The following is a 111,531-nucleotide window of genomic DNA, read 5'->3' on the forward strand; positions in this document are numbered from 1 at the left end:
GCACCAACCGTGGCCTGGACGCCGCTCGGCGAGAACGCGATCCTCGTCCGCAGCATCTGCGACGCCATTCCGGCCAAGGTGCCGGTCGCGGTCGACGGCAATCCGCGCAACCGCGCGCAGACCATGGTGCTGAGCTGGCGCCGGCCCGGCGCCGAACCTTCGGCGGCCACCGGTTTCCTGTGTCTCGCGCCGGCGCCCAGCGTCGACGGCAGCGGCACCGGCGCGCTGCTGATCGGCAGGCCCGGTCGGCCGCTGCGCCTGATCTTGGCGCCGAAGCCGCAGCCCCTGCAGGCTTTCCTCTCCGAACTCGCGGATGATGCCGGGCAGGCTTTCCCGAGCGTGGTCGACGGATTGCTCGAAGTGCTGCTGACCGGCGCGCCCAATCCGCGGCGCCTCAGGGCCGTGGCGATGCTGCTGCAGACGGTCGCGCGGCCGGGCGGCTTCGTCGAGGTGATGGGCAGGCTCGACGATATCGCGGGGGCGGAACGCAGCATCTTCCTGCAGGGCTGGACCTCTCATTTCGCCGCCGGGCGGGTGAAGCTGCTGATCTCGCATGGTGGCCTGTCGCCGGCCCATCTCGAAACCGGGACTTTCGAGCGCGACGATCTCGGCGAGGGCGCGCGCGGCTTCTTCGGCCTGCTGGAGGATTGTCACGTCCAGCATCCCGGCGAGATCGAACGACTCTATTTCCGCGGCAATGATGGCTGGCGCGCGCTCGAGGTCTATGAGCGCTACGTCCTGCTCGAGCCGATCACCGTGCCCGGCCATCTGCGCGACGGCCTGCAGCGCGGCACCGCGCCCCAGGCGACAGCCGACAAGCTCAAGCGCGCCTCGCAGCGCTTCGACGGGCGCGACACGGTCTGCCTGCTGGAGGAGCCGGTGCGAGCCGGCATCGACTCGGTGACCGTGGTCGAGGGCACCGGCGTGCTCATCATCGGCTGGCTGTTCGATCCCGAGCGCCGGGTCGGTGGCGTCACGCTGCGCAGCGGCAGTCAGTCCTGCGCCGTCGATCGCCTGTGGACGCGGGTGCAGCGCGCCGACGTGACGGCAGCCTTCATGGAAGACCCGCGCTTCGGCCCGGCGCTGGCATCCCGGCGCAACAATCACGGCTTCATCGTCTTTGCGCCAAAACTCCTGCCGGAGGCCGGCCAGCCGTTGCATCTCGCCTTCGAGGTGCAGGGAACCGGTCCTGCCTTCCTGCCGCTCGAACCCAATCGCGCCCCGGCGCGGCGGGCGCTCGAGCGCGTACTCGGCCTGCTCGATGCCCGTTCCTCGACGGCCAATGCCGTGGTCGAACGGCAGATCGCGCCGGCGCTGCAGGCGGCCGAGATCGCGCCGCCGCGCGCTGCTGAGACGCTCGATGTCGGTGCTTTCGACCCGGAAGCTGCGCTTGGCCTCGTCATCGGGCTCGATCACCGCCATCGCGAATTGTCGGCGCTGTTCGCCTTGCTCGCGATGGACCCGGAAGCGCGGCCCTTGCCGATCGTGCTCGCGGCACCCTCGGAGAGCTTCGACCGCGTCGGCGCGGAAGCGCGCCGGCTCGCGCGCTTCTATGGATTGTCGGTGCGGCTCGTTGCGGTCGAGGGCGTCGAGGATGCCTGCGATGCGCTGGAGGCTGGCGTTCGCGCCTGCCGCTTCAACACTGTCGCTCTGTTGTCCGGTGCCGCCCAGATCCGCATGCCCGGCTGGCTCGGCCGGCTGGAGCGGGCCTACCGTGCGCGCGGCGGCCAATGCGTGGCGAGCCCGACGCTGCTCTTCGAGGACGATTCGATCCGCTGGGCCGGCGCCTGGCTGGAAGGCGAGGGCGCGAGCCGGCGCATCGCCAACCGTTTCGTCGGCTATCCGCTGGAGGCCGTCGGCAATCTCGGCCCGATGGAGGTCGCGGCCGGCGCCAGCGAATGCTGCGTCCTGTCGCGCGCCGCCTTCATCGAGGTCGGCGGCTTCGCGCGCAACTATTTCACCACGGCGGAGAAGGGGCTCGATCTCTGCCTCAAGCTCCGGATGGCGGGCTCGCCCTCGCTCTGGGTGCCCGATGTCGAGGTCTACGCGGTCGATGACGGCGAGACCGCCGCGCCGCATGCGGGTGTGCTCGCGCAGCTTGCCGACCGCACCAGCTTCGACCGGCGCTGGGCGCTCGCCATCTCCAACATGAAAGGCTGAGGATGCGGGTTCTCGTGATATCGCACGGCCATCCTTCGATGTCCCTGGGTGGCGCAGAGGTCGCCTCCTACAACCTGCACAAGGGGTTGCAGACCGGCGAAGGCGTCGATTCCCATTTCCTCGCCCGCGTCGGCGCGCCGACGCCGCGCCATGCCGGCACGGCGCTGATGAGCCTGCGCCAACGCGGCGGCGAATTGCTCTACTACGCCGAGGATTACGACCACTTCCTGATCTCGAACCGGGCAACCGAAGAGATCGAGCGCGATTTCGTCCGCGTGCTGAACGACCTGAAGCCGGATGTGGTGCATTTCCACCATTTCATCGGGCTCGGCCTCGAATGCCTGTTCGCGGTGCGCGATGCGCTGCCGGACGCGCTGATCGTGGTGACCTTCCACGAATATCTCTCGATCTGCCACCACCATGGCCAGATGGTGAAGACCGGGGCCTTCAAGCTCTGCTACCAGGCGTCGCCGACCGACTGCAACGCCTGCTTCCCCGACATCTCGCCGGCGCGATTCCTGGCGCGCGAGACCTTCATCAAGGGCATGCTGGGGCTCGCCGACCATTTCGTCTCGCCGAGCCGCTTCCTCGTCGACCGCTATGTCGACTGGGGCCTCGCCGAGGATCGTTTCTCGGTGATCGAGAACGGCATCGACGTCGCCGGCGCCGCGCCACCCCGGCCACTCCCGGAGGGCAAGGGGCGGCGTTCGCGCTTCGCCTATTTCGGCCAGCTCACGCCCTACAAGGGCGCCGACGTGCTGATCGATGCGGTGACGCGCATTCCCGAGGACGTCTGGGGCGAGGATTCGATCCTGCTGGTCTATGGCGGCAACCTGGAACGGCAGCCGCAGGCCTATCAGGACAAGTTCGCCAAGCTCGTCGAGGCGGCCGGACGGCGGGTGCGCTTCTGCGGCGCCTTCCAGAACCGCGAAATGCCGAACCTGATGCGTTCGGTCGACTGGATGGTGATGCCCTCGGTCTGGTGGGAGAACTCGCCGATCGTGATCCAGGAGGCGTTCTTCCACGGCCGCCCCATCCTGGCGAGCAATCTCGGCGGCATGGCCGAGAAGATCACCGACGAGGTCGACGGCCTGCATTTCCGGCCGGGCAGCCCGGAAGACCTCGTCGACTGCATGACGCGCGCGCTGACCGAGCCCGGCCTCTGGGACCGACTGCGCGGCGGCATCAAGCAGCCGATGAGCCATGTCGAATGCGCCGGGACGCATCTCGATCTCTACCGCCGCCTGCTGGCGGAACGCAGCAAGCCTGCGCCCGTGCGGCAGGACCCTGCCGCGATGATCGCCTGAAACCATAACGAAAGAACAGGGGAGACCCGACCATGGCCCGCATCCTCGTCATCAGCCCCTCCGGGGAGGTCTATGACCACGACAATGTCCGCTGGTATCGCCATGCCGATCTGCAGAGCCATATCGAGCACTATCACAATATCGGCGACGCCTTCGTCTTCGATTCCTCGCTGAAGCTGCTCAATTTCGAGAAGCTCGACGAATTGCCGATCGACCGCGTCGATCCCGCGATGATCGACCGGCTCAATGCCGAATACGATTACGTCTTCCTGCGCGGCTCCAACTATGTCCATGCGCAGATGAACTGGGCGCAGGCGCCCGAGGTGCTGCGCCGGCTGAAGATCCCGGTGATCGCCTTCGGCATCGGCGCGCAGGCGCCGGTCAGCGGCAAGCTGCAACTGAGCGAGGACACCAAAACGGTGCTCAAGCTCATTTCGGATTCGACGGCCTCGCTCGGCGTGCGCGGCACCTATTCGGCGGAGGTGCTGAACGATCTCGGCATCAAGAATGTCCGCATCATCGGCTGCCCGACGGCGTTCCGGAACAACGACCCCAACCTCGCCATTCGGCTGCCGCCGCTGGAGCAGGTCAAGACCGCCGGCGTGACGCTCAGGCGCGAGGTCTCCAAGACCTATGCGCAGGACATCAAGCGCTACCTCACCTTCCACCGCTCGCTGGTGAAGGCGATGGCGGATCGTTTCGAGGTCACGCTGATGTCGCAGGGCGAGGTCGAGGAGAAGAAGCTCGCGCTCGGCACCATCGACCAGCAGGCGCAGGCGATGACGGCACTGCGCGCCAATGAATGGGCCAATAGCTGGTATCTCGACGAGCAGGTCGAGCGTCTCTACCAGACCCGGATGTTCTATTCCGACGTGGTCGCGGAATACGAGCGATTGGTGCGTGGGCTCGACCTCGTGCTCGGCTACCGTCTGCACGGCAACCTGATGGCGCTCGCGAACGGCACGCCCTCGATCTACTTCACCTATGACAGCCGCACTGTCGAGTTCGCGGACACCTTCAAGATCCCGAGCATCGACGTCTTCGCCGGCCAGGATTTCAGGTTGGAGGAACACTGGGATCAGGCGCGCTTCGATCGCTTCAACGCCGCCTATGGGCAGGTCTACCGCGCGATGAGCGCATTCCTCAGCGAGAACAAGGTCGATCACAAGATGGTCAAGCCGGCTGCGGCTGCCCAACAGGTGCCCGCGCCGGAAAGGAAGGTGGCATGAGGGGCGCTCGCGCCCTGCAGGCGGCGCTGTCTGCCGTATGCCTGCTGCTGGCGCTGCCCGCGGTCGCGCAGAGCTATCGGCTCGAACTCGCGCCCGGCGCGCAGGAGGAGACGGTGGTCTCCTGGGCGCGCGAGCGCTGCGAGGAATGGGACCTGCCGGACGCGCCGCTGCGCGCTTTCCGCGACGACAAGGGCGAGGTCGTCGCCTTTGCCAGCCATTACCGCAGTCGCCCGCTGATCGGCCGAGACCTCACGTCGCTCCGCAAGAGCTGCGCGGTCTCCTTCCAGGCGAAGAACAGCGCTGATCCGAGCCAGTTCAGCGACAAGAGCTGGATTGCCGCGACCTGGACTGATGACGGCCGCCATGTCCAGGCGCTGATCCATGCCGAATACCACGCCGACAAGCATCCCGGCGCCTGTCGCTTCAAGGAGGCGATGAGCTGCTGGTACAATGTCGTCACCGCCGCCCGGTCCGATGATGGCGGGCGCAGCTTCAGGACCGACGAACCGCGCCCATTGGTGGCGGCACCGCCCTACAAGCAGGATGTCGGCCAGGGCCGGCATCGCGGCTTCTTCAACCCGTCGAACATCGTCCAGCAGGACGGCGCCTGGTATTCGCTGATCGCGACGACCGGCGGAGAGGGCCAGAAGAACGGCGTCTGCCTGTTCCGCTCGACGGACCTCAAGGATCCGGCGACCTGGCGCGCCTTCGACGGGCAGGATTTCACGATTCCGGCGGTCGATCCCTATCGCGACGATCTCAGCCAGGCGCGGCCGTGCCAGCCGCTGAAGCACCTGCCGACCACGGTCGGCTCGGTCACCCGGCACGAGGCGAGCGGGCAATGGCTCGCGATCTTCCATCTCGGCCCCGATCCCCGTCAGGGCATCGTCGGCGGGCGCGTCGCCTATAGCTGGTCGAAGGACCTCGTGACCTGGTCGCCGCTGCAGACGCTGGTCACGCACCCGACCATGTGGAGCAAGGATTGCAGCGACCGTGAGCGCTATGGCTACGGGGCCATCGCCGATCCGGCCTCACCCTCGCGCAACTTCGAGACCACGGGCGATCAGCCCTATCTGTTCATGACCAGGATGCATGTCGCCGGCTGCAAGCTCGGCCCCGACCGCGATCTGGTCCGCCTGAAACTTCGCTTCGTCAAGGAGGGCTCATGAACGCGCCCGCGCACCCTGTTCCGGCCAGCCAGGCCGTGCTGCCCATGAAAATCCTGCGCGCGACCACGCAGGAGGTCGTGGTCCTCGTGGCGCGCGAGCCCGGCGGAGCCTGGGCGCCGCTGCGCCTGCTGCTCGATGGGCAGGAATACGCCACGATCCATCCGGGCGCGCTCGTCACCGGCGATGCGACGGTGGCGGAGATCGCCATTCCGCTGCCGGCCCTGCCTGAGACACGGCTGCGCTCCATCGCGGTCGCGGATGCCCGCACCGGCGCGTTGGCGCCCGGCTCGGAACTGCGCCCGGTGTCGAAGACCAAGGCCCTGCGGGCGCTGGTGATCTATCCAGCGGGCGAGGTCTACGACCATGACAAGGTGCGCTGGTATCGCGCGCCGATGGAGAAGCTGCTCAGCGACTATTTCAACATCGGCGACATGATCGTCTACGATTCCACGCTGAAGCTCCTCGATTACGCGCATCTGGAGCCGATGAAGATCATGTCGCCCACGGATGCCGACATCGCGCGCTATGCCAGCGAGTTCGATTTCGTCTTCGTGCGCGGCTCGAACTTCATCCATGAGAGCATGGAGTGGTTCCGCGCCGTCGAGGTGCTGGAGAAGGTCAAGCTGCCGGTCTATGCCATCGGCGTCGGCGCGCAGGCGAGCCAGAACCGCAAGATCGAACTGCCCGAGGCTTCGAAGCGCTTCTGGTCGATCGTGGCCGAGCGCTCGGCGGCGATCGGCGTGCGCGGTGCCTTCAGTGCCGAGACGCTCCGACAGAACGGCATCCGCAATGTCGAGGTGGTCGGCTGTCCCTCGATCTTCCGCACCCGCAACCGCGACCTCAAGATCCGCATCCCAGACCAGCGCGATATCCGCAAGGTCGCGTTCAGCCTGCGCCGCGAGGCCGACAAGAGCTATACCGCCGATCCGGAAGCCTATCTGCGCAACCAGAAGGCGGCCCTGCTCAAGGTCGACAGCCAGAGCGAGATGGTGATGTCCTCGCATGGTGAGCAGGAGGAGAAGGCGTTCTTCCTGCGCGATCCGGTTGCGAAGGATAAAGCGGTCGCCGAGTTCACCCGGACCGGCTGGTGGAGCGGATCGGACGACGCCGCGATGCGCCGGATCTACGAGAAGCAATTGTTCTCGTTCTTCGATGTCGAGCATTACGACGCCTTTGCCCGCTCGCAGGATCTTGCGGTCGGCTATCGCGTCCATGGCGTGCTGCCGGCCGTCGCGCATGGCGTGCCCGGCGTGCTCGTCGCCTATGACACGCGCAGCCAGGAGCTGGCCGAGACGCTGAAGATCCCGGTCGTGCCCGAGGCGGCCTTGGCCGAGGGCGGCTGGCGCGCGGTCTATCAGGAGGCGGCTCTGAACGGCCTCGCGAAGAGCTATGCCGGCTCCTACGACCGGATGCGCGGCTTCCTCGACCGGAACGGCATTCCCCACCGGATGTGAAGGCTGCTCCGGGGGCATGAACGGCTTCGCCAAGCCTGGCGGGGCGCGAAGGCCTTCCGGCTATCGGCTTCCACGAACCAGGAGACGATCATGAAGATCGAATATGATGCAGGCACGGCCCTTTCGATCATGCGCGGCAACCCGGTGCGCGGCTGGACCTCCGGCAAGCCCGAGAAGATGGCCAGGGAGCGCCTGACGACCGGCGACTATCTCGCCGTGGCGCACAAGCCGAAATTCAGGATCGACCCGTCCTGGCCGATCTTCACCATGGGCTCCTGCTTTGCGCGCGAGGTCGAGAACATCCTGATGCTGCGCGGCCTGCCGCTGCTGCTCGCAGGCCATGGCGTGCCGGCCGAGCATTTCGAGAGCTGGAGCGAGGAAACCGGCCGCGGCGGCGGGGCCGATCGCGGCCAGCTCAGCCGCGGAGCGCTCAACAAGTATTCGGTGCGCTCGATGACCCATGAGCTGAAGCGTGTGCTGCTCGGCGAGAGCTATCCCGACGAGGGGCTGATCGAGCTCGCGCCCGGGCAATGGTTCGATCCGCAGGCCAGCGGATTGCGATTGCTGGATCGCGAGAGCGCCTTCGCCAATCGCAGGCGCCTGACCGAGGCGACCGCGCAGATCAAGCAGGCGCGCATCTGCTTCTTCACGCTCGGCCTGACCGAGACCTGGCAGGACGCCGAGACCGGCATCGCCATGAACGCCCATCCCGGCCCGACCTGGCTGCAGCGGATGCCGGAGCGCTTCCGCTTCGTCGATTACGGCTACGACGCGACGCTCGCCGACATGGAGGAGATCATCGGGCTGATCCGCGAGCATTGCCATCCGGAGATGCGCTTCGTCGTCACGGTGTCGCCGGTGCCGTTCGGCGCGACCTTCAAGGACGCCGATGTCATCGTCGCCAATAGCGCCTCGAAATCGCTGCTGCGGGCGGTGGCGGAGGAATTGTTCCGGCGCCACGACTTCGTCGACTACTTCCCGAGCTACGAGATCGTTTTGAACTCGCCGCGCGCGCTCGCCTTCCAGGACGATCAGCTCCACATTGCCCGCGACATGGTCGCGCATGTGATGTCGACCTTCCAGAGCGCCTATCTGGCGCCTGCGGAGCAGCCCCAGGCCGCCTGACGGCTCGATGCTGTTGCGTGCTTGTTTCTGAACAGCGGGGGGCGTCATCCGTATGGACGACGCCCCCCGCGCGGTATGGGAGGACAGGACATCATGAGGATCGTCGCCGCATCGGCCCTGTGCTTCCTGCTCTGGCAACCCGTTCAGGCTGAAACCCTGTTCGTCGCTTGCGATAACGGCCTGCGCTGCTTCCGGGCGCCATGCCCGGCCCGCGACGTCCTGCTCCTGCCCTCCAACCGGCGCCTGTCGCGCACGGACGCGTCGCTGACGCAATTGACGGAAGCCGAGCGCAAGCGCGTGGCGGAGGTCAGCGGCACCTATTACGGCACGATCGTCTTTGCCGGCGAGATCGATGAGGGCCGGAAGCCACCGGTCGTCGCCACGCGCATCGTCAGGGAGGCGACGAAGGCCGAAGCCGCGCTCTGCCGGAAGCGGCTCTGAAGCGCGTGCGGGCGAGGCCTCTTCGTCGAGGCGGAGAATGCCTTAGCCGTAGCGCCCTTCCAGCCGCCGGTCGATCCAAAGGGCCGCCAGCGTGCAGAGCGCGCCGGAGAGCAGGTAGAGGCCGACCCAGGCGAGACCGAAGCTGCTCGACAGCGTCAGCGCGACCAGCGGGGCGAAGCCGGCGCCGATCAGCCAGGCGAAGTCGGAGGTCAGGGCCGCGCCGGTGTAGCGGTATTGCGCCTTGAAGCTGGACGCGACCGCGCCGGCCGTCTGGCCATAGGCGAGGCCGAGCAGGCCGAAGCCGATGATCACGTAGATCGTCTGGCCGGCAAGGCTGTCGCCGAAGAGCAGCGGAGCGACGATGCTCGACAGGCTGAACAGCGCGATCATCCCGCCCGAGAGCAGCAGCGTGTTGCGGCGCCCGATCTGGTCGGCGATCAGGCCGGAGGTGACGATCGCGCCTGCGCCGACCACGCCGCCGGCGGCCTGCACCAGCAGGAACTCGGAAACCGAGCGGTCGGTGAAGAGATTGATCCAACTCACCGGGAAGATCGTGACGAGGTGGAAGAGCGCGAAGCTCGCCAGCGGCACGAAGGCGCCGAGGATGAGGGTGCGGCCGTGGACGCGGATGAGCTCGAATACCGGGACCGGCATCAGCTCGCGGGTTTCCATCAGCTGGGCGAATTCCTGGGTCGCGACCATGCGCAGCCGGGCGAAGAGCGCGACGACGTTGATCGTCAGCGCGACGAAGAAGGGATAGCGCCAGCCCCAGCCGAGGAAATCCTGCTTCGAGAGCGCACCCTCGAAATAGGCGAAGAGCCCGGCCGCGAGGATGAAGCCGAAGGGCGCTCCGAGCTGCGGCAGCATCGCATACCAGCCGCGGCGGTTGGGCGGGGCATTGAGCGCAAGCAGGGAGGACAGCCCGTCCCAGGCGCCGCCGAGCGCGATGCCCTGCAGCAGTCGGAAGCCGGCGAGGATGACGATCGACCAGATGCCGAGCGTCGCATAGCCCGGCAGGAAGGCGACGCCCGCCGTCGAGCCGCCGAGCAGGAAGAGGGCGGCGGTAAGCTTGGTCGCGCGGCCGTAACGGCGGTCGATGGCGAAGAACAGCACCGAGCCGATCGGGCGGGTGACGAAAGCCAGCGCGAAGATGCCGAAGGAATAGATCGTCCCTGTCAGGCGGTCGGCGAAGGGGAAGACCAGCTCGGGGAAAACCAGCACGCAGCCGAGGCCGAAGACGAAGAAATCGAAATATTCCGAGGTCCGGCCGATGATGACGCCGAGCGCGATATCGGCCGGCGACACGTGGTCGCGGCCATGCTCGTCCGCCGGATGCCTCGTTGAATGGTTCGCCGCGTCAGCGCTCATGACCGCGAATTCCTCGTTGGGAGGCGAGCCGGCCGAACCGGACTTGCCCGCACCTCGTACAAATGGATACGGTGGATAGAAGCCACCCGTCAAACCATCGCAATGAGACAGATTGTCTTATGTGCGGTGCGAAAGAATGGGAATAGAGAACGGCAGTCCCGGATGAGGGAGGTCTCGAGTCTCTTGCGGATCTTTCGTTTTTTAGCGGTCCTGCCGCTCTTCGCGCTGCTCGGCGGCTGCCAGATGGTGCTGCTCGGCCCGTCCGGCGATGTTGCGTTGCAGCAACGCAACCTGCTGCTCGCCTCGACCGGGCTGATGCTGCTGATCATCGTGCCGGTGATGGCGCTGACGATCTTCTTCGCCTGGCGCTACCGCGCCTCGGCCAAGGCCAGTTACGATCCGGATTGGAACCATTCTCTGCCGCTGGAGGTGGTGATCTGGTCGGTGCCGCTGCTGATCATCATCGTCATCGGCGCCATGACCTGGATGGGCACGCATCTGCTCGACCCCTACCGCCCGCTCGACCGCATCAGCGCCGGCAAGCCGGCAGTCGAGGCGAAGGCCGGCGGAAACGGGGCCCGCAAGGAGCCGCTCGTCATCGAGGTCGTCGCGCTCGACTGGAAATGGCTGTTCCTCTACCCGGCGCAAGGTATCGCCTCGCTCAACGAGGTCGTGGCGCCGGTCGACCAGCCGATCGAGTTCCGCATCACCTCGTCCTCGGTGATGAACTCGCTCTTCATTCCCGCGCTGGCCGGCCAGATCTACGCGATGCCGGGCATGCAGACGAAGCTCAACGCCGTGATCAACCATGCCGGCGAGTTCGAAGGCTTCTCGGCCAATTACAGCGGCGCCGGCTTCTCCGACATGCGCTTCCGCTTCCGCGGCGTCGACGACAAGGGTTTCGGCGACTGGGTGCAGGGCGCGATCCGCACCGGCAGCCCGCTGGGGCGCGAGGACTATCTCGTGCTGGAAAAGCCGAGCGAGCGCGAGGCGGTTCGCTATTTCCGAGACATTCCGTCCGACCTGTTCAGCGCCATCCTCAACATGTGCGTCGATCGGGCCAAGATGTGCACGCGCGACATGATGGCGCTGGACGCCAGGGGCGGTGGCGGCAAGGAAGGCATCCATATCGTCGCGCAGCTCGAATACGACAAGAGCGTGCGCCGGGGCGGGCAGCCGATGCCGCCGCGACCCTTCGTGACGGCGATCTGCACGCCGACCGATGTCTACGGCACCGCGGGCGTCACCGCGCGCGTCGCCAACTGAGGCTGGGAACGATGACCTCCTATCCCGACTGGTGGAAGCTGATCTTCGGGCGCTTCACCCTTGAGGCGATCCCCTATCACGAGCCGATCCTGATCGGGACTTTCGCTGCGGTGGCGCTCGGCGGTCTCGCGCTCGTCGCGCTGGTCACTCGGCTCAAGCTCTGGGGCTATCTCTGGCACGAGTGGTTCACCAGCGTGGACCACAAGAAGATCGGGATCATGTACATGATCCTCGGCGTCATCATGCTGCTGCGCGGCTTCGCCGATGCGCTGATGATGCGCGGCCAGCAGGCGATCGCCTTCGGCGCCAACGAGGGCTATCTGCCGCCGCATCACTACGACCAGATCTTCACGGCGCATGGCGTGATCATGATCTTCTTCGTGGCGATGCCCTTCGTCACCGGCCTGATGAACTATGTCGTGCCGCTGCAGATCGGCGCGCGCGACGTCGCCTTCCCCTTCCTCAACAATTTCTCGTTCTGGATGACGGTGAGCGGCGCCGTGCTGGTGATGATGTCGCTGTTCATCGGCGAATTCGCCAAGGTCGGCTGGCTCGCCTATCCGCCGCTTTCGGGGGCCGCCTACTCGCCCGGGGTGGGCATGGACTACTACCTATGGGCCCTGCAGATCGCGGGCGTCGGCACGACATTGTCCGGCGTCAACCTGATCGCGACCATCGTGAAGATGCGGGCGCCCGGCATGGAGATGATGCGGATGCCGGTCTTCACCTGGACCGCGCTCTGCACCAACGTCCTGATCGTCGCGACCTTCCCGATCCTGGCGGCGACACTCGCGCTGCTGACGCTCGACCGCTATGTCGGCACCAATTTCTTCACGAACGATCTCGGCGGCAACCCGATGATGTACGTGAACCTGATCTGGATCTGGGGCCATCCGGAGGTCTACATCCTGATCCTGCCGATCTTCGGGGTGTATTCCGAGGTGGCCTCGACCTTCTGCGGCAAGCGCCTCTTCGGCTATGCCTCGATGGTCTATGCCACGGTGGTCATCACCATCCTGTCCTATCTCGTCTGGCTGCACCATTTCTTCACGATGGGCTCGGGCGCCAGCGTGAACTCGTTCTTCGGCATCACGACGATGATCATCTCGATCCCGACGGGCGCGAAGATCTTCAACTGGCTGTTCACGATGTATCGCGGCCGCATCCGCTTCGAGCTGCCGATGATGTGGCTTCTCGCCTTCATGCTGACCTTCGTCATCGGCGGCATGACCGGCGTGATGCTGGCGGTGCCGCCGGCTGATTTCGTGCTGCATAACAGCCTGTTCCTGATCGCCCATTTCCACAACGTCATCATCGGCGGCGTGGTCTTCGGCGTCTTCGCCGGCATCGCCTACTGGTTCCCCAAGGCCTTCGGCTTCAAGCTCGACCGGTTCTGGGGCCTGCTCTCGTTCTGGTTCTGGGTGATCGGCTTCTACGTCGCCTTCATGCCGCTCTATGTGCTCGGCCTGATGGGTGTGACGCGGCGGCTCAGCCGCTTCGAGGACCCGTCGCTGCAGATCTGGTTCGTCGTCGCGGCTATGGGCGCGGTGCTGATCGCGCTCGGCATCCTCTGCTTCATCATCCAGATCGCCGTCAGCATCATGCGCCGTGAGCAACTGCGCGACGTGACCGGCGATCCGTGGGACGGGCGCACGCTGGAATGGTCGACCTCCTCGCCGCCGCCGGCCTACAATTTCGCGTTCACGCCGATTGTGCATGATCTCGATGCCTGGGCCGATATGAAGAAGCGCGGCTATAGCCGTCCGCTCGGCGGCTTCAAGCCGATCCACATGCCACGGAACACCGGCGCCGGCGTGATCATCGCCGGGCTTGCGACAATCTGCGGCTTCGCGCTGATCTGGTACATCTGGTGGCTGGCGGCGCTGACCTTTATCGGCGTGGTCGCGACCGCGATCATCCATAGCTTCAACTACGACCGCGACTTCCACATCCCCGCCGACGATGTCGTGCGGGAAGAGGACGCGCGAAGCCGACAGCTCGGACGGGCCTGAGGGGCGATGATGGCCAAGGCGAAAGCACAGGCTCAAGCCGCGAGCGTGCCGGCATTCTACGTCACCGGGGACGATCACGCCCATTCCGGCGGCTCGACCATGCTCGGCTTCTGGCTCTATCTGATGAGCGACTGCCTGATCTTCGCAGTCCTCTTTGCGACCTATGGCGTGCTGGGCCGGAACTACGCGGCCGGGCCGTCCGGCGCCGACCTGTTCGACCTCAGGCTGGTGGCGGTCAACACCGCCATGCTGCTGTTCTCATCGATCACCTATGGCTTCGCCATGCTGGCGATGGACAAGGGCAAGCAGGCGCTGATGCAGCGCTGGCTCGTCGTCACCGGGCTGTTCGGCCTCGCCTTCCTGGCGATCGAGCTCTACGAGTTCGCGCATCTCATCCGCGAGGGCGCGACGCCGATGCGCAGCGCCTTCCTGTCCTCCTTCTTCACGCTGGTGGGCACGCACGGCCTGCACGTCACCTTCGGCCTGATCTGGTTGACGGTGCTGATGGTGCAGGTCTCGAAGCGCGGGCTGATCGAGGCGAACCGCCGGCGCCTGCTGTGCCTCTCGATGTTCTGGCACTTCCTCGACGTCATCTGGATCGGCGTCTTCACCTTCGTCTACCTGATGGGCGTGCTGAAATGAGCGGTTCCCAAAGCCACGTCGAACCGCATGATGCCCACGGTGCCGATCACGCACCGCATGGCAGCTTGCGCGGCTATGTCACCGGCTTCCTGCTCTCGGTCGTCCTGACCGCGATCCCGTTCTGGCTCGTCATGAACGACGTACTCGGCAACGCGACGCTGACGGCGATCGTGATCATGGCTTTCGCAGCCGCGCAGATCGTCGTCCACATGGTCTATTTCCTGCACATGAACGGCCGCTCGGAGGGAGGCTGGAACATGATGGGGCTGATCTTCACCCTCGTCATCGTGGCGATTGTGCTCGCCGGCTCGCTCTGGGTGATGTTCCACCTCAACAGCAACATGATGCCGGACATGCACAGAATGTAAGGCAGGGCCGATGTCGGTGGATGCGGGCGGGCACACGCGCGGTGGGTTTGCTCGATTCGCCTTTGCCGTGGCGCTTTGTCTGTTCACGCTCATCTTCGCAGGGCTCGGCATCTGGCAGGTCGAGCGCCGAAGCTGGAAGCTCGACCTGATCGCCCGCGTCGAGGCGCGGATTCATGCTGCCCCGGTCGCAGCGCCGGGGCCGGCGGCGTGGAGCGAGATCGATGCGGCCTCCGACGAGTATCGTCGCGTCGTCCTGCAGGGCCGCTATCTCGATGCGTCGGAGACGCTGACCATGGCCGTGACCGAGCGCGGGCCGGGTTTCTGGGTCATGGCGCCGTTCCGCAGCGATACCGGCTTCACCGTGCTGATCAATCGCGGCTTCGTGCCGGAGGATCGGCGCGGGGTGGATGAGCGCCGTGCGGCCGGAACGGGGGACACGCGGATCGTCGGGTTGCTGCGCCTGAACGAGCCTGGCGGTGGATTCCTGCGCAACAACGATCCCGCTGCGGGGCGCTGGTATTCGCGCGACGTTGCCGCGATCGCTGCTGCACGAGGCCTGGGTGCGGTTGCGCCCTATTTCGTCGATGCCGATGCGGCCACTGAACCCGGCCCGTTGCCGCAGGGCGGCATGACCCAGGTCAGCTTCCGCAACACGCATCTGGTCTATGCGTTGACCTGGTTCTGCCTTGCACTGATGAGCGCCGGGGCCGTGGTCTTCCTGATCCGCCGGGGATCGGACGAGCCGTCCGCAAGCTGAAGCGGCCTCAGGTGACGACGAAGCCGTGGGCGAAGGGGTCGCGGTCGTCGATGAAGATGGTGTTGTAGCCGGTCATCCGGGCCCAGCCGGCGATGGAAGGGATGATCGCCGGGCGGTTGGCCACGGTCGTCGCCGCCTCGACGCGGCCCTTGAACAGCGAGCCGATGATCGATTCATGGATGAACTCGTCGCCGACCGCGAGCTTGCCCTTGGCGGCGAGCTGCGCCATTCGGGCCGAGGTGCCGGTGCCGCAGGGCGAGCGGTCGATCGCCTTGTCGCCGTAGAACACGGCGTTGCGGGCATGGGCCTCCGGCTTCGTCGCCTTGCCGGTCCACTGGATATGGCTGAGCCCCTGGATCTCGGGATGCTCGGGATGGACGAATTCGTATTTCTTGTTCAGCGCGGCGCGCAGCTTGGGCGACCAGCCGACCAGTTCGCCGGCGGTATGGTCGGCCATGTCCCGGAAGTTCTTCTGGGGCTCGACGATCGCGTAGAAATTACCGCCATAGGCGACGTCGACGACGATCTCGCCGAGGCCCTCGACTTCCGCGGTCAGGCCTTCGGCATAAAGGAAGCCCGGCACATTGGTCAGGCGGACTTCCTCGACGAAGCGGCCCTCCTGGCGGTAGCTGATATCGACCTTGCCGGCGGGCGCCTCGATCGAGAGCTTGCCCGGCTCGCGCGGGGTGATCAGCCCGTTCTCGATGCCCATGGTGATGGTGCCGATGGTGCCGTGGCCGCACATCGGCAGGCAGCCCGAGGTCTCGATGAAGAGCACGGCGACGTCGCAATCGGGGCGGGTCGGCGGATAGAGGATCGAGCCCGACATCATGTCATGGCCGCGCGGCTCGAACATCAGGCCGGTGCGGATCCAGTCGAACTCGCGCAGGAAATGCGCGCGCTTCTCCAGCATGTTGGCGCCTTCGAGGCGCGGGCCGCCGCCGGAGACGAGGCGCACGGGATTGCCGCAGGTGTGGCCGTCGATGCAGGAGAAGGTGTGGCTGGCCATGGTCCGACTCTCAGAAGCGCTGCGGTGAGAAGGGAGCGATGTCGATGGCGGGCGGCCGAGCCGTCAAGAGGTCGGCGACCAGCCGGGCGGTGCCGGCCGATTGCGTTAGGCCGAGATGGCCATGGCCGAAAGCGTAGACCACGTGAGGCGTGACGCGGGCCCGGCCGATCGCCGGCAGGCTGTCCGGCAGGGAGGGGCGGAAGCCCATCCATTGCACGCCGTCATCGGGCTTGAGGCCGGGCAGGAAGGCGCGGGCCTTGGCCAGCATCGCCTCCGAGCGGCGGAAATTCGGGGCTAAGTCGAGCCCGCCGAGCTCGACGGCGCCACCGACGCGGATGCCGATCGACAACCGGCTGACGACGAAGCCATGGCCGCCGAAGGTGACCTGTGTCCGCAGGTCGAAGGCATCGGGCGGCAGCGTGGTGTTGTAGCCGCGCTCGGTTTCAAGCGGGATGCGCTCGCCCAGGCTCTTGGCGATGCGGTGGGAGAAGGCGCCGGCCGCGAGCACGACCTGCTTCGCCTGCCGCGTCTGGCCGCCGCGGGCCACGATCGTGACGCCGCCGTCGGAAGGCGCGAGGCTCTCGACCTCCAGCCGCGCGATCATGCCGCCGCGGGCGCGGAAGTGGTCGGCGAGCGCGACCGTATAGCCCTGCGGATCGGCGATCGAATACCAGCCGGGGGTGAACGTGCCGTGGGTGAAGCGCGGGGCGAGGCCAGGCTGGATCTCGGCCATGCCAGCGGTATCAAGATGGCGGAATTCGATGCCGTGCTCCTCGCGGGCCTGCCAGCCCGGCAGGGAGGCCTCAAGCTCGGCCTTGCTTTCATAGACCTGGAGATTGCCGTCCTTGCGCAGCATGGCGAAAGTGCCGGTCTCCTGCAGGAAAGGCTCCAGCTCCGCCTTGGACAGGTCCATCAGGGCGGTTTGCGCCGTGGTGGAATGGGCGACGCGGGCGGGCGAGCAGGCCCGCCAGAAGCGGAACATCCAGGGCGCGATCTTGAGCGCATAAGCTGGCGGTACCGAGAGAGGTCCGAGCGGATCCAGGAGCCATTTCGGCGCCTTGCGTAGGATGCCCGGCGAGGCCAGCGGCAGGATGTCGGTGAAGGCGAAGGCGCCGGCATTGCCGGCGGAGGCGCCCGCCGCTGGCCCGGTCTTGTCCAGCACTGTGACCGTGAGGCCGCGCCCCTGCCCCGCGATCGCAGCGGAGAGGCCGACCACGCCGGCGCCTATGACGATGACATCGGGATTGGCCATCAGCGGGTGCGTTTCGCGAATGCGGGTTCGGTTCTCGGCCCGGACGCGGCAGGCGATCCGGGAGGCCCAGCATGGATTGTGGCGATGCGCGGCGGAAGGGATTCCGCCGCGCGGGGGCGTTGATCAGGCCGCCTGCTTGCGGGCGACGTTCGCCTTAGACCAGTCGGCATACCAGGCGTCGAAGAGCTTGAGCTGGGCCTCGGCATAGCCGCGTTGGCTGTCGCTCAGCGTATCGGTCTCGTTGAAGTGCAGGGCGTATTCCTTATCGCCCTTCAGAACCATCATGTGCTTGAAGAACAGGACGAGGTCCGGGCCCGCATCGAACGAGGAGAGCACGGCCAGCGCCTGCTCCAGCTCCTGGGCCTGGCGGCGCGCCGTGGCATCGCCTGCGGCCGCGGCGACCGAGAGCTGGCAGAGATGCAGCACTTCCTGCGGCAGGACGTTGCCGATGCCGGTGATCGCGCCGGTCGCGCCGCAATTGACGTAGCCATGGACGACGGTGGTGTCGATGCCGATCATCAGCGAGACGCCGTCATCGCGGCTGGTGATGTTCTCGGCCGCATAGCGCATGTCGTCGGCGCCGCCGAATTCCTTGAAGCCGACGAGGTTCGGATGCTCGGCGCGCAGCGCAAAGAACAGGTCGGCGCGGGTGGCGAAGCCGTAATAGGGGCTGTTGTAGATCACCGCCGGCAGATCAGGTGCTGCGGTCAGGATCGCCTTGAAATGCGCCTTCTGGGCGGCGATGACTGAGCCGCGCGAGAGGACACGCGGGATCACCATCAGGCCCTTGGCGCCGACCTTCTGGGCATGGGCGGCATGGGCGACGGCCGAGGCAGTGTTGACCGCGCCGGTGCCGACGATGACCGGGATGCCGGCCTTCACCAGACGCTCGACGCCTTCCATGCGCTGGGCGTCGGTCAGCAGGGGCCAGTCGCCCATCGAGCCGCAATAGACCACGGCGGACATGCCACCGGCGACCAGCTCCTTGGCCTTGCGCACCAGCCCGTCGAAATCGGGCGTGCGGTCCGCCTTGCAGGGGGTCATCAGCGCGGGGATCACGCCGGAGAAAATCTGGGCCTTCATCTCGCTCTCCTTCTGGCTGCCGTTCTTGCGGAGACCCCGCCACCCCGGCGGCGCGCTCCTCCCAAGGCTTTTATAGTATTTTGCATATTCTTTGTCGACAATGATTACGCAAGAAACTCAAAGCGCGATGTCGAGCCTGTCTTCGCCGATCATGAGCTTCTGAATCTGCCTGACGATCTGTTCCGCATGAGCCTTCCCCAGGCGCTCCGCCAGAGCCGTGTCGCGGGCCACGATCGCGGCGACGATGGTCTCGTGCTCGTCGACGAATTGCTGCGGCAGCCGGTCGTCATAGGACTGGTAGTAGAGCCGCAGGAAGCGCCGACCCTCGTCGAGGAGGCGGCTGAACAGGCTGTTGAAATAGGGGTTGCGCCCGGCTTCCGCGATCGCGGCATGGAAGGCGGCGTTGGTCGCGATCATCGCCAGCGCATCCTGCGCCTTCACTGCGGCGGCGAATTCCGCCTGCCGCGCGCGGATTGCTTCCAGATCCTCCGGCCGGCGGTTCTGGGCGGCGAGTTGGGTCGTCACCCGGTACATCAGAGTCAGCGCGTCGAAGAAGGGCGACATGTTCAAGAAGTCGAGATTGGCCACCATGGTCGAGCGGTTCGGCAGCGTGTCGATCAGCCCTTCGCCGGCCAGCCGCACCAGCGCCTCGCGGATCGGCGTGCGCGACATCTGGAAGCGCTCGGCGAGCTGGACCTCGTCGATCGGACTGCCGGGCGGCAGGACGAGATCGAGGATTTCATCGCGCAGCAGATCGTAGACGAATTTCACGCCGGAGCCGCGTTTGCGCTCCGGGGCGGGGATTGCCTTGGTCTTGGTGGCGGTCATGGAAAACCCTCTTGTCGACAAGAGGGATACGGATTGTACGGCGATCGATCAATCGGAGCCCGGCACTTTCCCGGGGCTGCCCTCCTCTCAATTCCGGCTGAACGGGGTGGCGTCGCGAACCTCCGTCACCTCGACAAGGCCGGTGAGCTGCCGGTCTAGCTGCCGGGAGGCGGCTCCGCGACAGAGAGGCCGGTGACGCCATGCTTCGCGATCAGCCGCCCGACGACCCCGCTCTCGATGGCGGCGATGATGAAGCTCCTGAGATAGTCGAGGGCGATGCCGGAGGCCTTGGGGGTGCCCAGCGCCTGCTGGACCGCCATGAAGCGGCCGGGGAGCATGCGCGAGCCCGGCAGCGTCTTCTCGTCCTCGATCAGCTTCGGCCTCAAGCCTGCGAGGGCATCGAGCTTCCGGTCGACGAAATGCTGGTATGCGCCGTCGAAACCTTCTCCGGTGACGAGCTCGGCCTCGCGGATGTTCCGTTCGAGCCAGAGGCCATAGGCCGTGCGCGCGGCGACCGCGATGCGCCGGCCCGGACGATCGACCTCCGCCACCGATTGCAGGTCCGAGCCCGCCGGCACCAGATAGGTCGCCTCGATCTCGGTATAGGCCGGGGTGAAGTCGATCACTGCGGCGCGCTGCGGCTCGGCCCCGACCAGCGCGACATCCCATTCGTCGCGCTCGGCCGCATCCGCGAGCGGGCCCGGCGATGGATAGGTGACGTATTGGAGTGGCAGGCCGAGGCATTCGGCGAGGATCGCCGCCATGTCCGGCGAGACGCCGGCCGGGCCGCCATCGGCCGTGCGGCTGGAAACCAGCAGGAAGTTCGACAGGTTGATGCCCGCCCGCAGCACGCCATGGCGCGAGAGCGCCTGGCGAACAGCTTCGGGTGGCGCCCCGATGATCGCGCCGATCCGCTTGGCTTCCTCGGTCATCGTCAGGCCGTCCGCAGAGTTTGCGCGCTGAAGCGCGTCGTGCCGGTCTTGTGGCCGAAATCGGAGGGGCGCGATGTAGGGCGGGTCAGCACGGTGTCGATAGCCTTGTCGATCGCAGGAAAGCTTGCGTGAGGGCGTACAGCTTCCGCTTTTCCGCGCGCCACCGCAACAGCGGCCCGCCGAATCGAAAGGGGCGAGAGGGCAGTGCCGTCGCGCTCCGCGTCAGCAGCCGATCACCTTGAACTCGACGCGACGGTCGAGCGCGTCGCTGGCGTCGTCCTTGCCGGTCCCGACGAGGTTTTCCTTGAAGCCGCGGCCGGTCGCGATCATGCGGCCGCGATTGTCGGGTGCGCCGGTCAGCAGCAGATCCATGACGAACTGCGCTCTCAGCGCCGAGAGCCGGTCGTTCACCTGTGGCAGGCCGGTGTGCGAGGTATGGCCGACGATCTCCAGGCAGGCGCCTTTCTGGCGCGAGCGCGTCGCGATCTGGCTCAGCCACATCGGATAGGGCTCGGTGATCTGGCGATCGTCGATGAACTGCGTCGTGCCGGGCTTGAACAGCAGCTTCACCATCAATCGGTCCGTGCCGAGGCCATAATCGATCAGGTCGCCGAAGGCATCGACCATGTCCTCGCGCCGGGCGAGCTTGCTGGCGGCGAGATAGGTCCCGATCCTGACGCGGTGCTGCTCGCCGCCCGGCAGCCTGCGCGCCGTCCGATAGAAGGCGAGCGCCTCGCGGAAATGCTGGGTCTCATAGGCGAGGATGCCGTCATTGATCAGCGCATTGGCGGTGAGCTTCTCGACATAGCCGGGATCGATCGGGTCCCCGAGCTTCGTGCCCTGGCAGGTCTTGATATAGGCGTCCGTCGCCTGATCCTTCGCCCAGAGCGGCGAGTCCCGGTAATAGGGCGTCGGCGTCGTATCGACGCCTTCGGTGCGGGCGCGCGTGACGCCCTTGGAGACGATGCTGTTGGATTTGAGATCGGCCAGCGTCAGGCAGATCCGGTAGGCGTCGCGCGGGCCGTCCGCCACGCCCTGGTTGTTCACGGCGGTGAAGGTCCCGACCAGCACCACCGGCTTGCTCGCCAGGGCTTCGCTGTCGAAGGGCAGGACGGTGAAACGCGGGTAGTTCGTCCGCACGAGCTCCATCAGGGTCGCCTGCATCGAGCGCGTCGCGGTCGATTGCGCGCCCGAGGCCGCGTCGATCAGCGGGTCGATCACCAGTTCGATCCTGTCGCCGGAGACGGCCGCCTTGGTGAAGAGGTCGTCGGCCGCCTTGCGCAGCGCCTCGGCGAAGGGCGTGGGGGTTGGCGGTGGCGGCGCGGTCTGGGCGCCGGCCGATATGGTGCCCCCCAGTAAAGCCAGGGCGATCATGACGGTCTTGAAGCGGACAAAGCCTGCCATGCCTCACCTCTCCGGCTTCGGCCGGGCTTCCCGCCGCGGCCACCCTGCATCAGCGGCATTGCCGCAATTGTTCGCGCCCCGCCGGCGTGAGATCGCCGAGCTGCGCGCGCATCAAAAGTTCGGCGCATTCGCCGGAGGCTCGCCCGCGCGGTGCGGCGTCCGGCGGGCGCAGTGCGGCACCCGGCAGGGCGACGGGCTGCGTCGATCGGTTCGGCGACAGCGAGCCGGATACACCGAGCCGGGCCGCCATGGCCTGCTCGACATTCCTGCGTTCCTCGGCGAGGCGCTGCTTTTCCGTCTCGATCGCAGCGAGCTCCGATTCCCGGCGGGCGAGTTCGTCGGCGAGGCGCGCGCGTTCCGCCTTGTCCTGCGTGCGCGACGCGGGTAGGGCAGGGGCGATGGCGACAGGCGCTGAGCCCTGAGCCGGCACGGGCGGCGGGACGCCGACCGCGTCGCCGATATCCTTGCGGGCGAGATCGTCGGCGGCCTGCCGCCGCCCCTGTTCCGCCCGTTCGAGGCGCTGGAGCAGCGCACGTTCGCGCTCGGCGAATTCGCGTATGAGTTTCTCACGATCGCTCGAGACCAAGGAGCGGCGTTCGAGCAGATCGAGCCGCGTACGCGCGTCGATGACGAAGAAACTCTGCGGATAGCGCTGGATGAAGGCCTGCAAGGCGGTGGTGTCGTCGCTGGCGCGGATGCGGCGCCAGACATCGGCATCGGTCTCCTCGCGGTTGAGGTAGAAATCGCCGAGCAGGGAGAGCGAGAGTTCCGGCGTCTGCTTGCCGGCGGTCGTGTCGTAGACGCTCTTCTGGACGCGGCGGAACAGCGCGGCGACTTCCAGTCCGGGCTGGTCGATCTCACGCACCAAAGCGGCGGTGAAGGGGCTGTTGCGGCCGGCACCGTCGGCGGCGACGTCGTTGGCCTGCGTGGCATAGGCGATGACCATGCCCTGTGCGCGCTGGACCGGGGCGAGACCCGACGCAACCGAGAAACCGCGCGTCGCCTGCCGCTTGGCGAGCAAGCCGACGAACGGATTGTTGCGGCAGGCGTCGAGCACCATGATCTTGACGCCCTTTGCGTAATTCAGCGCAGTGACGACATCGTTGAGCCGGGTCGTCTCGTACTGGACGCCGACCTCGTCCTCGATCTTGGCCTCTACGGGCACGAGATAGTTCTCGCCGTTGAACTGGAAGCCGTGCCCGGCGAAATAGAACATCGCGGCGTCGGCATCCTGCGCCAGCCGGGCGAAGCGCGTCAGCGCCGCATCCATGCCGCGCTTGTCGAGATCGATGCCGTCGACCACCTCGAAGCCGACCTTGCGCAGGGCGGTGACCATGTCGCGTGCGTCGTTCACGGTGTTCGGCAGCGCCGGCGCATTGCGATAGCTGGAATTGCCGATGACGAGCGCCACGCGGCGATCGGGCGGCGTCTCGGCCAGGGCAAGGCCGGACCAGAGCATGAGGAGCAGGCCGCAGAGTCTGGCGACGAGGGTCATGGGTGCATCCTGGAGGCTGCTCGCAGCCTCTACGTCATGCTAATGCATGATCCCGGCCATCTCCAGAACAAAGCATAGTCCTCATCGAAAAGGGACGGCGTTTTGCTTGAAGGCTGCAATCGTCGCTGATAGCCTTCGGCCTATCTTCTCGCGAAAGGAAGACGCTGATGCTTCGCATTGCGCCGGCGCTTCTCCTGTTGGGTCTTGCCCTGGCGATGCCGTTCGCGGGCGCATCGGCGCAGGATCGCGCCCGGCAGCGCAGCCCGGCCCCCGCGACGGCGCGTCTTTCCTTCGTCGGCCTCGCCGACAAGGCACAGGTTCCCGCCAAGCTTACGGTGCGGTTCGCGATCTCAGGCATGGAGGTCGTGCCGGCCGGGCAGGCGATGCGCAATGCCGGGCATCACCACCTGCTGATCGATACCGAATTGCCGCCGCTCGACCAGCCGATCCCCAGCGACTTCAATCATATCCATTTCGGTGGCGGCCAGACCGAGGCCGAGATTGCACTCACGCCTGGCAAGCACACGCTGCAACTGCTCTTCGCCGACCACAATCATGTGCCGCATGATCCGCCGGTGGTGTCGGAGCGCATCACGGTCGAGGTCTCGGCGGCGCCTGAGAAACCACGCTCAGTCGCCGCGCCCGGCGCCCGTGTCTTCTTCATCGATCTGCAGGACGGCGCGACGATCCCGAGCCGCGCCAAGATCCGCTTCGGTGCGGAGGGCATATCGGTGACGCCGGCCGGAACCACCAGCGCGAACGGCGGCCACCATCATCTCCTCGTCGATACCGAGCTGCCGGCGCTGGACCGCGAGATTCCCAGCGACTTCAACCATCTGCATTTCGGGCGCGGGCAAACCGAGGTCGAACTCTCGTTGCCGCCCGGCGAGCATACGCTGCAACTGCTGATGGGCGATCACGAGCATGTGCCGCATGATCCGCCGGTCGTGTCCCAGCGCATCCGGGTCCGCGTTGTCGCCGACGGGCAGCCGGCTGTCGCAGCTCCGGCGCCACAGCATGTCCATGGCGCCGGCCAAGCCCGCACGGCGTCGCCCAACGATGCCGCGGTCTATTTCGTCTATCCCAGGGATGGCGACCGGATCTATCCGACCTCGACGATCCGCTTCGGCCTGCGCAACATGGGCGTGGCGCCGGCCGGCGTCGCCAAGCCGAATACCGGCCATCACCACCTGCTGGTCGATGCCGGGCCGCCCTCGTTCGACGAGCCGATCCCGGCCGATCTGAACCATATCCATCTCGGCGGCGGCCAGACCGAATACAAGCTGACGCTGCCGAACGGGCGGCACACGCTGCAGCTCCTGCTCGCGGACGAGAACCATCTGCCCCACGATCCGCCGGTGATCTCGGAGCGCATCACGGTGATCGTGGCGCCGGGTGGTCCGCATGCGAGGAGGCGCCGGTGATGTCGCAAGCTCGCATCGCAGCAGCCGGCCTTGTCGCGCTGATGGCCTGGCAGGGGCTCGTTTCAGAAGTCGCGGCGCAGACCGCCACGCGCCAGCCGGCTCCGCCGGGCGCGCAAGTCTATTTCCACTATCCGATCGATGGCTTGAGCGTTCCCGAGCGCTTCACCGTGCGGATCGGCCTGCGCGGCATGGGCGTCGCGCCGGCAGGCGTCAATCACGCCCGAACCGGGCATCATCATCTGCTGATCGATACCGATCCCGGCCCGCCGGACCAGCCGATCCCGTCCGACTACAACAACATCCATCTCGGCAACGGGCAGACGGAAGTGGTGGTGACGCTGCCCAAGGGCCGGCACACGCTGCAATTGCTGCTCGGTGACCACAATCATACGCCGCATAATCCGCCCGTGATGTCGCCGAAGATCACGGTCAATGTCCGCTAGCTGAAGGATATCGTCTGCCGATGGCTTGGTTGCGCGTTCTGGCCACTGCGATCGTGCTGCAGGGATTGTCGGGTCTGCCCGGCTTTGCCCAGCAGCCGGGCGAGCCTGCGCGTGTCGCCCTCGTCATTGCCAACGAAGCCTATCCGGAGGCGCCGATCGCCGGCACCGCCCAGCAAGGCCGCGCCGTCGCCGAGACCTTGAGCGCCGGCGGCTTCGATGTCGTCGCCGTCGAGAATGCCGACCGCAATGCCTTGCGGCAGGCGATCGCCGGCTTTGCCAGCAAGCTCCGGCGCGGCGCGCAGGTCGTCGTCTTCTACAGCGGCCACGCGATCCAGCAGCGGAACCGCAATTTCCTGGTCTCGACGCAGAACGGCGCTGAGGGGGTGGTCGATCTCGACGAGATCATCGATCCGCTGATCGTTGCCCGGCCGGCGAGCGCCCTGGTGTTTCTGAATGCCGGCCGCGACAATCCCTGGCAGGGCAAGGCGAAGGGGCTCCTGCCGTTGGAGCCGATGGAAGGGATCGCCGTGCTGTTCCCGACGGCGCCGGGCAAGACGCTGCCGGGTGGCCCCGACCGCGCGGTCGCCGCCTGGCTGAAGGCGATCCGGACGCCGGGGCTGGACATGACGCAGGCGCTGAAGCAGGTGCGGGACACGGTTTCGCGCGAAACCCGGCGAAGCCAGCAGGTCTGGCTCTCGGCGGAGCCATCCAAAGGGCTCGTGGTCACGCCGATCACTCGGCCGGTCGCCGTCGCGCAGGGCAGCCGCGCCGTCATTCCGCCGCCCCAGACACCGGGCGCGACCCAGGACTCGGCCTATGATCTCGCTTTCTGGGAATCGATCCGCAACAGCCGCAGCGCCGCGGAGTACCGTGCCTATCTCGATGCCTATCCGAACGGGCGGTTCGCCTCGCTCGCCCGCACGCGCGAGCAGGAATATCGGGCCGGCCCGACTGCGCCTGCTGCCCCTGCCGCCGTTGCTGCAGTGGCGGCGCCGCCAGCCGCTTCCCAGCCGGTCGCCGGCGCACCGCAGCGCGATTGCGCGGGCTGTCCCGAACTGGTCGCGATCCCCGCAGGCAGCTTCCAGATGGGCTCGAACGATCTCTACGAATTCGAGAAGCCGGTGCATCCGGTGACTATCCGCGGCTTCCTGCTCGGGGTGCGGGAGGTGACGTTCGAGGAATGGGATCTCTGCATCGACCAGGGCGGCTGCAACTACCGGCCTGACGATCGCGGGCTCGGCCGCGGCAAGCGGCCGGTCACCGATATCCACTGGAACGATGCCAATGCCTATCTCGCCTGGCTCTCGGCCCGGAGCGGAAAACCCTATCGCCTGCCGACCGAGAGCGAATGGGAATACGCCGCGCGCGCCGGTACCACGACGACCTATCCCTGGGGCCAGGCCCTGGTGAAGGACCGCGCGAACTGCCTCGGCTGCAACGACCAGAAGCGCGGCAGCGCCGTTGCGGCCGGCCAGTTCCCCGCCAATGCCTTCGGTCTCTACGACATGGCCGGCAATGCCGCCGAATGGGTCGCCGATTGCTGGAGCGAGAATTATCGCAGCGCGCCCCGCGACGGCAGCGCCTTTACGGTCGGGGGTTGCCGCGAGCGGGTGTTGCGCGGCGGCTCGTTCAACAACGATCCGCGCTATCTGCGTTCCGCCGCGCGCTTCAAATACGAAGCCGACGTGCGCTTCTACACTAATGGTTTTCGTGTCGCGCGGGACCGATAGACCAATCATTCCTCCCTGAATTGCAGGGGCGGCATGCGTGCCGCCTGCCTTGAAGCGCGTGCCTTTCCGCCGGCAATACAGACCGGGAATCAATCAGGAAGGGGAGGCCCGCATGGCCAAGGAATTCACCGGCAAGCGCGTGATCGTGATGGGCGGCAGCCGCGGCATCGGCCGCTCGATCGCGCTCGGCTTCGCCGCGGGCGGGGCGGCCGTCTCGATCTGCGCACGCAGCGCCGGGCCGCTTGAAGCGACGCGCCAGGAGATCGCGGCGCTGGGCGTCGCCGCCCATGCGGCGACCGTCGATCTCGCCGATGCCGGCCAGATCGAGGCCTATGTGCCTGAGGCCGTGAAGGCGCTCGGCGGGCTCGATATTCTCGTCAACAACGCGTCGGGCTTCGGCCAGAGCGATGACGAGGACGGCTGGGCGGCCTCGCTCAGCGTCGATATGATGGCCGTGGTGCGCGGCAGCCATGCGGCCATCCCGCATCTCCAGCCGGGTTCGTCGATCGTGAACATCTCGTCGATCTCGGCCCTACGGGCCTCGGCGCGCTCGGCGCCCTATGGCGCGATCAAGGCTGCGGTGATGCATTACACCGGCAGCCAGGCCAAGATGCTGGCGCGCAAGGGCATCCGGGTGAACTGCGTCGCGCCGGGCTCGATCGAGTTTCCCGGCGGCTCATGGGAAAACCGCAAGACCTCCAATCCCGAGCTCTACAATGCGACGCTGGCGAACATTCCCTTCGGGCGGATGGGCAGGCCTGAGGAGATCGCCGAGGTCGTGCTGTTCCTCGCCTCGGCCAAGGCGAGCTGGGTCACCGGCCAGAGCATCGTCGTCGATGGCGGGCAGCTCGTCGGGCCCTAAGTCCGGTCAGAGCCGCAAGCCGCCATCCACGGCGATCTCGGCGCCGTTGATATAGCTGCCCTCGGGCGAGCAGAGCAGCAGCGCGATGCCCTCGCAATCCTCAGGCCTGCCGATCCGGCCCAAGGGGATGCGGGCGAGGACCTGCTGCTCCCGTCCGGGCTGGGCCAGCACGGCGCGGTTGCGGTCCGTCAGGATGGCGCCGGGCTTGACGATGTTGAAGGTGATGTCCGGCGCCTGCGTGGTGCGGGCGAGGTTCAGGATCATATTGGTCTGCGCGGCCTTGGTGGCGGCGTAGTAGAGATGCGTCGGATTGGGGCGCGCTTCTTGCACGCTGCCGATCGCGATCACCCGGCCGAAGCCGCGCGACAGCATCCCCGGCAGGAAAGCCTGCAACAGCCTGACGGTGGCGTGGAGATTGATCTGCGTCTGGGCGGCCATCGCTGCTTCCGAGACCGCGTCCCAGGTCTCCAGCATCTCGACCGAAGCGCAGAGCACGAGGATATCGGGTTCGGTGCCCTTTGCCATGAGCTGCGCGGCCATCGCAGCGGGGGCGGCCGGCTCGGCGAGGTCGGCGATCAGGGCCGTGGCCGCGTGGTTTTGCGCCCGCAGGTCGGCGACCGCCGCGTCGGCGGCGGCGGCGTCCCGGTCATGGATGATGGCATGCGCGCCGGCATCCGCGAGGCGTGTCGCGATCGCCAGCCCAATGCCGCGCGCCGCGCCGGTGACCAGCGCGATGCGGCCTGAAAGCGGACCCGTCATCAGCCGAGCAGCGGTTTCACGCGCGCCGTCGCATCGTCCATCGCCTGCTGCGCCGGCTTGCGGCCGAGCACGGCGGCCTGCGTTTCCTCGATGAAGATGTCGTGGGCGCGGGCCTGCTCGTCGAAGGCTGGCAGGTGGATGCGCGAAGCCTTGAGCGCGGCGGCCTCGTCGGCGGCATAGGGCATCGCGGCTTTCAGCTTCTCGTCGGCATAGGTCGAGATGCGCACCGGACCGTTGCCGTTCAGCGCCATGGCGGTCGTGCCGGCCTTCGAGGACAGCGCGCGGATGAACTCCCAGCTCAGCGGCTTCTGCCTGGCGTTCTTCGGGATCATCAGCGCCCAGAACTCGGTCGTCGGGGCGAAGGCGACCTTGCCGACGAGATCGGCCGCCATCGGTGGCAGCAGCGACTTGAAGCGCCCGCCATACTTGCCCTTTGAGGGGTCGTTATAGGTCACCAGTCGGGCGAAGGGGTTGATCGTCATGGCAGCCCGGCCCTGCTGCATCCAGGTGGTGATCTCCTCGTTGTTCACCGTCGCGAAATTCCGCGGCAGCACGCCGGCCTTGTAGAAATCGGCGAGCAGGGTGAGCGTCTTCACCATCGGCGGCTCGGCCGCGACGATCTTGCCGTCGGTCGTCATGTAGTCGCCGCCGAGGCAGCGGGCGAGCGTCAGGAAGTTCGAGGCGAAGACGGCGGTGAAGGCGAGGCCGTAGACTTGCGTGCCATCCTCGCGCTTGAAGGTGAGCTTGCGGGCCAGCTCCGCCAGCTCCTCGAATGTCGTCGGCAGCTTGGTGACGCCGCGCTCTTCCAGCAGGGCCTCGTTGTAGATCAGCGCGTTGGTCGCGTGGCGCACCGGGATGCCGTGCAGGGCATCGCCGACCTTGAGCGGGGCGAGCAGGCCCGGCGCGAAATCGTCAAAGGCCTCGATCGGCGCCTGCTTCATCAGCGCGTCGAGCGGCTCGAAGAGCTGGAGATTGCGCGGCACCGCGCGGCCATTGACGAGATAGGCGACGTCGATCGAGGTCTCCGACAGCGAAGCCTCGCGCAGCAGCCGCTCATGAACCGCGTTGACATCGCCGAACGTGACCCAGTTCACATTGGCGTCGTTCGCCTTTCGGAAGGCTTCGGTGGCGTCGCCGCCGGGACCGGTCGTCGCGGCATTCTGGTGGACGCGGTGACCGAGCGCGGTCAGCGTCTTCTCCTGGGCGAAGGCGGCGCGCGGGAGAAGCGCCGCGGCGGCTGCGGCGCCGGTGAGCGCACCGAACCGGCGGCGCGAGATGCGGGATGTCATCGATTGTCCTCCGGTGTTCGTTTTCGGGCGTGATGCGCCGCTTCCTCGATCGTCAGGCCGGCAGCAGCGGCTGTACGCGCTTGACCAGCGAGGCCATCGCCTCTTCCGGCGTCTTCATGCCGAGCACGGCGGCTTCGGCTTCTTCCTTGAACAGATCGCCGGCGCGGGCGGCCTCGTCGAAGGCCGGCATCGGGACGCGCGCGACCTTGAGCACCTTCAATTCCTCGGCGGCGTAAGGCACGGACCCGGCGAAGCCCTGATCGGCATAGGTCGAGGCGCGGACCGGGCCGTTGCCGTTGAGGGCGGCCTTCAGCGTCGCCTCCTTGGAGGTCATCGCCTTGATAAAGCTCCAGGCGAGGTCCTTGCGCTTGGCGTTCTTCGGGATGACCATGCCCCAGAACTCGACCTTGGCCGGGGCTGCAGCGTATTTGCCGGCGAGCGCCTTTGAGGCGGGCACCGCGATCGTCTTGATCTTGCCGGGGAATTTCGACTTCTGCGGGTCGTTGTAGATGCGGTTGCGGCCCATGCTCTGCAGGCTCATCGCGGCGCGGCCCTGCTGCATCCAGACATTGACGTCTTCGGGCGAGAGCGTCGCGAAATTGCGCGGGAAGGCATTGGCCTGGAAAAGCTCGCGCAAGGTGCGGATCGCGTTCAGCATCGGCGGCTGGTCGGCGACGCATTTGAAGTCCGGCGTAATGAAATCGCCGTCCCAGGCGCGGGCGAGATCGATCACGTTGGGATAGGTCGCGCCCGGCGTGCACAACCCGACGACCTGTGTGCCATCGGCGCGGCGATAGCTGCAGGCCTTGGCGATCTCGATCATCTCCTCGATCGTCCCGGGCGGCTTGGAGAAGCCCTTCTCGGCCAGAATCTCCTCGTTGTAGTGCAGGCCGGAGGAGGCGTGGCGGAACGGGATCGCGAGCTGCTTGCCACCGACCTTCATGCCCTCGATCAGGCCGGGGAAGATATCGGCGATGTCTTCGACCGGGTCCTTCTTCAGATAGTCGTCGAGCGGCTCGAACAGGGTCGCGGCGCGCGGCACGACCTGCGTGTTGACGACGAAACCGACATCGACGGAGGTCTCGCCGAGGCTCGCCTCGCGGAACAGGCGCTCCTGCAGCGGCCCGGTGTCGAACGTCGTCCACTGGACGGTGACGCCGTTCTTCTGCGCCCAGTCCTTGGTGATGTCTCCGCCCTGCGCGCCGGTCGCGACCGTCTGCATGACGCGATGGGTGAAGACGTTGAAAGGCCCGCTCTGCGCCTGCGCCGTGTGGCCCAGCCCGGCGAAGCTCAGTCCGAGGATACCGGCGCCGAACTGCCTACGGTCGAGTGTCGCCCCTTGACTCATGATGATCCTCCCTATGGCTCGCGAGTTCCGCGATGGCGGCTTCTGCCGCTTCGAAATGCTTGTTCATGGCGGCGGAAGCCGCGGCGGCATCGCCCGCGCGGATGGCGTCCACGACAAGGACATGGCGCTTGAACGTGCGCTGCCAGTCCTCGGGACCGCGCGCCTCGCGCGAGTTGAAAATCTCCATCACCTCGCGGATGACGGGGCGCAGGCCGCGGAGCTGGAAATCGAGCAGGCGGTTGCCAGAGGAGGCTGCGACCGCTTCGTGGAAATCGAGATCGGCCTCGATCCAGAGCGGCACGTGGCCCAGCGCATCCTCCATCCGGGCGAGGATGAGATCGAGCTTCTCGATATCCTCGTCCGTACGCCGTTCGGCGCTATGCGCCGCGATCGGCGGCTCCAGGATGCGGCGCAGTTCGACGGCTTCGGTCAGGCCGTTGGGACGGCCGCGCACGGCGAAACGATAGAACCGGTCGAGCGGCGCGGCATCGAGCGCCTGCACCCGCGTCGGCTTGCCCTGCTGGATATGGACGACGCCCATGGCCGCGAGCTGGCGGATGGCCTCGCGCGCGATCGGCTTGCTGACGCCGAAGGAGGCGGCGATGCGCGCTTCCGACGGCAGGAAATCGCCCGGCTTCAAACGGCCCTCATGGATCGCCTGCGTGATGCGCTGGATCACGGCATCGCCGAGGCGCATCGGCACGACATCGCCGCCCGCGAACGGGTCGTCGGCATCCAGCACGGAACGGGCGATATCGCTCATCAATTTCCTCCGGCGGGGATCATTGACAGATGCCGCGTTCCTTGGCAACTGTTCAACCTATCAGATAAGCAAGTGTCGTTCAGCCACGCGCCTCGGGAGGGCCATGCCGCATGTCGGCCAGCCGCATCGCCAAAATAGATGTTCATCCGCTGCGGGCGACGCTGCCCAAGGTTCAGCGGACCTCGCAGGGCGACTACCCGGCGATCGAGATCGTCGTCGTCGAGGTCGAGACCGAGGACGGCGCGATCGGTTTCGGCGAGGGATTGTGCCGGCGCGGCGCGGCCGGCTATGCGCGCTTCATCGAGGAGGCGCTGGTGCCCCGGCTGATCGGGCGCGATGCCGCCGACCGGCGCGCGCTGTGGAAGGCTATGCGGGCGGCGCTTTCGGGGCGGCCCGGCGGGCAGGTCGTCGAGGCGATTGCGGCCGTCGACATCGCGCTCTGGGATATCGCCGGCAAGCAGGCGGGGCAGCCGGTCCACAAGCTGCTCGGCGGCATGGGGCGCACGGAGGTCGCGGCCTATGCCTCCTCGATCAACTGGCTCGACGACGCCACGGTCGAGGCCGAGGTGGCGGCGGCGCTGAAGGCCGGCTTCCGCGAAATCAAGGTCAAGCTCGGCCATCCCCTGCGTGATGCCATCGCCCGCGCGAAGCTGATCCGCCGGCTCGCCGGCGACGAGATCGCGCTCTATGTCGATGCGAACTGGGCCTATGACGTCGACGACGCGATGATCGTCGGCCGCGCGCTCGCCGATCTCGGCTACGGCTTCTTCGAGGAGCCGATCGCGCCGCATGACCGTGAAGGCTATCGCCGTCTTGCGCAGCATCTGCCGATACGGCTTGCGGCCGGCGAGAGCGATTTCGTCGCGGGCGAGGCGCTGACCATGCTGCAGGACCGCTCGCTCGGGCTGATCCAGCCGGACGTGACACGCTCCGGCGGCATCACCGAGACCTGGCGCATCGCCGAGCTCGCTGCGACCTTTAACACGGCCTATGCGCCGCATGTCGGCTGGTCGGGCGCGATCTGCGTTGCCGCGAGCCTGCAGCTCGCCGCAGCGGCGGAGAGCTTCCGTACCTTCGAATGCATGGTCTACGAGAACCCGCTGCGCGACGCTTTCACGCAGCCGCTCGTCGGCGAGGGCTCGCAGCTCGTCGACGGCAAGCTCGCGATTCCGCAGGGGCCGGGCCTTGGCATCGAGATCGACCGCGAGGCGCTGAAGCGCTTCAGGATCGCCTGATGAGCGCCCGTACGCCTTTCTCGGCGATCGCGCTCGTCACCCCGGTTCAGCTCATGATCGGCGGCATCATCTTCGTGCCGGCGCTCTATGTCTTCTGGCTGAGCCTCAACCAGTCCTCCTTCGGACAGGCGGCGACGTTCGTCGGCCTCGCCAATTACGCGAAGGTGCTGAGCGATCCGTATTTCTGGAAGGCGCTGCTCAACACCGTCATCGTCGTCGCCGTCGTGGTGCATGTCGAACTGCTGATCGGGCTCGGCATGGCCCTGTTCTTCGCCTCCGGCGTGCCGTTGCGCGCGCTGCTGCTCGCGATCGTGCTCGCGCCCTATGCCGTCAGCGAAGTCTCGGCGGTGGTGATGTGGCGCTACCTGTTCGAGCCCGATGTCGGGATGATGAGCCGGCTGCTGATGACGCTGGGCCTGCCGCCGATCGAATGGGCGGTGAACCCCAGCCACGGCCTCGCCATGGTCAGCCTGCTCTCGATCTGGCTGCATCTGCCGTTCTCGTTCATCATCCTCTACGCGGCGCGGCTTTCGATCCCCAGCGATCTCTATGAGGCCGCCTCGATCGACGGTGCCTCGGCCTGGACTTCGTTCCGCCGGATCACGCTGCCGCTGCTGATGCCGGCGCTGCTGATCGCCGCCCTGTTCCGCTATATCTTCGCCTTCCGCCTGTTCTCGGAGGTCTGGCTGATGACCGGCGGCGGGCCGGCGCGCTCGACCGAGGTGATGGCGGTCTATCTCTATCTCGAGGCCTTCCGCTACAACGCCTTCGGCTCCGCTGCCGCTACCGGCTGGCTGCTGGTGCTCGCCTCGCTCCTGCTCGCGCTGTTCTACCTGCGCCGGCTCTACAAGGAGATGTTCGCGCGTGCCTAAGCTGCTCCGCCATCTTCTGAAGCTCGTCGGCGTTCTCGCGGTCGTCGCCTGGTCGCTGGTGCCGATCGGGCTGATCGCGATGTCCTCCTTCAAGGCCGACCGCGACATCTTCTCGACCACCGGTACCTTCTCCTTCGCGCCGACGCTGGCGAACTACCAGGCGCTGTGGAGCCGCTGGGGCGATTTCTTCTTCGGCCTGTGGAACAGCTTCCTTGTCACGGTCGGTGCGACGGTGCTGGCCGTCGGTGTCTCGCTGCTCGCCGGCTTCGCCTATTCGCGCTTCGCCTCGAAGGGCCTGCAGGCCTCGGCGTTCTTCCTGATCTTCATCCGCCTGATCCCGCCGATCGTGATCACGTTGCCGCTCTTCCCGGTGGTGAACTGGCTGGGCTTGAACGACACGCATTTCGTGCTGATCGTGCTCTACGCCACCTTCTTCGTCTCGCTGGGCACGGTGGTGATGCGAACCTTTATCGACCAGATCCCGCGCGAGCTCGACGAGGCCGCGATGATGGACGGTGCCTCGCAGTTCCAGATCATCATGCGCGTGATCCTGCCGATGGCGGCACAAGGGATGCTCGCGGTCTCGGTCTTCGTCATCGTCTATGCCTGGAACGAGTTCCTCTTCGCCTTCATCTTCACGACGACCAAGGCCAAGACAGCGCCGCTGGTGATCTCCGAGATGATCGGCGCCGTCGAGGGCGTCGAATGGGGCGTGCTTTTCGCAGCCTCCACCGTGCAGCTCGTGCCGGTGCTCGCCTTCGTCATCCTCATGCAGAAGCATCTCGTGGCGGGGCTCACCGCCGGCGCGGTGAAGGGATAAGCCATGACCCAGCTCGACGACCTCAGACGCGCGATCCGCGAGAGCGATCCGCAACTCAGCCGCTTCGACCCGCTGCCGCGCATCATCTGCCTCGACGATTTCGACCGCGGCATGTGCGGCTGGACCCAGCTCGTCGGCAATTACGAGGACACGCTGGACGCGATGCTGCCGGGCTATGCCCAGCACAGCCACGCCATGCTCTCGACCCTGCCGAACTGGGATTTCGGCTCGCATGGCGGCGTCGACGGCTCCTACGCGCTGAAGATCGCGACCCGGCCGAAGAAAGGCGCGCAGAACGTCGCGATCAAGCGTCTGACCTTCCGCAAGGCCGGGCCGATCCGGCTGGAGGCCTATTTCACCTTCAAGCCGGAGGCGACGGAACTCGCGCTCTCGGAGACCGATATCCGCTCCTTCGGCTTCCTCTACGATCTCCAGATCGGCGATACCTCGGGGCCGGGCGACCGGGTGATGCCGCATTTGCGCTTCCTCAATGCGCAGGACGGCCAGCACATCCAGAAATGGCAGTTCAAGCGCAAGACGACGCCGATCAAGCCGATCGGCACCGCCGGCAAGACGATCACGCATTACCACCTCGCGCCCGATGACTGGGAGGATCTGCCGGGCGGCGAGCAAAGGCTCTGCTACAACGAGATCCCGACCAAGGTGAACTGGCATTATCTGCGCTTCGATTTCGACCTCGCCGCGATGCAGGCGACACGGTTTCAGGTCAATGACCGGGTCTTCGCCATGGATGGCTACGACTGCATCCGCATCCCCGCGATGAAGAACCTGTGGTGCATGCTGAACCTCGCCTTCTTCGCGGAGACGGATACCGACAAGCGCGCCTTCGCCTATCTCGACTCCGTCTGCCTGTCGGGGGATTTCTGATGCTGCCCGAGAACCTCACCGCCGTCGTTGCCCGCAATGAAAGCTGGACGGCTGAAAGCGCGACCGAGCCCTACGAGGCCGGCTGGGCGAAGGAGGCGATCGTCTTCGTGCGTGCGCTGAAGCCACCGACAGGCCCGTTGCCGAAAGCGCGGATCGAGATCTCGGCCGATGGCCTGCACTGGTGCGCCGAGGGCTCGGAATTCGACCTGCCGGCCGCGAGGGACGCCGTCACCTTCCAGCGGGTGAGCCATTTCGGCAATTTTCTGCGCGTCGCCGCGTCGCTGCCCGATGGCGCCGAGATCACGGTGCTGGTGACGCTTCACCTGAAGGTGTGATCCGCCGATAGGGCCATGGCCGGACGAGGCCGTGGCCAATGCGCCGGATGCGCGAGAGCGCATGCCCGTTCCGCCGATCCGGCTCTTGCCGTTTCCGGGAAAGCAGCCTCCCTTGCGGGTGGGAGGACTGGACGATGGACACGGACCGTTTGGCCGCGCAGCTGATCGACGAGCATGACCGCAACGAAAAATTCCGGCCCTTCGCAGCGGCGAACGGCATCGCCTCGCTCGACGATTCCTATGCCGTGCAGGAGCGCTATGTCTCGCTGCTGAAGCCGCGCTGCGGCGCTGCCGTCGGCTACAAGATCGGCCTGACCTCGCAGCGCATGCAGGCGATGTGCGGCATCGGCCACCCGATCGCCGGCGTCGTGCTGGCCGACCGGCTGCACCATTCCGGCGCACGCCTCGCCATCGCCGATTACGGCCGCATGGGTCTCGAATTCGAGATCGCGGTGCGCATGGCCAGCGACCTCCCCGCCGGCGGCCCGGCCTGGACGCCGGAGAATATCGCGGCCCATGTCGCCGGTGTCTGCGCCGCGATCGAGATCGTCGATGACCGCGCCGCCGATTATGCCGAGCTCGACGTGCTCTCACTGGTCGCCGACAATTCCTGGAATGGCGGCGTGATCCTGTCGAGATTCTGCAGCGACTGGCCGGCGCTGGACGCCGTCTCGGGCACGATCAGCCATAATGGCACGGAGATCGACCGCGGCTATGGCCGCGACGCCCTTGGCCATCCCTTCGCGCCGCTCGCCTGGCTCGCCAATGCGCTGGCGGCAAAGGGACAGAGCCTGAAATCCGGCGAGATCGTGATGACCGGCAGCCTCGTCACCACCCGCTTCCCCACCGAAAGCGAAACCTATCGCTTCGAGCTCGAAGGCATCGGCGCCGTCGAACTCAACGTCACCGCTTGAGATGCCGGAAAGTACGGTCATGACGTCTCGCCTCGCTGCCCGGATGAGCCGGGTCAAACCATCGGCCATCCGCGAGCTCCTGTGGCTCGGTGCCGATCCCAATGTGATCTCCTTCGGCGGCGGCTATCCCGACGCCTCGCTGTTCCCGATCGCGGGGCTCGACGAGGTCTTCCGCAAGACGCTGGCCGAGAACGGACAGGAGGCGCTGCAATACACCGTCTCGAACGGCAGCCCGCTGCTGCGCCGCCAGATCGCCGAGCGCATGACGCGCGACGACGTGCCCTGCACGATCGACGAGGTGCTGATCCTCCAGGGCGGCCAGCAGGGACTCGACCTCGTCGCCAAGATGTTGGTCGACAAGGACGACGTCATCGTCGTCGAGGACCCGACCTTCCTCGGCGCGCTGATCGCCTTCAACCCTTGCGAGCCGCGCTATGTCACCGTCGGCATGGACGAGGACGGCATGGATGTCGAGGCGCTCGACGCGGCGCTGAAGGCCAATCCGGGCGCGAAGTTCATCTATACCGTCCCGGATTTCCACAATCCGACCGGTGTCACCATGAGCCTGGCACGGCGCAAGCGGCTGGTCGAGATCGCCAATGCCCATGACATCATCATTCTCGAGGATTCGCCCTATCGCGAGATCCGCTTCGAGGGCGAGCGCATCCCGCCGATCAAGAGCTTCGACACCGAGGGCCGGGTGATCTATCTCGGCAGCTTCTCGAAGATCCTGGCGCCTGGCCTCCGGCTCGGCTGGGCCGTGGCCTCGAGCGAGCTGATCGAGCAGCTCGGCCTGCTCAAGCTCGCCGCCGATACGCAGACGAGCACACTCAACATGGCGGTCGCCTCGCGCTTCCTGGCGGATTACGACATCGACGCGCATATCGCGACGATCCGCAGCGCCTATCGCCGCAAGAAGAACCTGATGCTGGACACGATCCGGCAGAACTTCCCGCAGGAGATCGCCTGCACGGATGCGAGCGGCGGGCTCTTCACCTGGCTGACCTTCCCGGAAGGCTTCGACGCCGCCGCCTTCATGCTCGACCACGCGCTACCGGAAGCCCGCGTCGCCTATGTGCCCGGCGCGACCTTCTTCGCGCTCGACCAGCGGCCGAACCATGCCCGGATGAGCTATTCGACGCAGACGGATGAGCGGCTCGTCGCCGGCATCACGGCGCTCGGCAACGTCCTGAAAAGCCACATGGGGTCGCGGATTCGCGGCTGACACAAAACCCGCCGATCGACAACGTGCGCCGTGCCGCGACAGATGAGGACTGCACCATGCCCGTGACCATCCATCCCGTTCCGAAAAACGACCTGACACAGGCCGAGATCGAGCGCTGGCGGGCGATCCCCGTCGCGGTCGCTGTCGATCTCGGTCGCAATCTCAACCAGATCGACCCGGCCATCCGTCCCCTGATGCCGCCCGGTCAGCAGCCGCGCCTGTTCGGGCGCGCGGTGACCGCGTTCTGCGAGGCGCCGGATTTCGGCTCGGTCGTGCGCGCGATGGACGTCATCGGCCCCGGCGACGTCCTCGTCATCGCGGCGGCAGGGCATGCGGAGAGCGCGATGATCGGGGAGATCCTGGGCGGGCATATCCGCCGCAAGGGCGCCGTGGGCATCGTCTGCGACGGGGCGATCCGCGATGTCGGAATGCTCGCGAGCTGGACGGATTTCTCGGTCTTCGCGCGCTCGGTGACGCCACGCGGACCGTCCTCGGCCCAGCGCGGCGAGATCAACCGGCCGGTGACGATCGGCGGCGCGATCGTCTCGCCCGGCGATCTCCTGATCGGCGACGATGACGGGCTGGTCGCGCTGACGCCAGCAACGATCCGCGCCCGCATCGCCGATGCCGAAGCCCGGCTGGTGCTGGAGGCGAAATGGGACGCGGCCCTGACGGCCGGGGAGACGGCGGAGGCCGTCTTCGGGCTGAAAGCGCCGTAGGGCCGGACCGTCCGACAGGACGCGCAATGACCCAGCGCATGCTTGATTTTCACGGAAGCGGGTCGTCATCCCGGACAAGCAAGCCCGGGATGACGGCGTGGTTTCGTATAAAATCAGCAGCCTCTAGGCGACGGCCGCGACCGCTGTTTCGTTGGCCTTGTCCTGCCCTTCGAAGCTCGCCATCGCCGCGGCGACGCCGCCGCTGCGATGCGGTACGCCGGCCGCCGACAGGCCGAGCTCGACGCCCGACAGCGCGCCGAGCAGGCTGAGTTCGTTGCACTCGCCGAGATGGCCGATGCGGAAGACCTTGCCGGCGACCTTGCCGAGGCCGGAGCCGAGCGAGATGTTGTATTTCTCCAGCGCGATCTTGCGGAAGCGGTCGGCGTCATGGCTCGGCGGCATCAGCACGGCGGTGAGGACCGGCGAGTACTCGTCCGGATTCTGGCAGAGCACTTCGAGCCCCCACGCCTTGACGGCGGCGCGGCAGGCCGCGGCGAGGCGCTGGTGGCGGGCGAAGACGTTGTCGAGCCCTTCCTCCTGCAGCATCGCGAGCGCTTCCTTCAGGCCGTAGAGCAGGTTCGTCGCGGGCGTGTAGGGGAAGAATCCGCTGGCGTTGATCTTCACCATCTCCTGCCAGTCCCAGTAGGAACGCGGCAGCTTGTTGGTCTTCGACGCCGCGAGAGCCTTTTCGGAGATCGCGTTAAAGCTCAGCCCGGGCGGCAGCATCAGGCCCTTCTGCGAGCCGGAGACGGTGACGTCGACCTTCCATTCGTCGTGGCGGTAGTCGACCGAGGCAAGCGACGAGATCGTATCGACCATGAACAGGGCGGGGTGGCCGGCGGCGTCGATGGCCTTGCGGATCTCGGCGACACGACTGGTCGCGCCGGTCGAGGTCTCGTTATGGACGACCATCACCGCCTTGATCGCGTGGGCCTTGTCCTCGGCGAGCCTGGCCTCGATCGCGGCCGGATCGGCGCCGTGGCGCCAGTCGCCCGGGATGAACTCGACGTTGATGCCGAAGCGCGTGGCGATCTGCTTCCAGAGCGTCGCGAAATGCCCGGTCTCGGCCATCAGCACGGTATCGCCGGGGGAGAGGGTGTTGGTGATCGCCGCCTCCCAGGCACCTGTGCCGGAGGAGGGGTAGATCACGACCGGCTGGCTGGTCTTGAAGACGGCCTTGGAGCCTTCGAGGACCTCCTTGCCGAGCGCGCCGAACTCGGCGCTGCGATGGTCGATGATCGGCATCGCGATCGCACGCAGGATGCGGTCAGGGATCGGGCTCGGGCCGGGAATATGTAGGAAATGACGACCCTGCATGACGTTGTTATCCTCCCTTCGGCGCGCGGTGCGCCGTCACCTCACGTCATTTTGCATTCATTCTTTGGAAGATCAAGCTTGTCATGTAATTCATATGGGCAGATAGCAGGGCTCGACAGCGGGTCTGCGTCAGCTTAGCTGGAGATCATGAGCGAGACATCCATGAATGCAGATGAGGGCCGGAGTCGGGAGGCGGTGGAGGCTGCCAGGTCGTCGGGGACCCTTCATGGCGAGTTGCTGGCGGCGCTGCGCGATTTCATCGTCGAGGGGCATCTGGAGGATGGTGTGCGTATCCCCGAGCGCGCGCTGTGCGAGCGCTTCAGCATCTCGCGGACGCCATTGCGCGAGGCGCTGAAGGTTCTCGCGGCGGAGGGCTTGATCGAGCTTCTTCCCAACCGCGGCGCGCGCGTGCGCGAATTGAGCGCCGCCGATCTGCGCGAGCTTTTCGATGTCATGGGCGGGCTGGAATCGCTGGCCGGGCGCCTGGCCTGCGAGCGCATAACCGACGCTGAAATCGCCGAGATCGAGCGGGTTCACCATGAAATGTACCATTTCTACCTGCGTCGGGACGTGCACGGCTATTTCCGCTGCAACCAGGCCATCCACCAGATGATCGTGGCGGCCGCGGGCAACACGCTGCTGGCGTCGACCTATGCCGGCTTGGCCGGCCGCATCCGGCGCGTCCGCTATGCCGCCAACCTGGCGAAGGACCGCGACAGGCTGAGCGAGGCGATGCGCGAGCATGAGGCGATCCTGGATGCGCTGCGCCGGCGCGCGGGCAGCGAGTTGAGTGACATCCTGTTCCTGCATCTCAGGAACAAGCTGAAGGCGGCCCAGCCGGCGGCCTGAGCGCGCAGGCGGCCTCGGAATTGATAATGCCTGCGATCGCGAGGCTGAGGACGGGCAAGGAATGTTTCGTTCTCAATTCGACGGGTTTCATCTTTTAGATTGAATGCAAAATTTTTTGGTCTAGGGTCGCTCCCATGGCGCCGTCAGAGCGCGATGAAGGGAGAGAAAGACCATGAAGCAGCATTGGCTTGCCGCTACCCTGTCGCTCGGCGCCATCGCGCCCGCCTCCGCCTGGGAGCCGACGAAACCGGTCGAGATCGTCGTGCCGTTCTCGGCAGGCGGCGCCTCCGACCAGATGGCGCGGACGATCCAGGGCATCATCCAGAAGCATCAGCTCACCAAGCAGCCGATCATCGTCGTCAACAAGCCGGCCGCCGGCGGCGCCGAAGGCATGCTCGACATCCAGAAGTCGGCCGGCGACCCGCACAAGCTGATCACCACTTCGAGCGGCATCTTCATGACGCCGATGGCGACCAAGCTGGCGCTGAACTGGACCGACTACACTCCGGTCGCGATGCTGGCGCAGGATTCCTTCCTGCTCTGGGTCAATGCCAAATCGCCCTACAAGAACGCCGGCGACCTGATGGCGGCTGCCAAAGCGGCGAGCCCACCGATGAAGATCGGCGGTACCTCCTCCAAGCGGGAGGACAACCTTCTCGTCTTCGCCATGGAGAAGCAGGGCGGCACCAAGTTCGCCTATATCCCCTACACCTCCGGCGGCCAGGCCTCGACGCAGTTGTCGGGCGGGCATGTCGAAGCCACCACCAATAATCCGGCCGAGGACCTCGCCAACTGGCGCGGCGGCGCCACCCGCCCGCTCTGCGTCTTCGCCGAGCAGAAGATGGTATATAGCGAGAAGGTCGCGGACGGGCAGTCCTGGGCCGACATCCCGACCTGCGCCTCGCAGGGGCTGAATGTCAGCTACCAGATGCTGCGCGGCATGTTCATGCCCGGCAAGGTCACGAAGGAACAGCAGGCCTTCTATGTCGACATGTTCAAGAAGGTCTCCGAGACGCCGGAATGGAAAGAGTACCTCGCCCGCAACGCGCTGGCGGCGGATTACCGCGATGGCGATGCCTTCGTCTCCTTCCTGAAGGCGGATGAGGCGAAGCACGAGAAGCTGATGACCGAAGCCGGCTTCATGGCGAAGTGAACGGGTGACCGTTGCCGGGGTGCCTCGTCATCCCGGGCGAGCAAAGGGAAGACCCGGGATCCATTCCGGAACGCTTCAGGAATGGATCCCGGATCGGCGCCGCAAGAGCCTGTCCTTGGGCCGACCGAAGGTCGGACCCGAGGGCGGCTTGTCCGGGATGACGCGCGAGGAACGGTGAATGACGCAACCAGTTGAAGCTGAAGCCCAGGAACCCGGCATCTCGCGCCGGCCGGTCGAAATCGCCACGGCGCTGCTGCTGATCGGCCTCGCCGGCATCGTGCTCTACGACTCGCATGGCCGTGGCGCCGGCTGGGATGGCGGCCCGCAGAACGGCTTCTTCCCGGCCCGCGTCGGCTGGATCTTCCTCGCCGCCTCGCTCTTCATCCTCTGGCAGTCCTTCCGCCGGCCGGATGCGGTCTTCGTCACCTATGGGCAGCTGCGCCAGGTCGTCAGGGTGCTGGGACCGCTCGTCCTGTTCGTGGCGCTGATCCAGCCGCTTGGAATCTATGTCGCCTCGGCTGTCTTCATCGTCACCTTCATGGCGGTGGTCGGGACGTCGCGCTGGTGGTCGATCGGGCTGACGGCGCTGCTCGTACCGATCGCCTGCTTCTGGATCTTCGAACTGCAGTTCCGCGTGCCCCTACCAAAGGGCCCGCTGGAAGCCATGCTCGGCTATTGAAGGGTCACCGATGGACGATCTCTCCTCGCTCATCGCCGGCTTCCAGGTCGCGCTCTCCTGGCACAATATCGGTTTCATGGCGGTCGGCGTCATCCTCGGCATCATCGTCGGGGTGCTGCCTGGCCTCGGTGGACCGAACGGCGTGGCGATCCTCTTGCCGCTGACCTTCGGCATGGACCCGACCTCGGCGATCATCCTCTTGTCGTCGATCTACTGGGGCGCTCTGTTCGGTGGGGCGATCACCTCGATCCTGTTCAACATCCCGGGCGAGGCCTGGTCGGTCGCGACCACCTTCGACGGCTACCCGATGGCGGTGCAGGGCAAGGCTGCGGAAGCGCTGACGGCAGCCTTCACCGCCTCGTTCATCGGGGCGCTTTCCGGCGTGGTGCTGATCACCTTCGTCGCGCCGCTGGTCGCCCAGTTCGCGCTCAGATTCGGCCCGGCCGAGTTCTTCGCTGTCTTCCTTCTGACCTTCTGCTCGTTCATCGGCATGGGCCGGGAGAACCGCGCCAAGATCATCGCCTCGCTCTGCATCGGCTTCCTGCTGGCGGCGGTCGGCCTCGATTCGATCTCGGGCGACCTGCGCATGACCTTCGGCTCGACCGAGCTGATGCGTGGCTTCGACTTCCTGATCGTCGTGATCGGCCTGTTCGGCGTCAGCGAGATCCTGCTGACGGTCGAGGACGGGCTGGTGTTCAAGGGCAAGCAGGCCAAGATCGACCTGATGGTGGTGCTGCGGACCTGGGCCGGCCTGCCACGCTATTGGGCGACGCTGCTGCGCTCCGCGGTCGTCGGCATGTGGATGGGCGTGACGCCGGGCGGCGCCATCGCCGCCTCCTTCATGGGCTATGGCCTGGCCAAGCGCTTCTCGAAGCGCGGCAAGAATTTCGGCAAGGGCGAGATCGAGGGCGTGCTGGCCCCCGAGACCGCCGCGCATGCCGCCGGTACCAGCGCGCTGCTGCCGATGCTGGCGCTCGGCATTCCCGGCTCGGCGACGGCTGCCGTCCTGCTCGGGGGCCTGCTGGTCTGGGGGCTGCAGCCCGGGCCGATGCTGTTCGTCGAGCAGAAGGAGTTCGTCTGGGGCCTGATCGCCTCGATGTATCTCGGCAATATCGCCGGACTCGTCATCGTGCTCGCCACGGTGCCGCTCTTCGCCGCGATCATGCGGATTCCGTTCTCCTTCGTCGCGCCGGTGATCCTGATCGTCTGTGCGATCGGCGCCTACACGATCTCGAACTCGATCTTCGACATCTGGCTGATGCTGATCTTCGGCATCGTCGGCTATCTCTTCAAGAAGCTCGACTATCCGCTCGCCCCGATGATCCTGGCACTGGTGCTGGGTGATCGCGCCGAGGACGCCTTCCGTCAGGCGCTGCTCGGCTCGGGTGGCTCGCTCGGCATCTTCTGGGCGAACGGGCTGGTCACGACGCTCGTCATCCTCGCCTTGCTGCTGCTCTGCTGGGGGCCGGCCAGCGATGCCATCGCCGCGCTGCGCGGCCGCGGCCGAACCGATCCCGAGACCGCCGAGGCCACACGATGACGCAGGCCGCGCTGCCGCGCCCGCATAGCCGCAATCTCGGCTTCGAACGCAAACTGTCGCAGGCGCTGGAAGGGGAGGTCCGCTTCGACGCCTTCACCCGTGGGCGCTACGCCACCGATGCCTCGATCTACCAGATCGTGCCGCAGGGCGTGGCCTTTCCGAAGAGCGAGGCCGATATCGCGGCGGCGCTGACGATCGCGGCCGAGCACGGCGTGCCGGTGATCGCGCGCGGCGGCGGCACCTCGCAAAACGGCCAGCCGATCGGCGATGCGCTGATCCTCGACATGAGCCGGCAGTTCAACGCGATCCGCGACTATGATCCGCAGCAGCGCACGATCTCGGTCGCGCCCGGCCTCGTGCTAGAGGCGCTGAATACGCGGCTGCGCAAGGACGGTCTGTTCTTCCCGGTCGAGCCCTCGACGGCGAGCCGCTGCACGATCGGCGGCATGGCCGGCAACAACTCGTCGGGCGCGCGCTCGCTGCGCTACGGCAAGATGGTCGACAACGTGATCGCGCTCAAGGCGATGTTCCATGACGGCGAGCCCTTCGCGCTCGGCGAGGGCGCTGTGCGCGACAATGCCTCGCCGCGGGCCCGCGACCTGATGACGGGGATGCTGGCGCTGGCCGGACGGCATCGCGAGGCGATCGAGGCGATTTTCCCGAAGGTGCAGCGCCGTGTCGGCGGCTATAATCTCGACGAATTGATCGTGCCGCGGCCGAACCTGTCGCATCTGCTCGTGGGCTCGGAAGGCACGCTCGCGATCACCACGGAAGCGACGCTCAAACTCTCGCCGCTGCCGCAGCATCGCGTCATGGGCGTCTGCCATTTCCCGAATTTCCGCGCGGCGATGGAGACGACGCAACATATCGTCGCGCTCGGTCCGGTCGCGGTCGAGCTCGTCGACAACAATGTGCTGGTGCTCGGCGCCGACATCCCGCTCTTCGTGCGCACGCTTGCCGACATCACCAGGGGCCGGCCGAACTGCCTGCTGCTGGTCGAGTTCGCCGGCGACGATCTCGCCGATCTCAAGCGGGACCTGAAGTGGCTCGACCAGTGCATGGCCGATTTCGGCTTCCCCGATGCGGTGGTGGAGGTGGTCGAGCCTGCCCGGCAGAAGCCGGTCTGGGACGTGCGCGAGGCCTGCCTCAACATCATGATGTCGATGAAGGGCGACGGGAAACCGGTCTCCTTCATCGAGGATTGCGCGGTGCCCCTCGAGCATCTCGCCGATTATACCGATGCGGTGACGGCCCTGTTCGAGAAGCACGGCACGCGCGGCACTTGGTATGCGCATGCCTCGGTCGGCTGCTTGCATGTGCGCCCGATCCTGAACATGAAGACGGAAACGGGCGTGAAGGCGATGCGCGGCATCGCCGAGGAGGCCTGCGAGCTCGTCCGCCGCTTCAAGGGCTCGTTCTCCGGCGAGCATGGCGATGGCATCTCGCGCTCGGATTTCGTCGAGCCGATGTTCGGCGGGCCGCTGACCCGCGCCTTCGAGGCGGTGAAGGACGGGTTCGATCCCGACAACAAGCTGAACCCCGGCAAGATCGTCCGCCCCTACCATATGGACGACCGCGACCTGATGCGCTTCGCGCCGGGCTATGCCACGCCGGTTTCCGCACAAACGGCGCTCGACTGGTCCGACTGGGGTGGGCTCGGCGGCGCGGTCGAGATGTGCAACAATAATGGCACCTGCCGGAAGATGACTGGTGGCACGATGTGCCCGTCCTGGCGCGCGACGCAGGACGAGCAGCATGTCACCCGCGGCCGGGCCAACACGCTCCGGCTCGCGATTTCCGGCCAGCTCGGCCCCGATGCCTTCACCTCGCCGGAGATGAAGGAGACGCTCGATCTCTGCGTCTCCTGCAAGGGCTGCAAGCGTGATTGCCCGACCGGTGTGGACATGGCCCGGATGAAGGTCGAGTTCCTGCATCACTACCACGCGAAGCACGGCCTGCCGCTGAAGGAGCGCCTGATCGCCTTCCTGCCGCGCTATGCGCCTGTCGCTGCCGCGCTCGCGCCCTTGATGAACCTGCGTGATCGCATCCCGCTCCTGGCGAAGCTGAGCGAACGCTGGCTCGGCTTCTCGGCGCGGCGCTCGCTCCCGGTCTGGCGCAAGCCCTGGCGCGAGGCGGCTGCCGCATCGGATGCCTCGGCGGTCAAAGGCGATGGCCGCGACATCGTGCTCTTCGGCGACACCTTCAACCGCTATTTCGAGCGCGAGAACCTGGAGGCGGCCGAGCGCGTGCTCAAGGTCGGCGGCTATCGGCTGCATCGCGTCGAAGCCGCCGGCGGAGGCCGGCCGCTTTGCTGCGGGCGCACCTTCCTGTCGGCCGGGCTGGTCGAGGAGGCACGGGCCGAGGCGCGCCGGACGCTCGATGCGCTTGCACCCTTCGTGGCGAAGGGCGCGCGCATTGTCGGCCTCGAACCCTCCTGCCTGATGAGCTTCCGCGACGAATTCGCGGCGCTGCTGCCCAAGGCCGAGGTCGAGCCCCTGGCGAAGGCCGCCCTGTTGATCGAGGAATTGCTGGCGGCCGACATGGCGGCGGGCAGGACGAAGCTCCCGCTCAGCGATCAGGGCGGGCGCGTCGCGCATCTGCACGGGCACTGCCACCAGAAGGCCTTCGACGCGATGGGAGCGGTCGAGAAGACCTTGCGGGCGGTGCCGGGGCTCGATGTGCGACCGATCGAATCGAGCTGCTGCGGCATGTCCGGCGCCTTCGGCTATGGTGCGGCGACGATCGATGTCTCGCTGGCGATGGGCGAGCTTTCGCTCTTGCCGGCTGTGCGCAAGGCCAGCGCTGACGATCTCGTGGTCGCCGACGGCACGAGCTGTCGCCACCAGATCCATGACGGCGCGCAGCGCGAGGCCGTGCATGTCGTGCGGGTGCTGGCCTCGGCGCTTCAGTCGTAGAGCAGGATGTGGCCCGCCGATCAGCCTGAGCCGGCGGGCATCGCTCGTGCTGAGCTGCTTCAGGCGGCGTTCTGTTTGTGCCAGTCTTCGAGATAGGCCAGCACGGTCTTGAGATCGGAGATATCGACATAGCGGCGGCCGAGATCGCGGAGATTGTCGCGATGGGGCTGTTCCTCGATATCGCCGACGCAATCCTCGGGGACGATGGTCCGGTAGCGATAGCTGAAGCTGTCGATCGAGGTGGCGCGGATGCAGCCCGAGGTGTTGCAGCCGGTGACGATCACCGTATCGACGCGCTCCTTGTTGAAGTAGTCGCTGACGCCGGTGTTGAAGAAGATCGAGGGTGCCTTCTTGCAGACCGTGAGATCGTAGGCGGGATCGTGGATGCGGGGGTCGAAGGCGGCGCTCGGATGGTCGTGCCGGAAGGTCTCGCGCACGGCGGTGATCTTCCAGTAGGGCATCTCGCGCTCGTTCATATAGGCCGTGTTGCAGTTCGCGACCGGCACGTTGTAGCGGCGCGCCACCTCCAGCAGCCTGGCCGTGTTCTCCACGGCGCGCATGACGAGCGGGGCGCCGCCGAGCGGATATTGGGCGTCGGTGAAGCCTGTCTGGAAATCGACGACAACGATGCCCGGCTTCTTGCCGAAGCCGACCGGAATCTCGCCGTAGCTCCGGTTCTGATAGTCGTCACTCGTCATGGCTTCTTCCCTCCCTGCGCGCATTCGTGTCGCGATCCGGCACGGTATTCTCTTGAAAAAATCAGGCAAGATTGTTTTTTTACGGTGTCGACGCGCCCGCCGGGCGAGGCAGCACAGAGGGGAGCGGACAGGTGGGCGCAGAGATGAAGCAGGCTTCGCGTTCCGAGCGCCAGCAGCAGGCGCGCAGCGTCGCGACTTATGAGCGACTGATCGGGGCGACGCTCGATGTGATCCACGATGTCGGCTACCACGCGGCGACGACGCAGGAGATCGCCGAGCGGGCGCAAGTGTCCCGTGGGGCGCTGCTCTACCATTTCCCGGCGCGGGCCGACATCATCCTGGCGGCGATGGAGCGACTGCTCGACGACGGCACCGCGGAGATCCGCGCCGTCGCCCGGCGTGTCCAGAACGGCGAATTGTCGCTCGAAGGTTTCGTCGGCTTTCTCTGGGAGCTGTTTTCCGGCCGCTTCTTCTATCTCTCGCTGGAGATGATCACCGAGGCGCGCAACGATGCCGATCTGCGCGAGCGGATGACCCCCGTCGTCAAGCGCTTCCACGAGGCGCTCGATTCGACCTGGGTGGAGTTCTGCAATCCGGAGAAGCGCACGGCCCGGGAGGCGCGCATCATCCTCAACCTGACGGTCTGCCTGGTGCGCGGCATGGGCGTGCAGACCGTGCTGCGCCAGGACCCTGGCTATTTCGCCGATATGATCGAGGCCTGGAAAGCGCTGCTGCCGCAGATCGTCGACGGCGGAGCGGGGGATGCGATGTTCGGCGGCCCGGCGTTTCGGAGACGCTGAAATCGGCCTGCGCGGCGAACGGAAGCGCGGGCTTAGGACATCTCCGCCAGCAGCCCGTGCCCGCCGGAAGAGCGCAGGAAATGCAGCAGGTCCGACAGCCCCTCGCCCAGCAGGGTCACATGCGAGCGCATCATCTGCGCAGCCTGGACGCCGTCGCCCCGCAGGATCGCATCCATCACGCGCTCATGCTCGGGGATCGAGGAATACATCCGTCCAGGCTGATAGGTGATGGTGCGGCGATAGGGTGAGATCTTCAGCGTCAATCGCCGCAATTCGTCCTGCAGGATGCGGTTATGGCTGGCGGCGGCAATCAGCTCGTGGAAAACGAGATTGGCTGCATAGAAGGCCTCCGCATCCTCGGCCGCCGCGGCTTCGGCACAGGAGCGGTGCGCCGCCTGGAGAAGCGCTCGCTGCTCCGGCTGGATGCGGCGGGCGGCCTGGGAAGAGGCGAAGGCCTCCAGCTCGGCGACGACCCCGAACGCGTCCAGGAGGTCGGCGAGCGACATCTGCGCGACCTGCAGCCCCTGACGGCCGCGCGATACCACGAGACCGCTGGCGGCGAGGCGCTGCAACGCCTCGCGCACGGGCGTGCGCGACATGCCGAACTGCTCGGCGAGCTGGCGCTCGTCCAGTTTGTCGCCCGGCTTCCGGATGCCCTTGAGGATTTCCTCCTCGAGGCGGTTGACCACTCCGGCCGACAGCGATTCAGGCTCTTCTGGCGTCATCGATCCGTTCATTCGCGCCATCAGGTCAGCGCCTCACCGGCTGTCTGCCGAATAAAATCTGTTCGCGACCATCTCCGCGAGCGCCACAAGCCCATAGAGGAGCAGGCCGCAGATGCAAAGCACCACGATGGCCGCCATCGACACCTCGGTATCGGCGCGGGCCGTCGCGAAGATGATGAGATAGCCGAGGCCGGCCTGTGCCGTGATGAACTCGCCGATGATCACGCCGATGATCGCCAGCGTGATCGCGATCTTCATGCCGCTGAAGATATGCGGCAGCGCGGTCGGAAAGCGCACGCTGGTGAAGATCTGCCATTCCGTGGCCGTCAGCGAGCGGCACAGCCGCAGGATGCCGCGGTCGACGCTCAGGAAGCCGGCGGTGGTCGCGATGACCATCGGGAAGAAGGCGATGAATATCGAGAACGCGATGCGCGATTGCGAGCCGACTCCGAGCCAGATGATGAAGAGCGGGGCAAGCGCGATCTTCGGGATGAGCTGGAAGAAGATCAGGTTGGGGTAAAGCGCCTCGCGTGCCATGTCCGAATAGGTGATGAGGACGGCGATCGCGACGCCGAGCAGGACCGCAAGCAGAAAGCCGACAGCGGATTCCAAAGTGGTCGGCACCGCATGCATCAGCAGGATGTCGTAGCGGTCGACGATATAGCGCGCGATCGAGATCGGCGAGGGCAGGATGACCGAGGGGACCTGGAAGATCGTGACGTAGAGCTGCCAGGCCGCCAGCACCAAAAAGGCCAGGCCGAGCGGCAGGACGATGCTGCTCAGGCCGGCGGAACCCCGGAAGCGGCCGGTATCGGACGCCGGAAGGACGGCGCCGGTCTCGGTGCCGATGGTGAGCTTTGCCATGCTGGACCTCACTCGATGACGCTGACGGCGGCCGGGCTCGAAGCGGGCCTGGGCGCATCCTGCTCATGCCCATCCTGCCCATGCCCATGCGCGGCTTCGATGGTCAGGCGCAGCTCCCGGCAGACCTGGGCGAATTCCTGCGTTTCCTCGATCTCGAAGCGGCGCGGCCGGGGGAACGGCATCTTCTTGTCCAGGATGATCGTCGAGGGCCGCCCGCCCATCACCACCACCCGATCGGACAGGAAGGCGGCTTCGCGGATCGAATGCGTCACGAAGATCACGGTCTTGCGGTAGGTCTCGAGGATCTCCGAGAGAGCGACATTCATCTGGTCGCGGGTGATCGCGTCGAGCGCGCTGAATGGCTCGTCCATCAGCAGGATTTCCGGATCGTGGATCAGCGCCCGGCAGATCGCGACGCGCTGGCGCATGCCGCCCGAGAGCTCGCCCGGCTTCTTGTGCTCGAAGCCGGCGAGGCCGACCATCTTGAGCAGGCCATGGGCCCTGTCGCGATAGGTCTCCATCGGCAGTTTCAGGATGCGGATCGGGAAGAGCACGTTCTCGAGCGTGCTCTTCCACGGCAGCAGCGTCGCATCCTGGAAGATGATGCCGATGTCGCGGCGTGGCGATGCGACAGGCTCGCCCGCCAACGTGATCGCGCCCGATGTCGGCCGTTCCAGCCCGGCGATCATCATCAGCAGCGTCGACTTTCCGCAGCCCGACGGGCCGAGCAGCGACACGAATTCGCCCCTGGCGACGTCGAGCGACGCGGAGGCGACCGCATGGATCGGCGACTGCCGCGTGAAATAGGTCTTCTGGACATCCGTGGCCGAGACGAGAGGTGCCTCGGCCGCGGGACGCTCCACCTTGGGTGCCAAACTCAGCATCAGGTTGTCGCCTCGTGCGATGGGCCGGTCAGGAGCCGACATATTTGCGGAACGGCGCGGCGCTCTTTTCGGCTGCGGCGAGCTCTTCCGGCGTCAGCTTGAGCTTGCCGATGAAGTCATTGGTGAACAGCGTGCCGACATCCGGCTTCACCGCTCCCTCGCCGGCTGCATATTTCATCACGAGATCGGCCATCATGGCGACCTTGGCCGGATCGGCCCAGCCAAAGCCGTTCTGCTTCACCTCAGGCACGAGATTGGTGAGGTTCGTCAGCCCGAGCCCGATCCGGGCGTATTCCTTGCCGGTCGAGGAAATGGCGACCTCGCTATTGGCCTTCAGGAAGATGTCCACGGACTCGTCGAAATTCGTCATCGTGAACTTGATCGCGTCCATGGTCCCCTGGACGAAAGCCTCGCACAGCGCCTTGTCCTGTTTTAGTCGGGCCGGCTGGGTCGTCAGGGACTGGCCGTAGAACTCGATGCCGGCCGCGGAGAATAGCATGAACCGGACATCGGTGCCGAGCGGCGCCAGGGACGGTACCGTGCTGGTGGCGAAGGCCGAGACCGCATCGACCTGTTTCTCGACCAGCGTGCGCTCGCGCACCTTGCCGTCGATCTGCAGGATCTGGAGCTTCGAGAGGTCGAGGCCCACCTTCTCGGCATAGAGCGGCAGGAACGGATACTCGCCGGAGGTCACGCTGGCGCCGAGCTTCTTGCCTTCGAGGTCCTTGGGGCCCTTGATCGGCGAACCCGACAGGACGCCGATGCCCATCAGTGCATCATAGTTGATCTGGCCGATACAGGTGATCGGCAGCTTCTTCGCCGCCTGCACGATCACCGTCGGGGTGGCCGCCATGCCGAAATCGAAGGTGCCGGCGCTGACCGCTTGCGCCGCCGCTCCCGAACCTGAACCGCGCGCCACCGAGACGTCGAGCCCATGGCGCTTCCAGAAACCCTTGTCGCGCGCGACATAGGCGAAAAGGTTCGGTCCTTCGGGAATCCAGGAGGTCGTGAACGAGACCTTCTTCAGCCCCTGCGCGAGCGCGGGCATGGCGATGGCACTCGTCATGGCCGCCGCTGCAGCGGCGCCGAAGCCCTTGAGAGCAGTGCGACGTGAAACACGCATCCGATATCTCCCCTTTTATTGTCGCCGGCCTGCCTGTGGCGACGCTGACACCAGCATCACCGTGATCTCCGCCGTGCGCAAGTGTCATTATGCACAAAATCAATTCCTGCATAATTTTTTACCGGCAAGCTGCGTTTTTAGGTTGTTCGGTATGCGGTTTATGTGCAAACACTCCCTAAGAAGGAGCTTTAGGCCTCTTTCATTATACCAAAATGGCGATACGCCGCGGAGATGTCATGAAAACCTTCGAGGTTCGCAATGCCCATTTCGACCGGCTGGTGAACACGGCCGGCCTGCGCTGGATGGGGCAGAACACCAATCACGCGACGCCGCATTCCGCCGTGCTGGCGGCGATGGAGAAATGCATCCGCGACGAGGAGTTCCACATCTACGCGCCGCCGGCAGGGCTCGAGGAGCTGCGCCACGGCATCGTCGCCGATCTCGGCCTCGAGGGTCAGGCGGCGCTGGTTTCCGACGGGGCGGTCGCCTCGCTCTACCATGTCTGCCACAGCCTGCTCGGGCCGGGCGACGAGTTCATCACCACCGATCCAACCTGGAACTGGCCGATGGCCTTCGCGCGCGCCGTCGGCGCGAAAGTCACGCAAATTCCGATCTATGGCGAGGAATACGGCTATCGCCTTGCGCCGGAGCGGCTGAAAGCGGCGATCACGCCGAAGACAAAGGTCATCTACATCGTCGATCCGAACAATCCGCTGGGCTCGGCCTGCACGGCGGCCGAGATCGACGGCATCGTGGCAGCCGCGCGCGAGGTCGGTGCCTACCTGATCCACGACTGCACCTATCGCCATTTCGCGCATGAGCACACGCTGGCGGCGACGCGCTATCCCGAGCGGACGCTGACCATCTACAGCTTCTCGAAATGGCTGGGCCTGGCCGGCATGCGCGTCGGCGCGGTCGTCGCCCATCCCGACATCATCGAGAAGCTCTCGGCAGCGCCGCCGAACAATCTCGGCTCGAACATCCTGTCCCAGCGTGCGGCGCTCGCCGGCCTCGGCATCAAGGCCGAGTGGTTTCCCGGCGTCCTGTCGCAGCAGCGCGCCAACCAGAAACTGATCAAGGACGCTGCCGACAGGATTCCAGGCCTGTCCCTGCCGGTTTTCCCGTCGAACGGCAATTTCGTGGTGCTCGAATGCGAGCGTGCCGGGGTGAAGCCGGAGGCGCTCGTCGCAGCCTTTCAGAAGCACGACATCATGATCCGCCAGGGCGCCTATCACACGCCCAATTTCGGCGACCGGTTCGTCAAGATCAGCACCACGGTCCCGACCGCCTGGGTCGAGGAGTTCGTCGAGCTGCTGCCGACCATGGTCGAGCAGGTTCGTGGCCAAAACGAAGACGTCAAACTGTTCTGAGCCGGTCTGCCGCACCGCAGCGCTCATCAAAGGGAGAAAGCGACAATGGATCTTAAGCTGAAGGGCAAGACGGTCCTGATCACCGGTGCGTCCCAGGGCATCGGCGAGGGGCTGGCGCGCTCATTCGCCGAGGAGGGCTGCAATCTTCATGTCGTGGCGCGCTCCGGCGACAGGCTCGAGGCGCTCAAGCGCGAGCTGGAGGCCGGCCATGGCGTGACGGTGACGGCGCATGCGGTCGACCTGACGATTGCGGGCGCGGTGGAACGCCTCGTCGCGGCCGTCGGCGATATCGATATTCTCGTCAACAATGCCGGCGTCATCCCCAGCGGTACATTGTGGGACGTCGACGAGGCGAAATGGCGTGCCGGCTGGGAGCTCAAGGTTTTCGGCTATATCAACCTCACGCGTGCGCTCTATCCGCTGATGAAGGCGCGCGGCGGCGGCGTCATCATCAACAATATCGGCAATGGCGGCGAGGTTTTCGACCCCGCCTATGTCGCGGGCACGACCGGCAATGCCAGCCTCATGGCCTTCACCCGCGCCATCGGCGGCCACTCGCTCGACGACAATATCCGGGTGGTGGGCGTCAACCCGGGGCCGGTCGATACGGACCGCATCTACAACATGCTGAAGAAGCGCGCGGCCGACTGGCTCGGCGATGCCGGCCGCTACGAGGAGTTGCAGCAGCGCTATCCGCTGAAGCGCCCGGCCCATATCCACGAGGTCACCGACCTGATCGTGTTCCTCGCCTCCTACCGGTCCGGCTACACGTCCGGCGCGATCTTCACCGTCGATGGCGGCATCGCCTCGCGCCGTTCCGTGATCTGAGGGGAGCCGCGACATGGCTTTTGCCACGGCCAGCGACGGCGTGAAGCTGTTCTACGAGGAGGCCGGCACCGGCACGCCGATCATCTTCGTGCACGAGTTCGGCGGCAGCCACTGGAGCTGGGAGCCGCAACTCAATTTCTTCGCACGCCGGCACCGCTGCATCACCTTCGCGGCGCGCGGCTACCGGCCCTCCGACGTGCCGGAGAGCGCGGAAAGCTATTCCCAGGCGCGCGCGGCCGACGACATCGTCGACGTGCTGAGCGCGGCCGGCATCGAGAAGGCCCATGTCGTCGGGCTCTCGATGGGCGGCTTTGCGGCACTGCATGCGGGGCTGCGCCATCCCGGCCGCGTGCTGTCTATCGTTGCGGCCGGCGCCGGCTACGGCGCCGAGAAGGCCCATGAGGACTATTTCAAGGGCATTTCCGAGCAGGTGGCCCGGAATTTTCAGGAGCGCGGCGCCAGGGACTTCGCGCCGACCTATGCCGAGGGCGCCTCGCGCGTGCAGTTCCAGGACAAGGACCCGCGCGGCTGGGCGCTGTTTGCGGAGCGGCTCGGCCAGCACGATTCGCTTGGCGCGGCGAACACCATGCGCGGCGTGCAGATGCGCCGGCCCTCGCTCTATGATCTCGAGGCCGGGTTCCGCGCCATGCAGGCGCCCCTGCTGGTCATGACCGGCGACGAGGATGATCATTGCATCGAGCCGGGGCTCTATCTGAAGCGGGTGGTGCCGCGCTGCGGCCTCGCCGTCTTCCCGAAATCCGGCCATACGCTGAACCTCGAAGAGCCCGAGCTCTTCAACCGCCTGCTCGCCGAGTTCATCGCACAGGTCGAGGCCGGGCGCTGGGGCGAGCGCGACCCCCGCGCCAACCCGGCGCAGATCATGCGGGTCGATTGAGCATGGCGGCCCCGCAGCGCCTCTCCGATTTCGTCGATGGCGAGCGTCTCTGGGGCCGCCACATGGCGCTGGCCGCGTTCGGCGCCCGCGCCGATGGCGGCGTCGATCGCCCGACCCTGTCGCCGCACGAGGCGCAGGCCCGCGCGCAGGTGATCGCCTGGGGCCGTGCTATCGGTCTGGAGCCCTTCACTGACAAGGCGGCGAACCTGTTCCTGCGCCTTGAGGGGCGCGATCCTTCGCTCGCGCCGGTCGTGGCGGGATCGCATATCGACTCGCAGCCGACCGGTGGCAAATTCGATGGCGTGTTCGGTGTGCTCGCGGCCCTGGAAACCGCGACGGCCATCGTGGCGCGCGGCGAGCGGCCGCTTCGCCCATTCGAAATCGTGGCCTGGACCAACGAGGAAGGCTCGCGTTTCGCGCCGGGCATGACGGGCTCCGACCTCTTCACCGGAACCAAGGCTCTCGAGGCCGTGCTGCCCATCCGCGACGCGGACGGCATCAGCATCGGCGAAGCGGTGGCATCGATCCTGGCGGCCGACGACAAGGTGCCGCTGCGGGCGTTCGGCCTGCCGATCGCCGCCTATGTCGAGCCCCATATCGAGCAGGCCTCCGTGCTCGAAGCGGCGGGCATCCCGATCGGCGTCGTGACAGGGATTCAGGGGACGCGGCGTTATCGGATCCGCGTGATGGGCGAGGCCGCCCATGCCGGCACCGCCTTGCGCAAGGATCGGCGCGATGCGCTGATGGCGGCTGTCCGCATGATCCGCGCCATCGACGAAGCCGCGATGGAGCCAGCCGATACGCTGCTGACGGTCGGCATGTTGCAGGTGACGCCGAACGCCCCGTCCGTCGTGCCGGCGGAGGTCTTCTTCTCCATCGATCTCCGGCACCCGGACAATGCCGTGGTCGACCGGGTCGATGCCGCGATCCGCCGCATTGCCGAGGAGATGAAGGGGAATTGCAGCGTCGAGCTGAAGCAGATCCAGCATTCGCCCTCGTTGAACTTCGCGCCCGCGATTCGCAGCGCCATCGCCGAAGCGGCTGCGGCGCGCGGCATTCCCACGATGGATGTCTATTCGGCAGCCGGCCATGACGCGCGCCAACTGCACTATGTCTGCCCCGCCGGGATGATCTTCGTGCCATGCCGGGGCGGGGTGTCCCACAACCCCGACGAATGGGCTGAACCGGAGCACCTGACCGCGGGCGCGCAGGTCCTTGCAGACGTCGTCTGGCACCTCGCCAATTCAGCCTGATCAGCGCCGCACGCTCCAGATCTCGCCGGCCTGTGCGACACGCCCCTCCGCATGCAGTTTCTCAAGATGGGCGATCACATTGCGTTCAGCCGCCCGCCGAAGCCAGGGATCGGTCTTGGAGTAGAGCCGATCCATCAGGTCCCAGGCGTTGGATGGCCCGGAGCGCAACGCTTCGAAAATGGCCTCCTCCCGCTCGACCCGCCGATTGAGCAGGTCTGCGACATAGGGTGCGGGATTGGGTAGCGGAGGGCCGTGGCCCGGCAGGTAAAGACTGTCGTTGCGTGACAGCATCAGGCGAAGGCTCGCGCAGTAAGCGGCCATGTTGCCATCGGGCGGGGAGACGATGCTGCTCGACCACGACATCACGTGATCGGCGCTGAAGACGACCCCGTCCCGGGCTGCGAAGCAGAGATGGTCGCTGGCGTGCCCCGGCGTGTGGATCGCGAGCATGCCGGCCACCATGTCGCGGTCGTGGACGAGGACATCCGGCTCGAAGGATGGATCGGCCACCCGATGAAAGGCGAAGGTCGGCGCTCCCGTCCTGGCCTTGAGGGAAGAGGTGGCGCCCAGATGATCCGAATGGGTGTGGCTGAGCAGGATGGCGCAGACCTTGCCCCCCGTTGCCGCAATGATGTCGTCGAGGTGGCCGGCATCCTCCGGGCCAGGATCGAGCACGATGAACCCTTGATCCGACTCGATGAGGTACGTGTTCGTGCCGTGATAGGTCATCAGGCTCTGATTATTCGCGACGATGCGCGTGACGCCTGGCAGAACGGGCAGGGCGACGCCCCGCTGAGGCTCAGGTTCCTCGAGAAAAGCCAATCTTCAGTCCCTCCGGGTCATGTTCAGGGCTCCAGCCCGACGCAACGCGCGGGACGGTCTTGTCGATCACGCTGATGAAGTCGGGCCGACAGATCGGTCAAGAGCCGCTGTCAGCATGCTGCCGGAGCGAATGCCCGGATATCGCGAGGACCGGGTCCTGCCTATCCATGGGCCTGGAAGCCCTGCTCGCGGATGAGCGCGAACTCCGAGCCCGCGAACAGCTCCAGTTGGGCTTCCATCTCCCGGCCCAATGCCTGGCGGAGCAGGGCGGGCGCGGCTGCGTCGATCAGCTCCGATTGCTTCCGGAGCGCGGCCGGCGGCCGGCGCGCCAATCTGGCAGCTTTCTCGAACGCGGCGTCGGCGAGCTCGGTGGTTTCGACGACCCACTCGACGAGGCGCCAATCCGCGGCCTGCCGCGCGTCCATGACATCGCCGCTTGCCAGGAGCCATTTTGCGCGGGCGGGGCCCAGGAGCCTCGTCAGTAGCGCGGATGATCCGGTGTCGGAGACGACGCCGAAGCCGACTTCGGGAAAGCTGTATCTCAGGTCGGCACCGGCGATGCGGAAGTCGCATCCCAGCGCCAGCTCCGCCCCGGCGCCGATCGCATGGCCGTGCAGGGCGCAGATCGAGGGCTTTCCCAGCTCGCATTGCAGCAGCCGCAGTTCCTGTGCCGCAAGGATGAGCTCGCGATGCGAGGCATGCTTCCCGGTTTCGAGAAAGCCATTGCGGTCCCGTCCGGAACAGAAGGAACGCCCGGCGCCCTGCAGCAGCACGGCGCGCACCGCGTCGTCATCCCGCGCCCAGATCAGCGCTTCCTTCAGCGCAGCGCGTGCGGCGTCGTTGAGGGCATTGTGCACGCGGGGGCGGTTCAAGGTGATGATGCCGACACCATCCCGCAGATCATGCAGGACCGGGGGCGCTTCATCGGTGGGTATCGCGACCTTCTCTGACATGCCGGAACTCCTCCCGCCTTTCACCGCACCCGGAATTTCGGATCGAACCAATCCCGCAGGCTGTCGCCGACGAGGCTGAAGGCGAGCACGGTGACCGTGATCGAAAGCCCCGGGAAAACGATCATCCAGGGCGCCTCGCGATAGAAGTCCGAGGTATTCCCGGACAGCATCAGCCCCCATGAGGGCTGGGGTTCCGTTACGCCCAGTCCCAGAAAGGAGAGGGCCGCCTCGAGCAGGATCGACTGCGCGATATAGGCGCTGACGAGGATCAGGAAGGGTGCGGCGACGTTGGGCGCGATATGGCGAAGAATGATCCGGGCGTTGCGCAGCCCGGAGGCGCGGGCGGCTTCGACATAGGGCATCGTCACGATGGTGAGCGCCGAGGAGCGGATCACGCGCGCGGCGTTCGGGATGATCGCGATGGCGATCGCGAAGATGACGTTCAGATCGATGCCCTCGCTGGTGCTGCGACCGAAAATGGCGACGATGACGATCGCCAGCACGATGATGGGCAGGGCCAGCATGAGATCGGTCAGGCGCTGGATGATCAGATCGACCAGCCCGCCGTAGTAGGCGGATGCGATGCCGATCAGCGCGCCGATCGAGCAGCCGACCAGCGAGGCGGAAACGCCGATCGTCAACGCCGTCCGGGCGCCGAAGATCACGCGGGAGAAGATGTCTCGCCCCAGCGAATCCGTGCCGAAGAGGTGCTCCATGGACGGCGGCTGAAGCGCTGTGTCGAACCCCAGGGCGAGCGGATCGTAAGGCGCCAGCCAATCCGCGAAGGCAGCCGCGGCAGCCATCAGGACGACCACGCACAGGCCGATCGTGCCGACCGGCTGCGAGGCCAGGAAGCGCCGCACCGCGCCCCGGCGCTGCGGCGGGATCGAAAGCTCGCCGCCCCCGCTCATCGCGACCACTCGATGCGCGGGTCGAGCCAGACATAGAGAATATCGAGCACCAGATTGGTCAGCACGAAGACCAAAGCGAGCACCATCACGATGCCCTGGATCATGACGTAGTCGTAATGGGCGACGGATTGCACCAGAAGCTTGCCGATGCCGTTGAGGTTGAAGACCTGTTCGGTCACGACGAGGCCGCCCACCAGGAACGCGAATTCGAGCCCGACGATGGTGATGGTCGGCAGCAAGCCATTGCGGATGGCGTGGCGCCAGATCAGGTCGCGCTCCGGCGTGCCCTTCGCCCGCGCGGTGCGGATATAGTCCTCCTGCAGGACTTCGAGCAGCGAGGAGCGGACCATGCGGGCTGCGACCGCCGCATAGCGGTAGCCCACCGCCAGAGCCGGCCAGATCAGCTGGTTGAGGTTGGCGAGCGGGTCCTGCCAGAACGGCGTGTAGGTGATCGGTGGCGCCCAGTTGAACAGATAGAGCAGCATGAGGATAAGCATCATGCCGAACCAGAAGGACGGGACGGCCATGCCCGAGGCCGCGACGAGACGGATCACGTAATCCAGCGGCGTTCCCGGATAGATCGCGGAGAGCGTGCCGAGCGGCAGTGCGATCAGCGTGGCGATCAGCGCCGCCATCACCGCCACTTGCAGCGACAGCCCGATCCTCAAGCCGATCTCGCTGGTCACCGGCTGCCCGGTCCACATCGAGACGCCGAGATCGCCCCTTGCCGCGCGGGAAACCCATTCGACGAACTGGATCGGGAGGGAGCGGTCGAGCCCGAGCCGTGCGCGCTCGGTGGCGATGAGTTCCGCGCTCACCGCCGCGCCGTCGCCGCGCAGCTTCGCCTCGACGATATCCCCCGGCAGGACGCGCAGCATCAGAAAGATCAGGACGGCAACGCCCAGCAAGGTGGGGATCATCAGGGCGATCCGCCGCAAAAGAAAACCCGTCATCGCGCGTCTCTCGTCCCGATCTCCATCCGGCCCCTATTTGTCGAGCCAGATGTCGGCCAGATCCAGGTTCAGGAACTGGCTGGGCGCGAGCTTCCAGTTCTTGAGCTTGGCGTTGCTGACGATGATGCGGTTCGCCCAGAAGAGCGGTGCGTAATAGGCCTGATCCAGGACGCGGCGGGAGATCTGGGCGAGGATTTCCTTGCGCTTCGCCGGGTCGAGCTCGGCGCGCTGCTTCTCGTAGAGCGCGTCGATCTCGCGATCCTCGTATTTCGCCGTATTGAACGGCGTCTTGTCGCGTGACTGATATTTGGAGAAGATCACCGTCGGCTCGTCGGTCGCCTCGGCGATCGCGTCCATCAGCACGTCGAACTGGCCGTTGGCCCGCGAAGCGACCCAGATCGGGTTCTCGAGCATGTCCTGGCGCGCATTGACGCCGATGCGCCGCCACTGGTCGATGACCCAGGTGCCGATGGTCACATAGGGTTCGCCGACATTGCGGTTGCCGAAGGCGAAGGAGAGATTGGCCACGCCGGCTTCCTTCAGGAGCCGCCGCGCCTCGGCCCGCCGCGCTTCGATATCGCCGCCGTAGCCCGGGAGCTTCGCCAGTTCGGCGGGGGTCTCGGCCAGATCGTAGCCTGGGCGCTGCAGGGCGCCGACGCCGCCCATGAAGGTGACGCGCGAAATCACCTCGGAGCCGCCGGTCCGGTCGATCGCGAGATTGAGCGCGCGGCGCACCCGCACATCGTCGAACGGCTTGCGCTGCGTGTTGAAGGCGATCTTGATCATGGTCGTCATCGTGCCGCTCTGCACGGAGACGGTATCCTTGCGGGCGGCCACCAGCCGATCGCGCTGCTGCGGCGTCAGGGAGCGGAACTCGGTGTCGACCTGGTCCGATTGCAGCGCGTTGAGGATCGCCGGGCCGCTCATGAAGAACAGCTTGAAGCCGTCGAGATAGGGCTGTCCCTTGCGATGGAAATCCGCGTAGCGCTCCCCTTCCCAGGTCGAGCCGGAGACGCGCTCCTTGAACTTGAAGGGGCCCGAGCCGAGAACCTGCTTCTCGGGAAAGTGCGGGTCCGTCTCCAGCTTGGCCGCGCTGTAGACGCAGTTCAGCGGGTTGGCCAGGAGCTCGAGCAGCGCCACTTCCGGCTGCGAGAGGCGCAGGACCACCGTCAGGTCGTCGACCGCCTCGATCGAGGCGATGCGCTGGAAGAGCGGTCCCCGTGCCGAGACGATGCCCTTCGGCGGCTTGCGGATGCGCTCCAGCGAAACCGCGACATCCCGTGCCGTGAGCGGCGAGCCGTCATGGAATTTCACGCCGGGGATGAGCTTGAAGGTATAGGTCAGGCCGTCTTCCGAGACGGTCCAGTTCTCGGCCAGGTCGCCGATCACCTTCGGGTAGTTCTGCGGGTCGTAGCGCACCAGAGTGGAATAGTGCGGCGCGAGCGCGCTGGTCACATAGACCGTCGTCGCGGCATGGCAATCGAGCGTATAGGGCTCGGCAAGGACGGCCTGCCGCAGCGTGCCGCCCCGGACCGGTTCCTGCGCGGTGGCGGATTGGCTGAATAGCGCCAGCACAATGGCTGCCGCTGCTGTAAGTCCACGCATTGTTTCCTCCCTGTGCGTAAGACCCCGGGCATCTTTGATGCTTCTCGGGGGACGGTCCCTAAGGCTGCTGGTTCGACATGATCACCGTTCCACTGGCCGCGAACATGCCGCCGACGCCGTGGCAGACCGAGACCTTCGCGCCCTCGACCTGTGCAGGGGCGATGCCGCGCATCTGCCGGACGCTCTCCTGCAGCGCGTACATGCCGTACATGCCGGAATGCATGTAGCTGAGGCCGCCGCCATTGGTGTTGACGGGCAGCTTGCCGCCGGGCGCCGTGTTTCGCTCCCAGATGAAGCGCGCTGCCTCGCCGCGGGGCACGAAGCCGAGATCTTCCAGGCCGAAGATCGGAAGATGCGCGAAGGCGTCGTAGAACATGGCATGGTCGACATCCGCATGGGTGATGCCGGCCTCGGCGAAGGCGGTGGCGCCGGCGACACGGAAGGCGCGCGACGAGGTGAAGTCGGCCATCTGGCTGATCATCGGCGTTTCCGTGCTTTCGCCGGTTCCGAGGATGTAGACGGGCTTCTGCGGGAAGTCCTTCGCGCGATCGGCCGAAGTCAGGATCAGGGCGCCGCCGCCATCGGTGACCAGGCAGCACTGCAGGATCCGGAACGGGTAGGCGATCATCTTCGAGTTCAGGACGTCGTCGACGGTGATCGGGTCCCTGAAGCTGGCGCGCGGGTTGCGGGCTGCCCATTCGCGCTGCACGACCGCGACCATGGCCAGTTGCTCATGCGTCAGGCCGTATCTCTTCATGTAGCGCAGCACGGGAATGGTGAAGAGCGTCGGCGGTCCGCTGGGGCCATAGGGCAGCTCGAACTGCCCGGCATAGCTCTCGGGCTGCGTCGTCGGCCGCACCAGTCCGATCCGGGAACGCCCGCTTTCGCCATGGGTGATCAGCACCGTCGAGCACAGCCCGGCCGTGATCGCCGCCGCAGCATGGCGCACATGCAGCATGAAGGAGCAGCCGCCGACATAGGTGCCGTCCACCCATTTGGGCGTCAGGCCGAGATAATGCGCCACATTGGTCGGGATTTCCCCGGCACAGGCATAGCCGTCGATGTCGGAGGGCTTCAGCCCGGCATCGCGTATGGCGTTGCGCGCGGCATCGGCATGGAGCTGGATCTGCGAGGCGTCGGGGATATGTCCCATCCGCGTCGTCTCGGCGGCGCCGACGATGGCGATCGATCCGGGTCTCATCCGCGCGCCCCCACCGGGCGGAAGAGCGGCAGCGTGATCTCGTCGTCCAGCTTCTGGAAAACGACCTCCACGGCCATGTCGAGCTGCAGCGCCTCGGGCGTCTGCGGGCAGTCGACGATGTTGGACATCAGCCGTGGCCCTTCCTGCGTCTCCACCACGGCGATCGCATAGGGCGGCGCGAAGCCGGGCGCCGGGCGATGGCTGATGACGTAGCTGTAGAGCGTGCCCCGGCCGGAGGCCGCATAGACCGTGACGTCATCCGCGTTGCAATGCGGACAGAACGGGCGCGGCGGAAAATAGGAGCGCTCGCAGGCGTTGCAGCGCTGCAGCCGGAGCTCTCCTTCGCGCGTCCCCTCCCAGAAGTGCCGGGTCTCGGGGGTCGGCTTCGGCCGCGGTCGTTCGGATGGTGTCGCCATGTCGGGATGCTCATTCGTGCGAATTTATGATCGATGGCATTTATTCGAATGAATGTCCAGCCGCGCAGGCCGGATCAGGCACGCCTCTCCCATCGCGACAGAATGGTCGAGACGTCGTCCAGCGTGACAGGCGGTAGCGGGGCCGCTGGGCGGGTCCGGCTGAAGCGCGGCGCCGGCGCCGGCTGCGTGATGCCGTTGACTGCGACGAAGGCACCGCGGGCCTGCATGTGAGGGTGGTGCGGGGCTTCGGCGAGCGACAGCACCGGCGCGAAGCAGGCGTCGGTGCCTTCGAGAAGCGCGCACCATTCGGCCTGGGTCTTTTCGGCGAAGCGCGCCGCCAGGATCGCGCGCCCTTCCGGCCAGCGCGCCTTGTCATGCTGGGGCGGTAGCGTCTCGGCCTCGATCTCCAGCGCATCGATCAGGAGCGCGTAGAATTTCGGTTCGAGCGCGGCGACGCTGACCCATTTGCCGTCGCTGCATTCGTAGCAATCGTAGAAGAAGGCGCCGGAATCGAGAATGTTGGCACCGCGATCGAGCTCCCAGCGTCCGGCGGCGTAAAGGCCGTGGAACACGGCCATCATCGAACTCGCGCCTTCGGTCATGGCCGCATCGACGACCTGCCCTGCGCCGGAACGCTGCGCCTCGAGAAGCGCGCAGGCCAGACCGAATGCCAGATAGAGCGCGCCACCGCCGAAATCGCCGACGAGATTGAGCGGCGGTGTCGGCGGCTGGCCCTGCCGGCCCATCGCATGGAGGGCGCCCGTGATCGCGATGTAGTTGAGGTCATGGCCTGCCGCCTGGGCGAGCGGCCCGTCCTGGCCCCAGCCCGTCATCCGGCCGTAGACCAGGCGAGGATTGGCGGCCAGGCAGGCTTCAGGCCCGAGGCCAAGGCGTTCCATGACGCCGGGGCGCGAGCCCTCGATCAGGGCGTCGGCGCGGGCGACGAGCGTCCGGGCGGCCTTGAGGCCGGCTTCAGTCTTGAGGTCCAGCGTCACGCATTGCCGATTGCGGCGCAGCACGTCATGGGCCGGTGATTTCGGCACGCCGAGTTCGCTGCCCTGCCGCTCGATGCGGACGACGTCCGCCCCCAGATCGGCGAGCAGCATGGCACACATGGGGCCTGGCCCGATCCCGGCGAATTCTACGACTTTAATCCCGGACAGCGGTCCCAATCGTGCCTCCCGTCACCTGTCGACGCACGGGGCGCGGCATCGCCGCGCCGGCGACTTGTCTATTAATACGAACAAATATTGTCCATCCTAAAAATCTGTGTTTTGAAGGGGCGGAGCGCGCGGCCTCGATGCCGCCGCCGACGCATAAGACCGGAGGAAATGCGCGATGACCGCAAAGGGGCCCCTTTCGGGCATAACCGTCGTTGACCTGACCCGCGTCCTGGCCGGACCATACTGCACGATGATGCTCGCCGACATGGGCGCTCGGGTGATCAAGGTCGAACCACCGGGGCTCGGGGACGATTCACGCCAGTTCGGGCCCTTCATCCAGGGCCGGCCCTGCTATTTCGGCTCGGTCAACCGCGGCAAGGAATCGATCGCGCTCGATCTCAAATCCGAGGCGGACCGGGCGGTGTTCGAGAAGCTGCTGGAGCGCGCCGATATCCTGACCGAGAATTTCCGGCCCGGCGTGCTCGAAAGGCTGGGCTATGGCTGGGAGCATCTTCACGAGCGCTATCCGCGCCTGATCTATGCATCCACATCCGGGTTCGGCCATGCCGGCCCGGCGCGCGACCGCCCATCCTACGACATGGTCATCCAGGGCATGTCCGGGATGATGAGCGTGACCGGCCCGAGCGAGGGCGAACCCTGCCGCGTCGGTATCTCGATCGCGGATGTCGGCTCGGGCATCTTCACCGCTGCCGCCGTCAACGCCGCGCTGCTGCATCGCGAGCGCACCGGCGAGGCCTCGCGCGTCGATATCGCGATGTATGACTGCCTGCTGGCGATGCTGGAAAGCACGATCTCGCGCTACACCATGGCTGGCGAGGTCGGCGGACGCATGGGCTCCCGCCACCCGGCGATCATGCCGTTCGAGGCCTTCGCAACGGCGGATGGGCACATCGTGCTGGCCTGCGGCAATGACAAGATGTTCGGGCTGCTCGCCCGGGCGCTCGGCTTGCCGGAGCTGATCGAGGACGAGCGCTTCCGCCGCAACGAGCTGCGCGTCGCGAACCGGGAAATCCTCCATGAGCTGATCGAGGAGCGCTTGCGGGGAGACCGCACGGCGAACTGGCTCGCGCATTTCGACGCTGCCGGTGTTCCCGCCGGGCCGATCAATTCCATCGACGAGGCGCTGAGTCACCCCCAGGTGGCGGCACGCAACATGCTGATCTCGGTCACCGACCCGGTTCTCGGCCCGGTCCGGATCGCGGGGACGCCGCTCAAATTCTCGACTTTCGAGGATCCGCCGACGCGCCGTGTCGCGCCGGATCTCGATCAGGATCGCAGGGCCATCCTGGCGGAGCTGGGCCTCGCCTGACGCCATCTGAACAATAGGGAGAGACGCATGTCGAAACGATCGATCTTTCAGGAAGAACACGACCAGTTCCGGCGCACCGTGCGCCGCTTCGTCGAGGCCGAGATCCTGCCCCACCGGGTCGCGTGGGAGAAGGCGGGGACGGTGCCGCCGGAGGTGTGGCGCAAGGCGGGCGAGGCCGGCCTGCTCTGCTGCGACCAGCCCATCGAGCATGGCGGTGGCGGCGGAGACTTCCTCCACAACGTCATCGTCAACGAGGAGATGACCGCTGCGGGCGGATCCGGCCCGGCCTTCAGCGGCCATTCCGATATCGTCGTGCCCTATCTCAGCGTCTACGGGACGCCTGAGCAGAAGGAGCGCTGGCTGCCTGCGATGGCGCGCGGCGAGGTGATCACCGCGATCGGCATGACAGAGCCGTCGGCCGGGAGCGACCTGCAGGCGATGCGGACGAGCGCGGTCCGCGATGGCGACGATTACGTCATCAACGGCCAGAAGGTCTTCATCAGCAACGGCCATCAGGCGCATCTGCTGCTGCTGGCCTGCAAGACCGACCCGACCGCACGCGGCAAGGGCATCAGCATGGTCCTGGTCGAGACGGACCGGCCCGGCTTCACGCGCGGGCGGATGCTCGAAAAGATCGGCCGCAAGGCGCAGGATACCTCGGAGCTGTTCTTCGCGGACCTGCGGGTCCCGGTCTCCAACCTGCTCGGTCAGGAGGGGGCGGGATTCGGGATGATGATGAACCTGCTCGCGCAGGAGCGGCTGAGTTCGGCCGTGCGGGCGATGGCCGCGACGGAGCGTGCGCTGCAATCGACCGTGGACTATGTCAGCGAGCGCGAGGCGTTCGGCCGCAAGATCGCCGATTTCCAGAACACCCAGTTCCTGCTGGCGGATCTCTGGTCGGAAACCATGGTGCACCGGGTCTTCGTCGACGACTGCATCGCGCGGCATCTGCGCGGCGAATTGTCGGCGGTCGATGCCGCAGCGGCCAAGCTGAGGGCCAGCGAGCTGGAAGGCCGGGTGATCGACCAGTGCCTGCAGCTCTTCGGCGGCTGGGGCTATATGTGGGAATACCCGATCGCGCGGGCCTATGCGGATGCCCGCGTCGACCGGATCTCGGCGGGGAGCAACCATATCCTGAAGCTGATCATCGGCCGCGACCTGCTGCGGCCCGCCCGGACGTGAACGCCGCTGCCGGCCGCAGGCATCGCCTGCGGCCGGCATATGGCCCGTCTCAGATCGGGTCCCAGGAGAAGACGTCCGCCGAGCGCTCGAGCGGATAGAAGGACGATTTGAAGGCCGGTAGCATGTGCTCGGCGATCGTCTGCGGCGTCCAGCCGTCGCTCCGCTGTGCCGCCCTGATCGGCCGTGGCTGGCTGAACAGGAACAGCTCGTTCTTGCGCGAGCCGAAGATCTGCCCGTTGACGTCCTTGGCGAGATCGCTGGCGAGAAACACGGTGAGCGGCGCGATCTTGGCCGCGGTCATCGCCTTGATCCGCTCGACCCGCAGCTTCTCGGCCTCCGTTTCGGTCGGGATCGTGCCGACGAGCCGGCTCCAGGCGAAGGGCGAGACGCAGTTGGAGCGCACGTTGAAGCGCTGCATGTCCAGAGCGATCGCCTTGGAGAGGCCGATGACGCCGAGCTTGGCGGCCATGTAGTTCGCCTGGCCGAGATTGCCGACGAGGCCCGATGTCGAGGTGAAGTGCACGAAGGCGCCGCTCTGCTGCTCCTTGAAGAAGGGGCAGGCCGCCTTCGAGACGTTGAAATAGCCGTTGAGATGCACGTTGATCACCGACGACCAGTCGTCATGCGACATGCGGTGGAAGATGCGGTCGCGCAGGATGCCGGCATTGTTGATCACGGCATCGATCCTGCCGAAGCTGTCGACCGCCTGCTGAACCATGCGTTCCGCTGCTGCCGGGTCGGTGATGCTGTCCCCGTTCGCGACGGCACGACCGCCGGCCGCCTTGATCTCGGCGACGACGTCCTCTGCGGGGCCGGCGCTGCGTCCCCCGCCTTCCGCGTCGCCGCCGAGATCGTTGACCACGACCGCAGCGCCCTCCGCCGCCGCCAGAAGGGCGATCTCGCGGCCGATCCCGCGGCCGGCGCCCGTGACCAGGACGACCTTACCCTGCAAAGAATCACTCATTGTCCATCCCCGTCGCTGTCCTCTCGCGCCTGTCGCGCGGACGCACGAAGGCGCTAGCCTTCTCCCACCCGGCCGGCGCGCGCGCAAGAAAAAATTCGACTTTAATAGGAAGGGGCGTTGTCATTTCAGTCGAATGAATATTGAATGATGAGGCAGGAGCGCGCTCCCCACTCACGATAATCCGGATGACGCTGATGCCGATCGACTACGATGCCATCAAATCCTGGCGGATCGAGCCGAAGGACCACAGCTTCACCGCGCGCGACACCATGCTTTACGCGCTCGGCCTCGGCCTGGGCGGCGACGAGAGCCGGCCCGAGGATCTGAGCTTCGTCTACGAGCGCGGCTTGCAGGCCTTGCCCAGCTTCGCGGGTGTTCTCGGTTACCCCGGCTTCTGGTTGCAGGACCCTGCGACCGGGATCGACTGGAAGCGCATCCTGAACGGCGAGCAGGGACTGATCCTGCACCGGCCGCTTCCTCCGGAGGGGCGTGTCATCGGGCGCACACGGATCGAGGAGGTCGTCGACAAGGGTGCCGACAAGGGCGCCGTCATCTATACCGTGCGCGACGTGGTCGATGCCGTGACGGGCGATCTCATCGCGACGGTCACGAACTCCATCTTCGCGCGAGGAGATGGCGGCTTCGGCGGCCCTGCCACGTCCGGCATCCGGGTCCTTCCGCCGCCGCCGGAGACGCAGCCCGACCACATCGTCGACCATCCGACCATTCCGCAGGCGGCGCTGATCTACCGGCTGTCGGGCGACTACAATCCGCTTCATGCCGATCCCGCGGTGGCTCGCGCCGCGGGCTTCCCGCGCCCGATCCTGCATGGAGCGGCAACCTGGGGCATCGCAGCCTATGCGTTGCTGCGCACCCTGTGCGGGGGATCGCCAGCGCGGTTCCAGCGTTTCGACTGTCGTTTCTCCGCCCCGGTCTATCCCGGCGAGACGATCAGGACCGAGATCTGGTCCGTGAAGCCGGGTTCGGCCGCTTTCCGCTGCCGCGCGGTCGAGCGGGACATCGTGATCCTCAACAACGGGATATTCGAATTCGCCGCCGGATGAGCCGGCAGGACGTTTCCAACAACAAGGCGGGGAGGGTGAACCTCTCCGAACAGGGGAGTGATGAACATGCGTTGGACGCTTGCTCTGATCGTCGGGCTGCTGATGGGAGCGCATCCCTGTCAGCGCGCTGCAGCCCAGGCCACTATTTCCGATGATGTCGTCCGGATTGGCCTCCTCCTCGACATGTCGGGGCCGTATTCGGACTATTCCGGCGAAGGTGCGGCGACAGCGGCACGGATGGCGGTCTCTGATTTTGGCGGCACCGTGCTCGGCAAACCGGTCGAGGTGCTGGCAGCGGATCATCTGAACAAACCCGACATCGCGTCGAGCCGCGCGCGCGAATGGTTCGACAACGGGAAGGTCGATGCGATCCTCGAGACCGTCGCGACCGGCCCGGCGCTGGCGGTGCTGGAAATCGCCAAGCAGAAGAACAAGATCGTCGCCTTCAGCGGGCCGGGCGCAGTGCGGCTCACCAACGAGAGCTGCTCGCCGATCTCGATCCACTACGCGCTGGACAGCTATGCCCTGACCCGTGCGACCGTGAAGGCGCTGACGGAACGGGGCCTCGACAGCTGGCATATCCTCGCCCTCGACAGCGTCTTCGGCGCGGACCTGATCCAGGATGCCGGGGCGGCTCTCGCGGATACCGGCGGAAAGCTCGTGGGCACGACGCGTCACCCGTTGGCGACGACCGATTTCTCGTCTTTCCTGGTCGCTGCGCAAAGCTCAGGCGCGAAGGTCATCGCGCTCGCCAATGCCGGAAATGACACGGCCAACGCGCTGAAGACGGCACGCGAGTTCGGCATCGGTGTTGGCGGCAAGCAGCGCATGGCGTCGCTCTACACGCTGATCAACGACATCAACGCGATCGGTGTCGAGGGCGCGCAGGGGCTGATCTTCACCGAGGCGTTCTACTGGAACCGCAACGAGCAGACCCGCGCCTGGTCGCGCCGATTCTACGAGACGATGAAGCGGATGCCGAATGCCGAGCAGGCGGCGGTGTATTCGACGGTGCTGCATTATCTCGGCGCGGTCAAACAGGCGGGCACCGACGAAACAGGTGCTGTGATGAAGCAGATGCGCGAGCGGCCGATCAACGACATCTTCGCCACCAACGGCAGGATCCGCGAGGACGGCCGGATGGTCCACGACATGTATCTGGTCGAGGTCAAGAAGCCGTCCGAGGTGAAGGAGCCAGGGGACCTCTACAACGTCCTGGCTACGATTCCCGGTGACGAAGCCTTCCAGCCGCTGTCCCGCTCGCGCTGCCCGCTGGTCAAGAAGTAACTGCGCGATGGCGGTGGAGCCGAAGGGCATACGCCCGGTGACCCTGGGTGGCTGGATCGACAATCTGGCGCTACAGCATGGCGAAGCGCCGGCGCTGTTCGACGAGGACCGTCCGGTTTCCTACGCGCAGCTCGCGCGGCGCAGCCGGCTCCTTGCCGCCGGTCTTGCCCGGCTCGGCATCGGGCAGGGAGACCGTGTCGCGGTCTGGCTGCCGAACTGCTCGGCCTGGATCGAGACTCTGCTCGGCTGTGGTCGCCTGGGGGCGATCGTGGTGTCGCTCAACACCCGCTTCCGCGCGGCGGAGGTCGGCGACATCCTCGGCCGCTCGGGCGCGCGTGCTCTCGTCATGTCTCCCGACTTCGCGCCGATCGCCTATCGCGAGATCCTGGCGAACGTCCCGCCCGCAGAATTGGCCGCGGTGACGACGATCGTGACCTTGACGGAAGAGGCCGCGCCCGTTCTGGAGGGCCGCCGCCAGGCCAGCTATGCCTCGCTGCTGGAATGCGGTGAATGGGACGGGCCGGCGATATCGCCAGCGACAGGGTGCCTGATCCTCACCACGTCAGGCACCACGAAGAAACCGAAATTCGTGCTGCACTCCCAGCAAGGCCTGGTCACGCATGCCTTCGACGTTGCCGCCGCGCCGGGCTTCTATGGTGAACCGGGCAGCGCCGGCATGTCGATCATGCCGCTATGCGGCGCATTCGGCCTCACCCAGACGATCGGCGCGCTGGCCGGCGGCGCTCCCACGGTTCTGATGCGCAGTTTCGATCCGGAGGTCGCCGCGGCCGCGATCCGCCAGCGCGGCGTCACCAATATGGCCGGCGTCGACGATGTCTTCTATCGCCTGCTCCAGACGAGCGACGACGCCGTGCCCTTTCCGGAATTACGCTTCGTCGTATTCGGCTCCTTCAACAATTCGCCCGACGACTTCGTCCGAGCGGCCGATCAGCGCGGGCTGCTTGCGGTGGGCGCCTACGGGATGTCCGAATTTCAGGGGCTGTTCTCTCTTCAGCCCAGGGAGGCGGGGCCGGAGCGCCGTGCGCGCGGCGGCGGCCATCCGGTCTCCGCTGCGGCGATCGTCCGCGTCCGCGATCCGGACACCGGCCGCCTTCTCGCCGTCGACGAGAGCGGGGAGCTCCAGGTCGCGGCTCCGAGCATGATGCTCGGCTATTTCGGTGACCCGGAGGCGACCGCGGCCGCATTCACCGACGATGGCTTCCTGCGGACGGGCGATGCCGGCTGCCTGCGCGCGGATGGGAGCTTCGAGTTTCATGCGCGCATGAACGATGCCCTGCGCCTGGGAGGGTTCCTCGTCAGTCCGGCGGAGATCGCCGAGATGGTCGCGTCCCATCCGATGGTGAGCGAGTGCCAGGTCGTCGGAGCCCATGGTCCGGACGGATACAGGGCGGTCGCCTTCGTCATTCCGGCGGAAGGCGGCTTTGCCGAAGCCGCGGTGCAGGAGCATTGCCGGGGACGACTCGCCAAGTTCAAGCAACCCGCGCGCATCCTGGCCGTCCACACGTTTCCGGCGACGGACGGGCCGAACGGGCCGAAGGTCCAACGCAACCTGCTGCGCGCGATGGCAGAGGCCGCCCTGAAAGGGTGAAGTGCCATCGGATTTATTCATCCGAATTTTATATCGAAATCTCCGCGCGGGCAGTTGCTTCGCCTGCGGGTGCGCTATATCAATCGAATGAATAAAACTGGAAAGCGGGAATGCTTGGAGCAATTCTGTCGGGGCTGAAGGTCGTCGACCTCACGCAAAATGTGGCCGGGCCGTTCTGCACCCAGGTTCTCGGCGACATGGGCGCGACGGTGATCAAGGTGGAGCGTCCCGGACGCGGCGACGACACGCGTGACTGGCCGCCGCGACATGGGGACCAGTCGGCGACGTTCCTCGCCCTCAACCGGAACAAGAGCAGCATCTGCCTGGATCTGGACCACCCCGAGGGGTTGGCCGTGCTCAAGCGCCTCGCTGCCGATGCCGACGTCATCATCCACTCGATGAAGCCCGGCAGCGCCGAAGGCCGCGGATTGGGCCATGCCGATCTCGCTGCAGGCAATCCGCGCCTGATCTACTGTGCCATCAGCGCCTTCGGGCAAGCCGGGCCGCTGGCTGCCCTGCCGGGTTACGATCCGCTGATGCAAGCCTTCACGGGCATCATGAGCACGACCGGCAACGAGGGCGACGCGCCGGTGCGCGTGGCCGTCTCGCTGATCGATCTCGGCACCGGGATGTGGGCCGCGCTGGGTGTTCTGGCCGGCGTCATCGAGCGCGGCCGGAGCGGGCGTGGGATGCTCGTGGAAGCGAGCCTGCTCGACACCGGCATCGGCTGGATGAGCGTATTCGTCGCGACCTATCTCGCGACCGGAGCGCTGCCGCAAAAGCTCGGGTCCGGCATGGCGATGGCCGCTCCCTATCAGCTCTTCCCGGCGCGCGACGGCCATGTGTTCATCGCGGCCGGAAACGATGGGCTGTTCGAGCGCGTCTGCGGTGGGCTGGATTGCCGCGAACTCGTGGCGGATAGGCGTTTCGCCACCAACACCGCGCGTGTCGCCAACCGCGAAGCGCTCGTCGCCGCGATCAGCGCGGTCACGCAGCAATTGCCGGCAGCCGAAATCGTCTCGCGGCTGCGTGCAGCGGGGGCTCCATGCAGCGAGCTCAATTCGGTGGCGCAGATGCTCGCGCATCCGCAGGTCGAGGCGGCGGGGATCATCGCCGATCTGCCGGCGGCTGAGCGCGAGAGCCATCGCATCGTCGCCTTGCCCCTCAAGCTGGCAGGAAGCCGTTCGGCCAGGCTCGAGCCGCCGCCCGCGCTCGGCGCCGACACGGCGTCCCTGCTCTCGGGCCTTGGCTACGCAACCGACGAAATCGACCGCCTTCGCCTCGCCGGGGCGGTTGGATAAAGCAGCCTCTTCCAGGACAGAGCACCATGGATTTCGACTACACGGAAACCCAGCAACAGATCCGGGCGGCGGTCCGCAAGCTCTGCGCCGAGTTCGGCGTCGATTACTGGCGCAAATGCGACGAGGCCGGCGAATACCCGGAAGACTTCGTCCAGGCGATGACCAGAGCAGGCTGGCTTTCGGCCCTGATCCCGGAGGAGTATGGCGGTTCCGGGCTCGGCCTGATGGAAGGCTGCATCATCCTCGAGGAAATCAATCGTTCGGGGGGCAACGGTGCCGCCTGCCACGCGCAGATGTACACGATGGCCTCGGTGCTGAACCATGGCAGCGAGGAGCAGAAGCGCCGCTATCTCCCGCGCATTGCCGACGGTTCATTGCGGCTGCAGGCCTTCGGCGTCACCGAGCCGGATGCCGGTTCCAACACGCTCAGGGTCAAGACCTTCGCGAAGCGCCGCCCGGGCGGCTATGTGATCAACGGCCAGAAGATCTGGACCTCGCGCTACATGCAGTCGCACATGTATCTGCTGATCGTCCGGACGACGCCGTTCGAGGAGGTGAGCCGCAAGACGGACGGCCTCTCGCTCTTCCTCATCGACATCGAGAAGGCGGGCAAGGCCCTGCACGCCCGGCCGATCCGGACCATGCTGAACCACCACACCAACGAGGTCTTCATCGACAATCTCGAGGTGGGGGAGGAGGATCGGATCGGCGAGGAAGGCCGCGGCTTCCATTATCTCGTGGACTCGCTGAACTCCGAGCGCCTTCTGGTTGCGAGCGAGTCGATCGGGGACGGCCGCTGGTTCACCGCCGAGGCCTCGCGATACGCCAGCGACCGGCAGGTCTTCGATCGGCCGATCGGCCAGAACCAGGGTATCCAGTTCCCGATCTCGCGGGCACATATGAACATCGAGGCGGCCGAGCTGATGCGCAACCGGGCTGCCGCCCTGTTCGACCGCAAGCTGCCCTGCGCGAACGAGACGAGCATGGCCAAGTTCCTCGCCAGCGAAGCCGCCTGGGAGGCGGCCGAGGCGTGCATGACGACGTTCGGCGGCTATGGCGTCGCGAGCGAATATCACGTCGAGCGCAAATGGAAGGAGGCGCGGCTGTTCCGCACGGCGCCGCTCTCCAACAATTTGATCCTTGCCCAGGTCGCCCAGCACGCGCTCGGCATGCCCCGTTCCTACTGAACCGAAACGAGGACAGGATGACAGCCTTGCAGCCTCTGAAGAGCCTTTCGCCGGCTCCGGGTCCCACGGAACGCCTCGCGGCGTTCATCGTCGAGGCCCGGGTGCCGGACGAGGTCCTGAGCCTGGCCACACGCGTGGTCGTCGATACGCTCGCCGTGACCGTGGCAGGTGGCGCCGAGGAACCGGTGCGGCGGCTGGCCGCTTCTCTCGAGCCCTGGCCGGGCGCGGTGCCCAGCTTCTGGGGACCGGAAGCTTTCCGCAGCGACGATGCCGCGCTTCTGACCGGCATGGCGAGCCATGTGCTCGATTATGACGACGTCTCGATGCTGAGCGTCTGCCATCCGACGGCACCCGTGCTGTCGGCCTTGCTGCCCCTGCTGGACAAGCGCAAGGTCACGGGGGCGGAACTGCTCGGCGCGGTGGCGATCGGCACCGAGGTGCTGATCCGTCTCGGGCAGAGCATGGGCTTTCGGCATTATGCGCTCGGCTTCCACGCAACGGGCACGCTGGGAGCGGTCGGTGCCGCCGCCGCGGTCGCGCGGCTCCTGCATCTCGATCTCGGCACCACCCGGCGGGCGCTGGCCATCGCGGCCAGCATGGCCAGTGGCCTGCGAAAGAATTTCGGCTCGATGGTGAAGTCGCTTCATGTCGGGCTGGCGGCCTCGAATGGGCTCAAGGCCGTACGGCTCGCGCAGGGCGGCATCGATGCGGCTTCCGAGGTCTTCGAGGCCGACGGCTATCTCAAGGCCTTCTCCGGCGGCGAGACCGATCGCTGGCCGCCGAATGTCGTGCTCGGCGCGCCGTTCGCGCTGAGCGAACCCGGCTTCGAGCAGAAGCGGTATCCGTGCTGCTACATGCTGCACCGGATGATCGAGGGCACCCTCGGTCTGCGCCGCGATACAGGCATCGATCTCGCTGCGGTGAAGCATGTTCGCGTCGACATGCCTGCAGGCGGCACCAAACCCCTGATCCACCCGTTCCCCCGCACGGGGCTGAATGCCCTCTTCAGCGGCCCCTATGCGGTTGCCGCCAGCCTGGCCGACGGCCGGATCGATCTGGCGAGCTTCACCGACGAGGCTGTTCTTCGGCCGGACCTGCAGGCACGGCTCGCCGATATCCAGCTGGTCGAGGCGTCGGGCGAATCGAGCCGGGGCAGCGAGGTCGGCAGCGCGCCCGTCACAGTGACCGTGACCCTGAAGGATGGCGGTTCCGTCGCGAGGACGGTGACGCGCGCGCCGGGTTCGCCGGAGGATCCGATGACGGAGCAGCAACTCGCGGCCAAATGGACGGATTGCTTGCGGCGCGTGCAGCCGGGGCTCGGCGCCGATACGACGCTCAACTTGTTCGGGGAGGGGCTGGCTATCGGCACGTCGCCGGATGTCGGCGCCTGGATCACGCGGTTGCGCCTGGCGCTCGGCAGGAGCGCGGCATGAACGCCTCCGTCGCGCCTCCAGCCTTTGAGACGCTCCGGATCTCCGCGCCGGCCGAGCATATCGCCCTGGTGACGCTTGCGCGTCCGCAGGCCATGAATGCGCTGAATACGCAGATGGGTCGCGATCTGGTGACCTTCTTCGAGGCGGTCGCGCTCGATGCGGCGGGGTTGCGCTGCATCGTGCTGACCGGCGAGGGGGAGCGCGCTTTCTGTGCCGGCGGTGACCTCAAGGAACGGCGCGGCATGAGCGATGAGGCGTGGCAGCGCCAGCATGTCGTGTTCGAGCGGATGGTGCGTGCCCTGCTCGATTGCCCGGTCCCCGTGATCGGCGCGGTCAACGGGGCGGCCTATGGCGGCGGCTGCGAGATCGCCGCCTGCTGCGACTTTCTCTACGCCGCCGAACACGCCCGTTTCGCCCAGAGCGAGGTGACGCTCGGCATCATGCCCGGCGGCGGAGGAACCCAGACGATTGCCCGCGCCGTCGGCGAGCGGCGGGCGAAGGAACTCATCCTGACAGGCCAGCCCTTCTCGGCGAGCGAAGCGGCGCAATGGGGCCTGGTCAATGCGGTCCTGCCCCAGGGCGAGCTCCTTCCGGCGGCGCTCGCGACCGCGATCACCATCGCCAATAACGCGCCGATCTCCGTGCGGCAGGCGAAGCAGTCGATCCACCGCGGCCTGCAGATGGCCCTGCGCGACGGCCTCACCTTCGAGATCGAAGCCTATGCCCGGATGGTCCCGACGCAGGACCGCCACGAGGGCGTGACGGCGTTCAACGAAAAGCGCCCGCCGCGCTTCATCGGGAAATAGGTGGATGATGGCGGAACGCGTGCTGTTGAGGGAGGTCGGGCTGCGCGACGGGCTGCAACTCGTCTCGACCGTTCTCGACACGGAGAAGAAGCTCGACTGGTGCCGCGGCGCGGTCGCTGCCGGTCTTGCCGAGATCGAGGCCACGTCCTTCGTGCCGGCACATGTCATCCCGCAGTTCGCGGATGCCGATGCCGTCGCAGCGGGGATTGCCGGGATCCGGGGCGCGCAGGTCTCCGCCCTCGTCGTGAACCTGAAGGGAGCAAGGCGCGCCTTCGCCGCCGGGCTGACGAAGGTCAACTATGTGGTCTCCGCCAGCGAGGCCCACAGCCTTGCCAATGCGCGCCGCTCGACCGATGCGGCGCTGGACGAGTTCGATCTCATCGTCGCCGAGCGCGCGGCTCAAGGATTGTCCGATCGGGTCGCATTGGGCTGCGGCGTGGCGACCAGTTTCGGCTGCACGCTGCAAGGGGAAGTCGCCGAGGCACGCGTGCTCGCGATTGTCGGGCGACTGGCGCGCGCCGGAGCGGACGAGATCATGCTGGCGGATACCGTCGGCTATGGCGATCCGGCGCGCGTCCGCCGCCTGTTCGAGGCGGCCACGGGTCTTGTCGGGTCGCTGCCGCTCGCCGCGCATTTCCATGATACGCGCGGCCTCGGGCTGGCCAATGTCGGCGCCGCGCTTTCGGCCGGGGTCCGCCGCTTCGATGCCTCGCTCGGGGGGCTGGGCGGCTGCCCCTTCGCCCCCGGCGCGACCGGCAACATCAACACGGAAGACTGCGCCTTCATGCTCGAGGCGATGGGCTTCGCCACCGGCATCGACCTGGCTGCGTTGCTGCGCTTGCGGGAGTGCGTCGAAACCTGGCTTCCGGAAGAGCGCTTCACCGGCGCGCTCGCCCGCGCCGGCCTGCCGAAAGGCTTTTCTCCCGCCGTCTGACGTTGGCGGAGCGCAATCAGGCGCTCCACGTGGCGATGGCGCCCCCCGCATCGAAGGGGCTTGGGATGCCCCTGTCAGCCTGCGGCGCTCGCAGCCTTGTCGTTGCGATCACGGCCCCGGATACGGTCGCGCGCCTGCTGCCATTGCTCATCGGTCCAGGGCAGGTAGTTCGTGAAATAGGCGCCGTTCGCGAGGCCATGCGCACCATCGACGGCAATCGTCTCACCGCTGAGCCATTCGCAGCCCGGCGCCATCAGGAAGGTGGCCAGGGTGGTGAGCTCGGGCTTCTGTCCAAGGCGGCCCATCGGATTGACGGAGCGTTCATAGTCATGCGGGTTGTCGGTCGGACGCAGGCGGGCCGAGGCGCCCTCCGTCGGAAAGATACCCGGCGAGATGGCATTGAGCCTGATGCCGTAGCGCCCCCATTCGATGGCGAGCGACCGCGTCATCGCCTCGATGCCGGCCTTCGACATGGCCGAGGGCACGACGAAGGGTGCGCCGGTCCGCGTGAACGTCGCCAGGATCGAGAGCACCGAGCCCTTTCGCTGTTCGGCTATCCAGCGCTGCCCGATCGCATTGGTGACGTAGAAGGTGCCGCGCAGGACGATATCGGAGATCGCGTTGAAGCCGTTCGCCGTCAGGTCCTCCGTGCGGCTGATGAAGTTGCCGGCCGCGTTGTTGACCAGCCCGGTCAGCGGGCCGTGGTCGAGCCAGGCCCGGTCGACCATCGCCCGCACGGATTCAGGCGAGCGGATATCGCACTCATAGGCATCGACCGCAGCGCCGGTCTCGCGGGCGATCGCCTCGGCCGTCTCCCGGACGACCGTCTCCCTGCGCCCGCAGATCGCCACGCGCGCGCCGTAGCCGGCGAAGCGATGCGCCATTTCCCGGCCGAGTCCGGTGCCGCCTCCCGTCACGAGGATGTGCTGGCCCTTCAAGACGTCGTCCCTGAACATTCGCCTCTCCCATCTCGATTCGAGCAAGCATCGTCGCGCGGCCTCTAGCCGGGGGCGATCTCACTCGCTATTAAATTCGAACTTATTATCAAAAGGAAGAGGCTGATGTTGGAAACTGCCCGCGACGGCACGACCATGGTCCTGACCCTGAACAATCCTGCAAAGCGAAACGCCCTCTCCGCGCCGCTGCGGGAAGGGCTGCTGGAAGCTTTTCTCAGGCTCGAGAGGGATCGCGATCTGCGTGCGGCGGTCATCATCGGCGCCGGCGGGAATTTCTGCTCGGGCGGAGACATCGACTCGATGAATCAATCGACGGATCTGGCCGCCGGTCGCGAGCGCTTTCGCGGCGTGCACGAGCTGACGCGGCTGATGATCCGGGGCTCGAAGCCGGTGATTGCAGCGGTGGAGGGCTGGGCGGTCGGGGCCGGGCTGGGTCTCGCGCTCGTGGCGGACACGGTGATCGCCACGCCCGGCGCACGCTTCCGGGCGGGGTTTCCGCAGATCGGACTGATCGCGGATTTCGGCCTGCTGCATACCCTGCCGGCCCGCATCGGGCCCGCAAGGGCGCGCCAGTTCCTGCTGTATGACGAGGTGGTCGATGCCGAGCGCGCCGGCCGCATCGGATTGACCGACGAAACGGTGGCTTCGGGCGAGCTGCTCGAACGGGCGTTGGCGCTTGCCGGCCGTTTCAGCCAACTGGCTCCCCTGGCGACGGCGCAGACCCGGGCTGCCCTGGCCCGGGGGCTCGACCAGGTGCTGGACTGGGAACGCGACACCCAGGCGGCCTTGCTGCAAACGGCCGATCACGCGGAAGGGCGAACCGCTTTCCTCGAAAGACGAAAACCGAATTTCACCGGACGATGAGGCCGCGCCGAACCGTTTTCAGATCCGCTGGCGGATGACGCTCCTGACCGAGTAGCGCGTCGCCGGATAGAGATTGTAGGACAATTCGAATGTCTGCCCGTTATTGGCGACATAGCGCCGCTTCACGGCCAGGGCTGCGGTTTCGGTACCGGCGTGCAGCAGATCGGCCATCGCCGCCGGCATGGTCGTCGCCGATACCTCCTGCTCGACATAGTCGAGCTTGAGACCCTGCTCATCCATGATGACTTCGTAGATCGCCCTGTCTCCCTGCTGGATGGTTTCGAGGGCCGGGGCCAGCTTCTCGGGCACGAAAACCTCCGACCAGCATAGGGGCTGCTGGTCGTTGCGTGTCGATCGCACGCCCGCAACCCGCAACCATCTGCCTTCCCGAAGTCCGGAGAAGGATTCGAACGATTTCGCCACGCTGGAGGCGAAGCCGTAATGGCGCACGTCGAGCTGGGTGCTCTGGGCGAAATCGAACAGCCCTTTGAGGTCGCGCAGCGAATGCACATAGGGCGCGACCGGCCGCTGGGCCAGCACCGTCGTGCCCGTCTTGCGCCGGCGCCCGAGGATGCCCTGCTCAGCGAGCAGCTTCAGAGCTTCACGGATGGTGTGGCGACCCACGCCGAACCGCTCCTGCAGTTCGGGCTCCGTCGGGAAGCGGCTGCCTACAGGGTAGGTCCCCCCGCCGATTTCGTCGCGCAGCAGATCCGCAAGGACCGCATGTCCGCCGGTGGTCCTGGTGCCCTCAGACATGTCTTGCTTCTTCTCGCACGCAAAATCCCCGCTCGCTCCGTGAAATAACTTGCTCCGGCGCCGAATCATAGCCCCCGGAACGAACTGCACACTGTTCTTCGAATGAAATGGCAGGGGCTATCCCGGTCGACGTGCAGCCGGCCACGGCAAGGCAGCGTCGATCGAACGTCGAGGGCATTCCAGGTGCCCGGAGATGCCCGTGCGCTTCCTCTGGCCGCCGTCGGGAAATCGTTGCGGTTTCGCCGCTTTCGGGTTGACGTCCGGAAGCCCGGCATTATCATTCGAATAAAATAATGAATGGCGATGACGCCTGAGAAATTCGGGGAGGAGAATGCGATGGATCGTCGCGAATGCATCATCGGGCTTGCCGTCGTCGGCCTCTCCGCGACGCAGGCCTTCGGGAGCACGTTTCCGACCCGGTCCCCGATCCTGTCCAATGGCTATCCTGCCGGCGGCTCGACGGATGTCGCCTCGCGATTGATCATCGAGGGTATGGCAAAGGAGCTGGACGGATACCGAATGGTCGTCGAAAACCGGCCGGGCGCCAGCGGAACCGTCGCGGCGACATGGCTGACGCGCCAGCAGCCGGACGGCTATAGCCTGCTTCTGTCGGAATCATCCTCGTTCGCGATCTGGCCGGCGATGCATGAGACCGGTGTCAAATATGATCCGGTCCAGGATTTCGACTGGATTGCGACCGTCTGCACGGCTCCCATGGTCCTGATCGTTTCGCCGAACTTTCCGGCGAAGACAGTGAAAGAGGCCATCGAGCTTCTCCGTACGCCGGCATCCGCGGAGCTGAATTATTCCAGCTCGGGCGTCGGCTCGATCCCTCATATCGGCGCCGAATTGCTGCGAACTCTTGCCGGCCCCGCCAACCAGTCGCGCCATGTACCGTATCGTGGTGGTGCGCCGGCGGTGCTGAGCGTGTCGACCGGCGAGACGGCCTGGGGCGTGGCCTCGCGGGGGTCGGCGACGGGACTTCTGAACGGCGGTGCCCTGAGGGGGCTTGCCGTGACGAGCCCTAACCGGTTTCCGCTGTTCCCGGACATCCCGACTTTCAGGGAGCTCGGGATGCCGGAGATGGAGTTGAACATCTACTACCTGATCCAGGGGCCGGCGCGCCTGCCGCCCGAGGTGCTGGCCAAGCTGAACAAGGCCGGAGCCGCCTCGCTGAACCAGCCGGTCACGCGGGAACGGTTCCTCAAAGCCGGGATGCAGGCGTGGGACGGCCCCAACACTCCCGAAAGCACCCGCGAGATCGTCATGGCGGAAAATGCAAGGTTTCGCTCGATCAGCCAGCGCACCGGCTTGAAGATCGTCACCTGAAGCGCGGCACATGCACTTTGATCGAGCCCTCAACGGAACTTCACGATGACGCCGGCAATCATCCTCAGAAGCCATGGAGGGCCGGACCAGCTGAAGCTGGAGCAGGTCGACCTGCCGAATCCCGGCTCTGGCGAATTGCGGATCAGACAGAGCGCCATAGGCGTCAATTTTCACGACGTGTATGTTCGCTCGGGTCTGTATCGCACGCTCGCGCTACCCGGCATTCTGGGCATTGAGGCGAGCGGCATCGTTGAGAAAACCGGCCAAGGTGTCAGGGATTTCCGCCCCGGCGACAGGGTTTGCTATGTCACGGGCAGTTACGGAGCTTATGCCGCGCATCGAAACCTGCCCGAGAACCTTGCGCTCAAGCTGCCTGACGCCATCGATGATGAGATCGCTGCCGCGACGATCCTGAAGGGGCTGACTGCCTGCATGTTGCTTCGCAGGGAGTATGCGGTCGGTCCGGGGGATCATATTCTCGTGCATGCTGCTGCCGGGGGCGTCGGCCAGCTGCTTTGCCGCTGGGCCGATCACCTTGGTGCCGTCGTCATCGGAACGGTCGGAGATCCGCGCAAGGAAGCGGTCGCGCGTGCGGCGGGGGCTGCGCATGTGTTCTCGAGCTCCGATCAGGAGCTGGTCGGCAAGGTGATGGACATCACCAAGGGCGAGGGCGTCGCCGTGGCCTACGACTCGGTCGGGCGCGACAGTTTCCAGTCCTCGCTGTCCGCGCTGGCGTATTTCGGGAAGCTGGTGAATTTCGGGCAGAGTTCCGGCCCGGTACCGCCGTTCGAGGTTTCGCAACTCGCCGCGCGCTCCAATTCACTATCCCGGCCGATCATCTTTCATCACCTGCGCAACCCGTCCGCGTTGAGGGAGATGGCGGCCGAAGTCTTTGCGCTGATCGGCGAAGGCATTCTCAAGGCGGATATCGGCTTGCGCCTCCCACTGGCGGAAGCCGCCGAGGCGCATGCCAGGCTGGAGGGGCGGCGCACCGTCGGCTCCACCATCCTGTTGCCGTAGGTCCCGTCGCACCGTGCCTGGATTTTCATTGAACCGCGTCATCATCGACGTTGTCACGTCGGATCTCGGAGATTCCATAAGCCGCGTGCTCGCGGACGTTCAGCGCTTCGGCTGGGCGTTGAACGAGATCGCGGCTTCCGCTTCGTCGGCAGACACTGCCGAGTTCAAGCTGGCTGTGTCGGCCCCTTCAGATATCCAGCTGGCTCATATCGAAGACCGGCTGGCGCGGCATCCAACGATCGCCACCGTGCAGGCGCGATGGGCTTCCGGCTGAACAGCCTGGGCTTTTTGGGATGCTCTCACCCACAAACCGGGATTTGTGCCTGTTTCATATCGCGTGGCTCAAAGCTGATCTCTCGGGATCGCGTGCAGTTCGGCCAGGGGGACGCTCTTGGTCACGACATATGTGTAATAGCGCTCGATGCCGATCGCCGGCGCAAGCAGCCGGTCGATCAGGCGCTGATACGCGTCGATATCAGGCGTGACCACCCGCATGATGTAGTCGATGCCGCCGCCGGTCGCGTCGCAGGCGACAATGGCCGGTTCCCTCGCCACGGCCTCCTCGAAGCGGCGGAAATCCGCCTGCTGATGGCTCTTCAGGCTGATCTCGACGATCACCGTGGTGCGCGGGGCATCGGGCTTCAGGTCGACGATCGCGGAATAGCCCTTGATCACGCCGGCCTCCTCCATCCGGCGCAGCCGCTCCCAGCAGGCAGCCGGCGACAGCGCCACCGTTTCGGCGAGCTTGAGCTTGGTCATGCGGCCGTCACGCTGCAGGGCCGCGACGATCTTGAGATCGATGGGATCGAGCTTCATCTTCTGGAACCGCGGGTGCATAATGTCATGAATGCCTCTTTATAAGAACGAGACAATATCATGTTCCGTCAAGCCGAACGGCCTTCCGGCAACAGGCTTTCTCCCATCGTCGAGAAGGCCGTCGAATGGCGCCCGGTCCTGACGAAGCAGAAGGGCGCGACCAAGCATGCTGCGCTGACCGAGCGCATCATCGCCGATATCGACGCCGGCATCCTGAAGCCGATGGACCGGATGCCGACGCATCGCGACCTTGCCCATGCGCTCGGCATCTCCGTCCAGACCGTCAGCCTCAGCTACAAGGAGGCCGAGCGCCTCGGCTATCTCAGCGGCGAGGTCGGGCGCGGAACCTTCGTCAAGAGCCGCGTCACCGAACAGGCGGGCCGGCTGATGCTCGACCGCAGCCCCACCGAGGTCGTCGACCTCTCGATCGTGCGCGGGGTTTATCTCGATGCCCATGAGGTGGCCTCGCGCCAGGCGCTGTCAGCTTTGGCCGAGGGCGACAGCAGCGCCTTCATGCGGCCGTGCCGGCCGATCGCGGGGCTCGACCACCATCGTGAAGCGGCGCGCCTCTGGCTCGGGCCGCTCGGTGTCGAGACCTCGGTCGAGCGCATCCTGATCACCAATGGCGCCGCCCATGCGCTGTTTCTCGCGCTCGCCTGTGTGGTCCGTGCCGGTGACCTCGTGCTGACCGAGAACTTGACCGATCACGGCGTCATCGGCCTCGCCAACGTCCTCGGCTTCAGCCTCAAGGGCCTGCCGACCGACGAGGAAGGCATCCGCCCCGATGCGTTCGAGGCGGCTTGCCGCGCCGGCGGTGTGCGGGCGCTCGTGCTCATCCCGACGCTCAACAATCCGACCAGCCATGTCGCCGGCCCCGAGCGACGCCGTGCCATCGCCGAGATCGCGCAGCGCCATGGCGTCTTCGTCGTCGAGGACGAGGTCTACAAGCCGCTGATCGCCGAACCGCTGCCGTCGATCACCGCGATGTTGCCGGATCTCGGCTTCTTCCTCACCAGCTTTACCAAGACGGTGCTGACCGGCCTGCGCGTCGGCTACCTGGTCGTGCCGCCTCAATACTCGATCCGCGCCGCCTCGATCCTGCGCGTGACCAGCTGGAGCGGCACCTATCTGCCGGCCGAGATCGCGACGCGCTGGGTCCAGGACGGCACCGCGCAAAGGCTGCTCACCGTCCAACGCGAGGAAGCGACGGCACGCCAGCGCATCGTTGCTGAGACGCTCGGAAGCCATGTCGCCTCGAGCCATCCGCTCTCGCTCTGCTCCTGGCTCAAGGTTCCCGCGCACTGGACCGAGGATAGCCTGGTGCGCTCGCTCGCCGACCGGCGCATCGCCGTGACACCATCCGATCCGTTCGTGGCTGGCGCGGGCCATGGCGGCGGCCTTCGCATCTGCCTGGGCGGGCGGATGAGCCATGAATTGCTGGCGCGGACGCTGACGACGGTGCGCCAGACCTTCGAGCAGCTGCCGCCGGTCTTCGATATCGGCGCTATCGGCTGAGAGCGGCGCGCGAGGGCCGTTGTCCATGTCATTGCGGCCTGCGGTGCAGGTTTGGCATAATTGGATCATGACAATATAATAATTGACATGAAATTTTCTCCCTCGCAGCATGACAAGCGAGGGAGACATGCCGGTGACAAAACCGCGTCTTTTCACTGCCGAGGCGGATCGACCGGCCACGCCGCCGGCCGCTGTCGCGCTGCCCGAGGTCGAAGACGCCATGGCGCGGATCGCTGGCCGGGTCGAGCGCACACCGCTTGTAACTTCGCCTTCCCTCAGTCGTCTCTGCGGCCAGCCCGTCCATCTCAAGCTCGAAACCCGCCAGCCGATCGGCGCCTTCAAGCTGCGCGGTGCGATGAATGCAGTGCTGGCGCTGACCGAAGACCAGCGCCAGCGCGGGCTGGTGACCGCGTCGACCGGCAATCATGGCCGCGCCGTCGCCTATACCGCCCGCGAACTTGGCCTTGCCGCCACGATCTGCATGTCGGCGCTCGTGCCCGCGAACAAGATCGAGGCGATCCGCTCGCTGGGCGCCGAAATCCGTATCGTCGGCCGCTCGCAGGACGATGCGCAGGCCGAGGTCGAGCGGCTGGTGGCCGGGCACGGGCTCACCCAGATCCCGCCCTTCGACCATCCCGACGTCGTTGCCGGCCAGGGCACGATCGGGCTCGAACTGATCGAGGACCTGCCGGAGCTCGCCTGCGTGCTGATCCCGCTCTCGGGCGGCGGGCTGGCGGCCGGCATCGCCGTTGCGGTCAAGGCGTTGCAGCCTTCCGTCAGGATCGTCGGCATCTCGATGGAGCGTGGCGCCGCGATGGCCGCAGCGATTGCGGCCGGCCGGCCCGTCGAGGTCGTCGAAGAGGCAACGCTAGCGGATTCGCTCGGGGGCGGCATCGGCCTTTCCAACCGCGTCACCTTTACGCTGTGCCGTGACCTCATCGACGAGGTTGTGCTGCTGAGCGAGGCCGAGATCGCCGCCGGCATCCGCCATGCCGCGCTCGCGGAGGGCGAGATCGTCGAGGGCGCCGGCGCTGTCGGCATCGCCGCCTTGCTCGCTGGCAAGGTCAAACCGCAGGGGCCGACGGCGCTCATCGTTTCCGGCCGCAACATCGACGAGGCGGTGCACCGGCGCATCGTCTCCGGAGCCGCGGCATGAGCCGTATGCTCGTCCTCACCGAAGCGGAGCTGCGCCGCAGCGTCGGGCTCGATCCGAGCACCGTCGACTGTGTCGAGGCGGCCTTCGCGGCGCTCGCGACCAAGCCGGTCGCCATGCCGCCGATCCTGCGGCTCGACATTCCCGAGCACCGCGGCGAGGTCGATGTGAAGACGGCCTATGTGCCGGGCCTCGACGGTTTCGCGATCAAGGTCAGCCCGGGCTTCTTCGACAATCCCGGGCTCGGCCTGCCCAGCCTCAACGGGCTGATGATTCTGTTCAGCGCCCGCACCGGGCTGGTCGAGGCGCTCCTTCTGGACAATGGCTATCTCACCGATGTCAGGACGGCTGCGGCCGGAGCCGTCGCGGTGCGCCATCTCGCCCGGCCGGATGCGGCGGTCGCTGCGATCTTCGGTGCCGGCATGCAGGCAAGACTCCAGCTCGAAGCGTTGGCGCTGGTGCGGCCGATCCGCGAGGCGCGGATTTGGGCCCGCGATGCGCAGAAGGCGAACAAGGCCGCGGCCGAGCTCTCCCGCAAGCTCGGCTTCATGGTCGCTGCCGTGGCCGATCCCCGGGCCGCGGTGCGAGGCGCCGATATCATCGTCACCACGACGCCGGCCGAGCGACCGATCCTGATGGCGGACTGGATCGAGCCCGGCCAGCACATCACGGCAATGGGCTCCGACAGCGAGCACAAGAACGAGATCGACCCCGCCGTTCTCGCCCGCGCCACCTATGTCGCCGACCGACTCGACCAGACAAGGCGTCTCGGCGAACTCGCCCATGCGATCCGCTCCGGTCTCGCGACGGCCGACCAGGCTTTCGCCGAGCTCGGCAAGGTCATCGCCGGCCAACGCCCCGGCCGGACCCGTGCGGACGAGATCACCCTGGCGGACCTGACCGGTACCGGCGTGCAGGACACCGCGATCGCCAATCTCGCCGCCGCCCGCGCCCGCACTGCCGGCGCCGGGCAGACCATCGACACCAAAGCCGAAGCGGGAGACGCCGCGTGACCGTGACCCTGAACTTCACCCGCGAGGAATATGCCGAGCGCCTCGCCAAGACCCGCGCCGCCATGGAGCGCGCCGGGATCGAGCTGATGGTCGTTACCGACCCCTCCAACATGCATTGGCTCACCGGCTATGACGGCTGGTCGTTCTACGTCCATCAATGCGTGCTGGTGCCGCCCACCGGCGAGCCGATCTGGTATGGCCGCAAGCAGGATGCGAACGGCGCCAAGCGCACCGCCTATATCGGCCACGACAACATCATCGGCTATCCAGACCACTATGTGCAGTCGACCGAGCGCCACCCGATGGATCTGCTGGCTGAGATCATCGCCGAGCGTGGCTGGGGCAAGCTCTCGATCGCGGTCGAGATGGACAATTACTACTTCTCGGCGGCGGCCTTCGCCTCCCTGCAGAAGCACTTGCCGAATGCGCGCTTCACGGATGCCGGCGGGCTGGTGAACTGGCAGCGTGCGGTCAAGAGCGCGACCGAGCTCGACTATATGCGCAAGGCCGGCCGCATCGTCGAATTGATGCACCAGCGCATCGTCGAGGTCGTCGAGCCCGGCATGCGCAAATGCGATCTCGTCGCGGAGATCTACGATGCCGGCATCCGCGGCACGCCCGAATTCGGCGGCGACTATCCCGCGATCGTGCCGCTGCTGCCTTCGGGCGCCGATGCCTCGGCCCCGCATCTGACCTGGGACGACAAGCCGATGCGCCTGGGGGAGGGCACCTTCTTCGAGATCGCAGGCGCCTACAAACGTTACCACTGCCCGCTCTCGCGCACCGTCTTCCTGGGCAAGCCGACGCAGGCCTTCCTCGACGCCGAGAAGGCGACGCTCGAAGGCATGGAAGCCGGCCTCGCCGCGGCAAAGCCCGGCAATACCTGCGAGGACATCGCCAACGCCTTCTTCGCCGTGCTGAAGCGGTACGGGATCATCAAGGACAACCGCACCGGTTATCCGATCGGCCTGTCCTATCCGCCGGATTGGGGCGAGCGCACCATGAGCCTGCGCCCCGGTGACCGGACCGAACTCAGGCCCGGCATGACCTTTCATTTCATGACCGGCCTCTGGCTCGAGGATATGGGCCTCGAGATCACCGAAAGCATCGCGATCACCGAGACCGGCGTCGAATGCCTGTCGAACGTGCCGCGCCAGCTCTTCGTCAAGGGCTGAGGCGATGCTGACCGCCTCGCCCCGCCCATCGCCGGTGACGCCGACGATCGACCTCTCGGCGCCGGGCGTCCAGCACGGCCATTTGCGCCTGCCCTATAGCCGCGACGACAGCGCCTGGGGCTCGGTGATGATCCCGATCTGCGTCATCGCGAACGGGGAGGGGCCGACCGCGCTGCTGACCGGCGCGAACCATGGCGACGAATATGAGGGGCCGGCAGCGCTGTTCGAGCTGGCACGCTCGCTCGATCCAGCCGATGTCTCGGGCCGGGTGATCATCCTGCCGGCGCTGAACTACCCGGCCTTCCGCGCGGGCACACGGACCTCGCCGATCGACAAGGGCAATATGAATCGCAGCTTTCCGGGCCGCCCGGATGGCAATGTCACCGAGAAGATCGCGGACTACGTCACGCGCCATCTCGTTCCGCTCGCCGATATCGTCCTCGACTTCCACTCTGGCGGAAAGTCGCTCGACTTCCTGCCTTACGCCGCCGCGCACGAGCTGCCGGACAAGGCGCAGGAGGCACGCTGCTTTGCGGCGGTCGCGGCCTTCTCCGCGCCCTACTCGATGAAGATGCTGGAGATCGACGCCGTCGGCATGCTCGACACCACCGTCGAGGAAATGGGCAAGGTCTTCGTCACGACCGAGCTCGGCGGCGCCGGGACGGCGAGCGCGACGAGCATCGGTATCGCCAGGCGCGGCGCGAGCAATCTGCTCAGGCATGCCGGCATCCTCGCAGGAGTGCCCGAGACGGTGCCGACCCGCTGGCTCGACATGCCCTCGGCGGATTGCTTCTCCTTCGCTCAGGACGACGGTTTGATCGTCTTTGAGCGCGACCTCGGCGAACCCGTGCGTGCCGGCGAAACGATCGCCCGGGTCTATCCCGTCGGAAAGACCGGGCTCGCCCCGGCCGAGTACTGCGCCGCCATGGACGGCATGCTCGCCGCGCGTCACGTCCCCGGGCTGATCAAGGCCGGCGACTGCCTCTCCGTCCTCGCCGTGCTGAGGGAGGCGCCCTGACCCATTCGGCCGGGCGACCGGTCCAAGCCAATCCGCCGGCGCGAAGACGCCAGCCAAGCCGAAACAATCGGCACGCGGAGAAACATCAACCAGAGGAGAATTGCACATGCCGTTTCTGAAGATCGCGGGTCTCTCCGCCATTGCTCTCGCCACCGGCCTCGCCGCCGCCGGCGCCACCACGCTCAAGGACGTCAAGGACCAGGGCTATATCCGCGTCGCGACCGCCAATGAGGTGCCCTATTCCTACATGAAGGATGACGGCACCTCGGCCGGCATCGGTCCGGACGTCGCCAATGCCGTGCTGAAGAAGCTCGGCATCGCCGAGGCCAACTGGTCGGTCACGCCGTTCGGCACGCTGATCCCCGGCCTCAAGGCCAAGCGCTTCGACTTCGTCGCGGCCGAGCAGAATATCTCGCCGGAGCGCTGCAAGCAGGTCTCCTTCACCGAGCCGAACTCGTCCTATGGCGAGGGCCTGCTGGTGAAGAAGGGCAACCCGAAGAAGCTGACGACCTATGCCGACATTGCCAAGGACCCCTCGCTGAAGGTCGCGGTCGTCTCCGGCGCCAACAATATCGACTTCCTACGCGCCGTCGGCGTCAAGGACAGCCAGGTGATCTTCATCACGGCCAATGCCGACGCGCTCGCCACCGTCCAGAGCCGCGCCGACGCCTATGCCGCGACCGAACTCACTGTCGCCTCGCTCGCCAAGGGCCAGGCCAATGTCGAGCAGGTCGCGCCCTTCACCGACCCGGTGGTGAACGGCAAGCCTGTCCGCAATTTCGGCGGCTTCGCCTTCCGGCCTGAGGACAAGGAGCTGCGCGACGCCTTCAACGCCGCGCTGGTCGAGTTCCGCAAGACCGACGACTACAAGAAGATCCTGGGCACCTACGGACTGTCGGAAGCCAGCATCAAGGCGGCGGCGGATCGCAAGGTCGCGGACCTCTGCGCCGGCAAGTGAGGCGTTAGCCGACATCATTCCGCCCGCCCGATGGCGGGCGGAACTCCATGCCTGTTCAACGTTGTCGCGGAGCCTGCCGGATGGAGTGGTTGTCCTATCTGCCTGCGTTGTCACGCGGGGCCCTGATCACAGCCGGGATCACCGTGTCGGCGATCGCGATCGGCGCGGTCGCGGCCTTCGCTGCCGGTATTGCCCGCGCCGAGGGCGGGCGCGTGCTGTCGATGGTCGCGCTCTGCTACACCGAGCTCTTCCGCGGGACGTCGCTGCTCGTCCAGCTGTTCTGGTTCTACTACGCTCTGCCGCTGGTCGGGATCAGCTTTGAGCCGGTCGCCACCGGCATTCTGGTGCTCTCGCTCCATGTCGGTGCCTATGGCTCCGAGATCGTCCGCGGCGCGCTGCAATCGGTCTCGGTGCAGCAGCACGAGGCGGCGCGGGCCTTGAATTTCGGCCGAACCCAGACACTTCTCCACATCACGCTGCCGCAGGCCCTGGTCGAGATGATGCCGGCCTTCGGGAACCTCGCCATCGAAACCCTGAAGCTGTCCTCGCTGGTCTCGCTGATCTCGATCGCCGACCTGACCTTCCGGGCGCAGTCGATCCGCAACCTCACCCTCGACAGTGCCGGCATCTACAGCCTGACGCTTGTCGGCTATTTCGCGATGTCGCTGGTGCTGATGCTGCTCATGCGGCTGATCGAGCGGCTCGTCCGACGCGGCGCGGCCTTCCCGCGCGCGGCGCATTCGTGAGGAGCCGCGCATGATGTACGGCTTCGAATGGGATACGACGACGCCGCTGACCTACGCGTCCTCGATCCTGCCGATCATCCTCATCGGTCTCACCGTGACATTGCAGGCCGCTGCCGCCGGCTTCGCGATCGCGCTGGTGCTCGGCCTCGTCTTCGCGCTGCTGCGCCGCAGCCGCTTCACGTCCGTGTCCTGGACGACGGCTGTCGTCGTCGAGTTCCTGCGCGACACACCGCTGCTGGTGCAGCTCTTCTTCCTCTACTACGTGCTGCCGGATTACGGGATAACACTGCCGGCCTTCCTGACCGGGGCGATCGCGCTCGGGCTGCAATATTCGGCCTACACCTCCGAGGTCTATCGCGGTGGCATCGAGGCTGTGCCACGCGGGCAGTGGGAGGCGGCGACCGCGCTGAACCTCTCCCGGATGCAGACCTATCGCGACATCGTCGTGCCGCAGATCGTGCCGCGTATCCTGCCGGCGATGGGCAACTACCTCGTCGCCATGATCAAGGAGACGCCGGTGCTCTCCGTCGTCACGGTGCTCGAGATGATGGGGCTCGCCAACATGATCGGCGAGCGCACCTTCGAATATCTGGTGCCGCTGACGCTGGTCGGCCTGATCTTCCTCCTCCTCACGCTGATCTGCTCGGCCGGCCTGCACCGGCTGCAGAAGGCGCTGCCGAAAGCAGGGATCCCGCTGCGATGACCGAGAACACTCAGGCGCCCATCATCGAGTTCGCCGGCGTCACGAAGCGCTTCGGCGCGCTGACCGTGCTCGACGATTTCAACTTCAGCGTCGCCCGCGGCGAGAAGGTCACGCTGATCGGCCCGTCGGGCTCGGGCAAGTCGACGGTGCTGCGTATCCTGATGACGCTGGAGCCGTTCCAGGAGGGCCGGCTCACACTTGCCGGCATGCCCTATCACGAGCCGAATGCCGGCGGGCCGTTCAAGGCCTCGGACGGGCATCTGCGCCAGATCCGCAGCCATGTCGGCATGGTCTTCCAGAGCTTCAACCTGTTTCCCCACATGACCGTGCTGCGCAATGTCGTCGAGGCACCGCTGCGCGTGCTCGGCCTGCCGCGCGGCGAGGCCGAATGCCGGGCCGTCGACCTGCTCGCCATGGTCGGGCTCGCCGACAAGAAGGACCATTACCCGGCCCAGCTCTCCGGCGGCCAGCAGCAGCGCGTCGCCATCGCCCGCGCGCTCGCCATGCGCCCGCGCGTGCTGCTCTTCGACGAGCCGACCTCGGCGCTCGATCCGCAGCTCGTCGGCGAGGTGCTCTCGGTCATCCGCGGCCTTGCCAGCGAGCACGACCTCACCATGCTGCTCGTCACCCACGAGATGCGCTTCGCCCGCGAGGTCTCCGACCGGGTGTGTTTCTTCGACAAAGGCCGGATCTGCGAGCAGGGCGAGCCGGAACGCATTTTCAGTGCGCCGGAGCAGCCGCGTACCCGCGAATTCCTGGCCTCGGTGCTGGGCTGAAGTCGCGCCGACAATCTATCGGCGCCGCCGTCAACTTCCGAGACTGTCTCGGCGTGCAGCCGGCACTTCGAAGACAGTCTCGCCACTCTTCCGCCTAGCCTCGTCATCAATCGAGGGAGGACGGTCATGAACGCCATGACGAGCACGGCAAGACGAGAAACCGCGATCGCCAAGCCGGTTGGGCATCCCGGCCTGTCCGGTCTCGCTGATCGCCGCCTGCTGCGGCAGCTATCCTATATCGGCGGGCGCTGGACGGCGGCGCGAGACGGCGAGACTTTCCCCGTGACCGATCCCGCGACCGGCGCCCTTGTCGCGCAGGTCGCAGCGCTCGGCGCCGTTGAGGCGACGCAGGCGATCGATGCCGCGCAGGCGGCTTTCCCAGCCTGGAAAGGGCTGCTGCCGCAGGAGCGCGCCGCGCTGCTGCGCCGCTGGCATGCCGCGATGCTGGCGACGGCCGAGGACCTTGCCCTGCTGATGACGCTGGAACAGGGCAAGCCGCTGGCGGAATCGCGCGGCGAGATCGCCTACGCCGCCGATTTCATCGCCTACTACGCCGAGGAAGCGCTGCGCGTGAATGCCGAGGGCGTCACCAGCCATCTGCCGGGCGCGCAGATGTCGCTGTCGCGTGAGCCGGTCGGTGTCGCAGCCTTGCTCACGCCGTGGAACTTCCCCTCCGCCATGCTGACGCGCAAGGCCGCGGCTGCGCTCGCTGCCGGCTGCACCGTGGTCGCCCACCCTTCGTCGCATACCCCGCTCTCGGCGCTGGCGCTGGCCGAGCTCGCCGACCGTGTCGGATTTCCAGCCGGGGTCTTCAACATCGTGACCGGCGAGGCCGCGCCGATCGCCGAGACCTATTGCACCGACACGAGGGTGCGGGCCGTCAGCTTCACCGGCTCGACCGAGATCGGCCGGATCGTTGCGCGCAACGCCGCTGCGACCGTCAAGCGTGTGGTGATGGAGCTCGGTGGCCATGCTCCGCTGATCGTCTTCGACGACGCCGATCTCGACCGTGCCGTCGCGATCGCCATCGACGCCAAATTCGCGACCTCGGGCCAGGATTGCCTCGCCGCCAACCGGATCTATGTGCAGCGCGGCCTCTATGAGCGCTTCTGCACCGCCTTCACCAAGAAGGTCATGGCGCTGCGGGTTGGCTCCGGCCTGGAGGATGACATCGAGATCGGCCCGCTGATGCACGCAGCCGCCAGGCGCAAGGCCGAAGCCCAGATCGCCGACGCGCTGGCGCGCGGCGCAAAGCGATTGACGCCGGAGCGTGCCATGCCCGGCCCGCTCTTCCTGACGCCGACCGTGCTCGCCGATGTGCCGGAAGAGGCGCTGATCATGCGCGAGGAAACATTCGCGCCGGTCGCCGCCATTGCGCCCTTCGATGGCGAGGACGAGGTCATCGCCCGCGCCAACGACACCGAATACGGCCTCGTCGCCTATGTCGTGACCCGCGACGGTGCGCGAGCTGCGCGCCTCGCGAGGGCGCTCGACTACGGCATGGTCGCGGTCAACCGCGTCAAGATCACCGGCGCGCCGATCCCCTTCGGCGGAATGAAGCAATCCGGCCTCGGCCGCGAAGGCTCGCGCCACGGCCTCGAGGCCTTCACCGACCTCAAATATGTCTGCCTCGATCTGAACTGAGGCGTCGTTTCCCGCTTTCGCGAAGGATTACCGTCATGCTCGACCAACCTGCCCGCACCGACAATGAACTGGACGCCTGGGACCGCGACCACTTCTTTCATCCCTCGACGCATATGGGTCAGCATGCCCGCGGCGAGACACCGAATCGCATCATCGCCGGCGGCGAGGGCGTCTACATCGTCGATCGCGACGGCAAGCGCAGTCTCGATGCCTTCGCAGGCCTCTACTGCGTCAATGTCGGCTATGGCCGCAAATCGATCACCGACGCGATCGCCGAACAGGCGGCGAAGCTGCCCTATTACCACGCCTATGTCGGCCATGGCTCCGAACCGTCGATCAGGCTCGCCAAGATGGTGGTGGAGCGCGCGCCCAAGGGCATGAGCCGGGTCTTCTTCGGCCTCTCGGGCTCGGACGCCAACGAGACCAATCTCAAGCTGGTCTGGTACTACAACAACGTCCTGAAGCGGCCGGAGAAGAAGAAGATCATCTCGCGCTGGCGCGGCTATCACGGCTCGGGCGTGATGACCGGCAGCCTCACGGGTCTTGCCGCCTTCCACAACCTCTTCGACCTGCCCAAGGCGCCGGTCCTGCACACCGAGGCGCCGTACTACTACCGTCGCGAGGATCGCAGCATGAGCGAGGAGCAGTTCTCGCAGCATTGCGCCGACAAGCTGGAGGAGCTGATCCAGGCCGAGGGACCTGAGACGATCGCCGCCTTCATCGGCGAGCCGGTGCTTGGCACCGGCGGCATCGTGCCGCCACCCGCCGGCTACTGGGCCAAGATCCAGGCGGTGCTCAAGAAGCACGATATCCTGCTGATCGCGGACGAGGTCGTCACCGGCTTCGGGCGTCTCGGCAGCATGTTCGGCTCCGACCATTACGGCATCGAGCCTGATCTCATCACCATCGCCAAGGGACTGACCTCGGCCTATGCGCCGCTCTCCGGCGTCATCGTCTCGGAGAAGCTCTGGCGCGTGCTGGAGCAGGGCTCGGACGAATACGGCCCGATCGGCCATGGCTGGACCTACTCCTCGCATCCGCTCTGCGCGGCGGCGGGCGTCGCCAATCTCGAGCTGGTCGATGAGCTCGACCTCGTGCGCAATGCCGGCGAGGTCGGCGCCTATTTCAACGCCGCGCTGAAGGACGCGGTCGGCAGCAACGCCCATGTCGGCGAGGTTCGCGGCGAGGGCCTGCTGGCGGCGGTCGAGTTCGTCCGCGACCGGGATGATCGCGTCTTCTTCGACGCCTCGCAGAAGGTCGGTCCGCGCATCGCCGCCGCCCTGCTGGAACAGGGCGTCATCGCCCGCGCCATGCCGCAGGGCGACATCCTCGGCTTTGCGCCACCGCTATGCCTGACGAAGCAGGAGGCCGATCAGGTTGTCGATGCAACGCAGCGAGCCGTGGAAGCGGTGGTCAAAGCGCTGTAGCGCTACGAGCAAAACCTGGCCTGGATGCCGTCACGGGCCGGTGCCTGGCGATCGGCCATGTCGGGTGGCCGTCTCTCAGAATGATGGAGGCCGAACGATCTCCGATCGTTCGGCCTCAAGTATCATGAGAGGAACAGCTCTGGAGCACGACGCCAGAAGCGATGTCTCGCTCAAAAGGAGCAGCGCGTGCATCGTCGACGGTATCAAGATCGTCGGTGCGCTGGATTGGACTTGAGACTGCTCCGCCCCCAGCTTTCGCTCCCGAGGTGATCGAAAGCTTCGGTCGACCAAGCGCGAAAACATCACCATGGCGCAGATCGCTCTGCATTTTCCGCTGTCTCAAGCATGCCACGCGTTGATGGCCGGCGCGTGGTGAGCAGCAGATGGCTCTGCACCTCATAGAACCTTGCCGTATAGATCAGTGCGTAGGGCGTCTCTTGAACATTTCGATCAAGATGATGGGCTGGCAAACGGCAGGGCCGGTCCTCGGAGCGACGGACTTGGTGCTGGTGTCGTCGAGGCGCTTCGCTGAATTCACCGCGTAGCGCAAGTCGGCCTGAGACAGGCGGATGGTCGATCCGGGCGAGAGAGACAGCGGCAGCCCTTGCCCAGCAAGGAGCTCTTGGTGTCCGAGCCCCGCAGTGCGATGCACTGCTGCGTCATGGACTGCGACGCGCTCCGTGAGCGTGCATGCAATCGACACCAGTTCGTCGTCGTTCGCCCCGACATTTTCGATATCCATGAAGGCGGCAAGCGCATTTTCTTCGGCCATGGCCTTTCGTGCGAAGAGGCGTCCGATCCGGATATCCCCGGCGATTGCCGATGCGAACGGAAGGTCAGGCTCGGCAAGGCTGCCATCCGCGTGCCGCAGCCTCGAACCAGGTTTCAGGGCCCATTCTGCGAGAGGCGACCCGCCGCGGCCGAAATGCTCCTCGGCGATGCGGTCAATCCCGTCCGGCGAGAGCTGCCCATACCAAATGTTGTCCGGCTGAACCGCAACGAGGGGCGCGAAATTGCACGGTCCCTGACAGTTGGTGCGCAGACAGAGTAGTGGTTCATCGTACAGGCCGTCTGGCTTGTGCGGACCGAAGCGCCGGCGCAGCCTGTCGTAAATCTCGAAACCGCCGGCCTGGGCGCAGCGCGGACCGAGAAAGACAAGCGCGACGCGCGCCACATCCGGAATTCGCGAAGCGCCTGCCCTGATCTTGAGCGGCTTGATCGCAACCCGGACGTCGTCGCGCGACAGCGCGCGCTCGAAGGCGGATGCGACGGGGGCGAGCAGATCGGCGACACCGTCGACGGGATCGGCGAGCATGACGCGCATCGATCGGGCACCGTCGGTGGTCCACCAGCTGAGCCAGCGCCCGAGCCATCCGCGCAGGTTGCGGTCGAAGGGCACGATCACGGAAATGACGACGCAGGAACCGACGCCCCCGGTGAGCAGAGCGCTCAGAACGGTTTCGAGCGACGGCGCCGACATTTCCGCGAACGCGATCTCGACGCGTTGAACGAGGCCACTCGCGACGAGCTCCTTGCCGATTTCGACGAGACTGCACTTCTGCTCGCCGAGCGGCATGCCGCGCCCCAGCAGGATCGCGACTTCGAAGTTAGCTGCCAGTGCCGGCTGCGGTCAGGTTCGTGAGTGCGTTCTGGATGTGCAGTACCTTCGGCCGGGCGGTCGGCGCGATGGCCTTCGCCTTCCCTGCGATCTCGGCCTCGATCCGTTCGCGCCAGGCGATGTTGGTCGCCGCACGCTCCGGCTTGCCGACGGCTCTAGCGGCGAGCGTGATGTAACGCCGCGCGTAGTCCTCGGTGCCATAACGGATCAGCAGCGTCTCGAGGCCGGCATTGGTGAGCGGTTTGACGATGTCGTCACCGCGCCAACCCATTGGATGACGAGGTCCGGCCGCGTCGCGGCCAGAGCCTCGACATTCGGCATGAAGTTCTGCCCTGCGATATCGGCCCGGATCTTGGCGGCCTCGGGAAATATCTTGCCGAGGATGCCTTCGAGGATCGCGCTCTTGGCGACCGAGTTCATGCCGGCGAGGCGTTCCGTGCCCTGGCCCATCGCGATGACGATGGAGGCCATCGGGATCGGGATCGCGGCAACGTGTTCGGCAGGCTTCTCCAGCCGAACGTTACGTCCCTCCAGGTCGGTGAGCGAGATCGACTCGGCACGGGCAGGCCCCGCCAGGCAGCAGATCGCCAAGCCCGCGAGCAGGGCCCGCTTCGGATCGATCGCGAATGCCATCGAATTCCCCGGATATCGGTGCAACGGCATCACTCCCAGCTCAGCGCGCCGCCGTTCTGGTATTCGATGACGCGGGTCTCGAAGAAGTTCTTCTCCTTCTTCAGATCCATCGCCTCGCTCATCCAGGGGAACGGGTTCTCGGTCTCAGCGAAGACGGGGGCCAGACCGAGCTGCGCGCAGCGGCGGTTGGCGATGAAGTGCATGTACTGCTCGCAGAGGGCCGCGTTCAGGCCGAGGAAGCCGCGCGGCATCGTGTCCCGGCCATAAGCGGCTTCCAGCTCGGCCGCATCGCGGATCATGCCGCGGACCTCGTCTTGGAAGGTCTTGGTCCAGAGATGCGGGTTCTCGATCTTGATCTGGTTGATCACGTCGATGCCGAAGTTCAGATGGATCGACTCGTCGCGCAGGATGTACTGGTACTGCTCGGCGATCCCCACCATCTTGTTGCGCCGGCCCAGCGAAAGGATCTGCGCGAAGCCGGTGTAGAACCACATCCCCTCGAAGATCACGTAGAAGGTGATCAGGTCGCGCAGCAGCGCCTGGTCGTTTTCCGGCGTTCCCGTCTTGAAGTCCGGGTCCTCGATGTTCTGCGTATGCTTTAGTGCCCAGGCCGCCTTGTCGGTGATCGAGGGCACCTCGCGATACATGTTGAAGAGTTCGCCCTCGTCGAGACCGAGGCTCTCGACGATGTACTGGAAGGTGTGGGTGTGGATCGCCTCCTCAAAGGCCTGGCGCAGCAGATACTGCCGGCATTCCGGGTTGGTCAGGTGACGGTAGATCGCCAGCACGATGTTGTTGGCGACGAGGCTCTCGGACGCGGCGAAGAAGCCGAGATTTCGCTTGAGCATGCGCCGCTCGTCCTCGCTGAGGCCGTCCTTCGACTTCCAGAGCGCGATATCGGCCTGCATCGAGACCTCGGTTGGCATCCAGTGGTTGTTGCAGCCGGAGAGGTATTTTTCCCAGGCCCATTTGTACTTGAGCGGCAGGAGCTGATTCACGTCGGCGCGGCAGTTGATCATCCGCTTGTCGTCGACGCTGACCCGCCCTCCGGAGCGATCGATCTCGCCGAGGCCGGTAGCGTCGGCGGATGATGGCCCGGGCGCAACCGGGATGAGGTCGAGGGCGGAGGCAGGCTTGTCGTCTGACCAGTCGAGCATCGTCATGGTTCCTTGAGTCATGCCGCTCACTGGCAGGCTTCGCAGGTCGGATCGTCGATCGAGCAGGCGTTGGGTACGGCCATGCCGTTCTCCAGCGGGATATCGACGATGATCGGGGCCGCGGCTTTGGCAGCCGCCAGCACCGTGGCCGAGACTGCGTTGAGTTTGCCGTCCGTGCCTTTCAGAGTCGATTTCTCGACATGGGTCGCCGACAGCGCGCGCAGGTAGTAGGTCGTCTTCAGGCCGAGCCGCCACGCCAGTCGATAGGCCTCGTCGAGCTTCCGGCCGGAAGGCTGCGCCATATAGAGGTTGAGCGACTGGCCCTGGTCGATCCATTTCTGGCGGCGCGCGGCGGCCCTGATCAGCCACTCCGTCGGGATCTCAAACGAGGTCGCATAGAGCGCCTTGAGGTCGGCCGGGACGCGGTCGATCCCAGTGACCTTGCCGTCGTAGTATTTGAGGTCGGAGACCATCACCTCGTCCCAGAGCTCGCGCGCCTTGAGGTCGTGGACGAGCCTGGCATTCACCACGGTGAAATCACCCGACATGTTCGCCTTGACGTAGAGCTGGCTGTAGCTCGGCTCGATCGACTGCGAGACACCAACGATGTTGGAGATCGTCGCGGTCGGCGCGATCGCCATCGTGTTGGAGTTGCGCATGCCGGTGGCCTTCACCCGCTCGCGCAGGCTTTCCCAATCCAGCGTCGAGGAACGATCCAGCTCGACATCGCCGTCGCGGGCCTCCGAGAGGATATCGAGCGAGTCGACCGGCAGGATGCCCTTCGACCAGAGCGAGCCTTCAAAGCTCGGATAACGGCCGCGCTCGGCGGCGAGATCGACCGAGGCCGAGATCGCATGGAAGCTGATCGCCTCCATCGACGTGTCGGCGAAGGCGACTGCTTCCTCCGAGGCCGTCGGCAGGCGCAGCGTCTGGAGCGCGTCCTGGAAGCCCATGATGCCGAGGCCGACCGGGCGGTGGCGCAGGTTCGAGCGGCGCGCTTCGGGGATCGTGTAGAAATTGATGTCGACGACATTGTCGAGCATCCGCATCGCCGTCTTCACCGTCCGCGCCAGCCGCGCCTGGTCGAGCCCCTCGGCGGTGACATGGGCAACAAGGTTGACCGAGCCGAGATTGCAGACCGCGACTTCGTCGGCCGAGGTGTTCAGCGTGATCTCGGTGCACAGGTTCGAGGAATGCACCACGCCCGCATGCTGCTGCGGCGAGCGCAGGTTGCAGGCATCCTTGAAGGTGATCCAGGGATGGCCGGTCTCGAACAGCATGGTCAGCATGCGCCGCCAGAGATCGACCGCCTTCAACTTCTTATGGACGCGCAGCTCGCCGCGGGCGGCCTTCGCCTCGTAGGCCTCGTAGGCTTCCCGGAACGGCTTGCCATAGAGGTCGTGCAGATCCGGCACCTCGTCCGGCGAGAACAAGGTCCAGTCGCCGCCGGCCTCGACGCGCTGCATGAACAGGTCCGGGATCCAGTTCGCCGTGTTCATGTCGTGGGTGCGGCGGCGGTCGTCGCCGGTGTTCTTGCGGAGATCGAGGAACTCCTCGATGTCGACATGCCAGGTCTCGAGATAGGCGCAGACCGCGCCCTTGCGCTTGCCGCCCTGGTTGACCGCGATGGCGGTATCGTTGGCGACCTTCAGGAAGGGCACGACGCCCTGGCTCTCGCCGTTCGTGCCCTTGATATGGGCCCCGAGGCCGCGCACCGGCGTCCAGTCATTGCCGAGGCCGCCGGAGTATTTGGCCAGCAGCGCATTGTCCTTCACCGCCTTGAAGATGCCTTCGAGGTCGTCGGCGACCGTGGTCAGGAAGCAGGAGGAGAGCTGCGGCCTGAGCGTGCCCGAATTGAACAGGGTCGGCGTCGAGGCCATGAAATCGAAGGACGACAGCAGGTCGTAGAACTCGATCGCCCGCGCCTCGCGATCGATCTCGCGCATCGCCAAGCCCATCGCGACGCGCATGAAGAAGGCCTGCGGCAGCTCGAAGCGGTTGCCCCGGACATGCAGGAAGTACCGGTCGTAGAGCGTCTGGAAGCCGAGATAGTCGAACTGGAGATCGCGCTCGGGTTTCAGAGCCGCCGCGATGCGGGCGATGTCGAAGCGGCCGAGCTCGGGATCGATCAACTCGTTGTCGATACCGGACTTGAGATAAGCGGTGAAGTAGTCGCCGTACCCGGCAGCCATCTCTTCCTGCGTCGCCTGCTCGGCATGGCCATGGACGAAGCTCAGCGCCTCGCGGCGGAGCTTGTCGAGCAGCAGGCGGGCTGACACCTTGGCGTAGTTCGGCTCGCTCTCGATCAGCGTGCGCGCGGCCAGGATCGGAGCCAGCGCCAGTTCGTCCGGCGAGATGCCGTCATAGAGGTTTCGGCGGGTTTCGGCGAGGATCGGCTCGGCCGCGACACCGTCGAGACCGGCGCAGGCCTCGCGCACCACCTTCTCCAGACGGGCAGCGTCAAGTGGGACGAGCGCCCCGTCGGCCAGCTTCATCTGAAGCGACGGCGCCGCAGCGGCAGCGGGCTTCGCCTCGACCTGCGCTCTTGCCCGTTCCTGCGCGCGTTCGGCGCGGTAGAGCACATAGGCGCGGGCGACTTTGTGGTGCTCGCCGCGCATCAGCGCGAGCTCGACCTGATCCTGCACGTCCTCGATATGGAAGGTCCGGCCGGTCGCGGCGCGGCGGGTCAGGCCGGAAACGACCTGCTCGGTCAGCTCGGCGACGACGTCGTGGATGCGGCGGGAAGCAGCGGCGCTCGCGCCCTCGACCGCGAGGAACGCCTTGGTCAGCGCGACCGCTATCTTCGAGGGATCGAAGGGCGTCACCGCGCCGTTGCGGCGGATAAGCTGGTAGCCGGGTTCCGTGGCCGCGGCGCGCGGTGGCGAAACAGCTTCGGTGGCAAGCGGCGTCGGCACGGGCCGCTCGGCTTCAAGAGAAAGAGACATGGCATCAACCCCAAATGTTGGGGGCAAAGGCCAAAGCGGTTGCGTCGAGAAGGCGCGCAGCACCTCACGGCCGCGACCTGCCAAGCGCACCACCGGGACACCCCGCCCGAGGACGTAACAAGGGTCGCGGCAGGTCTCCTGGCTCACGGGTCAGCGCTCTCGTCCCGTCTTCCCAAGGCCTTGCGGTCTCAGTGACTTAATCGTGGACGTGAACTCACCGCTTACAGTTGCGGGGGCAGCGCCGGCTTCGCACCGGCTTCCCTCTTAGCTCTCGATCTTGCGATTCGAGAGACCATCGACCACCAGATTTAGTAGTCAACGCCTTGCAAGTGTCAATCCGTCGTGATGCGGCTACTCAAGTGCCTGTGAAGAACGGGGATCGATATCGCGTGTCGCGGCGCGGTCGCGCTCCCTCCATTCGGCGATGATGTCGCGATCCTGAGCGAGACGAGCGATCTTGTCCGGCGGATGGAGAGGGAAGTGAATGTCCTGCTTTCCTCGGCGGAGCAATCCGCTTCCCGAGATCGGCAACCTCCCGTCCTTGATCCAACGCCGACGTTCCCGGGAAGAGATTTCAAGGACCTCATCGACCACCCGCGGGTGCAGACGCCCCCTCTGAAACTCGTCCACACGTCGGTCCAGGTCGCTCATCCGGCGTCGTATGTTAGCTTCCGGCTCGCTGCCATCGAACACTGCGGAAACCTCATGTTCGTTGGCGACGAGAGAGAGCGGTTTCGCGCTCTCGACCGGCCTCAGCTCCGGCGGAAAAACAGGCCATGGCCTCGCGAGAGGCCTGTCGTTCTCAAGCAACAGCAGATCGTCGATATCGTTCGATGGCTCGCTGTGTGAGATCATCTTCATCTACCGCGACCGTCACCAGTGCAGCCACGATGTAAGCCAATTTGGTTCGTTCTCGCTTATCAAACGCATCAGGAATGGTCGATCTGACTTCGTTCCACGCGGCCTCCAGGGCCGCCTGCGCCCGGGCGAGGTCAACCGGGTCACTCAGCGACGAGAACGGCATGCTCCTTCCTCCGAGGGGGTCTCTCGTCGGGGATTTTATGAAGGCGGAGCTTGCCGGCAATATCAAAAATTAAGGCGGTTCTGTTGCCGAGAGCGGTTGAACGCCTTCGCCTCAATCTCAGATCTGTTCTGAACCGCTGCTCCATGCGTTGAGATAGCGTCGCGCCAGAAGCGGAGGTTGGCGCCATCCTGCGGACCAGACATCCGCGTTCTTGGGAGTGATCTTCAGTTGGAGCCTCATCCCATCTTTGCCGGCGGCACTCGGCACCAGCCTGGATGACAAACTGAGGCATCAAGTGACATGTTCTCGATCAAAAGATCGATCTAGCGCTGACGAAATACGATTATAATCGCCAGATTCGGAATAATATCACACTGAACGACTCCTTGCCTTGTAAGAGCATCTTACGCGCACCATTTTAAGGCAGTCTCGAAACGCATCGGGATTCTACTTCAGAGCATTTGCGCGAAGCGCCCCGATCTGGGCCAAACGGAGCCCAGCCATGACAAATATTTCCGGGCACTGGTTCGGTTATCGCATTTGGGCCGCAGACCGCCATCTGGTTTGGTTCGCACATGGTGGTCTCATCGCCGCGCTCGCACTGGTCTTCGCACTCGTGCTGAAATGATGTCTCCCATGGAACCGCACCGGGAAAAGGCTCGGCTTGCAGCCGCTGGCTATGCTCCAGCGCCGGAGGCGTCGGCAGCGATCTATGGAATGACCGGCATGGGGCTCGTCAGTGTCGGCATGTGGGGAGCGGGCAGATTCTATGACCTGCCTCCGATCCCCCACTTGTCGGTGATCGTTGTCGGTTCGCCGATCGCGTTTCCCGTCGGCATCTGGCTGCGAAAGAAGCGGAAGCGGCGCCATGTCGATGCCTGTCAGGCCGAGCTGGTGCGTCTTGGCGCAGGGTGCAGGTCATGAGCCTCGACTTTCCCAACTCGATCCGGCGTTACGAACCCGGCCGCGGCTGCGTGAGCTTCTGGGGTTCTGAAGCATCGCTGGAAGTCATGTTCCAGATCGAGCTCGATGTTCTGCGAACCTTAAGTCCCGCTGTCATCGACGGAAGCGAGGGTTCGTTCCTGGTCGCATTCGACCTCAATCGCTCAGCCATATTGCAGGCCGCTCGCTCCGCCTATCTGAAGAAGCGCGGGGGCTATCATCGGCTCTCGGCCGACGCCTTCCGCTAGCAAGGGCCGGAGCTTTCGGCCGCACCTAAAGGACTGGCGAGGACAGCGGGTTGGCTCGGCCTGTCTCACGTGGCGACTTAGCGTTTGTCCAGTCATCGTCAATCGCAGGAGCGCGACATCATGAGCGAACGGCGAGAGCTATATCGCAGCCCCACCGGCGACTGCTGGTTTCTGGGGCGGGAGCCGACGAGCGGTGCAGCATTCGTGATCCATCAACCGAACGGTCCAGGAGGGGGCCAGCTGTCGCATGTCGAGTTGGGAGCCTTCCTCGTCTCCGGAAAGTCGGACCGTCCCGAGCAACAGGCCTTGCTCCGCCTCATCGGGACGCTTGTCGATGTGCCTCCCTACGCGAATCGGGCGTGACGTCGTGATACCGGCTCCGGCCGCCATCCGGGTTCGGCTGCTGTACCGTCGCCTTTACCGAGATCAGCATCTGCGGCTTTTCCTCGTACCCGAAACGTGACTTGCGATGTCCGGCGAAAGGGCGCTCAATTCGGCTACAGTTGTCTCCATAACGCTTCTGGAAATGACCGTCGCGGCGCCTGTCACGTCGCCAAGCGGAGACACAAACCATGCTCAGCGGAACCGGGTCGGTCACTTTACGCAGTGGCCGGAGGCTGCACGCCAAATATCAGTTTGGTACGCATCAGGAGCATCATTGGATCGGATATCTGATCTGCGACACGGAAACTGCCGATCCGAGCGAGTTCTCCTACAAGATCCTTCTTCAATGCGAAGGCGGGATAGCGATCGAGCTTGCCGTTACCAACTGGACGGATCGCTACATGGCAGTCGTGGGGCGCCCGTTGCCGGAGTTCAATCAAGTCGCTTGAAAGAAACGCGCGGCGCGCTTCCAGTCAATTTGGCCTCGCCGGGACCTCAAACGGCCACAATGATCGACCAATAATAAATAATCGACGGAGTCGTTTAGCTGGCATCGCGAAATCGCGGTTTGCCCGACTTCTTTTCTCTTTCGACATCGCTCGCCGCTTTGCGGCATCCGCTGCCGGCATAATGCCGGCCGTTTGACGCGTCGCGTGGCCGAGCGCCATAGGATTCATATGAACAAGATCATCGACAAAAACAAAAAAGAACACCGTATCGGCAATGCAGCGCCGGCACCTTTGTCTCCGCGTCCTGCACCGATCTGCAAACCTGTTTCGGGCGGTCTCTCGCGCGCTGAATTGCGTGAAATCGTCGCTGAGATCCTGGGTTGAGGGGGGAAGAACCATGAATCTGAATCGTCGCGAGCGAGGCCTAGCCGCTTAGCAGGACTGACGATCAACGATCGTGATGCCGCGTAGAAGGCCCAGCAGCTTCACGGTAGATTCTTCGACGGGATTGTCGCGCTATCTGAGTGCTGATCAGCCTCCTTGCGCAGCCGCTGTTCCTTCAGCCGGGCTGTCTTCGCGTCGCGCTCCTGGTTGGAGCTTTCAGTCTCCGACAGAAGGCGATTCCGCGACAGCGATTGGGTCTGCGTCTTCAGGAACGCAGCCTCCGCGTGGGTCCGGGATTTCGAGTGCTCGGTCATTTTACTTCCTCCTGTTGGGCGGCTACAGCCGCCGCTCCGCCCGGTCGTAGCTCCGGATCATCCTTGAGAGCCGGATACCGGCGATTTAGCCTTTGCTTTTGAAACGATGATCTGGTCGTGACCGATCGCCCGTTCGCGGCCATCGATGCCCCGAACCCGATAATGACGCTCACCGCTCTCCCGCGCCGGCATCAGGCGAATGATCTCATAGTCGCCCTCTCCAGAGCGATCGGCGAAGCCGAACGACAGGCGCACGGTGTCGCCGACCTTGATGGGACGTTCGGTCATGGCTTTTCGCTTTCGAGAGTGGGTTGTCCGGCGGGAAGCCGCTTGTCTTTGCCGGGCGCATTTGTGAACGCGCCGTCCGGCTGCATCGCCTCCAGTAGTGCTGCGACCTTCACCGTGGCGAAATGGCAGAAAGTGTCCGAGACCGCATAGGGCAGGACGATCATGTCGCCGTGCCGCAGCGCACCACAGGTATAGACGACGTTCGGCACGTAGCCTTCCCGTTCCGAAGGCTCGGGCTGGACGAAAGGCTGACGCAGGCGCCCCAGCACTTTCGAAGGGTCCGCCTTGTCGAGCAGGACCGCACCGATCGTATATTTCCGCACCGCCCCGACGCCGTGGATCAGGAGCAGCCAGCCTTCGTCGAGCTCAATCGGCGAGCCGCAGGTGCCGATCTGCACGAACTCCCACGGGTATTGCGGCTTCAGGATCGCGACCCCACCGTTCCAGGTCAGGAGGTCATCCGAATAGATCAGATGAAGGTTCTCATTGTCCTGCCGGGAGATCATCGCATAGCGGCCGCCGAGCTTGCGCGGAAACAGCGCCATGCCCTTGTTCACGGCGGCGGAGCCTCGCAGCGGCGACAGCCGGAACGACAGGAAGTCGCGGGTCTCGATCAGCTCCGAGCGGATCGACCTGCCGTCATACGCTGTGTAGGTGGCGCGATAGAACGTGCCTTCATCCTCCTCGAACGCAACGAAGCGTGCGTCCTCGATGCCGTTCGACTGGGATGCGGTCACGGGAAAGATCACCCGCTCGCTGATGTCGCTATCAGCCGCGAAGACGACCTCGACATCTTCGCCATCAAGCCGCGCCATTCGGTTGTGCAGGGTGGCGATCGTTGCGAGGCGCGAGGTGGGGTCGACGCTAACCTCGCCACCGGCCGCGATCGACCCGGAGCGGAACGTCAGGGACGAGATGTGCCCCTCTCCAACCGCACGAACGCTGAGGATGAAGCGAAGCCCGCCAGCTGGAGCATCGGACTGGTCGGGATGCGCGATGATGCTCGGGTTGAAGAGTGCCGCCGCCTCGAACGAATACTCGTGCAGGAAATAGGCCCCGACCAGCTGGCGTTGGACCTTGGTGAAGGCGCCGTGAGCAGCGAACGCATCCTCCATCTCATCGGCACGCGCCTCGAACCGCTCCAGCAGGTTGCGATGCCGCCCGTTGAAATTCTCCAGCACCTCGGCAAGCAGGTTCGCCGCCGCCTCCGGAGCGAGCGACAGAACCCGGTTGACGATATGGTTCGCCTTGGCCTTTTCGGCAGGATTGAAATCCCGTGGCTCGCCCACAGGGCCGAACCGACGCACGACGACCCGGGAGGGGTCGGGATGCAGGTACAGGGTCTGCCTGTTCAGGAAACTGGGCTGGGACAAGACGTCCGCCGATCTGTTTTGAGCAAGGTCGTCGAAAGCTCAGGCGTGCAAGGCCCGAAGCGGCGCCAGTTTCGGGCGATCCCCGCTGACGCGGGCAAGCTGACGAATCTCGGCGAGGCTGAGCAGGTACGAGACGACGGATTCACCGCCGCGGTTCTCATTTGGCCGATCGCGATGGAGGCCGTCACGGCAGGCGCCGGTGTCCAGGTCGACGAGGGGCGTGGAGAGGTCATTGTCGCCCAGGAACCAGGCGAAAGCGCGCGCGGCTTCGTTGCGCCATTGCGGATCGCCGTCAGCGCGCCAAGCTGCGAGGCAGGCTGAAACAGCTGCCGTTGCTTCCAGTGGCTGCTGATCAAAGGCCTTCGGTGGGCTACGCTTGTCGCCGAAACTCTCCGAGCCGACAGGCCTGAACAGGCCTGCCCGCGTTGTCTGGAGATGCGTTAGCCAACGCAGCGAGCGCAGGCCAGCCTCGACATAGGCCGGCATCTTCATCGTCAGTCCCGTCGCGATCAGGGCTTGGGGCAGGCGCGCGTTGTCGTAGGAGAGCCCATCCTCGAACCAGATCCAGTCCGGTGTCTCGACCGTCGCGATCAGGCCGAGCAGGCGGTCGGCGAGACGCGTACGGAGCGAGATGGCGGCCGTCGTGGTGCAATGAGCATCAAGACCCAGCAAGGCAAAAGCCCAGGCACGCGGGGAACTGAAACGCTCGATGGCGGGCAAGGCCTCGGCGAACAGAGCGGTAGCCCATTGTCGCCGCGAAATGCTCGCATCGTCGCGCGCGCAGACACCGAGCGCCCACAGCGTACGCCCATGGCTGTCCTCCGACCCGGCTTCCTCGAGCCAACGTCGATCGAAGCTCATCAAGTTGCGGAAGCGCCGTCGATCGGGATTCCAGGCGTGTTGGATGAAGGAGGCAAAGCGTGTCGTTAGCGCGTCCGCCAGGCGCTCCTCGCCAGTGCCGTTCAGGGCACTGGCGAGGAGCAGAGCGCGGGCATTGTCATCGACGCAATAGCCATGCGAGCGGTCCGGCACGGAATGAACCGCGTGCTGGAGCAGCCCGGTATCGTCGCACATGGACAGGAGGTGGCCGGTCTGCGTCTCCGGCGGCGGTGCCGTTGCCGGCTGGGCTTTCGGCCGGCTGGAACCCGTAACAGCGCTCAGCACACGGCCTCGGCGGGCCGTCTCGAAAGCGGCGAGATAGCGTTTCGCGGTTCGCTCCCAGGTCATCGAACGGCTGCTCGCATAGGCGCGCAGCCTCATGGCCTGGCGCCGGGGCGCATCTGTCAGCAAGCCTGCGATCTCGTTACCGATCGCGACGACATCGCCGAAGGGCACGAGGACGCCGCGCCCGTCGCCCAGCAATTCCTTGGCGTGCCAATAGGGCGTCGAAACCACGGCCTTGCCCAGCCCGAAACTGTAAGACAGCGTGCCCGACGTCATCTGCGCCTCGTTGAGATAAGGCGTGACATAGACGTCGCACATAGAGATGAAGCCGAGCAGCGTCGCCTGATCGACGAACCGGTCGAGGAAGACGACGTGATCCTCGACCCCGAGCTCGCACACACGCGCCGTCAGGCTTTCGCGATAGGCCTCGCCATGCTCGCGGACGAGATGGGGATGCGTCGCGCCCAGAACCACATACATTGCATCGGGGCGGCGCCTCAGGATCGAGGGCATCGCGTCGATCATCACCTCGATGCCCTTGTTGGGCGACAGCAGGCCGAACGTCAGGATGACGGAGTGGCCGCCGAAGCCCAACCTTTCCTTGGCTTCATCGGGCTCGACAAAGGCAAATTCGGGAATGCCGTGCGCGATCACCTCGATCTTGTCCGCCGGCAATCGATAGACGGTCCGCAACAGGTCGCGCCCCTTCTCCGCCATGACGACTACGCGGGCCGAGGCATCGACGATCCGTTCCATCACGTCGCGCTGCGCGGCATTCGGTTCGGCCAGGACAGTGTGGAGTGTCGTGACGACGGGCACGGTCAAGCGCGATAGCAGCGCCATGATATGGCTCCCGGCCTCGCCACCGAAGATGCCGAATTCGTGCTGAAGGGAGACGACGTCGAAGCGGCCTTCGTTCAGGAAATCGGCTGCACGCGCATAATCTTCGAGCCGCTGGTCGGAAATCTGGCAGTGCACGGGGAACGGATAGTCGTAGCCGTCGCCATGGTCGTTCATGGCCACGATGGATGTGTCGATATCGGAGGATGCGATCGCCTGCTGTAGATCGGTGGTGAAGGTCGCGATCCCGCAGCGGCGGGGCAGCGAGTTGCCAATGAAGGCGATGCGTTTGGTCGGGCTCATGATCGTGCCTCCGTGGACGGAATCGGGAATACTGCGAATGCCGGAGGCGGCCCGGTCGGCGGTGAAACCGTCTCGCGGAACCTGGGCATGCCGTCGCCGTCGACACGATGCAGAAGGTCGCGGCTAGGTGTTGCCGCGTCATAGGCGACGAGACAGGACAGGCCGGCTTCGCCCGGCACGATACGCACGCTCTGACCCTCGATGAAGCAGCCTTGGCCAATGCCGATTTGCAGAACGCCGATCATGGCGTCGCCGGCGATGGTGGCCAGCCAGGTCTCGCATCGGGCATCGAGGTCCCAGATCGATCGGGCAGGCAGGTCGATCCGCTCGAAGACGAAATACGGATTGACGACGAGCACGGTCCGACCATCGCTCAGGCGCCCGGCCGGCGCGGCGCGTTGCGCGGGTCCGCGATGAGCTGCCGCGACGCCCTGCTCGATATGAAGTTCACGAGCGCGGCCATAGTCGAACAAACGGAATGTCGTGTCGCTGCGCTGCTGGATCTCGGCCAGCACAAGGCCTGGACCGATCGCGTGGATCGTCCCGGCGGGAACGGCGATGACCTCGCCTGCAGCCGGCTTGTGCCAAGCGACAAGCCGGGCGATCGCGCCATCGGCAATGGCGACCCGCAGTTGCTCGGGGGTGACGGGCGCCGTGAGCCCGACTCCCACCATAGCGTCAGGGGCCGCGGACAGGATGTACCAGGCTTCCGTCTTGCCGCGCGGCAGCCCCATCCCATGGGCGGCGGCATCGTCCGGATGCACCTGGATCGACAGGGGTTCCTGCGTGAACAGGAGTTTGAGCAATAAGGCGGGCTCCGGCGCGTGTTTATCGCAGCGTTGGAACCAGAGTTCGCCGATCGGAACGCTGGGATGCCCCGTCCCGCTCCAGGGGAGGAGGTCGGTCGACCCCCAGGGCTTGGGGATCAGCTCGATGCAGGCTTGTTCGAGCGCCATTGCGGGCTCCTGGTTCATGCGGCCGGACATGACGACGGGTTGTCGCGCGTGGGCCTTGGGTAGCGGCGGTTCACGGGGCGTAGGCGCAAGCAACCGCGTATCGCGAGCGGCATCGGCTGGCTGGCGCGCATCAGGAGGACGCCAGCCGTGCTCCCGGTTTTGAAGCAATCTTCCGAACGATCGAGCCGTTCGACGCGGCATCGAAGCGCGCGATGGCCAAGATGAGGCGTCAAATGCGCCCGCGGCGGGATACAGCATGCCGGATCAGCGGTGGCCAGCGCGCGGATCCCTCGCCGGTGTCGTCTTAATAAGCGCTGAGGTCAGCCTCCAACGCGCTGACCAGTTCGCCCGGGCTCACCGCGAACACCTGGGAGTTGCCAAACGAAGAAAGCGACGGTGTGTGCAGCATGGTGGCGATCTGGCGATAGGCCAGAAACGAGGTGGCTGGAATCTCCTCCTCGTCGACCACCACGCGGTAGGTGCCGGCAGGTTGCATATGGTCTATTGCGCTCAGCCTGAACGGCTTCCTGAACGTGACCGTGGTTTCCCGGCTGCGAATGTTCACGTCAGATCTTCTTCTTCGGCTTTCCTGCAAGTTCGAGCGTCACCGGAAGGCCCTTTGCCGATACGGGCACGGCCGCTGCTTCCTTCTTCTTCTTGGGCTTCTTGGCTTCTCGATTGCCGCGCGTCTGTCCCTTG

At 66.0% G+C, this 111,531-nt stretch carries 107 protein-coding genes, 1 pseudogene and 1 riboswitch (2 of these 109 running past the window's edge); of the genes and pseudogenes, 64 read left to right on the forward strand and 44 right to left on the reverse strand.

From position 1 onward, the window contains the following. The 7 genes from AC1RLU_RS18885 to AC1RLU_RS18915 form a co-directional block, all read left to right on the forward strand. On the forward strand, positions 1 to 2,160 hold the 3' portion of the coding sequence (locus AC1RLU_RS18885; RefSeq protein WP_061966228.1) for a glycosyltransferase family 2 protein. The gene continues 42 nt to the left of window position 1, outside the view; 2,160 of the gene's 2,202 nt are visible here — the last part of the coding sequence; its start codon lies beyond the left edge, outside the window; the stop codon is at positions 2,158 to 2,160. A gap of 38 nt (positions 2,161 to 2,198) precedes the next feature. Continuing rightward, complete coding sequence (locus tag AC1RLU_RS18890; RefSeq protein WP_492797430.1) at positions 2,199 to 3,467, forward strand: glycosyltransferase family 4 protein; 1,269 nt, start codon at positions 2,199 to 2,201, stop codon at positions 3,465 to 3,467. A gap of 32 nt (positions 3,468 to 3,499) precedes the next feature. Further along, on the forward strand, positions 3,500 to 4,696 hold the full coding sequence (locus AC1RLU_RS18895; RefSeq protein ID WP_492797431.1) for a polysaccharide pyruvyl transferase family protein: 1,197 nt from the start codon (positions 3,500 to 3,502) through the stop codon (positions 4,694 to 4,696). Further along, positions 4,693 to 5,865, forward strand: coding sequence for a hypothetical protein (locus AC1RLU_RS18900; RefSeq protein WP_492797433.1), 1,173 nt, complete (start codon positions 4,693 to 4,695; stop codon positions 5,863 to 5,865). The genes AC1RLU_RS18895 and AC1RLU_RS18900 overlap by 4 nt, the downstream gene beginning before the upstream one ends. Further along, entirely contained in the window at positions 5,862 to 7,319 is a 1,458-nt protein-coding gene (locus AC1RLU_RS18905; RefSeq protein ID WP_492797434.1) for a polysaccharide pyruvyl transferase family protein, read from the forward strand. The genes AC1RLU_RS18900 and AC1RLU_RS18905 overlap by 4 nt, the downstream gene beginning before the upstream one ends. 90 nt (positions 7,320 to 7,409) lie before the next feature. Continuing rightward, the gene (locus AC1RLU_RS18910) at positions 7,410 to 8,444 is read left to right on the forward strand and encodes a GSCFA domain-containing protein (protein ID WP_170843487.1); all 1,035 of its coding nucleotides are present in this window, start codon (positions 7,410 to 7,412) and stop codon (positions 8,442 to 8,444) included. Between the two features lie 93 nt (positions 8,445 to 8,537). Continuing rightward, positions 8,538 to 8,885: a hypothetical protein gene (locus AC1RLU_RS18915; RefSeq protein WP_492797436.1), complete on the forward strand. Its 348-nt coding sequence runs from the start codon at positions 8,538 to 8,540 to the stop codon at positions 8,883 to 8,885. A 42-nt stretch (positions 8,886 to 8,927) separates the two neighbouring features. Here AC1RLU_RS18915 and AC1RLU_RS18920 read toward each other — a convergent pair whose 3' ends face one another. Further along, positions 8,928 to 10,253 (reverse strand): MFS transporter, encoded by a 1,326-nt coding sequence (locus AC1RLU_RS18920; protein ID WP_492797438.1) that lies wholly within the window; start codon positions 10,251 to 10,253, stop codon positions 8,928 to 8,930. Between the two features lie 183 nt (positions 10,254 to 10,436). Between AC1RLU_RS18920 and cyoA the strand changes: the two genes are divergently transcribed. From cyoA to AC1RLU_RS18945, 5 genes are read left to right on the forward strand one after another with little or no spacing between them, the layout of a single operon-like run. Beyond that, positions 10,437 to 11,519, forward strand: a complete 1,083-nt coding sequence (gene cyoA / locus AC1RLU_RS18925; protein WP_492797439.1) for a ubiquinol oxidase subunit II — start codon at positions 10,437 to 10,439, stop codon at positions 11,517 to 11,519. A gap of 11 nt (positions 11,520 to 11,530) precedes the next feature. Further along, complete coding sequence (gene cyoB / locus AC1RLU_RS18930; RefSeq protein ID WP_492797441.1) at positions 11,531 to 13,531, forward strand: cytochrome o ubiquinol oxidase subunit I; 2,001 nt, start codon at positions 11,531 to 11,533, stop codon at positions 13,529 to 13,531. Positions 13,532 to 13,540: 9 nt separating this feature from the next. After that, positions 13,541 to 14,173, forward strand: coding sequence for a cytochrome o ubiquinol oxidase subunit III (gene cyoC / locus AC1RLU_RS18935; RefSeq protein ID WP_061966279.1), 633 nt, complete (start codon positions 13,541 to 13,543; stop codon positions 14,171 to 14,173). Then, positions 14,170 to 14,541 (forward strand): cytochrome o ubiquinol oxidase subunit IV, encoded by a 372-nt coding sequence (gene cyoD, locus AC1RLU_RS18940; RefSeq protein WP_492797443.1) that lies wholly within the window; start codon positions 14,170 to 14,172, stop codon positions 14,539 to 14,541. The genes cyoC and cyoD overlap by 4 nt, the downstream gene beginning before the upstream one ends. Before the next feature lie 10 nt (positions 14,542 to 14,551). After that, positions 14,552 to 15,298, forward strand: coding sequence for an SURF1 family protein (locus tag AC1RLU_RS18945; protein ID WP_492797445.1), 747 nt, complete (start codon positions 14,552 to 14,554; stop codon positions 15,296 to 15,298). 7 nt (positions 15,299 to 15,305) lie between these two features. Here the strand turns inward: AC1RLU_RS18945 and AC1RLU_RS18950 are convergent, their stop codons facing one another. From AC1RLU_RS18950 to AC1RLU_RS18980, 7 genes are all read right to left on the reverse strand, one after another. Then, the gene (locus AC1RLU_RS18950) at positions 15,306 to 16,307 is read right to left on the reverse strand and encodes a 4-hydroxyproline epimerase (protein WP_061966207.1); all 1,002 of its coding nucleotides are present in this window, start codon (positions 16,305 to 16,307) and stop codon (positions 15,306 to 15,308) included. Between the two features lie 10 nt (positions 16,308 to 16,317). Further along, entirely contained in the window at positions 16,318 to 17,559 is a 1,242-nt protein-coding gene (locus AC1RLU_RS18955; RefSeq protein ID WP_492797447.1) for an NAD(P)/FAD-dependent oxidoreductase, read from the reverse strand. Positions 17,560 to 17,682: 123 nt separating this feature from the next. Next, positions 17,683 to 18,642, reverse strand: coding sequence for a dihydrodipicolinate synthase family protein (locus AC1RLU_RS18960; protein ID WP_492797449.1), 960 nt, complete (start codon positions 18,640 to 18,642; stop codon positions 17,683 to 17,685). A gap of 117 nt (positions 18,643 to 18,759) precedes the next feature. Then, a complete protein-coding gene (locus AC1RLU_RS18965; RefSeq protein ID WP_113584385.1) occupies positions 18,760 to 19,470 on the reverse strand; it encodes a GntR family transcriptional regulator in 711 nt (236 codons plus the stop codon). A gap of 155 nt (positions 19,471 to 19,625) precedes the next feature. Continuing rightward, a complete protein-coding gene (locus AC1RLU_RS18970) occupies positions 19,626 to 20,402 on the reverse strand; it encodes a transporter substrate-binding domain-containing protein (protein WP_492797451.1) in 777 nt (258 codons plus the stop codon). A gap of 222 nt (positions 20,403 to 20,624) precedes the next feature. After that, entirely contained in the window at positions 20,625 to 21,806 is a 1,182-nt protein-coding gene (locus AC1RLU_RS18975; RefSeq protein ID WP_492797452.1) for an OmpA family protein, read from the reverse strand. Between the two features lie 49 nt (positions 21,807 to 21,855). Beyond that, on the reverse strand, positions 21,856 to 23,301 hold the full coding sequence (locus AC1RLU_RS18980) for a caspase family protein (RefSeq protein ID WP_492797454.1): 1,446 nt from the start codon (positions 23,299 to 23,301) through the stop codon (positions 21,856 to 21,858). Positions 23,302 to 23,468: 167 nt separating this feature from the next. Here AC1RLU_RS18980 and AC1RLU_RS18985 point away from each other — a divergent pair, with 167 nt between their 5' ends. From AC1RLU_RS18985 to AC1RLU_RS19000, 4 genes are all read left to right on the forward strand, one after another. Continuing rightward, positions 23,469 to 24,725, forward strand: a complete 1,257-nt coding sequence (locus tag AC1RLU_RS18985) for a DUF4399 domain-containing protein (protein WP_492797456.1) — start codon at positions 23,469 to 23,471, stop codon at positions 24,723 to 24,725. Beyond that, positions 24,725 to 25,168 carry a DUF4399 domain-containing protein gene (locus AC1RLU_RS18990; RefSeq protein ID WP_492797458.1) on the forward strand — a complete coding sequence of 148 codons (444 nt, stop codon included), beginning with the start codon at positions 24,725 to 24,727 and terminating at the stop codon, positions 25,166 to 25,168. The genes AC1RLU_RS18985 and AC1RLU_RS18990 overlap by 1 nt, the downstream gene beginning before the upstream one ends. 20 nt (positions 25,169 to 25,188) lie before the next feature. Further along, a complete protein-coding gene (locus AC1RLU_RS18995) occupies positions 25,189 to 26,898 on the forward strand; it encodes an SUMF1/EgtB/PvdO family nonheme iron enzyme (protein WP_492797460.1) in 1,710 nt (569 codons plus the stop codon). Positions 26,899 to 27,010: 112 nt separating this feature from the next. Next, positions 27,011 to 27,760, forward strand: coding sequence for an SDR family NAD(P)-dependent oxidoreductase (locus tag AC1RLU_RS19000; RefSeq protein WP_061966197.1), 750 nt, complete (start codon positions 27,011 to 27,013; stop codon positions 27,758 to 27,760). Between the two features lie 6 nt (positions 27,761 to 27,766). Here the strand turns inward: AC1RLU_RS19000 and AC1RLU_RS19005 are convergent, their stop codons facing one another. From AC1RLU_RS19005 to AC1RLU_RS19020, 4 genes are read right to left on the reverse strand one after another with little or no spacing between them, the layout of a single operon-like run. Then, positions 27,767 to 28,519 carry an SDR family NAD(P)-dependent oxidoreductase gene (locus AC1RLU_RS19005; RefSeq protein WP_492797462.1) on the reverse strand — a complete coding sequence of 251 codons (753 nt, stop codon included), beginning with the start codon at positions 28,517 to 28,519 and terminating at the stop codon, positions 27,767 to 27,769. After that, positions 28,519 to 29,808, reverse strand: a complete 1,290-nt coding sequence (locus AC1RLU_RS19010) for an ABC transporter substrate-binding protein (protein ID WP_492797463.1) — start codon at positions 29,806 to 29,808, stop codon at positions 28,519 to 28,521. The genes AC1RLU_RS19005 and AC1RLU_RS19010 overlap by 1 nt, the downstream gene beginning before the upstream one ends. 52 nt (positions 29,809 to 29,860) lie before the next feature. After that, complete coding sequence (locus AC1RLU_RS19015; RefSeq protein WP_492797465.1) at positions 29,861 to 31,156, reverse strand: ABC transporter substrate-binding protein; 1,296 nt, start codon at positions 31,154 to 31,156, stop codon at positions 29,861 to 29,863. Continuing rightward, entirely contained in the window at positions 31,128 to 31,919 is a 792-nt protein-coding gene (locus AC1RLU_RS19020; RefSeq protein ID WP_061966190.1) for a FadR/GntR family transcriptional regulator, read from the reverse strand. Before AC1RLU_RS19020 ends, AC1RLU_RS19015 begins: the two co-directional genes overlap by 29 nt. Positions 31,920 to 32,029: 110 nt before the next feature. Here AC1RLU_RS19020 and AC1RLU_RS19025 point away from each other — a divergent pair, with 110 nt between their 5' ends. From AC1RLU_RS19025 to AC1RLU_RS19060, 8 genes are all read left to right on the forward strand, one after another. After that, the gene (locus AC1RLU_RS19025) at positions 32,030 to 33,154 is read left to right on the forward strand and encodes a mandelate racemase/muconate lactonizing enzyme family protein (protein WP_492797467.1); all 1,125 of its coding nucleotides are present in this window, start codon (positions 32,030 to 32,032) and stop codon (positions 33,152 to 33,154) included. Beyond that, on the forward strand, positions 33,154 to 34,026 hold the full coding sequence (locus tag AC1RLU_RS19030) for a carbohydrate ABC transporter permease (protein ID WP_061966186.1): 873 nt from the start codon (positions 33,154 to 33,156) through the stop codon (positions 34,024 to 34,026). Before AC1RLU_RS19025 ends, AC1RLU_RS19030 begins: the two co-directional genes overlap by 1 nt. Beyond that, positions 34,019 to 34,846: a carbohydrate ABC transporter permease gene (locus AC1RLU_RS19035; protein WP_061966184.1), complete on the forward strand. Its 828-nt coding sequence runs from the start codon at positions 34,019 to 34,021 to the stop codon at positions 34,844 to 34,846. The genes AC1RLU_RS19030 and AC1RLU_RS19035 overlap by 8 nt, the downstream gene beginning before the upstream one ends. 3 nt (positions 34,847 to 34,849) lie before the next feature. Next, positions 34,850 to 35,734 (forward strand): DUF6772 family protein, encoded by an 885-nt coding sequence (locus AC1RLU_RS19040; protein WP_113584375.1) that lies wholly within the window; start codon positions 34,850 to 34,852, stop codon positions 35,732 to 35,734. Further along, positions 35,734 to 36,069 carry a hypothetical protein gene (locus AC1RLU_RS19045; protein WP_492797470.1) on the forward strand — a complete coding sequence of 112 codons (336 nt, stop codon included), beginning with the start codon at positions 35,734 to 35,736 and terminating at the stop codon, positions 36,067 to 36,069. The genes AC1RLU_RS19040 and AC1RLU_RS19045 overlap by 1 nt, the downstream gene beginning before the upstream one ends. A 134-nt stretch (positions 36,070 to 36,203) precedes the next feature. After that, positions 36,204 to 36,983: a 2-keto-4-pentenoate hydratase gene (locus AC1RLU_RS19050; RefSeq protein ID WP_492797472.1), complete on the forward strand. Its 780-nt coding sequence runs from the start codon at positions 36,204 to 36,206 to the stop codon at positions 36,981 to 36,983. A gap of 19 nt (positions 36,984 to 37,002) precedes the next feature. After that, complete coding sequence (locus AC1RLU_RS19055) at positions 37,003 to 38,208, forward strand: aminotransferase-like domain-containing protein (RefSeq protein WP_492797474.1); 1,206 nt, start codon at positions 37,003 to 37,005, stop codon at positions 38,206 to 38,208. A gap of 56 nt (positions 38,209 to 38,264) precedes the next feature. Further along, complete coding sequence (locus tag AC1RLU_RS19060; protein ID WP_492797476.1) at positions 38,265 to 38,927, forward strand: RraA family protein; 663 nt, start codon at positions 38,265 to 38,267, stop codon at positions 38,925 to 38,927. Between the two features lie 123 nt (positions 38,928 to 39,050). On the opposite strand, the gene AC1RLU_RS19065 is transcribed toward AC1RLU_RS19060, so the two are convergent. Beyond that, positions 39,051 to 40,244, reverse strand: a complete 1,194-nt coding sequence (locus AC1RLU_RS19065; protein ID WP_492797478.1) for a pyridoxal-phosphate-dependent aminotransferase family protein — start codon at positions 40,242 to 40,244, stop codon at positions 39,051 to 39,053. A gap of 219 nt (positions 40,245 to 40,463) precedes the next feature. On the opposite strand from AC1RLU_RS19065, the pseudogene AC1RLU_RS19070 reads away from it, so the two are divergent. From AC1RLU_RS19070 to AC1RLU_RS19090, 5 genes and pseudogenes are all read left to right on the forward strand, one after another. Continuing rightward, positions 40,464 to 41,093, forward strand: a pseudogene (locus AC1RLU_RS19070) (GntR family transcriptional regulator); the annotation flags it as partial. 172 nt (positions 41,094 to 41,265) lie between these two features. Continuing rightward, positions 41,266 to 42,246: a Bug family tripartite tricarboxylate transporter substrate binding protein gene (locus AC1RLU_RS19075; RefSeq protein ID WP_113584372.1), complete on the forward strand. Its 981-nt coding sequence runs from the start codon at positions 41,266 to 41,268 to the stop codon at positions 42,244 to 42,246. 178 nt (positions 42,247 to 42,424) lie between these two features. Further along, positions 42,425 to 42,925 carry a tripartite tricarboxylate transporter TctB family protein gene (locus AC1RLU_RS19080; protein ID WP_061966172.1) on the forward strand — a complete coding sequence of 167 codons (501 nt, stop codon included), beginning with the start codon at positions 42,425 to 42,427 and terminating at the stop codon, positions 42,923 to 42,925. 10 nt (positions 42,926 to 42,935) lie between these two features. Then, a complete protein-coding gene (locus AC1RLU_RS19085) occupies positions 42,936 to 44,465 on the forward strand; it encodes a tripartite tricarboxylate transporter permease (protein WP_113584370.1) in 1,530 nt (509 codons plus the stop codon). Continuing rightward, positions 44,462 to 47,380 carry an FAD-binding and (Fe-S)-binding domain-containing protein gene (locus AC1RLU_RS19090; RefSeq protein ID WP_492797481.1) on the forward strand — a complete coding sequence of 973 codons (2,919 nt, stop codon included), beginning with the start codon at positions 44,462 to 44,464 and terminating at the stop codon, positions 47,378 to 47,380. Before AC1RLU_RS19085 ends, AC1RLU_RS19090 begins: the two co-directional genes overlap by 4 nt. Before the next feature lie 59 nt (positions 47,381 to 47,439). Here the strand turns inward: AC1RLU_RS19090 and AC1RLU_RS19095 are convergent, their stop codons facing one another. Then, the gene (locus AC1RLU_RS19095) at positions 47,440 to 48,078 is read right to left on the reverse strand and encodes an isochorismatase family protein (protein ID WP_061966166.1); all 639 of its coding nucleotides are present in this window, start codon (positions 48,076 to 48,078) and stop codon (positions 47,440 to 47,442) included. A 143-nt stretch (positions 48,079 to 48,221) separates the two neighbouring features. On the opposite strand from AC1RLU_RS19095, the gene AC1RLU_RS19100 reads away from it, so the two are divergent. Next, positions 48,222 to 48,878: a TetR/AcrR family transcriptional regulator gene (locus AC1RLU_RS19100; protein ID WP_492797484.1), complete on the forward strand. Its 657-nt coding sequence runs from the start codon at positions 48,222 to 48,224 to the stop codon at positions 48,876 to 48,878. Positions 48,879 to 48,910: 32 nt separating this feature from the next. Here the strand turns inward: AC1RLU_RS19100 and AC1RLU_RS19105 are convergent, their stop codons facing one another. From AC1RLU_RS19105 to AC1RLU_RS19120, 4 genes are read right to left on the reverse strand one after another with little or no spacing between them, the layout of a single operon-like run. Further along, positions 48,911 to 49,603 carry a GntR family transcriptional regulator gene (locus tag AC1RLU_RS19105; protein ID WP_492797486.1) on the reverse strand — a complete coding sequence of 231 codons (693 nt, stop codon included), beginning with the start codon at positions 49,601 to 49,603 and terminating at the stop codon, positions 48,911 to 48,913. A gap of 33 nt (positions 49,604 to 49,636) precedes the next feature. Next, positions 49,637 to 50,467, reverse strand: coding sequence for an ABC transporter permease (locus tag AC1RLU_RS19110; RefSeq protein WP_492797488.1), 831 nt, complete (start codon positions 50,465 to 50,467; stop codon positions 49,637 to 49,639). Between the two features lie 8 nt (positions 50,468 to 50,475). Beyond that, positions 50,476 to 51,351: an ABC transporter ATP-binding protein gene (locus AC1RLU_RS19115; RefSeq protein ID WP_492797490.1), complete on the reverse strand. Its 876-nt coding sequence runs from the start codon at positions 51,349 to 51,351 to the stop codon at positions 50,476 to 50,478. 28 nt (positions 51,352 to 51,379) lie between these two features. After that, positions 51,380 to 52,474, reverse strand: coding sequence for an ABC transporter substrate-binding protein (locus AC1RLU_RS19120; RefSeq protein ID WP_492797492.1), 1,095 nt, complete (start codon positions 52,472 to 52,474; stop codon positions 51,380 to 51,382). 236 nt (positions 52,475 to 52,710) lie between these two features. On the opposite strand from AC1RLU_RS19120, the gene AC1RLU_RS19125 reads away from it, so the two are divergent. The 4 genes from AC1RLU_RS19125 to AC1RLU_RS19140 are packed head-to-tail and all read left to right on the forward strand — an operon-like array spanning position 52,711 to position 56,820. Then, complete coding sequence (locus AC1RLU_RS19125; protein ID WP_091860478.1) at positions 52,711 to 53,844, forward strand: pyridoxal phosphate-dependent aminotransferase; 1,134 nt, start codon at positions 52,711 to 52,713, stop codon at positions 53,842 to 53,844. 45 nt (positions 53,845 to 53,889) lie between these two features. Next, positions 53,890 to 54,672: an SDR family oxidoreductase gene (locus AC1RLU_RS19130; RefSeq protein WP_091860474.1), complete on the forward strand. Its 783-nt coding sequence runs from the start codon at positions 53,890 to 53,892 to the stop codon at positions 54,670 to 54,672. Positions 54,673 to 54,685: 13 nt separating this feature from the next. Next, positions 54,686 to 55,567 carry an alpha/beta fold hydrolase gene (locus tag AC1RLU_RS19135; protein ID WP_492797494.1) on the forward strand — a complete coding sequence of 294 codons (882 nt, stop codon included), beginning with the start codon at positions 54,686 to 54,688 and terminating at the stop codon, positions 55,565 to 55,567. Positions 55,568 to 55,569: 2 nt separating this feature from the next. Next, positions 55,570 to 56,820, forward strand: a complete 1,251-nt coding sequence (locus AC1RLU_RS19140; protein WP_492797496.1) for a M20 family metallo-hydrolase — start codon at positions 55,570 to 55,572, stop codon at positions 56,818 to 56,820. Here the strand turns inward: AC1RLU_RS19140 and AC1RLU_RS19145 are convergent, their stop codons facing one another. From AC1RLU_RS19145 to AC1RLU_RS19180, 8 genes are all read right to left on the reverse strand, one after another. Next, positions 56,821 to 57,642 carry an MBL fold metallo-hydrolase gene (locus AC1RLU_RS19145; protein WP_492797497.1) on the reverse strand — a complete coding sequence of 274 codons (822 nt, stop codon included), beginning with the start codon at positions 57,640 to 57,642 and terminating at the stop codon, positions 56,821 to 56,823. A gap of 161 nt (positions 57,643 to 57,803) precedes the next feature. Next, positions 57,804 to 58,595 (reverse strand): enoyl-CoA hydratase/isomerase family protein, encoded by a 792-nt coding sequence (locus AC1RLU_RS19150; protein WP_492797499.1) that lies wholly within the window; start codon positions 58,593 to 58,595, stop codon positions 57,804 to 57,806. A 20-nt stretch (positions 58,596 to 58,615) separates the two neighbouring features. Beyond that, positions 58,616 to 59,506, reverse strand: a complete 891-nt coding sequence (locus tag AC1RLU_RS19155; protein WP_492797501.1) for an ABC transporter permease — start codon at positions 59,504 to 59,506, stop codon at positions 58,616 to 58,618. After that, the gene (locus AC1RLU_RS19160; RefSeq protein WP_091860458.1) at positions 59,503 to 60,459 is read right to left on the reverse strand and encodes an ABC transporter permease; all 957 of its coding nucleotides are present in this window, start codon (positions 60,457 to 60,459) and stop codon (positions 59,503 to 59,505) included. The genes AC1RLU_RS19155 and AC1RLU_RS19160 overlap by 4 nt, the downstream gene beginning before the upstream one ends. A gap of 33 nt (positions 60,460 to 60,492) precedes the next feature. Beyond that, complete coding sequence (locus AC1RLU_RS19165) at positions 60,493 to 62,064, reverse strand: ABC transporter substrate-binding protein (RefSeq protein WP_492797502.1); 1,572 nt, start codon at positions 62,062 to 62,064, stop codon at positions 60,493 to 60,495. A gap of 58 nt (positions 62,065 to 62,122) precedes the next feature. Continuing rightward, complete coding sequence (locus tag AC1RLU_RS19170) at positions 62,123 to 63,265, reverse strand: thiolase C-terminal domain-containing protein (RefSeq protein ID WP_061966139.1); 1,143 nt, start codon at positions 63,263 to 63,265, stop codon at positions 62,123 to 62,125. Next, positions 63,262 to 63,681 (reverse strand): Zn-ribbon domain-containing OB-fold protein, encoded by a 420-nt coding sequence (locus tag AC1RLU_RS19175; protein ID WP_492797505.1) that lies wholly within the window; start codon positions 63,679 to 63,681, stop codon positions 63,262 to 63,264. The genes AC1RLU_RS19170 and AC1RLU_RS19175 overlap by 4 nt, the downstream gene beginning before the upstream one ends. 74 nt (positions 63,682 to 63,755) lie before the next feature. Continuing rightward, positions 63,756 to 64,853 (reverse strand): CaiB/BaiF CoA transferase family protein, encoded by a 1,098-nt coding sequence (locus tag AC1RLU_RS19180; RefSeq protein WP_492797507.1) that lies wholly within the window; start codon positions 64,851 to 64,853, stop codon positions 63,756 to 63,758. A gap of 166 nt (positions 64,854 to 65,019) precedes the next feature. Between AC1RLU_RS19180 and AC1RLU_RS19185 the strand changes: the two genes are divergently transcribed. Both AC1RLU_RS19185 and AC1RLU_RS19190 read left to right on the forward strand, forming a co-directional pair. Further along, the gene (locus tag AC1RLU_RS19185; protein WP_492797509.1) at positions 65,020 to 66,174 is read left to right on the forward strand and encodes a CaiB/BaiF CoA transferase family protein; all 1,155 of its coding nucleotides are present in this window, start codon (positions 65,020 to 65,022) and stop codon (positions 66,172 to 66,174) included. A gap of 27 nt (positions 66,175 to 66,201) precedes the next feature. Then, positions 66,202 to 67,356 (forward strand): acyl-CoA dehydrogenase family protein, encoded by a 1,155-nt coding sequence (locus AC1RLU_RS19190; RefSeq protein ID WP_492797511.1) that lies wholly within the window; start codon positions 66,202 to 66,204, stop codon positions 67,354 to 67,356. A gap of 49 nt (positions 67,357 to 67,405) precedes the next feature. Here AC1RLU_RS19190 and AC1RLU_RS19195 read toward each other — a convergent pair whose 3' ends face one another. Further along, on the reverse strand, positions 67,406 to 68,320 hold the full coding sequence (locus tag AC1RLU_RS19195; protein ID WP_142113895.1) for an SDR family NAD(P)-dependent oxidoreductase: 915 nt from the start codon (positions 68,318 to 68,320) through the stop codon (positions 67,406 to 67,408). Between the two features lie 185 nt (positions 68,321 to 68,505). Between AC1RLU_RS19195 and AC1RLU_RS19200 the strand changes: the two genes are divergently transcribed. The 8 genes from AC1RLU_RS19200 (at position 68,506) to AC1RLU_RS19235 (ending at position 77,941) form a co-directional block, all read left to right on the forward strand. After that, positions 68,506 to 69,384, forward strand: coding sequence for a MaoC family dehydratase (locus tag AC1RLU_RS19200; RefSeq protein WP_492797514.1), 879 nt, complete (start codon positions 68,506 to 68,508; stop codon positions 69,382 to 69,384). Positions 69,385 to 69,450: 66 nt separating this feature from the next. Beyond that, a complete protein-coding gene (locus AC1RLU_RS19205) occupies positions 69,451 to 70,671 on the forward strand; it encodes an ABC transporter substrate-binding protein (RefSeq protein ID WP_492797515.1) in 1,221 nt (406 codons plus the stop codon). Positions 70,672 to 70,678: 7 nt separating this feature from the next. Then, positions 70,679 to 72,280: an AMP-binding protein gene (locus tag AC1RLU_RS19210; RefSeq protein ID WP_492797517.1), complete on the forward strand. Its 1,602-nt coding sequence runs from the start codon at positions 70,679 to 70,681 to the stop codon at positions 72,278 to 72,280. Positions 72,281 to 72,390: 110 nt separating this feature from the next. Further along, positions 72,391 to 73,581, forward strand: a complete 1,191-nt coding sequence (locus AC1RLU_RS19215) for a CaiB/BaiF CoA transferase family protein (RefSeq protein ID WP_492797519.1) — start codon at positions 72,391 to 72,393, stop codon at positions 73,579 to 73,581. Between the two features lie 26 nt (positions 73,582 to 73,607). After that, positions 73,608 to 74,768 (forward strand): acyl-CoA dehydrogenase family protein, encoded by a 1,161-nt coding sequence (locus tag AC1RLU_RS19220; protein ID WP_492797521.1) that lies wholly within the window; start codon positions 73,608 to 73,610, stop codon positions 74,766 to 74,768. Positions 74,769 to 74,785: 17 nt separating this feature from the next. Next, a complete protein-coding gene (locus AC1RLU_RS19225) occupies positions 74,786 to 76,201 on the forward strand; it encodes an MmgE/PrpD family protein (protein WP_492797523.1) in 1,416 nt (471 codons plus the stop codon). After that, positions 76,198 to 77,007 (forward strand): enoyl-CoA hydratase/isomerase family protein, encoded by an 810-nt coding sequence (locus AC1RLU_RS19230; RefSeq protein ID WP_492797525.1) that lies wholly within the window; start codon positions 76,198 to 76,200, stop codon positions 77,005 to 77,007. Before AC1RLU_RS19225 ends, AC1RLU_RS19230 begins: the two co-directional genes overlap by 4 nt. A gap of 4 nt (positions 77,008 to 77,011) precedes the next feature. After that, the gene (locus tag AC1RLU_RS19235) at positions 77,012 to 77,941 is read left to right on the forward strand and encodes a hydroxymethylglutaryl-CoA lyase (RefSeq protein ID WP_492797526.1); all 930 of its coding nucleotides are present in this window, start codon (positions 77,012 to 77,014) and stop codon (positions 77,939 to 77,941) included. Positions 77,942 to 78,015: 74 nt separating this feature from the next. On the opposite strand, the gene AC1RLU_RS19240 is transcribed toward AC1RLU_RS19235, so the two are convergent. Further along, on the reverse strand, positions 78,016 to 78,897 hold the full coding sequence (locus tag AC1RLU_RS19240) for an SDR family oxidoreductase (protein ID WP_492797528.1): 882 nt from the start codon (positions 78,895 to 78,897) through the stop codon (positions 78,016 to 78,018). 135 nt (positions 78,898 to 79,032) lie between these two features. Here AC1RLU_RS19240 and AC1RLU_RS19245 point away from each other — a divergent pair, with 135 nt between their 5' ends. After that, positions 79,033 to 79,761 (forward strand): enoyl-CoA hydratase/isomerase family protein, encoded by a 729-nt coding sequence (locus AC1RLU_RS19245; protein ID WP_492797530.1) that lies wholly within the window; start codon positions 79,033 to 79,035, stop codon positions 79,759 to 79,761. 18 nt (positions 79,762 to 79,779) lie between these two features. Here the strand turns inward: AC1RLU_RS19245 and AC1RLU_RS19250 are convergent, their stop codons facing one another. Next, complete coding sequence (locus AC1RLU_RS19250) at positions 79,780 to 80,517, reverse strand: GntR family transcriptional regulator (RefSeq protein WP_061966112.1); 738 nt, start codon at positions 80,515 to 80,517, stop codon at positions 79,780 to 79,782. A gap of 336 nt (positions 80,518 to 80,853) precedes the next feature. Between AC1RLU_RS19250 and AC1RLU_RS19255 the strand changes: the two genes are divergently transcribed. Genes AC1RLU_RS19255 through AC1RLU_RS19265 form a run of 3 tightly spaced genes read left to right on the forward strand, consistent with a single transcriptional unit; the run spans position 80,854 to position 83,140 of the window. Then, the gene (locus AC1RLU_RS19255) at positions 80,854 to 81,846 is read left to right on the forward strand and encodes a Bug family tripartite tricarboxylate transporter substrate binding protein (protein WP_492797531.1); all 993 of its coding nucleotides are present in this window, start codon (positions 80,854 to 80,856) and stop codon (positions 81,844 to 81,846) included. A 45-nt stretch (positions 81,847 to 81,891) separates the two neighbouring features. Next, a complete protein-coding gene (locus AC1RLU_RS19260; protein ID WP_492797532.1) occupies positions 81,892 to 82,866 on the forward strand; it encodes a quinone oxidoreductase family protein in 975 nt (324 codons plus the stop codon). A gap of 28 nt (positions 82,867 to 82,894) precedes the next feature. Further along, positions 82,895 to 83,140, forward strand: coding sequence for a hypothetical protein (locus AC1RLU_RS19265; protein WP_492797534.1), 246 nt, complete (start codon positions 82,895 to 82,897; stop codon positions 83,138 to 83,140). A 68-nt stretch (positions 83,141 to 83,208) separates the two neighbouring features. Here the strand turns inward: AC1RLU_RS19265 and AC1RLU_RS19270 are convergent, their stop codons facing one another. Beyond that, a complete protein-coding gene (locus AC1RLU_RS19270; RefSeq protein WP_492797536.1) occupies positions 83,209 to 83,682 on the reverse strand; it encodes an Lrp/AsnC family transcriptional regulator in 474 nt (157 codons plus the stop codon). A gap of 60 nt (positions 83,683 to 83,742) precedes the next feature. On the opposite strand from AC1RLU_RS19270, the gene ehuR reads away from it, so the two are divergent. From ehuR to AC1RLU_RS19325, 11 genes are all read left to right on the forward strand, one after another. Continuing rightward, positions 83,743 to 85,197, forward strand: coding sequence for a MocR-like ectoine utilization transcription factor EhuR (gene ehuR / locus AC1RLU_RS19275; RefSeq protein ID WP_091860403.1), 1,455 nt, complete (start codon positions 83,743 to 83,745; stop codon positions 85,195 to 85,197). A gap of 133 nt (positions 85,198 to 85,330) precedes the next feature. Further along, the gene (eutB, locus tag AC1RLU_RS19280) at positions 85,331 to 86,353 is read left to right on the forward strand and encodes a hydroxyectoine utilization dehydratase EutB (RefSeq protein WP_492797537.1); all 1,023 of its coding nucleotides are present in this window, start codon (positions 85,331 to 85,333) and stop codon (positions 86,351 to 86,353) included. Then, positions 86,350 to 87,363, forward strand: a complete 1,014-nt coding sequence (gene eutC / locus AC1RLU_RS19285; RefSeq protein ID WP_492797539.1) for an ectoine utilization protein EutC — start codon at positions 86,350 to 86,352, stop codon at positions 87,361 to 87,363. Before eutB ends, eutC begins: the two co-directional genes overlap by 4 nt. After that, on the forward strand, positions 87,360 to 88,538 hold the full coding sequence (doeA, locus tag AC1RLU_RS19290) for an ectoine hydrolase DoeA (RefSeq protein WP_492797541.1): 1,179 nt from the start codon (positions 87,360 to 87,362) through the stop codon (positions 88,536 to 88,538). Before eutC ends, doeA begins: the two co-directional genes overlap by 4 nt. A 4-nt stretch (positions 88,539 to 88,542) precedes the next feature. Continuing rightward, entirely contained in the window at positions 88,543 to 89,556 is a 1,014-nt protein-coding gene (doeB, locus tag AC1RLU_RS19295) for a N(2)-acetyl-L-2,4-diaminobutanoate deacetylase DoeB (RefSeq protein ID WP_492797543.1), read from the forward strand. Between the two features lie 106 nt (positions 89,557 to 89,662). Beyond that, positions 89,663 to 90,514, forward strand: a complete 852-nt coding sequence (gene ehuB / locus AC1RLU_RS19300; protein ID WP_091860388.1) for an ectoine/hydroxyectoine ABC transporter substrate-binding protein EhuB — start codon at positions 89,663 to 89,665, stop codon at positions 90,512 to 90,514. Positions 90,515 to 90,594: 80 nt separating this feature from the next. Next, a complete protein-coding gene (gene ehuC, locus AC1RLU_RS19305) occupies positions 90,595 to 91,260 on the forward strand; it encodes an ectoine/hydroxyectoine ABC transporter permease subunit EhuC (protein ID WP_492797545.1) in 666 nt (221 codons plus the stop codon). A gap of 10 nt (positions 91,261 to 91,270) precedes the next feature. Then, a complete protein-coding gene (ehuD, locus tag AC1RLU_RS19310) occupies positions 91,271 to 91,963 on the forward strand; it encodes an ectoine/hydroxyectoine ABC transporter permease subunit EhuD (RefSeq protein WP_061966090.1) in 693 nt (230 codons plus the stop codon). Next, positions 91,960 to 92,739 (forward strand): ectoine/hydroxyectoine ABC transporter ATP-binding protein EhuA, encoded by a 780-nt coding sequence (gene ehuA / locus AC1RLU_RS19315; protein ID WP_492797547.1) that lies wholly within the window; start codon positions 91,960 to 91,962, stop codon positions 92,737 to 92,739. Before ehuD ends, ehuA begins: the two co-directional genes overlap by 4 nt. Positions 92,740 to 92,865: 126 nt before the next feature. After that, positions 92,866 to 94,383 carry an NAD-dependent succinate-semialdehyde dehydrogenase gene (locus tag AC1RLU_RS19320; protein WP_492797549.1) on the forward strand — a complete coding sequence of 506 codons (1,518 nt, stop codon included), beginning with the start codon at positions 92,866 to 92,868 and terminating at the stop codon, positions 94,381 to 94,383. A 35-nt stretch (positions 94,384 to 94,418) separates the two neighbouring features. Then, positions 94,419 to 95,810 carry an aspartate aminotransferase family protein gene (locus AC1RLU_RS19325; protein ID WP_492797551.1) on the forward strand — a complete coding sequence of 464 codons (1,392 nt, stop codon included), beginning with the start codon at positions 94,419 to 94,421 and terminating at the stop codon, positions 95,808 to 95,810. A gap of 418 nt (positions 95,811 to 96,228) precedes the next feature. Here the strand turns inward: AC1RLU_RS19325 and AC1RLU_RS19330 are convergent, their stop codons facing one another. The 7 genes from AC1RLU_RS19330 to AC1RLU_RS19360 all read right to left on the reverse strand — a co-directional run bounded on the left by AC1RLU_RS19330 (position 96,229) and on the right by AC1RLU_RS19360 (position 103,187). Beyond that, positions 96,229 to 97,428, reverse strand: a complete 1,200-nt coding sequence (locus AC1RLU_RS19330) for a CbiX/SirB N-terminal domain-containing protein (protein WP_492797675.1) — start codon at positions 97,426 to 97,428, stop codon at positions 96,229 to 96,231. Next, a complete protein-coding gene (locus AC1RLU_RS19335; RefSeq protein WP_492797552.1) occupies positions 97,418 to 97,699 on the reverse strand; it encodes a hypothetical protein in 282 nt (93 codons plus the stop codon). Before AC1RLU_RS19335 ends, AC1RLU_RS19330 begins: the two co-directional genes overlap by 11 nt. Next, positions 97,636 to 98,061: a hypothetical protein gene (locus tag AC1RLU_RS19340; protein ID WP_492797554.1), complete on the reverse strand. Its 426-nt coding sequence runs from the start codon at positions 98,059 to 98,061 to the stop codon at positions 97,636 to 97,638. Before AC1RLU_RS19340 ends, AC1RLU_RS19335 begins: the two co-directional genes overlap by 64 nt. 29 nt (positions 98,062 to 98,090) lie before the next feature. Continuing rightward, on the reverse strand, positions 98,091 to 99,218 hold the full coding sequence (locus AC1RLU_RS19345) for a ribonucleotide-diphosphate reductase subunit beta (protein ID WP_492797677.1): 1,128 nt from the start codon (positions 99,216 to 99,218) through the stop codon (positions 98,091 to 98,093). Between the two features lie 26 nt (positions 99,219 to 99,244). Beyond that, positions 99,245 to 102,163, reverse strand: coding sequence for a ribonucleoside-diphosphate reductase subunit alpha (locus AC1RLU_RS19350; protein ID WP_492797556.1), 2,919 nt, complete (start codon positions 102,161 to 102,163; stop codon positions 99,245 to 99,247). A gap of 111 nt (positions 102,164 to 102,274) precedes the next feature. After that, positions 102,275 to 102,476, reverse strand: a riboswitch (cobalamin riboswitch). 38 nt (positions 102,477 to 102,514) lie between these two features. After that, the gene (locus AC1RLU_RS19355) at positions 102,515 to 103,024 is read right to left on the reverse strand and encodes a hypothetical protein (RefSeq protein ID WP_492797558.1); all 510 of its coding nucleotides are present in this window, start codon (positions 103,022 to 103,024) and stop codon (positions 102,515 to 102,517) included. Next, entirely contained in the window at positions 102,966 to 103,187 is a 222-nt protein-coding gene (locus AC1RLU_RS19360) for a hypothetical protein (protein WP_492797559.1), read from the reverse strand. The genes AC1RLU_RS19355 and AC1RLU_RS19360 overlap by 59 nt, the downstream gene beginning before the upstream one ends. A gap of 502 nt (positions 103,188 to 103,689) precedes the next feature. On the opposite strand from AC1RLU_RS19360, the gene AC1RLU_RS19365 reads away from it, so the two are divergent. The 5 genes from AC1RLU_RS19365 to AC1RLU_RS19385 all read left to right on the forward strand — a co-directional run bounded on the left by AC1RLU_RS19365 (position 103,690) and on the right by AC1RLU_RS19385 (position 105,594). After that, positions 103,690 to 103,815 (forward strand): hypothetical protein, encoded by a 126-nt coding sequence (locus AC1RLU_RS19365; RefSeq protein ID WP_492797561.1) that lies wholly within the window; start codon positions 103,690 to 103,692, stop codon positions 103,813 to 103,815. A gap of 8 nt (positions 103,816 to 103,823) precedes the next feature. Next, a complete protein-coding gene (locus AC1RLU_RS19370; RefSeq protein WP_492797563.1) occupies positions 103,824 to 104,111 on the forward strand; it encodes a hypothetical protein in 288 nt (95 codons plus the stop codon). Continuing rightward, a complete protein-coding gene (locus AC1RLU_RS19375) occupies positions 104,108 to 104,377 on the forward strand; it encodes a DUF1488 family protein (RefSeq protein WP_061966613.1) in 270 nt (89 codons plus the stop codon). Before AC1RLU_RS19370 ends, AC1RLU_RS19375 begins: the two co-directional genes overlap by 4 nt. Before the next feature lie 572 nt (positions 104,378 to 104,949). Continuing rightward, on the forward strand, positions 104,950 to 105,210 hold the full coding sequence (locus tag AC1RLU_RS19380; protein ID WP_492797565.1) for a hypothetical protein: 261 nt from the start codon (positions 104,950 to 104,952) through the stop codon (positions 105,208 to 105,210). Between the two features lie 228 nt (positions 105,211 to 105,438). Beyond that, a complete protein-coding gene (locus tag AC1RLU_RS19385; RefSeq protein ID WP_492797567.1) occupies positions 105,439 to 105,594 on the forward strand; it encodes a hypothetical protein in 156 nt (51 codons plus the stop codon). Between the two features lie 101 nt (positions 105,595 to 105,695). Here the strand turns inward: AC1RLU_RS19385 and AC1RLU_RS19390 are convergent, their stop codons facing one another. The 7 genes from AC1RLU_RS19390 to AC1RLU_RS19420 all read right to left on the reverse strand — a co-directional run. Then, complete coding sequence (locus AC1RLU_RS19390; RefSeq protein ID WP_091858755.1) at positions 105,696 to 105,908, reverse strand: hypothetical protein; 213 nt, start codon at positions 105,906 to 105,908, stop codon at positions 105,696 to 105,698. Positions 105,909 to 105,965: 57 nt separating this feature from the next. Next, positions 105,966 to 106,196 (reverse strand): hypothetical protein, encoded by a 231-nt coding sequence (locus AC1RLU_RS19395; protein WP_061966611.1) that lies wholly within the window; start codon positions 106,194 to 106,196, stop codon positions 105,966 to 105,968. Further along, positions 106,193 to 107,569, reverse strand: coding sequence for a glycoside hydrolase family 130 protein (locus AC1RLU_RS19400; RefSeq protein ID WP_492797569.1), 1,377 nt, complete (start codon positions 107,567 to 107,569; stop codon positions 106,193 to 106,195). Before AC1RLU_RS19400 ends, AC1RLU_RS19395 begins: the two co-directional genes overlap by 4 nt. Positions 107,570 to 107,608: 39 nt before the next feature. Then, positions 107,609 to 109,876 (reverse strand): glycosyltransferase family 4 protein, encoded by a 2,268-nt coding sequence (locus tag AC1RLU_RS19405; RefSeq protein ID WP_492797571.1) that lies wholly within the window; start codon positions 109,874 to 109,876, stop codon positions 107,609 to 107,611. Then, entirely contained in the window at positions 109,873 to 110,832 is a 960-nt protein-coding gene (locus AC1RLU_RS19410) for a class I mannose-6-phosphate isomerase (protein ID WP_492797573.1), read from the reverse strand. Before AC1RLU_RS19410 ends, AC1RLU_RS19405 begins: the two co-directional genes overlap by 4 nt. A gap of 304 nt (positions 110,833 to 111,136) precedes the next feature. Further along, positions 111,137 to 111,397 carry a hypothetical protein gene (locus AC1RLU_RS19415; protein WP_492797575.1) on the reverse strand — a complete coding sequence of 87 codons (261 nt, stop codon included), beginning with the start codon at positions 111,395 to 111,397 and terminating at the stop codon, positions 111,137 to 111,139. A 1-nt stretch (position 111,398) separates the two neighbouring features. Further along, positions 111,399 to 111,531, reverse strand: partial view of a hypothetical protein gene (locus AC1RLU_RS19420; protein ID WP_492797577.1) — the 3' portion only. 5 nt of this gene lie beyond the right edge of the window; only the last 133 of its 138 coding nucleotides appear in the window; its start codon lies off the right edge, out of view; its stop codon occupies positions 111,399 to 111,401.

Source organism: Allobosea sp. GW822-FHT05A11 (assembly GCF_058800455.1).

Bases quoted from the DNA above. Each gene is read 5' to 3' on its own strand.
- AC1RLU_RS19410 (WP_492797573.1), bottom strand. From the start codon at position 110,832: ATGGCGCTCGAACAAGCCTGCATCGAGCTGATCCCCAAGCCCTGGGGG.
- AC1RLU_RS19105 (WP_492797486.1), bottom strand. From the start codon at position 49,603: ATGACGCCAGAAGAGCCTGAATCGCTGTCGGCCGGAGTGGTCAACCGC.
- ehuB (WP_091860388.1), top strand. From the start codon at position 89,663: ATGCCGTTTCTGAAGATCGCGGGTCTCTCCGCCATTGCTCTCGCCACC.
- cyoD (WP_492797443.1), top strand. From the start codon at position 14,170: ATGAGCGGTTCCCAAAGCCACGTCGAACCGCATGATGCCCACGGTGCC.
- AC1RLU_RS19245 (WP_492797530.1), top strand. From the start codon at position 79,033: ATGGTCCTGACCCTGAACAATCCTGCAAAGCGAAACGCCCTCTCCGCG.
- AC1RLU_RS18955 (WP_492797447.1), bottom strand. From the start codon at position 17,559: ATGGCCAATCCCGATGTCATCGTCATAGGCGCCGGCGTGGTCGGCCTC.
- AC1RLU_RS18980 (WP_492797454.1), bottom strand. From the start codon at position 23,301: ATGACCCTCGTCGCCAGACTCTGCGGCCTGCTCCTCATGCTCTGGTCC.
- AC1RLU_RS19195 (WP_142113895.1), bottom strand. From the start codon at position 68,320: ATGAGTGATTCTTTGCAGGGTAAGGTCGTCCTGGTCACGGGCGCCGGC.
- AC1RLU_RS19115 (WP_492797490.1), bottom strand. From the start codon at position 51,351: ATGCTGAGTTTGGCACCCAAGGTGGAGCGTCCCGCGGCCGAGGCACCT.
- AC1RLU_RS19040 (WP_113584375.1), top strand. From the start codon at position 34,850: ATGACCCAGCTCGACGACCTCAGACGCGCGATCCGCGAGAGCGATCCG.
- AC1RLU_RS19000 (WP_061966197.1), top strand. From the start codon at position 27,011: ATGGCCAAGGAATTCACCGGCAAGCGCGTGATCGTGATGGGCGGCAGC.
- AC1RLU_RS19230 (WP_492797525.1), top strand. From the start codon at position 76,198: ATGAACGCCTCCGTCGCGCCTCCAGCCTTTGAGACGCTCCGGATCTCC.
- AC1RLU_RS19370 (WP_492797563.1), top strand. From the start codon at position 103,824: ATGGAACCGCACCGGGAAAAGGCTCGGCTTGCAGCCGCTGGCTATGCT.
- AC1RLU_RS18965 (WP_113584385.1), bottom strand. From the start codon at position 19,470: ATGACCGCCACCAAGACCAAGGCAATCCCCGCCCCGGAGCGCAAACGC.
- AC1RLU_RS19135 (WP_492797494.1), top strand. From the start codon at position 54,686: ATGGCTTTTGCCACGGCCAGCGACGGCGTGAAGCTGTTCTACGAGGAG.
- AC1RLU_RS18915 (WP_492797436.1), top strand. From the start codon at position 8,538: ATGAGGATCGTCGCCGCATCGGCCCTGTGCTTCCTGCTCTGGCAACCC.
- AC1RLU_RS19395 (WP_061966611.1), bottom strand. From the start codon at position 106,196: ATGACCGAACGTCCCATCAAGGTCGGCGACACCGTGCGCCTGTCGTTC.
- AC1RLU_RS19075 (WP_113584372.1), top strand. From the start codon at position 41,266: ATGAAGCAGCATTGGCTTGCCGCTACCCTGTCGCTCGGCGCCATCGCG.
- AC1RLU_RS19320 (WP_492797549.1), top strand. From the start codon at position 92,866: ATGAACGCCATGACGAGCACGGCAAGACGAGAAACCGCGATCGCCAAG.
- AC1RLU_RS19050 (WP_492797472.1), top strand. From the start codon at position 36,204: ATGGACACGGACCGTTTGGCCGCGCAGCTGATCGACGAGCATGACCGC.
- AC1RLU_RS19055 (WP_492797474.1), top strand. From the start codon at position 37,003: ATGACGTCTCGCCTCGCTGCCCGGATGAGCCGGGTCAAACCATCGGCC.
- AC1RLU_RS19140 (WP_492797496.1), top strand. From the start codon at position 55,570: ATGGCGGCCCCGCAGCGCCTCTCCGATTTCGTCGATGGCGAGCGTCTC.
- AC1RLU_RS19215 (WP_492797519.1), top strand. From the start codon at position 72,391: ATGCTTGGAGCAATTCTGTCGGGGCTGAAGGTCGTCGACCTCACGCAA.
- AC1RLU_RS19015 (WP_492797465.1), bottom strand. From the start codon at position 31,156: ATGAGTCAAGGGGCGACACTCGACCGTAGGCAGTTCGGCGCCGGTATC.
- AC1RLU_RS19250 (WP_061966112.1), bottom strand. From the start codon at position 80,517: ATGTCTGAGGGCACCAGGACCACCGGCGGACATGCGGTCCTTGCGGAT.
- AC1RLU_RS19205 (WP_492797515.1), top strand. From the start codon at position 69,451: ATGCGTTGGACGCTTGCTCTGATCGTCGGGCTGCTGATGGGAGCGCAT.
- AC1RLU_RS18910 (WP_170843487.1), top strand. From the start codon at position 7,410: ATGAAGATCGAATATGATGCAGGCACGGCCCTTTCGATCATGCGCGGC.
- AC1RLU_RS19335 (WP_492797552.1), bottom strand. From the start codon at position 97,699: ATGGGTTGGCGCGGTGACGACATCGTCAAACCGCTCACCAATGCCGGC.
- AC1RLU_RS18990 (WP_492797458.1), top strand. From the start codon at position 24,725: ATGTCGCAAGCTCGCATCGCAGCAGCCGGCCTTGTCGCGCTGATGGCC.
- eutC (WP_492797539.1), top strand. From the start codon at position 86,350: ATGAGCCGTATGCTCGTCCTCACCGAAGCGGAGCTGCGCCGCAGCGTC.
- AC1RLU_RS18960 (WP_492797449.1), bottom strand. From the start codon at position 18,642: ATGAAGGCCCAGATTTTCTCCGGCGTGATCCCCGCGCTGATGACCCCC.
- AC1RLU_RS19045 (WP_492797470.1), top strand. From the start codon at position 35,734: ATGCTGCCCGAGAACCTCACCGCCGTCGTTGCCCGCAATGAAAGCTGG.
- AC1RLU_RS19150 (WP_492797499.1), bottom strand. From the start codon at position 58,595: ATGTCAGAGAAGGTCGCGATACCCACCGATGAAGCGCCCCCGGTCCTG.
- AC1RLU_RS19325 (WP_492797551.1), top strand. From the start codon at position 94,419: ATGCTCGACCAACCTGCCCGCACCGACAATGAACTGGACGCCTGGGAC.
- AC1RLU_RS19175 (WP_492797505.1), bottom strand. From the start codon at position 63,681: ATGGCGACACCATCCGAACGACCGCGGCCGAAGCCGACCCCCGAGACC.
- AC1RLU_RS19160 (WP_091860458.1), bottom strand. From the start codon at position 60,459: ATGACGGGTTTTCTTTTGCGGCGGATCGCCCTGATGATCCCCACCTTG.
- AC1RLU_RS19240 (WP_492797528.1), bottom strand. From the start codon at position 78,897: ATGTTCAGGGACGACGTCTTGAAGGGCCAGCACATCCTCGTGACGGGA.
- AC1RLU_RS18945 (WP_492797445.1), top strand. From the start codon at position 14,552: ATGTCGGTGGATGCGGGCGGGCACACGCGCGGTGGGTTTGCTCGATTC.
- AC1RLU_RS19380 (WP_492797565.1), top strand. From the start codon at position 104,950: ATGCTCAGCGGAACCGGGTCGGTCACTTTACGCAGTGGCCGGAGGCTG.
- ehuC (WP_492797545.1), top strand. From the start codon at position 90,595: ATGGAGTGGTTGTCCTATCTGCCTGCGTTGTCACGCGGGGCCCTGATC.
- ehuD (WP_061966090.1), top strand. From the start codon at position 91,271: ATGATGTACGGCTTCGAATGGGATACGACGACGCCGCTGACCTACGCG.
- AC1RLU_RS18985 (WP_492797456.1), top strand. From the start codon at position 23,469: ATGCTTCGCATTGCGCCGGCGCTTCTCCTGTTGGGTCTTGCCCTGGCG.
- AC1RLU_RS19235 (WP_492797526.1), top strand. From the start codon at position 77,012: ATGATGGCGGAACGCGTGCTGTTGAGGGAGGTCGGGCTGCGCGACGGG.
- AC1RLU_RS18905 (WP_492797434.1), top strand. From the start codon at position 5,862: ATGAACGCGCCCGCGCACCCTGTTCCGGCCAGCCAGGCCGTGCTGCCC.
- AC1RLU_RS19200 (WP_492797514.1), top strand. From the start codon at position 68,506: ATGACGCTGATGCCGATCGACTACGATGCCATCAAATCCTGGCGGATC.
- AC1RLU_RS18920 (WP_492797438.1), bottom strand. From the start codon at position 10,253: ATGAGCGCTGACGCGGCGAACCATTCAACGAGGCATCCGGCGGACGAG.
- AC1RLU_RS19100 (WP_492797484.1), top strand. From the start codon at position 48,222: ATGAAGCAGGCTTCGCGTTCCGAGCGCCAGCAGCAGGCGCGCAGCGTC.
- AC1RLU_RS19355 (WP_492797558.1), bottom strand. From the start codon at position 103,024: ATGAAGATGATCTCACACAGCGAGCCATCGAACGATATCGACGATCTG.
- AC1RLU_RS19155 (WP_492797501.1), bottom strand. From the start codon at position 59,506: ATGAGCGGGGGCGGCGAGCTTTCGATCCCGCCGCAGCGCCGGGGCGCG.
- AC1RLU_RS19340 (WP_492797554.1), bottom strand. From the start codon at position 98,061: ATGGCATTCGCGATCGATCCGAAGCGGGCCCTGCTCGCGGGCTTGGCG.
- AC1RLU_RS19405 (WP_492797571.1), bottom strand. From the start codon at position 109,876: ATGAGCCCGACCAAACGCATCGCCTTCATTGGCAACTCGCTGCCCCGC.
- AC1RLU_RS19025 (WP_492797467.1), top strand. From the start codon at position 32,030: ATGTCGGCCAGCCGCATCGCCAAAATAGATGTTCATCCGCTGCGGGCG.
- AC1RLU_RS19080 (WP_061966172.1), top strand. From the start codon at position 42,425: ATGACGCAACCAGTTGAAGCTGAAGCCCAGGAACCCGGCATCTCGCGC.
- AC1RLU_RS19095 (WP_061966166.1), bottom strand. From the start codon at position 48,078: ATGACGAGTGACGACTATCAGAACCGGAGCTACGGCGAGATTCCGGTC.
- AC1RLU_RS18895 (WP_492797431.1), top strand. From the start codon at position 3,500: ATGGCCCGCATCCTCGTCATCAGCCCCTCCGGGGAGGTCTATGACCAC.
- AC1RLU_RS19385 (WP_492797567.1), top strand. From the start codon at position 105,439: ATGAACAAGATCATCGACAAAAACAAAAAAGAACACCGTATCGGCAAT.
- AC1RLU_RS19390 (WP_091858755.1), bottom strand. From the start codon at position 105,908: ATGACCGAGCACTCGAAATCCCGGACCCACGCGGAGGCTGCGTTCCTG.
- AC1RLU_RS19220 (WP_492797521.1), top strand. From the start codon at position 73,608: ATGGATTTCGACTACACGGAAACCCAGCAACAGATCCGGGCGGCGGTC.
- AC1RLU_RS19255 (WP_492797531.1), top strand. From the start codon at position 80,854: ATGGATCGTCGCGAATGCATCATCGGGCTTGCCGTCGTCGGCCTCTCC.
- AC1RLU_RS19125 (WP_091860478.1), top strand. From the start codon at position 52,711: ATGAAAACCTTCGAGGTTCGCAATGCCCATTTCGACCGGCTGGTGAAC.
- AC1RLU_RS19170 (WP_061966139.1), bottom strand. From the start codon at position 63,265: ATGAGACCCGGATCGATCGCCATCGTCGGCGCCGCCGAGACGACGCGG.
- AC1RLU_RS19110 (WP_492797488.1), bottom strand. From the start codon at position 50,467: ATGGCAAAGCTCACCATCGGCACCGAGACCGGCGCCGTCCTTCCGGCG.
- AC1RLU_RS19130 (WP_091860474.1), top strand. From the start codon at position 53,890: ATGGATCTTAAGCTGAAGGGCAAGACGGTCCTGATCACCGGTGCGTCC.
- AC1RLU_RS19375 (WP_061966613.1), top strand. From the start codon at position 104,108: ATGAGCCTCGACTTTCCCAACTCGATCCGGCGTTACGAACCCGGCCGC.
- AC1RLU_RS19360 (WP_492797559.1), bottom strand. From the start codon at position 103,187: ATGCCGTTCTCGTCGCTGAGTGACCCGGTTGACCTCGCCCGGGCGCAG.
- AC1RLU_RS19060 (WP_492797476.1), top strand. From the start codon at position 38,265: ATGCCCGTGACCATCCATCCCGTTCCGAAAAACGACCTGACACAGGCC.
- AC1RLU_RS19190 (WP_492797511.1), top strand. From the start codon at position 66,202: ATGTCGAAACGATCGATCTTTCAGGAAGAACACGACCAGTTCCGGCGC.
- AC1RLU_RS18975 (WP_492797452.1), bottom strand. From the start codon at position 21,806: ATGGCAGGCTTTGTCCGCTTCAAGACCGTCATGATCGCCCTGGCTTTA.
- ehuA (WP_492797547.1), top strand. From the start codon at position 91,960: ATGACCGAGAACACTCAGGCGCCCATCATCGAGTTCGCCGGCGTCACG.
- AC1RLU_RS19260 (WP_492797532.1), top strand. From the start codon at position 81,892: ATGACGCCGGCAATCATCCTCAGAAGCCATGGAGGGCCGGACCAGCTG.
- AC1RLU_RS19065 (WP_492797478.1), bottom strand. From the start codon at position 40,244: ATGCAGGGTCGTCATTTCCTACATATTCCCGGCCCGAGCCCGATCCCT.
- AC1RLU_RS19165 (WP_492797502.1), bottom strand. From the start codon at position 62,064: ATGCGTGGACTTACAGCAGCGGCAGCCATTGTGCTGGCGCTATTCAGC.
- AC1RLU_RS19210 (WP_492797517.1), top strand. From the start codon at position 70,679: ATGGCGGTGGAGCCGAAGGGCATACGCCCGGTGACCCTGGGTGGCTGG.
- AC1RLU_RS19365 (WP_492797561.1), top strand. From the start codon at position 103,690: ATGACAAATATTTCCGGGCACTGGTTCGGTTATCGCATTTGGGCCGCA.
- cyoB (WP_492797441.1), top strand. From the start codon at position 11,531: ATGACCTCCTATCCCGACTGGTGGAAGCTGATCTTCGGGCGCTTCACC.
- AC1RLU_RS18950 (WP_061966207.1), bottom strand. From the start codon at position 16,307: ATGGCCAGCCACACCTTCTCCTGCATCGACGGCCACACCTGCGGCAAT.
- cyoC (WP_061966279.1), top strand. From the start codon at position 13,541: ATGGCCAAGGCGAAAGCACAGGCTCAAGCCGCGAGCGTGCCGGCATTC.
- AC1RLU_RS19030 (WP_061966186.1), top strand. From the start codon at position 33,154: ATGAGCGCCCGTACGCCTTTCTCGGCGATCGCGCTCGTCACCCCGGTT.
- AC1RLU_RS19225 (WP_492797523.1), top strand. From the start codon at position 74,786: ATGACAGCCTTGCAGCCTCTGAAGAGCCTTTCGCCGGCTCCGGGTCCC.
- AC1RLU_RS19010 (WP_492797463.1), bottom strand. From the start codon at position 29,808: ATGACATCCCGCATCTCGCGCCGCCGGTTCGGTGCGCTCACCGGCGCC.
- AC1RLU_RS18970 (WP_492797451.1), bottom strand. From the start codon at position 20,402: ATGACCGAGGAAGCCAAGCGGATCGGCGCGATCATCGGGGCGCCACCC.
- AC1RLU_RS19185 (WP_492797509.1), top strand. From the start codon at position 65,020: ATGACCGCAAAGGGGCCCCTTTCGGGCATAACCGTCGTTGACCTGACC.
- AC1RLU_RS19345 (WP_492797677.1), bottom strand. From the start codon at position 99,218: ATGCTCGACTGGTCAGACGACAAGCCTGCCTCCGCCCTCGACCTCATC.
- ehuR (WP_091860403.1), top strand. From the start codon at position 83,743: ATGTTCCGTCAAGCCGAACGGCCTTCCGGCAACAGGCTTTCTCCCATC.
- AC1RLU_RS19005 (WP_492797462.1), bottom strand. From the start codon at position 28,519: ATGACGGGTCCGCTTTCAGGCCGCATCGCGCTGGTCACCGGCGCGGCG.
- AC1RLU_RS19350 (WP_492797556.1), bottom strand. From the start codon at position 102,163: ATGTCTCTTTCTCTTGAAGCCGAGCGGCCCGTGCCGACGCCGCTTGCC.
- AC1RLU_RS18890 (WP_492797430.1), top strand. From the start codon at position 2,199: ATGTCCCTGGGTGGCGCAGAGGTCGCCTCCTACAACCTGCACAAGGGG.
- AC1RLU_RS19020 (WP_061966190.1), bottom strand. From the start codon at position 31,919: ATGAGCGATATCGCCCGTTCCGTGCTGGATGCCGACGACCCGTTCGCG.
- AC1RLU_RS18900 (WP_492797433.1), top strand. From the start codon at position 4,693: ATGAGGGGCGCTCGCGCCCTGCAGGCGGCGCTGTCTGCCGTATGCCTG.
- AC1RLU_RS19090 (WP_492797481.1), top strand. From the start codon at position 44,462: ATGACGCAGGCCGCGCTGCCGCGCCCGCATAGCCGCAATCTCGGCTTC.
- doeB (WP_492797543.1), top strand. From the start codon at position 88,543: ATGCTGACCGCCTCGCCCCGCCCATCGCCGGTGACGCCGACGATCGAC.
- AC1RLU_RS19270 (WP_492797536.1), bottom strand. From the start codon at position 83,682: ATGAAGCTCGATCCCATCGATCTCAAGATCGTCGCGGCCCTGCAGCGT.
- AC1RLU_RS19085 (WP_113584370.1), top strand. From the start codon at position 42,936: ATGGACGATCTCTCCTCGCTCATCGCCGGCTTCCAGGTCGCGCTCTCC.
- AC1RLU_RS19120 (WP_492797492.1), bottom strand. From the start codon at position 52,474: ATGCGTGTTTCACGTCGCACTGCTCTCAAGGGCTTCGGCGCCGCTGCA.
- AC1RLU_RS18995 (WP_492797460.1), top strand. From the start codon at position 25,189: ATGGCTTGGTTGCGCGTTCTGGCCACTGCGATCGTGCTGCAGGGATTG.